At 66.6% G+C, this 110825-nt stretch carries 109 protein-coding genes and 1 tRNA gene (1 of these 110 running past the window's edge); 84 read left to right on the forward strand and 26 right to left on the reverse strand.

The features are described from left to right. From tuf (AC3DET_RS07130) to AC3DET_RS07340, 43 genes are all read left to right on the forward strand, one after another. Positions 1–1191 carry an elongation factor Tu gene (tuf, locus tag AC3DET_RS07130; RefSeq protein ID WP_056879796.1) on the forward strand — a complete coding sequence of 397 codons (1191 nt, stop codon included), beginning with the start codon at positions 1–3 and terminating at the stop codon, positions 1189–1191. 99 nt (positions 1192–1290) lie between these two features. After that, positions 1291–1366: transfer RNA gene (locus AC3DET_RS07135), tRNA-Trp, on the forward strand. A gap of 60 nt (positions 1367–1426) precedes the next feature. Then, positions 1427–1816, forward strand: coding sequence for a preprotein translocase subunit SecE (secE, locus tag AC3DET_RS07140; protein ID WP_337731297.1), 390 nt, complete (start codon positions 1427–1429; stop codon positions 1814–1816). A 13-nt stretch (positions 1817–1829) separates the two neighbouring features. Further along, complete coding sequence (gene nusG / locus AC3DET_RS07145; RefSeq protein ID WP_142126302.1) at positions 1830–2387, forward strand: transcription termination/antitermination protein NusG; 558 nt, start codon at positions 1830–1832, stop codon at positions 2385–2387. Between the two features lie 199 nt (positions 2388–2586). Beyond that, positions 2587–3015 (forward strand): 50S ribosomal protein L11, encoded by a 429-nt coding sequence (gene rplK / locus AC3DET_RS07150; RefSeq protein ID WP_055945202.1) that lies wholly within the window; start codon positions 2587–2589, stop codon positions 3013–3015. Between the two features lie 3 nt (positions 3016–3018). After that, positions 3019–3717, forward strand: coding sequence for a 50S ribosomal protein L1 (gene rplA / locus AC3DET_RS07155; protein ID WP_142126301.1), 699 nt, complete (start codon positions 3019–3021; stop codon positions 3715–3717). A 369-nt stretch (positions 3718–4086) separates the two neighbouring features. Next, entirely contained in the window at positions 4087–4623 is a 537-nt protein-coding gene (gene rplJ, locus AC3DET_RS07160; protein ID WP_192201795.1) for a 50S ribosomal protein L10, read from the forward strand. A gap of 60 nt (positions 4624–4683) precedes the next feature. Next, complete coding sequence (gene rplL / locus AC3DET_RS07165; RefSeq protein WP_142126299.1) at positions 4684–5055, forward strand: 50S ribosomal protein L7/L12; 372 nt, start codon at positions 4684–4686, stop codon at positions 5053–5055. Between the two features lie 236 nt (positions 5056–5291). Further along, complete coding sequence (gene rpoB, locus AC3DET_RS07170) at positions 5292–9443, forward strand: DNA-directed RNA polymerase subunit beta (RefSeq protein WP_337731296.1); 4152 nt, start codon at positions 5292–5294, stop codon at positions 9441–9443. Positions 9444–9535: 92 nt separating this feature from the next. Continuing rightward, complete coding sequence (rpoC, locus tag AC3DET_RS07175) at positions 9536–13768, forward strand: DNA-directed RNA polymerase subunit beta' (RefSeq protein WP_488391186.1); 4233 nt, start codon at positions 9536–9538, stop codon at positions 13766–13768. Positions 13769–14002: 234 nt separating this feature from the next. Then, complete coding sequence (gene rpsL, locus AC3DET_RS07180; protein WP_055945224.1) at positions 14003–14377, forward strand: 30S ribosomal protein S12; 375 nt, start codon at positions 14003–14005, stop codon at positions 14375–14377. Positions 14378–14389: 12 nt separating this feature from the next. Further along, complete coding sequence (gene rpsG / locus AC3DET_RS07185; RefSeq protein ID WP_192201789.1) at positions 14390–14857, forward strand: 30S ribosomal protein S7; 468 nt, start codon at positions 14390–14392, stop codon at positions 14855–14857. Positions 14858–15032: 175 nt separating this feature from the next. Then, positions 15033–17123 (forward strand): elongation factor G, encoded by a 2091-nt coding sequence (gene fusA, locus AC3DET_RS07190; RefSeq protein ID WP_337731294.1) that lies wholly within the window; start codon positions 15033–15035, stop codon positions 17121–17123. A gap of 100 nt (positions 17124–17223) precedes the next feature. Next, positions 17224–18414: an elongation factor Tu gene (gene tuf, locus AC3DET_RS07195; protein ID WP_056879796.1), complete on the forward strand. Its 1191-nt coding sequence runs from the start codon at positions 17224–17226 to the stop codon at positions 18412–18414. A 521-nt stretch (positions 18415–18935) separates the two neighbouring features. Next, positions 18936–19247, forward strand: a complete 312-nt coding sequence (gene rpsJ / locus AC3DET_RS07200) for a 30S ribosomal protein S10 (protein ID WP_027070119.1) — start codon at positions 18936–18938, stop codon at positions 19245–19247. Positions 19248–19258: 11 nt separating this feature from the next. Further along, positions 19259–19912 (forward strand): 50S ribosomal protein L3, encoded by a 654-nt coding sequence (gene rplC, locus AC3DET_RS07205; RefSeq protein ID WP_192201786.1) that lies wholly within the window; start codon positions 19259–19261, stop codon positions 19910–19912. Positions 19913–19923: 11 nt separating this feature from the next. Then, on the forward strand, positions 19924–20529 hold the full coding sequence (gene rplD / locus AC3DET_RS07210; RefSeq protein WP_093296344.1) for a 50S ribosomal protein L4: 606 nt from the start codon (positions 19924–19926) through the stop codon (positions 20527–20529). After that, complete coding sequence (rplW, locus tag AC3DET_RS07215; RefSeq protein WP_192201784.1) at positions 20526–20825, forward strand: 50S ribosomal protein L23; 300 nt, start codon at positions 20526–20528, stop codon at positions 20823–20825. The genes rplD and rplW overlap by 4 nt, the downstream gene beginning before the upstream one ends. An 11-nt stretch (positions 20826–20836) precedes the next feature. After that, a complete protein-coding gene (rplB, locus tag AC3DET_RS07220; protein WP_093296347.1) occupies positions 20837–21664 on the forward strand; it encodes a 50S ribosomal protein L2 in 828 nt (275 codons plus the stop codon). Positions 21665–21670: 6 nt separating this feature from the next. Then, positions 21671–21946 carry a 30S ribosomal protein S19 gene (rpsS, locus tag AC3DET_RS07225; protein ID WP_055941277.1) on the forward strand — a complete coding sequence of 92 codons (276 nt, stop codon included), beginning with the start codon at positions 21671–21673 and terminating at the stop codon, positions 21944–21946. 11 nt (positions 21947–21957) lie between these two features. Then, positions 21958–22293, forward strand: coding sequence for a 50S ribosomal protein L22 (gene rplV / locus AC3DET_RS07230; protein ID WP_055943295.1), 336 nt, complete (start codon positions 21958–21960; stop codon positions 22291–22293). A gap of 2 nt (positions 22294–22295) precedes the next feature. Then, positions 22296–23015 (forward strand): 30S ribosomal protein S3, encoded by a 720-nt coding sequence (gene rpsC, locus AC3DET_RS07235; RefSeq protein ID WP_142124596.1) that lies wholly within the window; start codon positions 22296–22298, stop codon positions 23013–23015. 6 nt (positions 23016–23021) lie between these two features. After that, positions 23022–23435: a 50S ribosomal protein L16 gene (gene rplP, locus AC3DET_RS07240; protein ID WP_056878822.1), complete on the forward strand. Its 414-nt coding sequence runs from the start codon at positions 23022–23024 to the stop codon at positions 23433–23435. Continuing rightward, on the forward strand, positions 23435–23620 hold the full coding sequence (gene rpmC, locus AC3DET_RS07245; RefSeq protein ID WP_055941284.1) for a 50S ribosomal protein L29: 186 nt from the start codon (positions 23435–23437) through the stop codon (positions 23618–23620). Before rplP ends, rpmC begins: the two co-directional genes overlap by 1 nt. A 12-nt stretch (positions 23621–23632) precedes the next feature. Further along, a complete protein-coding gene (rpsQ, locus tag AC3DET_RS07250; protein WP_055941286.1) occupies positions 23633–23899 on the forward strand; it encodes a 30S ribosomal protein S17 in 267 nt (88 codons plus the stop codon). A 15-nt stretch (positions 23900–23914) separates the two neighbouring features. Next, a complete protein-coding gene (gene rplN / locus AC3DET_RS07255; RefSeq protein WP_013535986.1) occupies positions 23915–24283 on the forward strand; it encodes a 50S ribosomal protein L14 in 369 nt (122 codons plus the stop codon). A 15-nt stretch (positions 24284–24298) separates the two neighbouring features. Further along, on the forward strand, positions 24299–24616 hold the full coding sequence (rplX, locus tag AC3DET_RS07260; RefSeq protein ID WP_142124593.1) for a 50S ribosomal protein L24: 318 nt from the start codon (positions 24299–24301) through the stop codon (positions 24614–24616). 8 nt (positions 24617–24624) lie between these two features. Then, entirely contained in the window at positions 24625–25167 is a 543-nt protein-coding gene (gene rplE, locus AC3DET_RS07265; RefSeq protein ID WP_488391187.1) for a 50S ribosomal protein L5, read from the forward strand. Between the two features lie 20 nt (positions 25168–25187). Further along, positions 25188–25493 (forward strand): 30S ribosomal protein S14, encoded by a 306-nt coding sequence (gene rpsN, locus AC3DET_RS07270; RefSeq protein WP_192201782.1) that lies wholly within the window; start codon positions 25188–25190, stop codon positions 25491–25493. 206 nt (positions 25494–25699) lie between these two features. Further along, complete coding sequence (rpsH, locus tag AC3DET_RS07275; RefSeq protein ID WP_162109785.1) at positions 25700–26098, forward strand: 30S ribosomal protein S8; 399 nt, start codon at positions 25700–25702, stop codon at positions 26096–26098. 16 nt (positions 26099–26114) lie between these two features. Further along, entirely contained in the window at positions 26115–26642 is a 528-nt protein-coding gene (rplF, locus tag AC3DET_RS07280; RefSeq protein ID WP_192201780.1) for a 50S ribosomal protein L6, read from the forward strand. Between the two features lie 29 nt (positions 26643–26671). Continuing rightward, on the forward strand, positions 26672–27028 hold the full coding sequence (rplR, locus tag AC3DET_RS07285) for a 50S ribosomal protein L18 (RefSeq protein ID WP_192201777.1): 357 nt from the start codon (positions 26672–26674) through the stop codon (positions 27026–27028). Between the two features lie 156 nt (positions 27029–27184). Next, entirely contained in the window at positions 27185–27727 is a 543-nt protein-coding gene (gene rpsE / locus AC3DET_RS07290; protein WP_055941300.1) for a 30S ribosomal protein S5, read from the forward strand. Continuing rightward, complete coding sequence (gene rpmD, locus AC3DET_RS07295; RefSeq protein WP_142124590.1) at positions 27720–27911, forward strand: 50S ribosomal protein L30; 192 nt, start codon at positions 27720–27722, stop codon at positions 27909–27911. Before rpsE ends, rpmD begins: the two co-directional genes overlap by 8 nt. Further along, positions 27911–28354 carry a 50S ribosomal protein L15 gene (gene rplO, locus AC3DET_RS07300; protein WP_185742067.1) on the forward strand — a complete coding sequence of 148 codons (444 nt, stop codon included), beginning with the start codon at positions 27911–27913 and terminating at the stop codon, positions 28352–28354. The genes rpmD and rplO overlap by 1 nt, the downstream gene beginning before the upstream one ends. Positions 28355–28361: 7 nt before the next feature. Further along, positions 28362–29723: a preprotein translocase subunit SecY gene (secY, locus tag AC3DET_RS07305; protein WP_488391188.1), complete on the forward strand. Its 1362-nt coding sequence runs from the start codon at positions 28362–28364 to the stop codon at positions 29721–29723. A gap of 342 nt (positions 29724–30065) precedes the next feature. Further along, positions 30066–30422, forward strand: a complete 357-nt coding sequence (rpsM, locus tag AC3DET_RS07310; RefSeq protein ID WP_062352394.1) for a 30S ribosomal protein S13 — start codon at positions 30066–30068, stop codon at positions 30420–30422. A 12-nt stretch (positions 30423–30434) separates the two neighbouring features. Next, positions 30435–30827, forward strand: coding sequence for a 30S ribosomal protein S11 (rpsK, locus tag AC3DET_RS07315; protein ID WP_055941307.1), 393 nt, complete (start codon positions 30435–30437; stop codon positions 30825–30827). Between the two features lie 15 nt (positions 30828–30842). Then, on the forward strand, positions 30843–31472 hold the full coding sequence (gene rpsD, locus AC3DET_RS07320) for a 30S ribosomal protein S4 (RefSeq protein WP_055941309.1): 630 nt from the start codon (positions 30843–30845) through the stop codon (positions 31470–31472). 50 nt (positions 31473–31522) lie between these two features. Next, positions 31523–32521, forward strand: a complete 999-nt coding sequence (locus AC3DET_RS07325; protein ID WP_142124588.1) for a DNA-directed RNA polymerase subunit alpha — start codon at positions 31523–31525, stop codon at positions 32519–32521. Between the two features lie 188 nt (positions 32522–32709). Next, positions 32710–33084, forward strand: a complete 375-nt coding sequence (rplQ, locus tag AC3DET_RS07330; protein WP_192201773.1) for a 50S ribosomal protein L17 — start codon at positions 32710–32712, stop codon at positions 33082–33084. A gap of 162 nt (positions 33085–33246) precedes the next feature. Beyond that, a complete protein-coding gene (locus tag AC3DET_RS07335) occupies positions 33247–33762 on the forward strand; it encodes a disulfide bond formation protein B (RefSeq protein ID WP_337731293.1) in 516 nt (171 codons plus the stop codon). Positions 33763–33813: 51 nt separating this feature from the next. Further along, on the forward strand, positions 33814–35208 hold the full coding sequence (locus AC3DET_RS07340) for a class II 3-deoxy-7-phosphoheptulonate synthase (protein WP_488391189.1): 1395 nt from the start codon (positions 33814–33816) through the stop codon (positions 35206–35208). A 21-nt stretch (positions 35209–35229) separates the two neighbouring features. Here AC3DET_RS07340 and AC3DET_RS07345 read toward each other — a convergent pair whose 3' ends face one another. From AC3DET_RS07345 to typA, 4 genes are all read right to left on the reverse strand, one after another. After that, positions 35230–38751 (reverse strand): bifunctional diguanylate cyclase/phosphodiesterase, encoded by a 3522-nt coding sequence (locus tag AC3DET_RS07345; protein WP_488391190.1) that lies wholly within the window; start codon positions 38749–38751, stop codon positions 35230–35232. 102 nt (positions 38752–38853) lie between these two features. Then, the gene (locus AC3DET_RS07350) at positions 38854–40440 is read right to left on the reverse strand and encodes an amidase (protein WP_488391709.1); all 1587 of its coding nucleotides are present in this window, start codon (positions 40438–40440) and stop codon (positions 38854–38856) included. A gap of 66 nt (positions 40441–40506) precedes the next feature. Next, complete coding sequence (locus AC3DET_RS07355; protein WP_337731289.1) at positions 40507–40977, reverse strand: DUF2127 domain-containing protein; 471 nt, start codon at positions 40975–40977, stop codon at positions 40507–40509. Between the two features lie 15 nt (positions 40978–40992). Continuing rightward, entirely contained in the window at positions 40993–42822 is a 1830-nt protein-coding gene (typA, locus tag AC3DET_RS07360; RefSeq protein WP_192201761.1) for a translational GTPase TypA, read from the reverse strand. Positions 42823–43166: 344 nt separating this feature from the next. Here typA and AC3DET_RS07365 point away from each other — a divergent pair, with 344 nt between their 5' ends. From AC3DET_RS07365 to prpE, 5 genes are all read left to right on the forward strand, one after another. Beyond that, positions 43167–43664, forward strand: a complete 498-nt coding sequence (locus AC3DET_RS07365) for a peptidylprolyl isomerase (RefSeq protein ID WP_488391191.1) — start codon at positions 43167–43169, stop codon at positions 43662–43664. 54 nt (positions 43665–43718) lie between these two features. Beyond that, entirely contained in the window at positions 43719–44498 is a 780-nt protein-coding gene (locus AC3DET_RS07370) for a lysozyme inhibitor LprI family protein (protein ID WP_488391192.1), read from the forward strand. 127 nt (positions 44499–44625) lie between these two features. Continuing rightward, a complete protein-coding gene (locus AC3DET_RS07375; RefSeq protein ID WP_488391193.1) occupies positions 44626–45828 on the forward strand; it encodes a pyridoxal phosphate-dependent aminotransferase in 1203 nt (400 codons plus the stop codon). A 79-nt stretch (positions 45829–45907) separates the two neighbouring features. Further along, positions 45908–46894, forward strand: a complete 987-nt coding sequence (locus AC3DET_RS07380; protein WP_277726972.1) for a malate dehydrogenase — start codon at positions 45908–45910, stop codon at positions 46892–46894. Positions 46895–47044: 150 nt separating this feature from the next. Next, complete coding sequence (prpE, locus tag AC3DET_RS07385) at positions 47045–48946, forward strand: propionate--CoA ligase (RefSeq protein ID WP_488391194.1); 1902 nt, start codon at positions 47045–47047, stop codon at positions 48944–48946. 6 nt (positions 48947–48952) lie between these two features. On the opposite strand, the gene AC3DET_RS07390 is transcribed toward prpE, so the two are convergent. Both AC3DET_RS07390 and AC3DET_RS07395 read right to left on the reverse strand, forming a co-directional pair. Beyond that, positions 48953–50350, reverse strand: coding sequence for a M14 family zinc carboxypeptidase (locus tag AC3DET_RS07390; protein WP_488391195.1), 1398 nt, complete (start codon positions 50348–50350; stop codon positions 48953–48955). 87 nt (positions 50351–50437) lie between these two features. After that, positions 50438–51664: a citrate synthase family protein gene (locus AC3DET_RS07395; protein ID WP_488391196.1), complete on the reverse strand. Its 1227-nt coding sequence runs from the start codon at positions 51662–51664 to the stop codon at positions 50438–50440. Between the two features lie 147 nt (positions 51665–51811). Here AC3DET_RS07395 and prpB point away from each other — a divergent pair, with 147 nt between their 5' ends. From prpB to AC3DET_RS07410, 3 genes are all read left to right on the forward strand, one after another. Continuing rightward, positions 51812–52696, forward strand: coding sequence for a methylisocitrate lyase (gene prpB / locus AC3DET_RS07400; protein ID WP_488391197.1), 885 nt, complete (start codon positions 51812–51814; stop codon positions 52694–52696). A gap of 157 nt (positions 52697–52853) precedes the next feature. Then, positions 52854–53999, forward strand: a complete 1146-nt coding sequence (prpC, locus tag AC3DET_RS07405) for a bifunctional 2-methylcitrate synthase/citrate synthase (RefSeq protein ID WP_488391198.1) — start codon at positions 52854–52856, stop codon at positions 53997–53999. Positions 54000–54290: 291 nt separating this feature from the next. Then, positions 54291–54788 (forward strand): hypothetical protein, encoded by a 498-nt coding sequence (locus AC3DET_RS07410; RefSeq protein WP_446538775.1) that lies wholly within the window; start codon positions 54291–54293, stop codon positions 54786–54788. A 16-nt stretch (positions 54789–54804) separates the two neighbouring features. Here AC3DET_RS07410 and AC3DET_RS07415 read toward each other — a convergent pair whose 3' ends face one another. From AC3DET_RS07415 to AC3DET_RS07425, 3 genes are all read right to left on the reverse strand, one after another. Next, positions 54805–55416 (reverse strand): glutathione S-transferase family protein, encoded by a 612-nt coding sequence (locus tag AC3DET_RS07415; RefSeq protein WP_488391199.1) that lies wholly within the window; start codon positions 55414–55416, stop codon positions 54805–54807. Positions 55417–55640: 224 nt separating this feature from the next. Beyond that, positions 55641–56096, reverse strand: a complete 456-nt coding sequence (locus AC3DET_RS07420) for a cell wall hydrolase (RefSeq protein WP_337731278.1) — start codon at positions 56094–56096, stop codon at positions 55641–55643. Positions 56097–56511: 415 nt separating this feature from the next. Further along, the gene (locus AC3DET_RS07425) at positions 56512–58551 is read right to left on the reverse strand and encodes an oxidoreductase (protein ID WP_488391200.1); all 2040 of its coding nucleotides are present in this window, start codon (positions 58549–58551) and stop codon (positions 56512–56514) included. Positions 58552–58741: 190 nt separating this feature from the next. Between AC3DET_RS07425 and AC3DET_RS07430 the strand changes: the two genes are divergently transcribed. Genes AC3DET_RS07430 through AC3DET_RS07440 form a run of 3 tightly spaced genes read left to right on the forward strand, consistent with a single transcriptional unit; the run spans position 58742 to position 63565 of the window. Further along, positions 58742–60061 carry a hypothetical protein gene (locus tag AC3DET_RS07430; RefSeq protein ID WP_488391201.1) on the forward strand — a complete coding sequence of 440 codons (1320 nt, stop codon included), beginning with the start codon at positions 58742–58744 and terminating at the stop codon, positions 60059–60061. Continuing rightward, the gene (locus AC3DET_RS07435; RefSeq protein WP_337731275.1) at positions 60058–60765 is read left to right on the forward strand and encodes a hypothetical protein; all 708 of its coding nucleotides are present in this window, start codon (positions 60058–60060) and stop codon (positions 60763–60765) included. Before AC3DET_RS07430 ends, AC3DET_RS07435 begins: the two co-directional genes overlap by 4 nt. Then, positions 60758–63565: an ATP-binding protein gene (locus tag AC3DET_RS07440; protein WP_446538771.1), complete on the forward strand. Its 2808-nt coding sequence runs from the start codon at positions 60758–60760 to the stop codon at positions 63563–63565. Before AC3DET_RS07435 ends, AC3DET_RS07440 begins: the two co-directional genes overlap by 8 nt. A gap of 16 nt (positions 63566–63581) precedes the next feature. Here the strand turns inward: AC3DET_RS07440 and AC3DET_RS07445 are convergent, their stop codons facing one another. From AC3DET_RS07445 to AC3DET_RS07460, 4 genes are read right to left on the reverse strand one after another with little or no spacing between them, the layout of a single operon-like run. Continuing rightward, a complete protein-coding gene (locus tag AC3DET_RS07445) occupies positions 63582–64211 on the reverse strand; it encodes a LysE family translocator (RefSeq protein ID WP_488391202.1) in 630 nt (209 codons plus the stop codon). 22 nt (positions 64212–64233) lie between these two features. Next, entirely contained in the window at positions 64234–65250 is a 1017-nt protein-coding gene (locus AC3DET_RS07450) for a zinc-binding alcohol dehydrogenase family protein (protein ID WP_488391203.1), read from the reverse strand. Further along, the gene (locus AC3DET_RS07455) at positions 65247–66311 is read right to left on the reverse strand and encodes an aldo/keto reductase (RefSeq protein ID WP_488391204.1); all 1065 of its coding nucleotides are present in this window, start codon (positions 66309–66311) and stop codon (positions 65247–65249) included. Before AC3DET_RS07455 ends, AC3DET_RS07450 begins: the two co-directional genes overlap by 4 nt. 31 nt (positions 66312–66342) lie before the next feature. Next, the gene (locus AC3DET_RS07460) at positions 66343–67557 is read right to left on the reverse strand and encodes an MFS transporter (protein WP_488391205.1); all 1215 of its coding nucleotides are present in this window, start codon (positions 67555–67557) and stop codon (positions 66343–66345) included. Between the two features lie 97 nt (positions 67558–67654). Here AC3DET_RS07460 and AC3DET_RS07465 point away from each other — a divergent pair, with 97 nt between their 5' ends. Then, the gene (locus AC3DET_RS07465; RefSeq protein ID WP_488391206.1) at positions 67655–68569 is read left to right on the forward strand and encodes a LysR family transcriptional regulator; all 915 of its coding nucleotides are present in this window, start codon (positions 67655–67657) and stop codon (positions 68567–68569) included. Positions 68570–68575: 6 nt separating this feature from the next. Here AC3DET_RS07465 and AC3DET_RS07470 read toward each other — a convergent pair whose 3' ends face one another. Continuing rightward, positions 68576–69379: a dioxygenase family protein gene (locus tag AC3DET_RS07470; protein ID WP_488391207.1), complete on the reverse strand. Its 804-nt coding sequence runs from the start codon at positions 69377–69379 to the stop codon at positions 68576–68578. A gap of 328 nt (positions 69380–69707) precedes the next feature. Here AC3DET_RS07470 and AC3DET_RS07475 point away from each other — a divergent pair, with 328 nt between their 5' ends. The 4 genes from AC3DET_RS07475 (at position 69708) to AC3DET_RS07490 (ending at position 72688) form a co-directional block, all read left to right on the forward strand. After that, entirely contained in the window at positions 69708–70781 is a 1074-nt protein-coding gene (locus tag AC3DET_RS07475) for an OmpA family protein (protein ID WP_337731267.1), read from the forward strand. Positions 70782–70976: 195 nt separating this feature from the next. After that, positions 70977–71486, forward strand: coding sequence for a hypothetical protein (locus tag AC3DET_RS07480; protein ID WP_337731266.1), 510 nt, complete (start codon positions 70977–70979; stop codon positions 71484–71486). A 47-nt stretch (positions 71487–71533) separates the two neighbouring features. Further along, positions 71534–72325, forward strand: a complete 792-nt coding sequence (locus tag AC3DET_RS07485) for a pseudouridine synthase (RefSeq protein ID WP_488391208.1) — start codon at positions 71534–71536, stop codon at positions 72323–72325. A gap of 75 nt (positions 72326–72400) precedes the next feature. Beyond that, complete coding sequence (locus tag AC3DET_RS07490; protein WP_337731265.1) at positions 72401–72688, forward strand: hypothetical protein; 288 nt, start codon at positions 72401–72403, stop codon at positions 72686–72688. A gap of 21 nt (positions 72689–72709) precedes the next feature. Here the strand turns inward: AC3DET_RS07490 and kbl are convergent, their stop codons facing one another. After that, complete coding sequence (kbl, locus tag AC3DET_RS07495; RefSeq protein WP_488391209.1) at positions 72710–73909, reverse strand: glycine C-acetyltransferase; 1200 nt, start codon at positions 73907–73909, stop codon at positions 72710–72712. A gap of 170 nt (positions 73910–74079) precedes the next feature. On the opposite strand from kbl, the gene AC3DET_RS07500 reads away from it, so the two are divergent. From AC3DET_RS07500 to AC3DET_RS07525, 6 genes are all read left to right on the forward strand, one after another. Then, positions 74080–75534, forward strand: coding sequence for an OprO/OprP family phosphate-selective porin (locus AC3DET_RS07500; protein ID WP_488391210.1), 1455 nt, complete (start codon positions 74080–74082; stop codon positions 75532–75534). Positions 75535–75550: 16 nt separating this feature from the next. Next, a complete protein-coding gene (locus AC3DET_RS07505; RefSeq protein WP_337731262.1) occupies positions 75551–76570 on the forward strand; it encodes a sulfate ABC transporter substrate-binding protein in 1020 nt (339 codons plus the stop codon). A gap of 10 nt (positions 76571–76580) precedes the next feature. Next, positions 76581–77432 (forward strand): sulfate ABC transporter permease subunit CysT, encoded by an 852-nt coding sequence (gene cysT, locus AC3DET_RS07510; protein WP_337731261.1) that lies wholly within the window; start codon positions 76581–76583, stop codon positions 77430–77432. Position 77433: 1 nt separating this feature from the next. Then, on the forward strand, positions 77434–78393 hold the full coding sequence (gene cysW / locus AC3DET_RS07515) for a sulfate ABC transporter permease subunit CysW (RefSeq protein WP_337731260.1): 960 nt from the start codon (positions 77434–77436) through the stop codon (positions 78391–78393). Positions 78394–78402: 9 nt separating this feature from the next. Next, positions 78403–79452: a sulfate/molybdate ABC transporter ATP-binding protein gene (locus AC3DET_RS07520; protein WP_488391211.1), complete on the forward strand. Its 1050-nt coding sequence runs from the start codon at positions 78403–78405 to the stop codon at positions 79450–79452. 207 nt (positions 79453–79659) lie between these two features. After that, the gene (locus tag AC3DET_RS07525) at positions 79660–80406 is read left to right on the forward strand and encodes a TorF family putative porin (RefSeq protein WP_192201705.1); all 747 of its coding nucleotides are present in this window, start codon (positions 79660–79662) and stop codon (positions 80404–80406) included. Positions 80407–80472: 66 nt separating this feature from the next. Here AC3DET_RS07525 and tdh read toward each other — a convergent pair whose 3' ends face one another. Next, a complete protein-coding gene (gene tdh, locus AC3DET_RS07530; protein ID WP_298125269.1) occupies positions 80473–81507 on the reverse strand; it encodes an L-threonine 3-dehydrogenase in 1035 nt (344 codons plus the stop codon). A 181-nt stretch (positions 81508–81688) separates the two neighbouring features. Between tdh and AC3DET_RS07535 the strand changes: the two genes are divergently transcribed. The 8 genes from AC3DET_RS07535 (at position 81689) to AC3DET_RS07570 (ending at position 90652) form a co-directional block, all read left to right on the forward strand. Then, positions 81689–83857, forward strand: a complete 2169-nt coding sequence (locus AC3DET_RS07535; protein ID WP_488391212.1) for a S46 family peptidase — start codon at positions 81689–81691, stop codon at positions 83855–83857. Positions 83858–83967: 110 nt separating this feature from the next. Beyond that, entirely contained in the window at positions 83968–84612 is a 645-nt protein-coding gene (locus tag AC3DET_RS07540) for a histidine phosphatase family protein (RefSeq protein WP_488391213.1), read from the forward strand. A 35-nt stretch (positions 84613–84647) separates the two neighbouring features. Next, the gene (locus tag AC3DET_RS07545) at positions 84648–85226 is read left to right on the forward strand and encodes a hypothetical protein (RefSeq protein ID WP_488391214.1); all 579 of its coding nucleotides are present in this window, start codon (positions 84648–84650) and stop codon (positions 85224–85226) included. Between the two features lie 73 nt (positions 85227–85299). Next, on the forward strand, positions 85300–86634 hold the full coding sequence (locus AC3DET_RS07550; RefSeq protein ID WP_488391710.1) for a bifunctional folylpolyglutamate synthase/dihydrofolate synthase: 1335 nt from the start codon (positions 85300–85302) through the stop codon (positions 86632–86634). Positions 86635–86701: 67 nt separating this feature from the next. Further along, a complete protein-coding gene (locus AC3DET_RS07555; RefSeq protein WP_488391215.1) occupies positions 86702–87706 on the forward strand; it encodes an SPOR domain-containing protein in 1005 nt (334 codons plus the stop codon). A 46-nt stretch (positions 87707–87752) separates the two neighbouring features. Further along, positions 87753–88361 carry a CvpA family protein gene (locus tag AC3DET_RS07560; protein WP_488391216.1) on the forward strand — a complete coding sequence of 203 codons (609 nt, stop codon included), beginning with the start codon at positions 87753–87755 and terminating at the stop codon, positions 88359–88361. A gap of 7 nt (positions 88362–88368) precedes the next feature. Then, positions 88369–89838 carry an amidophosphoribosyltransferase gene (purF, locus tag AC3DET_RS07565; RefSeq protein WP_192201690.1) on the forward strand — a complete coding sequence of 490 codons (1470 nt, stop codon included), beginning with the start codon at positions 88369–88371 and terminating at the stop codon, positions 89836–89838. 16 nt (positions 89839–89854) lie between these two features. After that, on the forward strand, positions 89855–90652 hold the full coding sequence (locus AC3DET_RS07570) for a ferritin-like domain-containing protein (protein ID WP_488391217.1): 798 nt from the start codon (positions 89855–89857) through the stop codon (positions 90650–90652). Between the two features lie 113 nt (positions 90653–90765). On the opposite strand, the gene lpxH is transcribed toward AC3DET_RS07570, so the two are convergent. Next, positions 90766–91503 (reverse strand): UDP-2,3-diacylglucosamine diphosphatase, encoded by a 738-nt coding sequence (gene lpxH, locus AC3DET_RS07575; protein ID WP_488391218.1) that lies wholly within the window; start codon positions 91501–91503, stop codon positions 90766–90768. 156 nt (positions 91504–91659) lie between these two features. On the opposite strand from lpxH, the gene gltX reads away from it, so the two are divergent. Both gltX and AC3DET_RS07585 read left to right on the forward strand, forming a co-directional pair. Then, complete coding sequence (gltX, locus tag AC3DET_RS07580; RefSeq protein WP_488391219.1) at positions 91660–93066, forward strand: glutamate--tRNA ligase; 1407 nt, start codon at positions 91660–91662, stop codon at positions 93064–93066. Positions 93067–93079: 13 nt separating this feature from the next. Next, the gene (locus AC3DET_RS07585) at positions 93080–93562 is read left to right on the forward strand and encodes a Fur family transcriptional regulator (RefSeq protein WP_192201682.1); all 483 of its coding nucleotides are present in this window, start codon (positions 93080–93082) and stop codon (positions 93560–93562) included. A 179-nt stretch (positions 93563–93741) separates the two neighbouring features. Here the strand turns inward: AC3DET_RS07585 and AC3DET_RS07590 are convergent, their stop codons facing one another. The 3 genes from AC3DET_RS07590 to AC3DET_RS07600 form a co-directional block, all read right to left on the reverse strand. Continuing rightward, positions 93742–94977 (reverse strand): MFS transporter, encoded by a 1236-nt coding sequence (locus tag AC3DET_RS07590; protein WP_488391220.1) that lies wholly within the window; start codon positions 94975–94977, stop codon positions 93742–93744. Then, positions 94974–95429, reverse strand: a complete 456-nt coding sequence (locus AC3DET_RS07595; protein WP_446538750.1) for a MarR family winged helix-turn-helix transcriptional regulator — start codon at positions 95427–95429, stop codon at positions 94974–94976. The genes AC3DET_RS07590 and AC3DET_RS07595 overlap by 4 nt, the downstream gene beginning before the upstream one ends. Positions 95430–95547: 118 nt before the next feature. Continuing rightward, positions 95548–97719 (reverse strand): TonB-dependent receptor, encoded by a 2172-nt coding sequence (locus AC3DET_RS07600; protein ID WP_488391221.1) that lies wholly within the window; start codon positions 97717–97719, stop codon positions 95548–95550. A gap of 91 nt (positions 97720–97810) precedes the next feature. On the opposite strand from AC3DET_RS07600, the gene AC3DET_RS07605 reads away from it, so the two are divergent. Then, positions 97811–98218, forward strand: a complete 408-nt coding sequence (locus tag AC3DET_RS07605) for a MerC domain-containing protein (protein WP_337731246.1) — start codon at positions 97811–97813, stop codon at positions 98216–98218. 143 nt (positions 98219–98361) lie between these two features. Further along, on the forward strand, positions 98362–98538 hold the full coding sequence (locus tag AC3DET_RS07610; RefSeq protein ID WP_142124535.1) for a 30S ribosomal protein THX: 177 nt from the start codon (positions 98362–98364) through the stop codon (positions 98536–98538). Between the two features lie 66 nt (positions 98539–98604). Here the strand turns inward: AC3DET_RS07610 and hutI are convergent, their stop codons facing one another. Then, complete coding sequence (gene hutI, locus AC3DET_RS07615) at positions 98605–99831, reverse strand: imidazolonepropionase (RefSeq protein WP_488391222.1); 1227 nt, start codon at positions 99829–99831, stop codon at positions 98605–98607. 4 nt (positions 99832–99835) lie between these two features. Next, positions 99836–100066: a hypothetical protein gene (locus AC3DET_RS07620; protein WP_337731244.1), complete on the reverse strand. Its 231-nt coding sequence runs from the start codon at positions 100064–100066 to the stop codon at positions 99836–99838. On the opposite strand from AC3DET_RS07620, the gene AC3DET_RS07625 reads away from it, so the two are divergent. The 4 genes from AC3DET_RS07625 to AC3DET_RS07640 all read left to right on the forward strand — a co-directional run bounded on the left by AC3DET_RS07625 (position 100065) and on the right by AC3DET_RS07640 (position 105077). Continuing rightward, positions 100065–101321, forward strand: coding sequence for a formimidoylglutamate deiminase (locus AC3DET_RS07625; RefSeq protein WP_488391223.1), 1257 nt, complete (start codon positions 100065–100067; stop codon positions 101319–101321). The genes AC3DET_RS07620 and AC3DET_RS07625 overlap by 2 nt on opposite strands. Positions 101322–101466: 145 nt before the next feature. Further along, positions 101467–103098, forward strand: coding sequence for a serine hydrolase (locus tag AC3DET_RS07630; protein WP_488391224.1), 1632 nt, complete (start codon positions 101467–101469; stop codon positions 103096–103098). Between the two features lie 3 nt (positions 103099–103101). Beyond that, positions 103102–104319 carry a sensor histidine kinase gene (locus tag AC3DET_RS07635; RefSeq protein ID WP_488391225.1) on the forward strand — a complete coding sequence of 406 codons (1218 nt, stop codon included), beginning with the start codon at positions 103102–103104 and terminating at the stop codon, positions 104317–104319. Further along, positions 104316–105077, forward strand: a complete 762-nt coding sequence (locus tag AC3DET_RS07640) for a LytR/AlgR family response regulator transcription factor (RefSeq protein WP_446538744.1) — start codon at positions 104316–104318, stop codon at positions 105075–105077. Before AC3DET_RS07635 ends, AC3DET_RS07640 begins: the two co-directional genes overlap by 4 nt. A gap of 6 nt (positions 105078–105083) precedes the next feature. Here AC3DET_RS07640 and AC3DET_RS07645 read toward each other — a convergent pair whose 3' ends face one another. The 3 genes from AC3DET_RS07645 to AC3DET_RS07655 all read right to left on the reverse strand — a co-directional run bounded on the left by AC3DET_RS07645 (position 105084) and on the right by AC3DET_RS07655 (position 108493). Then, the gene (locus AC3DET_RS07645; RefSeq protein WP_488391226.1) at positions 105084–105581 is read right to left on the reverse strand and encodes a methylated-DNA--[protein]-cysteine S-methyltransferase; all 498 of its coding nucleotides are present in this window, start codon (positions 105579–105581) and stop codon (positions 105084–105086) included. 97 nt (positions 105582–105678) lie between these two features. After that, positions 105679–107181, reverse strand: a complete 1503-nt coding sequence (locus AC3DET_RS07650) for a DNA-3-methyladenine glycosylase 2 family protein (protein WP_488391227.1) — start codon at positions 107179–107181, stop codon at positions 105679–105681. Positions 107182–107230: 49 nt separating this feature from the next. After that, positions 107231–108493, reverse strand: a complete 1263-nt coding sequence (locus AC3DET_RS07655) for an alkaline phosphatase family protein (protein WP_488391228.1) — start codon at positions 108491–108493, stop codon at positions 107231–107233. 57 nt (positions 108494–108550) lie between these two features. Between AC3DET_RS07655 and AC3DET_RS07660 the strand changes: the two genes are divergently transcribed. Beyond that, positions 108551–109072 carry a YybH family protein gene (locus AC3DET_RS07660; RefSeq protein WP_488391229.1) on the forward strand — a complete coding sequence of 174 codons (522 nt, stop codon included), beginning with the start codon at positions 108551–108553 and terminating at the stop codon, positions 109070–109072. Between the two features lie 89 nt (positions 109073–109161). Further along, positions 109162–109512 (forward strand): hypothetical protein, encoded by a 351-nt coding sequence (locus AC3DET_RS07665; protein WP_488391230.1) that lies wholly within the window; start codon positions 109162–109164, stop codon positions 109510–109512. A 93-nt stretch (positions 109513–109605) separates the two neighbouring features. Here the strand turns inward: AC3DET_RS07665 and AC3DET_RS07670 are convergent, their stop codons facing one another. Next, positions 109606–110340, reverse strand: a complete 735-nt coding sequence (locus AC3DET_RS07670; protein WP_488391231.1) for a ThuA domain-containing protein — start codon at positions 110338–110340, stop codon at positions 109606–109608. Between the two features lie 108 nt (positions 110341–110448). Here AC3DET_RS07670 and hutU point away from each other — a divergent pair, with 108 nt between their 5' ends. Continuing rightward, positions 110449–110825, forward strand: partial view of a urocanate hydratase gene (hutU, locus tag AC3DET_RS07675; RefSeq protein ID WP_488391232.1) — the beginning only. 1291 nt of this gene lie beyond the right edge of the window; 377 of the gene's 1668 nt are visible here — the first part of the coding sequence; the start codon lies at positions 110449–110451; its stop codon lies beyond the right edge, outside the window.

The following is a 110825-nucleotide window of genomic DNA, read 5'->3' on the forward strand; positions in this document are numbered from 1 at the left end:
ATGGCAAAGGGTAAGTTCGAACGCACCAAGCCCCACGTGAACGTGGGCACGATTGGTCACGTTGACCACGGCAAGACGACGCTGACGGCGGCGCTGACGAAGATCGGCGCGGAGCGTTTCGGTGGCGAGTTCAAGGCGTACGACGCGATCGACGCAGCGCCGGAAGAGAAGGCGCGCGGCATCACGATCTCGACCGCGCACGTGGAATACGAATCTGCCGCGCGCCACTACGCGCACGTGGATTGCCCGGGCCACGCCGACTACGTGAAGAACATGATCACCGGTGCCGCCCAGATGGACGGCGCGATCCTGGTGTGCTCGGCCGCTGACGGCCCGATGCCGCAGACCCGCGAGCACATCCTGCTCTCGCGTCAGGTCGGCGTGCCGTACATCGTCGTGTTCCTGAACAAGGCCGACATGGTGGACGATGCCGAGCTGCTGGAGCTGGTGGAGATGGAAGTCCGCGAACTGCTGAGCAAGTACGAGTTCCCGGGCGACGACACCCCGATCATCTCGGGCTCGGCCCGCCTGGCGCTGGAAGGCGACCAGAGCGAGATCGGCGTGCCGGCGATCCTGAAGCTGGTGGACGCGCTGGACACCTGGATCCCGACCCCGGAGCGCGACGTCGACAAGCCGTTCCTGATGCCGGTGGAAGACGTGTTCTCGATCTCGGGCCGCGGCACCGTGGTGACCGGCCGTATCGAGCGCGGCGTGATCAAGGTGGGCGAGGAAATCGAGATCGTCGGTATCCGTCCGACCCAGAAGACCACGGTCACGGGCGTGGAAATGTTCCGCAAGCTGCTGGACCAGGGTCAGGCGGGCGACAACGCCGGTCTGCTGCTGCGCGGCACCAAGCGTGACGACGTGGAGCGTGGCCAGGTGCTGGCCAAGCCGGGTTCGATCACCCCGCACACCGAGTTCGAAGCCGAAGTTTACGTGCTGAGCAAGGACGAAGGCGGCCGCCACACCCCGTTCTTCAAGGGTTACCGTCCGCAGTTCTACTTCCGCACGACCGACATCACGGGCGCCGTGACCCTGCCGGAAGGCGTGGAAATGGTGATGCCGGGTGACAACATCAAGATGGTGGTCACCCTGATCAACCCGGTGGCGATGGACGAAGGTCTGCGTTTCGCGATCCGCGAAGGCGGCCGTACCGTCGGCGCCGGCGTGGTGGCCAAGATCATCAAGTAAGCCCCTGCGGTCCCGGCGAGGACTCGCCGGACAGCGACAAGGGCGGACCGGAACCTCGGTCCGCCTTCGCCGTCTAAGGGAAGGTTGTAGCAAATCGATACGCCAGTAGCTCAATTGGCAGAGCAGCGGTCTCCAAAACCGCAGGTTGGGGGTTCGAGTCCCTCCTGGCGTGCCACTTCCTTCCTCGCGGAGTCCGGATCTCCGGTACTCCCCCAGAGCAAAGAGCGACACTGACGTGAACAGCAAGGTCGAACAATCGAAAGCCGCCACTTCCGCGGGCGACATCGCCAAGTACGTCCTGGCGCTGGCGCTGGTCGTGGCTGGCCTGGTCGCATGGTGGTGGTTCAATGGCCAGTGGGCCACGCCGCTGCGTTCGCTGGCGGTCGTTGCCGGCCTGGTGCTGGGTGCGCTGGTATTCCTGCAGACGGGCAAGGGCCGTGACACGCGCGAGTTCCTGGCGGAATCCCGCTTCGAGTTGCGCAAGGTCGTGTGGCCGACCCGCGAAGAGGCTACCCGCACGACGTGGGTGGTGATCATCGTGGTGATCGTGCTCAGCCTGATCCTGGCCGGTTTCGACTTCGCCATCCAGGCGCTGATCGAATGGTTTCTGAATTTTGGCCGTTGAGGAGAGTCGCTCAGTGAAGCGCTGGTATGTCGTCCATGCTTATTCTGGCTTCGAGAAGTCGGTAGCCCAGGCCCTGCGCGACCGCATCGTCCGCGACGGCATGCAGGAGAAGTTCGGCGACGTGCTGGTCCCGACCGAAGAGGTCGTGGAAATGCGCTCCGGCCAGAAGCGCCGTTCCGAGCGCAAGTTCTTCCCCGGTTATGTGCTGGTCCAGATCGAGACCCATGACGAGGGTGGCATCCCGCGCATGGACAACGAAAGCTGGCATCTGGTGAAGGACACCTCGAAGGTGCTCGGCTTCATTGGCGGCACCGCCGACCGTCCGCTGCCGATCCGCGACGAAGAAGCGGCTGCCATCCTGGATCGCGTCCAGGAAGGTGTCGAGAAGCCCAGGCCCAAGGTGTTGTTCGAGCCGGGCGAGATGGTCCGCGTCACCGACGGTCCGTTCAACGACTTCAACGGTGTGGTCGAGGAAGTCAACTACGAGAAGAGCCGTCTGCGCGTCGCGGTGCTGATCTTCGGCCGGTCCACCCCGGTGGAGCTGGAATTCGGACAGGTCGAGAAGGCCTGATCCGGCGGTCCGGCAGATTCAGCCGGGCCCGTAAAACCCTGATATACTGCGCGGCTCCCTGACGGCGATGCCGGGCAGGAGTCATGGCCGCCCTCGGGTGGCCATTGGCGCGTTCAAGAAAACGCGATGCCGGGACGCGTGATTTTCCCGGTCCGATGGGGAGCCTGACACCAGGCGCTAGCACCCGGAGAGTACTCACATGGCAAAGAAAGTTGTCGGTTACATCAAGCTGCAGGTGAAGGCCGGTCAGGCCAACCCCTCGCCGCCGGTCGGTCCTGCGCTGGGTCAGCGCGGCCTGAACATCATGGAATTCTGCAAGGCGTTCAATGCCGCCACGCAGAAGCTGGAGCCGGGTCTGCCGATTCCGGTGGTCATCACGGCCTATTCCGACCGTACCTTCACCTTCATCACCAAGACGCCCCCGGCGTCGATCCTGCTGAAGAAGGCCGTCGGCATCACGTCCGGCTCCAAGCGCCCGAACACCGAGAAGGTGGGCAAGGTCACCCGCAAGCAGCTCGAGGACATCGCCAAGGCGAAGGAACCCGACCTGACCGCGGCCGACCTGGACGCTGCGGTGCGTACGATCGCGGGTTCCGCCCGCTCCATGGGCCTGACGGTAGAGGGTTAAGAGATGGCACAGAACAAGCGACAGAAGGCCATCCTGGCCGCCGTGACGCCCGGCAAGGCGTACGCCATTGACGAGGCCCTGAAGATCGTCAAGACCGCCACCAAGGCGAAGTTCGTCGAGTCCGTCGACGTTGCCGTGCGCCTGGGCGTGGATGCCAAGAAGTCCGACCAGCAGGTGCGCGGTTCCACCGTGCTGCCGGCCGGTACCGGCAAGTCGGTCCGCGTGGCGGTGTTCGCCCCGGCCGGCGCCAAGGCTGACGAAGCCGCTGCTGCCGGCGCCGAAGCCGTTGGCATGGACGACCTGGCAGAGAAGATGCTGGCCGGCGACATCAACTACGACGTGGTCATCGCCACGCCGGACGCGATGCGCGTGGTCGGCAAGCTGGGTACGGTCCTGGGCCCGCGCGGCCTGATGCCGAACCCGAAGGTCGGCACCGTGTCGCCGAACCCGGCCGAGGCGGTGAAGAACGCCAAGTCGGGCCAGGTGCGCTACCGCACCGACAAGGCCGGCATCATCCACTGCACCATCGGCAAGGCCAGCTTCGACGACGAAGCGCTGAAGTCCAACCTGCAGGCGCTGCTGATCGACCTGGTGAAGGCCAAGCCGGCCACCTCCAAGGGCCAGTACCTGCAGAAAATCTCGGTCAGCTCGACCATGGGCCCCGGCGTGACCGTGGACCAGTCCTCGCTGTCCCTGAAGTAATCGCATCACCCTGTCCCGCGACGCGGGGCAGGGCGCAACGAATTTTGAGGGCAGTCGCCCAGACCGGATAACGGTGCAAGCGACAGCCGTCAAAGACCGCAGGTGCGGTCAGCGCGCCATGACGACGGGCACGGAGGCTCGTGTTGGCAGGGAATCGCCGTCGTGGCTAGCGGGATCGCTTAATCCATTCCCCCGGGAATGCGCCTGCGTAGATGGTGCCGCCTTCTGGAAGTTTTCTGGAGTCCGACCGCAAGGTCGCCAGTCAGACAGGCCACCGCCGGGACCTCTGCGTCCCCGGCATCCAGGACGGATGCCGTCCAGGACCGCGAGCGGCAGGAGCCGCAAGCGGAGTCAATTAGTGAGGAGTGTATGGCTCTCAATCTGTCCCAGAAGCAAGAAGTTGTCGCCGAACTGGCAGACGTCGCCGCCAAGGCGCACTCCCTGGTCGCCGCCGAATACGCAGGCACCACGGTCAGTCAGATGACCGCGATGCGCAAGAAGGCCCGCGAGACCGGCGTGTACTTGAAAGTTGTCAAGAACACGTTGGCCGTGCGTGCCGTGGCCGGTACCGAGTTCGAGGTTGTCCAGGACAAGCTCGTCGGTCCGCTGCTGTATGCGTTTTCGACCGAGGAGCCCGGCGCCGCCGGTCGCCTGATCAAGGAATTCGCCAAGGGCAACGACAAGCTGCAGCCGAAGGTCGTCTCCGTGGGTGGCCAGCTGTATCCGGCCAGCCATGTTGAAGTCCTGGCGTCGCTGCCGACCCGCGATCAGGCGCTGGCCATGCTGGCCCGCGTTCTGGCCGAACCCGCCGCGATGTTCGCCCGTGCCGTCAAGGCCGTGGCCGACAAGCAGGGTGGTGGCGAAGCGCCGGCGGAAGCCGTCGCGGAAGCCCCGGCCGAAGCCTGAGTTCGACGTCTTTACGGTTCTACGAACCCTAATCCCAGATAATTTCCAAAGGTAAACACAATGTCCCTTTCCAACGAACAGATCGTCGACGCCATTGCCGGCAAGACCCTGATGGAAGTGATGGAGCTGGTCAAGGCCATCGAAGAGAAGTTCGGCGTCTCCGCCGCCGCCCCGGTCGTCGCCGCTGCCGGTCCGGCCGCCGCCGCCGCCCCGGTCGAAGAGCAGACCGAGTTCACCATCGTCCTGAAGGACGCCGGTGCCAAGAAGGTCGACGTCATCAAGGCTGTCCGCGCCATCACCGGCCTGGGCCTGAAGGAAGCCAAGGACCTCACCGAGGCCGGCGGCGTGCTGAAGGAAGGCGTGTCGAAGGAAGATGCCGAGAAGTTCAAGAAGGACCTCGAAGCCGCTGGTGCGAGCGTCGAAGTCAAGTAAGTCGTATCCGTCGCCGGTTCACCCAGGCGACAACCCGAGGCCGGGGGCGAAAGCCCCTGGCCTTCGGTCGTTTCAAGACGTAGCGATGTAAACGCGAGTTTGTAGTTGGAAGTAGCGGCAGAAGGCGTGCTGGTGCCGGCAATACCAGCGACTTCCAACTGAAAATTCCCCCGTTCGAAAGAATGTCCCCCGTGTGGTCGCGGACGCGCGCCCCACGCTGCCAAAGGCACAGTCACATGACGACATATTCGTTCACCGAAAAGAAGCGCATCCGCAAGGATTTCGGCAAGCAGCGGTCGATCCTCGAGGTCCCGTTCCTGCTCGCCATCCAGGTCGACTCCTACCGCGAGTTCCTGCAGGAGCACACCGACGCCGCCAAGCGCGAAGACCGTGGCCTGCATGCCGCGCTGAAGTCGGTCTTCCCGATCGCCAGCTACAGCGGCAACGCCGCGCTGGAATATGTCGGCTACAAGCTCGGCGAGCCGGTGTTCGACGAGCGCGAGTGCCGCAACCGTGGCCTGAGCTACGGCGCACCGCTGCGCGTCACCGTCCGCCTGGTGATCTACGACCGCGAGTCGTCCACCAAGGCCATCAAGTACGTGAAGGAGCAGGAGGTCTACCTGGGCGAGATCCCGCTCATGACCGACAACGGCACCTTCATCGTCAACGGCACCGAGCGCGTCATCGTTTCGCAGCTGCACCGCTCGCCGGGCGTGTTCTTCGACCACGACCGTGGCAAGACCCACAGCTCGGGCAAGCTGCTGTACAGCGCCCGCATCATTCCTTATCGCGGCTCCTGGCTGGACTTCGAGTTCGACCCGAAGGACGCGCTGTTCACGCGTATCGACCGTCGCCGCAAGCTGCCGGTCTCGATCCTGCTGCGCGCGCTGGGCTACTCCAACGAGGAGATGCTCAACGAGTTCTTCGACGTCAACACGTTCCACATCCTGCCGGAAGGCGTGCAGCTGGAGCTGGTCGCCGAGCGCCTGCGCGGCGAAACGCTGAACTTCGACCTGGCCGATGGCGACAAGGTCATCGTGGAAGCCGGCAAGCGCATCACCGCGCGCCACGTGAAACAGCTGGAACAGTCCGGCATCGCCGCACTGGCCGTGCCCGATGAATACCTGGTCGGCCGCATCCTGTCGCACGACGTGATCGACGCCAACACCGGCGAGCTGCTGGCTTCTGCCAACGACGAAATCACCGACGACCAGCTGGCCAAGTTCCGCAAGGCCGGCGTGGACGCCGTGGGTACGTTGTGGGTCAACGACCTGGACCGCGGCCCGTACCTGTCCAACACGCTGCGCATCGATCCGACCAAGACCCAGCTGGAAGCGCTGGTCGAGATCTACCGCATGATGCGTCCCGGCGAGCCGCCGACCAAGGACGCTGCGCAGAATCTGTTCCACAACCTGTTCTTCACCTTCGAGCGCTACGACCTCTCCAACGTCGGCCGCATGAAGTTCAATCGTCGCGTGGGCCGCAAGGAAACCACCGGCGAAGCCGTGCTGTACGACAAGAAGTACTTCGGCGCGCGCAACGATGAAGAAGCCAAGCGCCTGGTCGCCAGCCTGGGCGAGACCTCGGACATCCTGGACGTCATCAAGGTTCTGACCGAGATCCGCAACGGCCGCGGCACCGTCGATGACATCGACCACCTGGGCAACCGTCGCGTGCGTTCGGTCGGCGAAATGGCCGAGAACGTGTTCCGCGTGGGCCTGGTCCGCGTCGAGCGCGCCGTGAAGGAACGCCTGTCGATGGCCGAGTCCGAAGGCCTGACCCCGCAGGAACTGATCAACGCCAAGCCGGTGGCTGCCGCGATCAAGGAGTTCTTCGGCTCCTCGCAGCTGTCGCAGTTCATGGACCAGAACAACCCGCTGTCGGAAGTCACGCACAAGCGTCGCGTCTCGGCCCTCGGCCCGGGCGGCCTGACCCGCGAGCGCGCCGGCTTCGAAGTCCGCGACGTGCACCCGACCCATTACGGTCGCGTCTGCACCATCGAGACGCCGGAAGGCCCGAACATCGGCCTGATCAACTCGCTGGCCGTGTACGCCCGCACCAATGGTTATGGCTTCCTCGAGACGCCGTACCGCAAGGTCGTGGACGGCATGATCACCGACGAGATCGAGTACCTGTCGGCGATCGAGGAGAACGAGTACGTCATCGCGCAGGCCAACGCGCTGCATGACGCCAAGAGCCGCCTGACCGAGCAGTTCGTGCCGTGCCGTTACCAAGGCGAATCGCTGCTGAAGCCGCCGAGCGAAGTCGACTACATGGACGTCTCGCCGATGCAGACCGTGTCGGTCGCCGCGGCGCTGGTCCCGTTCCTGGAGCACGATGACGCCAACCGCGCATTGATGGGCGCCAACATGCAGCGCCAGGCCGTGCCCACGCTGCGTGCGCAGAAGCCGCTGGTCGGTACCGGCATCGAGCGCGCCGTGGCGCGCGACTCGGGCGTGACCGTGAACGCGCGTCGTGGCGGCGTGGTCGAGCAGATCGACGCCGGCCGCATCGTGGTCAAGGTCAATGAAGTCGAGATCTCCGGCGAAACCGATGCCGGCGTCGACATCTATTCGCTGATCAAGTACACGCGCTCCAACCAGAACACCTGCATCAACCAGCGTCCGCTGGTGAACGTGGGCGATGTGGTCGCGCGCGGCGACGTGCTGGCCGACGGTCCCTCGACCGACATCGGCGAGCTGGCGCTGGGCCAGAACATGCTGATCGCGTTCATGCCGTGGAACGGCTACAACTTCGAAGACTCCATCCTGCTCTCCGAGCGGGTGGTGGAAGAGGATCGCTACACCACGATCCACATCGAAGAGCTGACCTGCGTCGCGCGCGACACCAAGCTGGGACCGGAGGAAATCTCCGCCGACATCCCGAACGTCTCCGAGCAGGCACTGAACCGCCTCGACGAGAGTGGCGTGGTGTACATCGGTGCGGAAGTGCGCGCCGGCGACATCATGGTGGGCAAGGTCACGCCGAAGGGCGAGAGCCAGCTGACCCCGGAAGAGAAGCTGCTGCGCGCGATCTTCGGCGAGAAGGCCTCGGACGTGAAGGACAGCTCGCTGCGCGTGCCGCCGGGCATGGACGGCACCGTCATCGACGTGCAGGTCTTCACCCGTGACGGCATCGAGAAGGACAAGCGTGCGCGCCAGATCGAGGAAAACGAGATCAAGCGCGTCAAGAAGGACTTCGACGACCAGTTCCGCATCCTCGAAGGCGCCATCTACGCCCGCCTGCGTTCGCAGCTGGTCGGCAAGGTCGCCAACGGTGGTCCGGGCACGCTGAAGAAGGGCGATGCGATCACCGACGCCTACCTGGACGGCCTGAAGAAGTCCGAGTGGTTCACCCTGCGCATGAAGGACGATGATGCGTCCGACGCCATCGAGCGCGCCCAGATGCAGATCCAGGCGCACGAGAAGGAGTTCGAGCGTCGCTTCGCCGACAAGCGCGGCAAGATCACCGCCGGCGACGACCTCGCCCCGGGCGTGCTGAAGATGGTCAAGGTGTACCTGGCCGTGAAGCGCCGCATCCAGCCGGGCGACAAGATGGCCGGCCGCCACGGCAACAAGGGTGTCGTGTCGACGATCGTTCCTGTCGAGGACATGCCCTACATGGCCACCGGCGAGACCGTGGACATCGTGCTGAACCCGCTGGGCGTGCCGTCGCGCATGAACATCGGCCAGGTGCTGGAAGTGCACCTGGGCTGGGCCGCCAAGGGGCTGGGTCGCAAGATCCAGAACATGCTGGAAGCCCAGGCCAAGGTCGCCGACCTGCGCAAGTTCCTGACCCAGATCTACAACCACGACCAGAAGCTGGGCGAGGACCGCGTGGACCTGGACCAGTTCAGCGACAAGGAACTGATCGCGCTGGCCGAGAACCTGACCGACGGCGTGCCGATGGCCACCCCGGTGTTCGACGGCGCGGCGGAAACCGAGATCAAGCACATGCTCGAACTCGCGGACCTGCCGATCAGCGGCCAGACTCAGTTGTACGACGGCCGTACCGGCGAGGCGTTCGACCGCCACACCACGGTCGGCTACATGCACATGCTGAAGCTGAACCACCTGGTGGACGACAAGATGCACGCGCGTTCCACCGGTCCGTACTCGCTCGTCACCCAGCAGCCGCTGGGCGGCAAGGCGCAGTTCGGTGGCCAGCGCTTCGGTGAAATGGAAGTCTGGGCGCTGGAAGCCTATGGCGCGGCGCACACCCTGCAGGAAATGCTGACGGTCAAGTCGGACGACGTGCAGGGCCGCAACCAGATGTACAAGAACATCGTCGATGGTGCCCACGAGATGGTCGCGGGCATGCCGGAATCCTTCAACGTGCTGGTGAAGGAAATCCGCTCGCTCGCCATCAACATGGAACTGGAAGACTGATCGCAACGGCGCGGCGGCACTCAACGGTCTCCGCGCCTTCCGAACACGGTCAACCCGCCCTCGACAAAGATTCCTCCTGACGGAGAAACAAAATGAAAGACCTGCTCAACCTCTTCAACCAGCAGCGCCAGACGCTGGACTTCGACGCGATCAAGATCGCGCTGGCCTCGCCGGACCTGATCCGTTCGTGGTCCTTCGGCGAAGTGAAGAAGCCGGAAACCATCAACTACCGTACCTTCAAGCCGGAACGCGACGGTCTGTTCTGCTCGGCCATCTTCGGGCCGATCAAGGATTACGAGTGCCTGTGCGGCAAGTACAAGCGCATGAAGCACCGTGGCGTGGTCTGCGAGAAGTGCGGCACGGAAGTGACGCTGGCCAAGGTGCGCCGCGAGCGCATGGGTCACATCGACCTGGCCAGCCCGGTCGCGCACATCTGGTTCCTCAAGTCGCTGCCGTCGCGCATCGGCCTGATGCTGGACATGACCCTGCGCGACATCGAGCGCGTGCTGTACTTCGAAGCCTACGTGGTCACCGAGCCGGGCCTGACCTCGCTCGAACGCCGCCAGTTGCTGACCGAAGAGCAGTTCATGCAGGCGCGCCAGGAACACGGCGACGACTTCGACGCCGCCATGGGCGCCGAGGCCGTCTACGACCTGCTGCGCACGATCGACCTGCAGGCCGAGATGGTGAACCTGCGCGAGGAAATCGCCAGCACCGGTTCGGAGACCAAGCTCAAGCGCCTCACCAAGCGCATCAAGCTGATGGAAGCGTTCCTGGAATCGGGCAACCGTCCGGAATGGATGGTCATGACCGTGCTGCCGGTGCTGCCGCCGGACCTGCGTCCGCTGGTACCGCTGGACGGCGGCCGCTTCGCGACCTCCGACCTGAATGACCTGTACCGTCGCGTCATCAACCGCAACAACCGCCTGCGCCGCCTGCTCGAACTGAATGCGCCGGACATCATCGTGCGCAACGAAAAGCGCATGCTGCAGGAGTCCGTTGACGCCCTGATGGACAACGGCCGTCGTGGCCGCGCCATCACCGGCACCAACAAGCGCCCGCTCAAGTCGCTGGCCGACATGATCAAGGGCAAGCAGGGCCGCTTCCGCCAGAACCTGCTGGGCAAGCGCGTCGACTACTCCGGCCGTTCGGTCATCGTGGTCGGCCCGACCCTGCGCCTGCACGAATGCGGCCTGCCGAAGAAGATGGCGCTGGAGCTGTTCAAGCCGTTCGTGTTCGCCAAGCTGCAGCGTCGCGGCCTGGCCACCACCATCAAGGCCGCCAAGAAGCTGGTCGAACGCGAAGAAGCCGAAGTCTGGGACATCCTGGAAGAGGTCATCCGCGAGCACCCGGTGCTGTTGAACCGCGCGCCGACGCTGCATCGCCTGGGCATCCAGGCGTTCGAGCCGGTCCTGATCGAAGGCAAGGCCATCCAGCTGCACCCGTTGGTCTGTACTGCGTTCAACGCCGACTTCGACGGTGACCAGATGGCCGTCCACGTGCCGCTGTCGCTGGAAGCGCAGCTGGAAGCGCGCGCGCTGATGATGTCCTCCAACAACATCCTGTCGCCGGCCAACGGCGAGCCGATCATCGTGCCGTCGCAGGACGTGGTGCTGGGTCTGTACTACATGACCCGCGCGCTGGAGAACAAGAAGGGCGAGGGCATGGCCTTCGCCAACATCGCCGAGGTCAAGCGCGCCTACGACAACCGCGCCGTCGAACTGCATGCGAAGGTCAAGGTCCGCATCAGCGGTACCGTGATCGACGAGGAAGGTGGCCGCAGCAAGCAGACCAACATCGTGGACACCACGATCGGTCGCGCCCTGCTGGCCGAGATCCTGCCGGAAGGCCTGCCGTTCGCCCTGGTCAACACCGAGTTGAACAAGAAGGCCATCAGCCGCCTGATCAACTCCAGCTACCGCATGCTGGGCCTGAAGGACACGGTCGTGTTCGCCGACAAGCTGATGTACACCGGCTTCGCGTACGCCACGCGCGCCGGCGTCTCCATCGGCATCGACGACATGCTGATCCCGGCCGAGAAGAAGGGCATCCTGGGCGAAGCCGAGCAGGAAGTGCTGGAGATCCAGGAGCAGTACCAGAGCGGCCTGGTCACCGCCGGCGAGCGCTACAACAAGGTGGTCGACATCTGGTCGCGCACCAATGAGCGCATCGCCAAGGCGATGATGGAGACCATCGGTACCGACAAGGTGCAGAACGCCAAGGGCGAGACCATCAACGAGAAGTCGATGAACTCGCTGTACATCATGGCCGACTCCGGCGCCCGTGGTAGCCAGGCGCAGATCCGCCAGCTGGCCGGCATGCGCGGCCTGATGGCCCGTCCCGATGGTTCGATCATCGAGACGCCCATCAAGGCGAACTTCCGCGAAGGCCTGAACGTCCAGGAATACTTCAACTCCACCCACGGTGCCCGAAAGGGCCTGGCCGATACCGCGCTGAAGACGGCGAACTCCGGTTACCTGACCCGTCGCCTGGTCGACGTGGCGCAGGACGTGGTGATCACCGAGGTCGATTGCGGTACGTCGGAAGGCCTGATGATGACCCCGATCGTGGAAGGCGGCGACGTGGTCGAGCCGCTGCGCGACCGCGTGCTGGGCCGCATCGTGGCCGAGGACGTGTTCCTGCCGGGCAACGACGAGGATCCGATCGTCACCCGCAACACGCTGCTGGACGAAGCCTGGGTGCAGAAGCTGGAAGATGCGGGCGTGCAGGCGTTGAAGGTGCGTTCCACCATCACCTGCGAATCCGATTTCGGCGTCTGCGCGCACTGCTATGGCCGTGACCTGGCCCGTGGCCACATCGTCAACATCGGTGAAGCGGTCGGCGTCATCGCCGCGCAGTCGATCGGCGAGCCCGGTACCCAGCTGACCATGCGTACGTTCCACATCGGTGGTGCGGCATCGCGTGCGGCGGCGGTCGACAACATCACCGTCAAGACCACCGGCTCGATCAAGTTCAACAACCTCAAGTTCGTCGAACACGCCAATGGCAGCCTGGTCGCGGTTTCGCGCTCGGGCGAACTGTCGGTGCTCGATGGCCACGGCCGTGAGCGCGAGCGTTACAAGCTGCCCTACGGCGCCACCATCAACGTCAAGGACGGCGACCAGATCACGGCCGGCCAGGCCGTGGCGAACTGGGATCCGCATAACCACCCGATCGTGTCGGAAGTGGCCGGCTTCGTGCGCTTCGTCGACTTCGTCGATGGCGTCACCGTCATCGAGAAGACCGATGACCTGACCGGCCTGGCCTCGCGCGAGATCACCGATCCGAAGCGTCGCGGTTCGCAGGGCAAGGACCTGCGCCCGATCGTCCGCATCGTGGACAAGGACGGCAAGGACCTGAGCATCCCGGGTACCGACCTGCCGGCGCAGTACCTGTTGCCGCCGCGCTCGATCGTCAACCTGCAGGACGGCGCGCCCGTCGGCGTGGGCGACGTGGTCACCAAGGTGCCGCAGGAAGCGTCCAAGACCCGCGACATCACCGGCGGTCTGCCGCGCGTCGCCGACCTGTTCGAAGCACGCAAGCCGAAGGATCCGGCGATCCTGGCCGAGCGCTCCGGCATCATCAGCTTCGGCAAGGACACCAAGGGCAAGCAGCGCCTGATCATCAAGGACACCGATGGTTCGGAGCACGAGGAGCTGATCCCGAAGTTCCGCCAGATCATCGTGTTCGAAGGCGAGCACGTGGCCAAGGGCGAAACCATCGTGGACGGCGAGCCGAGCCCGCAGGACATCCTGCGTCTGCTGGGCGTCGAGCCGCTGGCGGCCTACCTGGTCAAGGAAATCCAGGACGTCTACCGCCTGCAGGGCGTGAAGATCAACGACAAGCACATCGAGGTGATCACCCGCCAGATGTTGCGCAAGGTCGAGATCACCGACGCCGGCAACAGCAAGTTCCTGGCCGGTGAGCAGGTGGAGAAGCAGCGCCTGATCGAAGAAAACGCCAAGCTGGCGGCCCGCAACGAACTGCTCGCGAAGTACGATCCGGTGCTGCTGGGCATCACCAAGGCCTCGCTGGCGACCGAGTCGTTCATCTCGGCGGCCTCCTTCCAGGAGACCACCCGTGTACTGACCGAGGCGGCCGTCCGCGGCACCCGTGACACCCTGCGCGGCCTGAAGGAGAACGTCATCGTGGGTCGACTGATCCCGGCCGGCACCGGTCTGGCGTACCACAACCAGCGCCGCCGCAATGCCTCCGGCTTGACCGAGGCCGAAGTGAACGCCCTGTCGGGTGGCAGCGTCGAGGCCGCTCCGGCCGCCGCCGTGACCGCCACCGACGAAGCGGGCGAGGAGTCCAGCGCCAGCTAAACCGTACTACCCGACGGCCTCCGGGCCGTCCCAGACCACGAAAAGAGGCGCAGGATGCGCCTCGTTTTCGGCCCAGGATGGGCGGGATCGCAGTCAGTTGGCAGGCACTTGCCGCCGTCGCGTTGACGGTCGGGCAGGTTGCCGGCTATACTTTTCCGTCTAGGTGGGCCGTATTGCGGCCTGCCTTCGTTTTCATGTCAAACAAGGCTCCGGCCTTCACACGAAGAACCCACTATGGCAACCGTCAATCAGCTGGTCCGCAAGCCGCGGCAGGCCCCCACGTACAAGAGCCAGTCGCCCGCGCTGGACAACTGCCCGCAGCGTCGCGGCGTGTGCACCCGCGTCTACACGACTACCCCGAAGAAGCCCAACTCGGCCCTTCGCAAGGTCGCCAAGGTGCGCCTGACCAACCAGGAAGAAATCATCAGCTACATCGGCGGTGAAGGCCACAACCTGCAGGAGCACTCCGTGGTGCTCGTGCGCGGCGGTCGCGTGAAGGATCTGCCGGGCGTGCGCTACCACACCGTGCGCGGTTCGCTCGACGCCTCCGGCGTCGCCAAGCGCCGCCAGGGCCGTTCCAAGTACGGCGCCAAGCGTCCCAAGGCTTAAGGAAAAAGAATCATGTCGCGTAAAGGCTCTGCCCCCCAACGTGAAGTCCTGCCGGATCCCAAGCACGGCAGCCAGACGATCGCCCGCTTCATCAACATGGTGATGCTGAGCGGCAAGAAGTCCGTTGCCGAGAAGATCGTCTACGGTGCCATGGACGTCATCGGCGAGAAGAACCCCAATGCCCTCGAGCTGGTCGAGAAGGCGCTGGACAATGTGTCCCCGGCGGTCGAAGTGAAGTCGCGTCGCGTCGGTGGCGCCACCTACCAGGTGCCGGTCGAAGTGCGTTCCTCGCGCCGCATGGCCCTGGCGATGCGCTGGCTGATCGAGTCCGCCCGCAAGCGCGGCGAGAACTCCATGCCGCGCAAGCTGGCTGCCGAACTGCTGGATGCCTCCGAGAACCGCGGCGGCGCCATCAAGAAGCGTGAAGAGACCCACCGCATGGCGGAAGCGAACAAGGCGTTCGCGCACTACCGCTGGTAACGGCCTCCGGGCCCTTGCGAACAAGGGCCTTTGGCACCATGTAGGTGCCCTTGGAGCGCGCTCCCGCGCTCCTCCCCGAAGGCCGCCGAAAGGCGGCATTCGGCCATCTGAAGATCCGCCCTCCACGGAAGGCCCAGGCATCCCGCCGGCCCTCCATCAGAAAAGAGAGACTGTCGTGGCTCGCACCACTCCCATCGAGCGTTACCGTAATTTCGGCATCATGGCGCACATCGACGCCGGCAAGACCACCACGTCCGAGCGCATCCTGTTCTACACCGGCGTCAGCCACAAGATCGGTGAAGTGCACGATGGTGCCGCGACCATGGACTGGATGGAGCAGGAGCAGGAGCGCGGCATCACCATCACGTCCGCCGCCACCACGGCGTTCTGGACGGGCATGGACAAGTCCCTGCCGCAGCACCGCTTCAACATCATCGATACCCCCGGCCACGTCGACTTCACCATCGAAGTCGAGCGTTCGCTGCGCGTGCTCGATGGCGCGGTGTTCGTGCTGTGCGCCGTCGGTGGCGTGCAGCCGCAGTCCGAGACCGTGTGGCGCCAGGCCAACAAGTACGCCGTGCCGCGCCTCGCGTTCGTCAACAAAATGGACCGTACCGGTGCCGATTTCGCCAAGGTCGTCGACCAGCTGAAGTCGCGCCTGGGCGCCTACCCGGTGCCGATGCAGGTCCCGGTCGGCGCCGAAGATGGCTTCGAGGGCGTCATCGACCTGCTGAAGATGAAGTACATCCATTGGGATGTGGCATCGCAGGGCACCAAGTTCGAGTACCGCGACATCCCCGCCGAGTTGGCTGACAAGGCGGCGGCGGATCGTGCCTTCATGGTGGAGGCTGCGGCCGAAGCCAGCGAAGCGCTGATGGACAAGTATCTCAACGAAGGCGACCTCTCCGAGGCCGAAATCATCGCCGGTCTGCGCGAGCGCACGCTGAAGGTGGAAGTGATCCCGGTCTACTGCGGCTCCGCGTTCAAGAACAAGGGCGTGCAGGCCATGCTGGACGGCGTGATCCAGCTGCTGCCGTCGCCGACGGATCGTCCGCCGGTGCAGGGCATCGACGAGAACGAGAAGGAAGACACCCGCAAGGCCGGTGACAACGAGCCGTTCTCCGCGCTCGCGTTCAAGATCATGACCGACCCGTTCGTGGGCTCGCTGACGTTCTTCCGCGTCTACTCGGGCGTGCTGAATTCCGGCGATGCGGTGTACAACCCGGTCAAGTCGAAGAAGGAGCGCGTGGGCCGCATCCTGCAGATGCACTCCAACCAGCGTGACGAAATCAAGGAAGTGCGCGCGGGCGACATCGCCGCCGCCGTGGGCCTGAAGGACGTCACCACGGGCGACACCCTGTGCTCGCTCGACCACATCATCACCCTGGAGCGCATGGTGTTCCCGGAGCCGGTCATCTCGATGGCAGTGGAGCCGAAGACCAAGTCCGACCAGGAGAAGATGGGTCTGGCCCTGGGCCGCCTGGCGCAGGAAGATCCCTCGTTCCGCGTCAAGACCGACGAGGAATCCGGCCAGACGATCATCTCCGGCATGGGCGAGCTGCACCTGGAAATCCTGGTGGACCGCATGAAGCGCGAGTTCAACGTGGAAGCCAACGTCGGCAAGCCGCAGGTGGCCTACCGCGAGACCATCCGCAAGGCGGTCAAGCAGGAAGGCAAGTTCGTGCGCCAGTCGGGCGGTCGCGGCCAGTACGGCCACATCGTCATCGAGATGTCGCCGGTCGAGCGTGGTGTCGGCTTCTCGTACGAAAGCGCCATCGTCGGTGGCGTGGTGCCGAAGGAATACGTCGCTGCGGCAGGCAAGGGCATCGAGGACGCATTGAAGAGTGGTCCGCTGGCCGGCTTCCCGGTGGTCGACATCGCCATCAAGGCGGTCGACGGTTCGTTCCATGACGTCGACTCGAACGAAATGGCGTTCAAGGTCGCCGGCTCGATGGCCTTCAAGGAAGCTTTCAGCAAGGCCCAACCGGTCCTGCTGGAGCCGATGATGAAGGTCGAGATCGTGACGCCGGAAGACTACCTGGGCGACGTGATGGGCGACGTGAGCCGTCGTCGCGGCATCCTGCAGGGTCAGGACGACAGTCCGTCCGGCAAGGTGATCGCCGCGATGGTGCCGCTGGGCGAAATGTTCGGCTACGCCACCACGCTGCGTTCGATGTCGCAGGGTCGCGCCACGTTCTCGATGGAGTTCGACCACTACGCGGAAGCGCCGGCCAACATCGCCGACGCGGTCGTCAAGAAGAACTAAAAGCCGTGATTGGTGATTCGGGATCCGTGATTCGCAAGAGCACGGATCCCGCTTCAAGCCAATCACTAATCACGAATCATGAATCACAGAGGTAAAGACAATGGCAAAGGGTAAGTTCGAACGCACCAAGCCCCACGTGAACGTGGGCACGATTGGTCACGTTGACCACGGCAAGACGACGCTGACGGCGGCGCTGACGAAGATCGGCGCGGAGCGTTTCGGTGGCGAGTTCAAGGCGTACGACGCGATCGACGCAGCGCCGGAAGAGAAGGCGCGCGGCATCACGATCTCGACCGCGCACGTGGAATACGAATCTGCCGCGCGCCACTACGCGCACGTGGATTGCCCGGGCCACGCCGACTACGTGAAGAACATGATCACCGGTGCCGCCCAGATGGACGGCGCGATCCTGGTGTGCTCGGCCGCTGACGGCCCGATGCCGCAGACCCGCGAGCACATCCTGCTCTCGCGTCAGGTCGGCGTGCCGTACATCGTCGTGTTCCTGAACAAGGCCGACATGGTGGACGATGCCGAGCTGCTGGAGCTGGTGGAGATGGAAGTCCGCGAACTGCTGAGCAAGTACGAGTTCCCGGGCGACGACACCCCGATCATCTCGGGCTCGGCCCGCCTGGCGCTGGAAGGCGACCAGAGCGAGATCGGCGTGCCGGCGATCCTGAAGCTGGTGGACGCGCTGGACACCTGGATCCCGACCCCGGAGCGCGACGTCGACAAGCCGTTCCTGATGCCGGTGGAAGACGTGTTCTCGATCTCGGGCCGCGGCACCGTGGTGACCGGCCGTATCGAGCGCGGCGTGATCAAGGTGGGCGAGGAAATCGAGATCGTCGGTATCCGTCCGACCCAGAAGACCACGGTCACGGGCGTGGAAATGTTCCGCAAGCTGCTGGACCAGGGTCAGGCGGGCGACAACGCCGGTCTGCTGCTGCGCGGCACCAAGCGTGACGACGTGGAGCGTGGCCAGGTGCTGGCCAAGCCGGGTTCGATCACCCCGCACACCGAGTTCGAAGCCGAAGTTTACGTGCTGAGCAAGGACGAAGGCGGCCGCCACACCCCGTTCTTCAAGGGTTACCGTCCGCAGTTCTACTTCCGCACGACCGACATCACGGGCGCCGTGACCCTGCCGGAAGGCGTGGAAATGGTGATGCCGGGTGACAACATCAAGATGGTGGTCACCCTGATCAACCCGGTGGCGATGGACGAAGGTCTGCGTTTCGCGATCCGCGAAGGCGGCCGTACCGTCGGCGCCGGCGTGGTGGCCAAGATCATCAAGTAAGCCCCTGCGGTCCCGGCGAGGACTCGCCGGACAGCGACAAGGGCGGACCGGAACCTCGGTCCGCCTCTTTTTTGCAGAAATTCCATGGTTTTATGCGATGGGATGCTGCAAAACAGCAATACCTGCGCTATGATGCGCGCCCCTTGATAGCCGCTTGGCTGGATGGGAATCGCATGATCCGCCAGCGCCCCCTGGGAGGCCGCTGGTTCTACCGCGAAAAGAGGTGCAGGAAGCGCCTCGTGTTCGCCAGACACGGAGTGTCGCGTGCCTGCCTGCAAGGCCTTCGGGTCGGGCAGGGTATCCCGGTTGTTGACGGGATATGTCACGCGCTCTATACTTTCATGTCTGGGCGGGCCGGTTTACCGGCCTGCCTAGTTTTTCAGGAAGAATCCCCAGCCGATTCCGGTGCTGCCCGTCCGTGGAGTCCTCGCGGCCGGTGGGGAACTGGAACAGCTTGGACTAACCGGGGCAAGGCATCCCAGAGGCCGCGCCCGTCGCTCTTTAACGAAGGAAATTCCGTCATGGCGGACCAAAAGATCCGAATCCGGCTCAAGGCGTACGATCATCGTCTGATCGACCGCTCGGCCAGCGAGATCGTCGAGACGGCAAAGCGGACCGGCGCGCAAGTGCGCGGCCCGATCCCGCTGCCGACCAAGATCGAGCGCTACACCATCCTGGTTTCCCCGCACGTCGACAAGGACGCGCGTGACCAGTACGAAACCCGCACGCACAAGCGCGTGCTCGACATCGTCGACCCCAACGACAAGACCGTGGACGCGCTGATGAAGCTCGAGCTGGCGGCTGGCGTCGACGTCCAGATCAAGCTGACCTGAGGCCAACGACCATGACCGCGAAGAAATATTCGTTGGGTCTCGTCGGCCGCAAGGCTGGCATGACCCGGGTGTTCACCGAGGACGGCAAGTCCATTCCGGTGACGCTGATCGAAGCAACCCCGAACCGCATCACCCAGATCAAGACCCCCGAAGTCGATGGCTACAGCGCCGTGCAGGTTGCCGTGGGCACCCGTCGTGCCTCGCTGATCACCAAGCCTGTCGCCGGTCACCTGGCCAAGGCCAAGGTCGAAGCCGGTCGTGGCCTGTGGGAGCTGCGCGTGGAAGCCGACAAGCTGGGCGACTTCAGTGTCGGCGGCGAGATCAAGGCCGACATCTTTGAAGTCGGCCAGATCGTCGACGTCCAGGGCGTCACCAAGGGCAAGGGCTTCCAGGGCACCATCAAGCGCTGGAACTTCCGCATGGGTGATGCCACCCACGGTAACTCGCTGTCGCATCGCGCGCCGGGTTCGCTGGGTCAGCGCCAGACGCCGGGCCGCGTGTTCCCGGGCAAGAAGATGTCCGGCCACATGGGTGCCGCGCAGCAGAGCACGCAGAACCTGGAAGTCGTCCGCGTGGACGCCGAGCGCGGCCTGATCGCCGTCCGCGGCGCCGTGCCGGGTGCGCCGGGTGGCGACGTGATCGTCCGTCCGGCGAGCAAGGGTTGAGGAGAACGACCATGGAACTAGCCATTACAGGTAGCGCCAACAAGCTGTCGGTCTCCGACGACGTGTTCGGCCGCGAATTCAGCGAGGATCTGGTCCACCAGGTCGTCGTTGCCTACCGCAACGCCGGTCGTGCCGGCACCAAGGCGCAGAAGACGCGCGCCGAAGTCAACGGCACCACCAAGAAGTCCAAAAAGCAGAAAGGTGGCGGTGCCCGTCACGGTGCCCTGACCGCGCCGATCTTCGTCGGCGGCGGCGTGACCTTCGCGGCCAAGCCGCGCAGCTTCGCGCAGAAGGTGAACCGCAAGATGTACCGCGCGGCCATCAGCTCGATCCTGTCCGAGCTGAACCGCCAGAACCGCCTGAAGGTCGTGGAAGCGTTCGATGTGGACGCCACCAAGACCAGCGCCCTGATCGAAAAGCTGAAGGGCCTGGACCTGGGTCAGCGCCCGCTGATCGTCACCGAGGATGCCTCCGAGCACCTGTACCTGTCGGCCCGCAACCTTCCCTACGTGGAAGTGCGTGACGTGCAGGGCCTGGACCCGGCTGCGCTGGTGGGTGCCGACTCCGTGCTGATCACGGCCGATGCCGTCAAGAAGATCGAGGAGTGGCTGGCATGATCAGCAACGAAAAGATTTTTGCCGTGCTGCGTGCTCCGCGTGTCTCCGAAAAGACCGTGCGCCTGCAGGAACTCTCCAACCAATACGTCTTCGAAGTCTCGAACGAAGCCACCAAGGCCGATGTCAAAGCCGCGGTCGAGCAGCTGTTCGACGTCAAGGTCGAGGCGGTCAACGTGGTGAACGTGAAGGGCAAGAACAAGTCCTTCCGCAACCGCGCCGGCCGTCGCGGCGACTGGCGCAAGGCGTACGTGCGTCTTGCCGATGGCCAAGCCATCGACGTGTCGGCCAAGGCCTGAGGTAGACCCACATGCCATTGATGAAATTCAAACCCACCTCTCCCGGTCGCCGTTCGGCGGTCCGCGTGGTGACGCCTGACCTGCACAAGGGTGCCCCGCATGCTGCGCTGCTGGAGAAGCAGAGCAAGACCGGCGGTCGCAACCACCATGGTCGCATCACCACCCGTCATATCGGCGGTGGCCACAAGCAGCATTACCGCCTCATCGACTTCAAGCGCGACAAGGAAGGCATCCCGGCGCGCGTGGAGCGGATCGAATACGATCCCAACCGCACCGCGCACATCGCGCTGCTGTGCTACGTCGATGGCGAGCGTCGCTACATCATCGCCCCCAAGGGCCTGAAGGCAGGTGACCAGGTCATCGCCGGCAGCGACGCGCCGATCAAGGCAGGCAACACGCTGCCGCTGCGCAACATCCCGGTCGGTACGACGATCCACGGCATCGAGCTGAAGCCGGGCAAGGGCGCGCAGATCGCCCGTGCCGCCGGCGCCGCCGTGCAGCTGGTCGCTCGCGAGCAGGGTTTCGCCACGCTGCGCCTCCGCTCCGGCGAAATGCGCAAGGTGCAGGTCGAGTGCCGCGCCACCGTCGGTGAAGTCGGCAACGACGAACACAGCCTGGAGAAGCTCGGCAAGGCCGGCGCCAAGCGCTGGCGCGGCGTCAAGCCGACCGTCCGCGGCGCAGCCATGAACCCCGTCGACCACCCGCACGGTGGTGGTGAGGCCAAGGCCGGCCAGGGCAACCCGCATCCGGTCACCCCGTGGGGTGTGCCGACCAAGGGTTACAAGACGCGCAAGAACAAGCGCACGCAGCAATTCATCGTCCGCGATCGTAGGGGCTAATCGACCATGGCACGTTCACTCAAGAAGGGCCCGTTCGTCGATCACCACCTCGTCAAGAAGGTGGAGGCCGCGGGCGGCAGCAAGAAGCCGATCAAGACCTGGTCGCGCCGTTCGATGATCCTGCCGGAAATGGTGGGCTTCACGATCGCCATCCACAACGGCAAGAACCACGTTCCGGTGCTGGTCAACGAGAACATGGTCGGCCACAAGCTCGGCGAATTTGCCGTCACCCGGACCTTCAAGGGTCACGGTGGCGACAAGAAAGCCGGCGGCAAGAAGTAAGGGAGATGACCATGGAAGCGAAAGCCATCCTGCGCACCGCGCGCATCTCCCCCCAGAAAGCCCGCCTGGTCGCTGACCAGGTGCGGGGCCTGCCGGCCGAGCGCGCCGTCAACCTGCTGAAGTTCTCGGACAAGAAGGCTGCCCACCTGATCAAGAAGGTCGTGGAGTCCGCCATCGCCAATGCCGAGAACAACCAGGGCGCCGACGTCGACGAGCTGAAGGTCAAGACCATCATGGTCGACGAAGGTCCGATGCTGAAGCGTTTCATGGCCCGTGCCAAGGGTCGTGGTACCCGCATTCTGAAGCGCACCAGCCACATCACCGTGGTCGTGGGCGAGGGTAAATAAATATGGGTCACAAAGTTCATCCGACCGGTATCCGCCTGGGCATCGCCAAGGACTGGAATTCGAAGTGGTTCGCCAACAAGCGTGACTACGCCGAATACCTGGCCGCGGACCTCAAGGTACGCGAGATGCTTCGCAAGAAGCTGGCGCAGGCAGGCATTTCCAAGATCCTGATCGAGCGCCCGGCCAAGACCGCCCGCGTGACCATTCACACCGCCCGTCCGGGCGTGGTGATCGGCAAGCGCGGTGAGGACATCGAGAAGCTGCGCAAGGAAGTGAGCGACCTGATGGGCGTCCCGGCGCACATCAATGTCACCGAGGTGCGCAAGCCCGAGCTGGACGCGCAGTTGGTGTCCGAGTCGATCGCGCAGCAGCTGGAACGCCGCATCATGTTCCGCCGCGCCATGAAGCGCGCTGTCGGCAACGCGATGCGCCTGGGTGCCCTGGGCATCAAGGTCAACGTGGCCGGCCGCTTGAACGGTGCGGAAATCGCCCGTTCCGAGTGGTACCGCGAAGGCCGCGTGCCGCTGCACACGCTGCGTGCCGACATCGATTACGGTTTTGCCGAGGCGAAGACCACCTACGGCATCATCGGCATCAAGGTGTGGGTCTACAAGGGCGAAATCTTCGATTTCAGCCAGGTGGGTCAGGAGAAGCAGGACGACGCGCGCCCCGAGCGCAGCGAACGTCCGTCGCGCCCGGCCCGTGACCGCGACGCGAGGTAATCAGTCATGTTGCAACCCAAGCGAACCAAATACCGCAAGATGCACAAGGGCCGTAATGAAGGCCTGAGCTGGAACGGTAACCTCGTCAGTTTCGGCGAGTACGGCCTGAAGGCCACGGCGCACGGTCAGCTGACCGCGCGCCAGATCGAAGCAGCGCGTCGTTCCATCAGCCGTTACGTGAAGCGTGGCGGCAAGATGTGGATCCGTGTGTTCCCCGACAAGCCGATCACCAAGAAGCCCATCGAAGTCCGCATGGGCTCCGGTAAGGGCAACGTCGAATACTGGGTCGCCCAGATCCAGCCGGGCCGCATGATCTATGAAATCGAAGGCGTCAGCGAGGACATCGCGCGCGAGGCGTTCCGCCTGGCCGCCGCCAAGCTGTCCGTCACCACCACTTTCGTGACCCGGACGGTGCGCTAATGGAACTCAAGCAACTCCGCGAGAAGTCGGCTGACGAACTGAAGGCCCACCTGACCGAGCTGCGCAAGGAGCAATTTTCCCTGCGCATGCAGAAGGTCACCGGCCAGCTGCCGAAGACCCACGAAACCCGCCGTGTCCGCCGCGAGATCGCTCGCGTCAAGACGCTGCTCGGCAGCCAGAAGTAAGGAGCGCCCAAGATGAGCGATAACAAAGACAAAGCGCAACGCACCATCGAAGGCCGCGTCGTCAGCAACAAGATGGACAAGACGGTCACCATCCTGGTGGAGCGTCAGGTCAAGCACGCCCTGTACGGCAAGTACATCAAGCGTTCCACCAAGCTGCACGCGCACGACGCGGACAACAGCTGCAAGGAAGGCGACGTGGTGCGTGTGACCGAGATCGCCCCGATGTCCAAGACCAAGAACTGGCGCGTGGTGGAAATCATCACCCGCGCGGCTGAATAAGAGGAGATCTGAATCATGATCCAGATGCAGAGCTACCTTGACGCGGCCGACAATTCCGGCGCCAAGGAACTGATGTGCATCAAGGTGCTGGGCGGCTCGAAGCGCCGTTACGCCGGCATCGGTGACATCATCAAGGTGACCGTCAAGGACGCCATTCCGCGCGGCAAGGTCAAGAAGGGCGAAGTCTACGACGCCGTGGTCGTGCGTACCCGCAAGGGCGTCCGCCGCCCCGACGGTTCGCTGATCCGCTTCGACGGCAACGCCGCCGTGCTGCTCAACAACAAGCAGGAGCCGATCGGTACCCGCATCTTCGGGCCTGTGACCCGCGAGCTGCGTTCCGAGAAGTTCATGAAGATCGTTTCGCTCGCGCCTGAAGTGCTCTGAGCGGAGGACATAGAAATGGCAAACCGTATAAAGAAGGGCGACCAGGTAGTCGTCACCGCCGGCAAGGACAAGGGCAAGAAGGGCGACGTGGTGCGCGTGGATGGTGACCGTGTGGTCGTCTCCAACGTCAACGTCGTCAAGCGCCATACCAAGCCGAACCCCCAGGCCGGCGTGGCTGGTGGCGTGGTCGAGCGCGAAGCCTCGATCCACATTTCCAATGTCGCGCTGTTCAACCCGGCAACGGGCAAGGGCGAGCGTATCGGTTTCAAGGTGCTGGAGGATGGACGCAAACTGCGTGTGTTCCGCTCCAGCGGTGAGGCGCTCGACGCCTGAGGAATGTTATGACCACCCGTCTCGAAAAAATCTACAAGGAAGAAGTGGCGCCGGCTCTGATGAAGAAGTTCGGCTACACCAATCCGATGGAAGTGCCGAAGATCACCAAGATCACCATCAACATGGGTGTGGGTGAAGCGGCGACCAACAAGAAGATCCTGGAAAACGCCATGGCCGACCTGGCCAAGATCACCGGCCAGAAGCCGATCACGACCAAGTCCCGCGTCTCGGTGGCTTCGTTCAAGATCCGCGACGGTTGGCCGATCGGCTGCAAGGTCACGCTGCGTCGCGCCAAGATGTACGAGTTCCTGGATCGCCTGATCAGCATCTCGCTGCCGCGCGTCCGCGACTTCCGTGGCGTGTCCGGCCGTTCGTTCGACGGTCGCGGCAACTACAACATGGGCGTGAAGGAACAGATCATCTTCCCGGAAATCGACTTCGACGCCGTCGACGCGATCCGCGGCATGGATATCGCCATCACGACGACCGCCAAGAACGACGCCGAAGCCAAGGCGCTGCTCGAAGCGTTCAAGTTCCCGTTCCGCAACTGATTCGCTAGGAAACCGACATCATGGCAAAGACCTCGATGGTCAACCGCGACATCAAGCGGGAAAAGCTGGCCAAGCAGTACGCCGCCAAGCGCGACGCGCTGAAGAAGATCATCTCCAGCCAGAATGCGTCGTACGAAGAGAAGGCCGACGCGGTCATCAAGCTGCAGAAGCTGCCGCGCGACTCCTCGCCGAGCCGCCAGCGCAACCGTTGCGAGCTGTCCGGTCGTTCGCGTGGCGTGTACCGCAAGTTCGGCCTCGGCCGCAACATGCTGCGCAAGGCCACCATGAACGGCGACGTGCCCGGTCTGCGCAAGGCCAGCTGGTAATCCGCCCGGGACGCTTTCTAGAAGGGGTGTCCCAGTGGCTTGAATGACGAGTCCGGCACATGCCGGACTCGTTGTTGTACAATGTTCGGCTCCCGCAGCCAGGCTGGGGGAGGGCTGGGGAACCGGCCGCCCGCCTGGGGGTTTCCAGGGACAATGCAAGATTTTCGCGAAAGCGGATATCGGTGCTACTCATAAGGCAGACTCTAATGAGCATGACTGATCCCATCGCCGACATGCTGGTGCGCATTCGCAATGCCGCCGCTGTTGGCAAGCCGACGGTGAAGATGCCGTCCTCCAAGATCAAGACCTCGATCGCCAACGTCCTCAAGGCGGAAGGCTACATCGGCGACGTCCGCGTGACGAAGACCGAGAACAACAAGGCCGAGCTCGAGATCGTCCTGAAGTACTTCGAAGGCAAGCCGGTCATCGAGAAGCTGAGCCGCGTGTCCCGTTCGGGCCTGCGCCAGTATCGTGGCAAGGCGGAACTGCCGAAGGTCCTCGGTGGCCTCGGCGTTGCCATCATCTCCACTTCCAAGGGCATCATGACCGATGCGCAGGCCCGTGCGGCCGGCGTTGGTGGTGAAGTCCTGTGCTTCGTGGCCTAAGCGAAGGAGCCCAGACATGTCCCGCGTAGCCAAGAAGCCGATCAATCTCCCCAAGGGCGTCGAACTGAACGCCCAGGGTGAAACCCTCAACGTCAAGGGCCCGAAGGGCACCCTGTCCATCGCCAAGCCGGCCGGCGTCGAACTCAACGTCGACAACGGTACGGTGAACCTGTCGCCGGTCACCCCGGCCGACGACGCCATCACCGGCACCATCCGCGCGATCCTGGCCAACATGGTCAAGGGCGTGTCGGACGGTTTCGAGCGCAAGCTCGAGCTGGTCGGCGTGGGTTACCGCGCCGCGATGCAGGGCAAGGACCTGAACCTGTCGCTGGGTTTCTCCCACCCGATCCTGTTCAAGACGCCGGAAGGCATCACCATCGCCACCCCGACCCAGACCGAAATCCTGGTGCAGGGCGCCGACAAGCAGCGCGTGGGTGAAGTCGCCGCCAAGATCCGCGGCTTCCGTCCGCCGGAGCCCTACAAGGGCAAGGGCGTGAAGTACTCCGACGAAACCATCATCCGCAAGGAAGCGAAGAAGGCCTAACCGGGCTTTCGGCTTCGAGGAACCAGATCATGAGCATCAAGAACACCGCCCGCCTGCGCCGCGCCAAGTCGACCCGCGCGCATATCCGCGAACTCGGCGTGCCGCGCCTGTCGGTGCTGCGCACCGGCCAGCACATCTACGCCCAGCTGTTCACCGCCGATGGCTCCAAGGTCATCGCATCGGCGAACACGCTGCAGTCCGATGTCAAGGATGGCCTGAAGAACGGCAAGAACAGCGATGCCGCTGCCCGCGTGGGCAAGTTCATCGCCGAGCGCGCCAAGGCCGAGGGCATCGAGAAGGTTGCATTCGATCGTTCGGGCTACCGCTACCACGGCCGCATCAAGGCCTTGGCAGATGCGGCCCGCGAAGGCGGCCTGCAGTTCTAACCTTGCAAGGCATGGGGGCAACCCCATGCCCTGACCTGTCGGCGCGGGCTGCGCCGGGCGCGGTCGCTCTTCTGCAGCGACCGTCGCGTCACCGTTCCATACCACAACCATAAGCGGCCAAGCCGTACATACCTCATCAACCAAGGAATTCAAGCAATGGCAGAAGAACGTCAACCGCGGGGTCGTGATCGCGACCGCAACCGCGAAGAGAAAGTCGACGACGGCATGATCGAGAAGCTGGTCGCGGTCAACCGCGTCAGCAAGACGGTCAAGGGCGGTCGCCAGTTCACCTTCACCGCGCTGACGGTGGTGGGCGACGGCAACGGCAAGATCGGTTTCGGTTACGGCAAGGCACGCGAAGTCCCGGTCGCCATCCAGAAGTCGATGGAATATGCCCGCAAGGGCATGCTGAACGTCGATCTGAACAACGGTACGTTGTGGCACCCGGTGAAGGCCGGTCACGGTGCGGCCCGCGTGTTCATGCAGCCGGCCTCGGAAGGTACGGGCGTCATCGCCGGCGGTGCCATGCGTGCCGTGCTGGAAGCGGTGGGCGTGAAGAACGTGCTGGCGAAAGCCGTCGGTTCACGCAACCCGATCAACCTGGTGCGCGCCACGCTGAAGGGCCTGAGCGACATGCAGTCGCCGACCCGCATCGCGGCCAAGCGCGGCAAGAAGGTGGAGGAACTCCTCAATGGCTAACGAGTCCAACAAGACCGTCAAGGTGCGCCTGGTGCGTGGCCTGCGTGGTTCCCGGGCCGTGCACCGCCTGTCGGTGAAGGCACTGGGCCTGAACAAGTTGAACGATGTGCGTGAACTGAAGGACAGCCCGCAGGTACGCGGCCTGATCAACAAGGTTCACTACCTCGTCAAGGTCGAGGAGTAATTCAGATGCGTCTCAATACTTTGAAGCCCGCCGACGGCGCCCGCACCGAACGCACCCGCGTCGGTCGCGGCATCGGTTCCGGCCTGGGCAAGACGGCCGGTCGCGGCCACAAGGGCTCGTTCGCGCGCTCGGGCAAGGGCAAGATCAAGGCGAAGTTCGAAGGCGGCCAGATGCCGCTGATCAAGCGACTGCCGAAGGTCGGTTTCCGCTCCAAGCTGAAGCTGGACTGCGCCGAAGTGCTGTCGTACCAGCTCGAGAAGTTGGAAGCCGGCGAGATCGATTTCGCCGCGCTGCGCGCCGCCAAGCTGGTGCCCAGCACCGCCAAGCGCGCCAAGATCGTCAAGAAGGGCGAACTGACCAAAAAGTTCGTGCTGAAGGGCGTGGCCGCCACGGCCGGTGCCAAGGCCGCCATCGAGGCTGCCGGCGGCAGCGTGCAGGAGTAACGGACGCATGGCGCAGGGTAATGCCGCCGGTGCGCTGGCAGGCGCAGGCAAGTTCACCGAACTCCGCCAGCGCCTGCTGTTCGTGCTGGGCGCGCTGATTGTCTACCGGATCGGCTGTTTCATCCCGGTTCCGGGCGTCAATCCCGATGCCATGCTTGCGATGATGCAGGCGCAGGGCGGCGGCATCGTGGACATGTTCAACATGTTCTCGGGCGGCGCCCTGCACCGTTTCAGCATCTTCGCGCTGAACGTCATGCCCTACATCTCGGCGTCGATCGTGATGCAGCTGGGCGTGCACATCTTCCCCAGCCTCAAGGCGCTGCAGAAGGAAGGCGAATCCGGTCGCCGCAAGATCACCCAGTACTCGCGCATCGGCGCGGTGCTGCTGGCGGTCGTGCAGGGCGGCAGCATTGCCACTGCGCTGCAGAACCAGGTCGCTCCGGGCGGCATGCCGGTGGTGTACGCGCCGGGCATGGGTTTCGTGCTGACCGCCGTGGTCGCGTTGACGGCAGGCACCATCTTCCTGATGTGGCTGGGCGAGCAGGTGACCGAGCGCGGCATCGGCAACGGTGTTTCGCTGATCATCTTCGCGGGCATCGTGGCAGGCCTGCCGGGTGCGGTCATCCAGACCGTGGGCGCCTTCCGCGACGGCACGCTGAGCTTCATCTCGCTGCTGGTCATTGCGGTGGTGGTGCTGGGCTTCACGTTCCTCGTGATCTTCGTGGAACGCGGGCAGCGCAGGATCACGGTGAACTACGCGCGCCGCCAAGGTGGCCGCAACGCGTACATGAACCAGACCTCGTTCCTGCCGCTCAAGCTCAACATGGCCGGTGTGATCCCGCCGATCTTCGCGTCCAGCATCCTGGCTTTCCCGGCCACGCTGGCGATGTGGTCCGGCCAGAACAGCGGTGCCACCACGTGGCTGCAGCGTATTTCCAATGCGCTCGCCCCGGGTGAACCGCTGCACATGATCGTGTTCGCGGCGATGATCATCGGGTTTGCCTTCTTCTACACGGCGCTGGTGTTCAACTCGCAGGAAACGGCCGAGAACCTGAAGAAGTCGGGTGCGCTGATTCCCGGCATCCGTCCTGGCAAGGCTACCGCCGACTACGTCGACGGCGTGCTGACCCGGCTGACGGCGATCGGTTCGCTCTATCTGGTGGCGGTCTGTCTGCTGCCGGAAGTGATGCGCACCCAGCTGGGCACCTCGTTCTACTTCGGCGGCACCTCGCTGCTGATCGTGGTGGTGGTGGTGATGGACTTCATTGCGCAGATCCAGGCGCACCTGATGTCCCACCAGTACGAGAGCCTGCTGAAGAAGGCCAATCTGAAGGGCGGTTCGCGGGGCGGTCTTGCCCCCCGTGGCTGAGGTATAATCGCGGGCTTACCGCACCAGCCCGGCCCTCATGGCCGGCTGACTTAGATGGGCGGCCCCCGCAGCGATCCGGTGCGGGGGTGCGAACCAGCCAGTCCCTGCGCCAGAGTAGCGCGGGCGGGGCGGGGCAGGGGGAAACCCCGGTCCCGCACCAGGCAGGTTCCGGCGCCGGAGCATGGGCACACTCCCCATGCCGGTTCGTGCTCGGCTCTGCCGGCACGGGCTTCCCGCAAACACCGGATCTTGTTACAATTTCCAGTTCACTCCGCCTGTCTGCGCGAATCCCGCAAGGGACGACCGTACACGGGCCAATACTCACAGTTGGAGAACCGCGTCATGGCGCGTATTGCAGGTGTCAACCTGCCTGCCCAGAAGCATGTCTGGGTCGGTTTGCAAAGCATTTTCGGCATTGGCCGTACCCGTTCCAAGAAGGTCTGCGAAGCCGCCGGCGTCGCCTCGACCACCAAGATCCGCGACCTGTCGGAGCCGGAAGTCGAGCGCCTGCGCGCCGAAGTCGGCAAGTACGTGGTCGAGGGCGACCTGCGCCGTGAAGTCGGCATCGCGATCAAGCGCCTGATGGACCTGGGTTGCTATCGCGGTCTGCGTCATCGCCGCGGCCTGCCGCTGCGTGGCCAGCGCACCCGCACCAATGCACGCACCCGCAAGGGTCCGCGCAAAGCCATCAAGAAGTAAGGGGCGACCATCATGGCCAAGCCAGCTGCTGCCAAAGTCAAGAAGAAGATCAAGCGCGTCATCACCGACGGCGTCGCCCACGTCCACGCTTCTTTCAACAACACCATCGTCACCATCACCGACCGTCAGGGCAACGCATTGTCGTGGGCCACGTCGGGCGGCGCGGGTTTCCGTGGTTCGCGCAAGTCCACTCCGTTCGCTGCCCAGGTCGCCGCCGAAAAGGCCGGCCGTGCCGCGCTGGACTACGGCGTGAAGTCGTTGGAAGTGCGCATCAAGGGTCCGGGTCCGGGCCGCGAGTCGGCCGTGCGTTCGTTGAACAACGTCGGCTACAAGATCACCAACATCATCGACGTGACGCCCATCCCGCACAACGGGTGCCGTCCGCCGAAAAAGCGTCGCGTCTAAAGGGGGCGATAAGAAATGGCTCGTTATATCGGTCCTACCTGTAAGCTCGCGCGCCGCGAAGGCGCCGACCTGTCGCTCAAGAGCCCGGCCCGTGCGCTGGACTCCAAGTGCAAGCTGGAGCAGAAGCCCGGCCAGCATGGCGCGACCGCCCGCAAGGGCAAGCTGTCCGACTACGCCACCCAGCTGCGTGAGAAGCAGAAGGTCAAGCGTATCTACGGTCTGCTGGAGCGTCAGTTCCGCAACTACTACAAGAAGGCCTCGACCAAGAAGGGCAACACCGGCGAGAACCTGCTGCAGTTGCTCGAGACCCGTCTCGACAACGTCATCTACCGCATGGGCTTCGCCGTGACCCGTCCGGCCGCTCGCCAGCTGGTCTCGCACCGTGGCGTGCTGGTCAACGGCAAGCCGGTCAACCTGCCTTCCTACCAGGTCAAGGCCGGTGACGCGATCGCGCTGTCGGAGAAGGCCCAGAAGCAGCTCCGCGTGCAGGAGTCGCTGACGGTCGCCGAGCAGCTCGACCTGAACCCCTCGTGGGTCGAAGTCGATGCGAAGAAGTTCAGCGGCGTGTTCAAGGCAGTGCCGGCGCGTTCGGACCTGCCCGCCGACATCAACGAAGCGCTGATCGTCGAGTTGTACTCGAAGTAATTCATTCACGCACCCCCGGGCGACCGGGGGACCGCAGGAGACAAAGCAACATGACGGGTATTACTCAGCAAGTGCTGCGCCCCCGCGGCCCGCAGATCGAGCGCCTGAGCGGCAATCGTGCAAAAGTGGTCATCGAACCGCTGGAGCGTGGTTACGGTCATACGCTCGGCAATGCGTTGCGCCGCGTGCTGCTGTCGTCGATTCCCGGCTTCGCGATCACCGAAGTCGAGATCGATGGCGTGCTGCACGAATACAGCACCATCGAAGGCATGCAGGAAGACGTGCTGGAAGTGCTGTTGAACCTGAAGGATGTGGCCATCCGCATCCATAGCGGCGACTCCTCCACGCTCAGCCTGGCCAAGCAGGGCCCGGGCGTGGTCACCGCCGGCGACATCAAGACCGACCACAACGTCGAGATCCTCAACCCGGAACTGGTCATCTGCAACCTGACCAAGGACACGGCGCTGAACATGCGCCTGAAGATCGAGCGCGGCTTCGGCTACCAGCCGGCCGCCGCCCGCCGTCGTCCGGATGAAGAAACCCGTGCGATTGGTCGCCTGGTGCTGGACGCCTCGTTCTCGCCGGTCCGTCGCGTCGCGTATGCGGTGGAAGCCGCACGCGTCGAGCAGCGTACCGACCTGGACAAGCTGGTCCTGGACATCGAAACCAACGGCACGATCGACGCCGAGGAAGCCGTGCGCACCGCCGCCGACATCCTCAGCGACCAGCTGTCGGTGTTCGGCGACTTCACGCACCGCGATCGCGGCGCGCCGAAGCAGGCTGCCAGCGGCGTGGATCCGGTGCTACTGCGCCCGATCGACGACCTGGAACTGACGGTGCGTTCGGCCAACTGCCTGAAGGCAGAGAGCATCTACTACATCGGCGACCTGATCCAGAAGACGGAAGTCGAACTGCTCAAGACCCCCAACCTCGGCAAGAAGTCGCTCACCGAGATCAAGGAAGTCCTGGCGCAGCGCGGCCTGTCGTTGGGCATGAAGCTGGAGAACTGGCCGCCGGCCGGTGTCGCCCAGCACGGCATGCTCGGCTGATCGAAGCAATACGGAGCTCCCGCGTCCGCGCGGGAGTCTCCCTGAAGCAGCACCCTCGTCGACGGGCCTGAAGGCCCGCGGCACTCCGGTCAAGGATGGCCGGTCAGGACCAACCGCAGTCCACTGTTCCAGCGCCTGGATGGCGACAACGAAGTCCAACGTCCCAACATTCACCAGGAATCCAACCCATGCGCCACCAGAAAGCCGGCCGCAAGTTCAGCCGCACCAGCGCCCATCGCGAAGCGATGTTCCGCAACATGGCTGCTTCGCTCATCAAGCACGGCCTGATCCGTACCACCCTGCCGAAGGCCAAGGAACTGCGCCGCGTCGCGGAACCGCTGATCACCCTCGGCAAGATCGATGGCGTTGCCAACCGTCGTCTGGCGTTCGCCCGCCTGCGCGACAAGGAAGCCGTCGGCACCCTGTTCACCACGCTCGGCCCGCGCTACCAGTCGCGTCCGGGTGGCTACCTGCGCATCCTGAAGTGCGGTTTCCGCGCCGGCGACAACGCCCCGATGGCGTACGTCGAGCTGGTCGACCGTCCGGAAGCGGCGGCCGAGTAAGCTCCGCCGTCCTGCAGGACACCAGAAACCCCGGCCAGCGCCGGGGTTTTTGTTTTTGAGGCGCTATTTCGTACCCGGCGCGGATGCGGCAGGACGTCGCAGGGTGACGTGCGGGGCGGCGGGCATGGATAATGCGGGCACGACCTCACGTCATGGGTGCCGATGAATCCTCTCCGCTGGAGTTTCCGCGCGCAGTGCTTCCTGGGTTTCGCGATCTGTGCGGGCCTGCTCGGCTATGCCCTGTACGTGCAGTTCGTCCACCAGTTGGAACCGTGTCCGTTCTGCATCTTCCAGCGACTCGCCTTTGCAGCGACCGGCGTACTGTTCCTGCTCGGCGCGCTGCATGGCCCCCGCCGCCCGACGGGACGGCGCGTCTACGGGTTCCTGGCGTTCCTCGGTGCTGCCACCGGCATCGGGATTGCGGGCAAGCACGTGTGGGTGCAGTTGTATCCGCCGTTGATGCCAAGCTGCGGTCCCGGCTGGGACTACATGATCGAGAACAACACCTGGCTCGGTGTCGTGCAGAAAGTGCTCTCCGCCAAGGGAGACTGCAGCACCATCGACTGGAGTTTCCTTGGGCTGACCATGCCGATGTGGAGCCTGGTGTGGTTCGTGCTGCTGGCCGTGTGGGCGCTATGGATCGGATTCCGCGCGCGCAGGACCTCGACCTTCCGCTGATTTGACGCGGCGCACCAATCTGGCACGATGGTGGGCCCCCAGGAGTCCGCCATGAACCCGTCCGACCGCAACCTGCGCGCCGTCACCTTGCCGCCTCATTGGGCGCCGGACAGCTGGCGCGCGCGGACGGCGATGCAGATGCCGACCTACCCGGACGCCGACGCGCTGGAGGCGGCGCTCGGCGAGTTGCGCCAGTTGCCGCCATTGGTGACGTCGTGGGAGATCTTCTCGCTGAAAAAGCAGTTGGCCGAGGCGCAGGAAGGCAAGCGCTTCCTGCTGCAGGGTGGCGACTGCGCGGAGAACTTCAGCGACTGCGAATCCGGGTTGATCTCCAACCGGCTGAAGGTGCTGCTGCAGATGAGCCTGGTACTGGTGCACGGCCTGCGCCTGCCAGTCGTGCGCGTGGGCCGCTTCGCCGGCCAGTACGCCAAGCCGCGTTCGGCCGACATGGAAACGCGCGACGGCGTCAGCTTGCCGAGCTATCGCGGCGACGTGGTCAATGCGCCCGACTTCACGGCCGAAGCGCGCCGCCCCGATCCGCGCCGCATGATCAAGGCGCATGCGCGTTCGGCGATGACGATGAACTTCGTGCGGGCGCTGATCGACGGCGGTTTCGCCGACCTGCACCACCCGGAGTACTGGAACCTCAACTGGGTGGGCTATTCGCCGCTGGCGAATGAATACCAGCACATGGTCACCTCGATCGGTGACGCGGTAAGGTTCATGGAGACGTTGTCGGGCGCCGAGGTGCACAACCTCAACCGCATCGACTTCTACACCTCGCACGAAGCGCTGCTGCTGCCTTACGAGGAAGCGCTGACACGCGAAGTGCCCCGCCAGTGGGGCTGGTTCAACCTCAGCACCCATTATCCGTGGATCGGCATGCGGACGGCGGCGGTGGATGGCGCGCATGTGGAGTACCTGCGGGGCGTGCGCAATCCGATCGCGATCAAGGTCGGTCCGTCGGTCACGCCGGATCAGCTGCTGCGCCTCATCGACGTGTTGAATCCGGAAGACGAAGCGGGTCGCCTGACCTTCATCCATCGCATGGGCGCCGCGCAGATCGCCGAGAAGCTCCCACCCTTGCTGGACGCGGTCCGTCGCGACGGCCGTCGCGTGCTCTGGGTCTGCGATCCCATGCATGGCAATACCGAAAGCACGAGCAACGGGTTCAAGACGCGTCGCTTCGACAATGTGCGTGGCGAGGTGGAACAGTCGTTCGACCTGCATGCGGCGGCCGGCACGCGCCTGGGCGGCGTGCATCTGGAACTGACCGGCGAGGACGTCACCGAATGCACCGGGGGTGCGCGGGAGCTCACGGACGTGGATCTGGAGCGCGCCTATCGTTCCACTGTCGATCCGCGCCTGAACTACGAGCAGTCGCTGGAGATCGCGATGTGCATCGTGCGCAAGCAGAACCAGCTGGCGACGCCAACGGCGCGATAGGCCCGCCGCCGTCGTCCGCCATCACGACCAGTGGGCGTGGATGGCGGGCGCCACCTGCGGGATGTGCCAGGTCTTGCCGCGCGCGTACAGGCGTGCGAACTCCGCAGCGGGCACCGGCTTGCTGAAGTAGTTGCCCTGCAGTTCGTCGCAACCGTTGGCGGCCAGCCATGCCGCCTGTTCCGGTGTTTCCACGCCTTCGGCGATCGTGCGGCACTGCAATTGTGCGGCCAGGCTGATGATCGCGCGCGTGATGGCGGCCTGGTTGGGCTCCGCCACGTCGCGGACGAACGACTGATCGATCTTCAGCACGTTGAAGCCATAGTTGCCCAGGTAGCTCAGGCTCGAGAAGCCGGTGCCGAAATCGTCGATGGCAATCCGCACGCCCAATGCCTTCAGCGCGCGCAACGTGCGGTCGGTCCGCTGCACGTCGCGCATCAGCGTGGTTTCGGTGACCTCCAGTTCAAGGAATTCGGCAGCCAGCCCGCTGTCCTTGAGCGCCTCGGTCACGGTGTCCACGAGCTCATCAGTGTCGAAATTGGCGGCGGCGATGTTGACCGACACCCGGATGGGCGGAAGGCCGGACTGCTGCCAGATGCGGTTCTGCCGGCACGCGGCGCGGATGGCCCATTGATCGATGTCGACGATGAGGTTGGTCTCTTCGGCGATCGGCAGGAATTCGCCGGGCATCATGAGGCGCTCGCCGCGTTGCCAGCGCGCAAGGCCTTCCACGCCCACGATGCGGCCGCTGATGCGATCGATCTGTGGCTGGTAGTGCAGGGAGAGATCGCCGTTGCGCAGGCTGCGGCGCAGGCTGTTCTCCAGTTCGATGCGAGCATCCACGCTTGACGCCAGCTCGCGTGTGTAGAAGCGGGTCGCGTTGCGGCCGTTGCGCTTGGCCAGGTACATGGCGGCGTCGGCGCGCATCATCAGGGTGGCGGCGTCGTAGCCATCTTCCGGGAACAGGCTGATGCCGATGCTGAAGGCCTGGTGCAGTTCGTGCGAGGCCACGGTGTAGGGCGTGCCGCCGAGTGCGAGCAGACGGTCGGCGACCTGCAGCACATTGTCCCGGGCGGCCACGTTGGGCAGCAGCACCACGAATTCGTCACCGCCCGTGCGGTACACCGTGCCGAGGTTGCCGATGTTGCGCTGGATGCGACGGGCCACCTGCTGCAGCAGTTCATCGCCCGTGTGATGCCCCAGTGCGTCGTTGACGTGCTTGAAGAGGTCCAGGTCGAGGAACAGCACGGCAATGCCATTGCCGTGGTTGGTCGCATGCGTGATTGCCTGGTTCAGTCGTTCGTTGAGCTGCAGCCGGTTCGGCAGCCCGGTCAGCGCGTCGTGGTGCGCGAGGTAGGTCATGCGCGAACTCCACGCACGCGATTCGGTGATGTCGCGCAACACCATGACGGTGCCCACCAGCCGCTCGTCGCGGTCGCGGATGGCGGACAACGAACGTTCCACCAGCATGCGGGTGCCGTCCTGGCGCAGCACCTGCAGATCGCCCGGCTGGCCCAGCGGCTGCGCCCCTTCGTCGGGCGCATCCTGCGTTTCCACCAGCGCCAGCGGGGCGATGCGTTCCAGCGGCTGGCCGAGCGCCTGTTCCAGGCTCCACGCGCAGAGAGACTGCGCCGCGGGATTCATGTAGGTCACCTGGTTCTCGATGTCGACGGTGATGACCGCCTCGCTGATGGCGGTGAGCGTCACTTCGGCCAGTTCGTTCGCGTTGTGCAGCGCATGCTCCAGCCGCGCCTTCTCGGTGATGTCGATTGCCATGACGAAGAAACCGCACACCTTGCCGGTCTCGTCGATGTCGGGCGTGTAGAAGCTGTGCATGCTCCGTGTGCCGTCGACGGTGGCGAAACTGCTTTCGAACTCGCCATCGCGCCCGGCGAGCGCGGCATCGATCTGCGGCATCCGCCGCAGGTACGCCTCCTCACCGAAAAGGTCCCGCATGTGCACGCCGGCCTGTGGCGGTATCCGCCAGCGGACCTGTTCGGCGAACGCACGGTTGCGGAAGACCAGGCGATGCTGCGTATCGAACTGCGCGATCAGCGCCGGCAGGCGGTCGGTGACGCGCTTCAGGTGGTCGCGCGCCATCGCCAGTTCGCGATGCGCCTGGCGCTGCTCGCTGACGTCATTGCCCATCAGGTACCAGCCGGCGATCTTCGAACCGGACTCGACGTCGGGTACCAGGTACAGGTGCACCGGGCGCGGGGGGTGCCCCAGGTCGGCGTCCCACGCGATCCAATGGTCCGGCGTGCAGCTCTGCATGGCGCGCGTGAGCGACGCGAGGAACTCGGGATCGGTCGCGTGCACATCTTCCACGTGCCGTTCGCTCCATGCTTCGTGCGTACCTGACCAGGCGCGACATGCGCGATTGGCGAAGCCGTAGCGGCCGTCGCCGTCAATGTAGGCGATCAGTGCGGGCAGGTGATCGGCAACGGCGTCCAGCAGTGCCCGGCTTCGACGCTCGGTGCGTGCGAGGTTGTGCAGCAGCAGGAAGAGCAGCAAGCCCAGCCCGATCCCGCACAGGGTCAGCAGCAGGATGGATGCCTGGCCGGGCAGCGCCTCGCGCAACGGCGGCGAATGCAGGACCAGGCGCCATTCGTTGCCCAGCAGATGGAGATCGCGCTGGGCGGTGAAAGCGGGTTTCCACGCCTCTCCGTAGCGCTCCCTCAACGTACGGGTCTGGAAGATCGGTTCGTCGCCGTGGTCCAGTGCGAGGAGCTGCAGGTCGAACTCGTCCCCGTCGGTTCGACCGATGGCGTCCTCCATGACCCGTTGCCAGCCGAAGCCGGCGGTGGCATAGCCGCGCAGCAGGTTGCGGCGCGCCTCCACACCGCCGCGAGCGGCGACAGAATCGGCATAGACCGGGGCATACAGCAGGAAGCCCGGCAGTCCGGTGTTTCCCTTCGAGGCATCGCCCAGTGCAACCAGCGGGGCGGCGGCCAGTTCGCCGGTGTCGCGCGCGGCTTCGATGGCGCCCCGGCGCACGGTCTCCGCCATCACGTCCTTGCCCAGCAGGGGGCGCATGCCAGGCACATCGGGATACAGCAGGTCGATCACGACGTATTCGCTGCGGTCCCCGGCGGGATGGATCGCAAACGCGTCCCCGTAGCGCGTGCGCTGATCGGCGACGTAGGCCTCGCGTTCTTCCATCCGCACGCGGCGTGCGAAGCCGAGCCCGTGCACGCCCGATTGCCGGGTGGGCACCTGCAGCTTCTCGACGAAGGCATAGAAGCTGTCCTGCTCGATGTCCTGCCGCCCCTCCAGCACGGCGGCCGCCGCACGCACGGTGTCTTCGTAGGCGTTCATGTGGGTGGACACGGCGGTGGCGACGGCGTCGGCCCGTGCGTCGAACCGGGCATGCGCGTGGTCGCGTGCCTGTTGCCACGCTGTCGTCCCGGACCACAACGAGAGCAGGCAGGCGATGACCAGCACGCCCCACGCCAGCGAATTCAGGTTGCGCTGCCGCCTGCGGGCCGTGGATCCCGATCCACTGAAGGCCCGCAGCTCCGATACCCGGTCCGCGCCTGACTCCACGCGTGCAATCCCCGCCTGCTGGTTGATGGCTATGACGCCACGAACCCGGAGCGCCTGCAAGCACTCTCGCGTCCGGAATGACTCACATTGGCAGCATGCGCCTCAGCGACGGGTCGTGCGGGGCGGCAGCGAGGGCCAGTATTCCGGTGGCTTGCGGGCCCGCGTGCGCTGCTCGTAGTCGTATCCCAGGGCAATCAGGCGCGCTTCGCTCCATGCGGGGCCCATGAACACGATCCCCAACGGCAAGCCATCGCTGTGGCCCATGGGAATGGTGAGGCTGGGGTAGCCCGCCACGGCGGCGGCGCCGTACCCGGCCCCCGGGAAATGATCGCCGGCCTTGTGGTCGGTCAGCCAGGCAGGCCCCGTCGTCGGTGCCACCAGCACATCCAGTTGCTGCGCCTTGAGCGCGGCGTCGATGCCTTCTGGCCCCGCCAGCCGGCGTGCGCGACTGCGGGCGGCAATGTAGGCGGCTTCACCCAGGCCGCCCTTTGCGTTGGCCCGCTCGAACAGGTCCTGGCCGAAATAGGGCATCTCGGACAACCGGTATTGCTCGTTGTAGCCGATCAGCTGGGTCAGCGTGGTCAACGGTGCATTGCGTTCGGCGAGGTAGCGCTCCGCGCCATGCTTGAACTCGTAGAGCATCAGTTCCAGTTCGTCCGCGTTCCACTGCCCGTCGGTGGGAATCTCCGCATCGACCACGATGGCACCGGCTTCGCGCATCACCTCGATGGCGCTTTCCAGGGCTGCTGCGGCGTCGGGATGGATCGTTGCCTTGCTGCGCAGCACGCCGATGCGCGCGCCCTTCAGTGCGCCGGGCGTGAGGCGTGCGCTGTAATCCAGCGTGGTGTTCCAGGCGGCCTGCATCGTGGCGGCGTCTTCCGGATCCCGGCCCGCGAGCGTGGCCAACAGGAGGGCCGCATCCGCAACGCTGCGGGCGATCGGACCGGCGGTGTCCTGGCTGTGCGAGATCGGCAGGATGCCCTGCCGACTGACCAGGCCGACCGTGGGTTTCAGCCCCACGACACCATTGATCGCGGCAGGGCAGAGAATGCTGCCATCGGTTTCGGTGCCCACGCTGATCGCCGCCAGGTTGGCCGATACCGCCACGGCACTGCCGGAGCTCGATCCGCACGGATTGCGGTCCAGCGCGTACGGGTTGCGGGTCTGGCCGCCGCGTCCGCTCCAGCCGGAGGTGGAATGCATGGATCGGAAGTTGGCCCATTCGCTCAGGTTGGCCTTCCCCAGGATGACGGCGCCTGCCTCGCGCAGGCGGCGCACCAGGAACGCATCCTTCCCGGGGCGGAAATCCTTCAGCGCCAGGGAGCCGGCGGAAGTGGCCATCGGCACCGCATCGATGTTGTCCTTCAGCAGTACCGGGATGCCGTGCAGGGGCCCGCGCGCCGCATTCGCGCGACGCTCCACATCGCGGAGGGCGGCTTCCTTCAACGCGTCGGGGTTGAGTTCGATCACCGCGTTCAACTGCGGCCCCGCCTTGTCGATGGCGGCGATACGGTCCAGGTAGGCCTGCGTCAGGCGGCGGCTGTCCAGTTCACCGGACTGCATGCGCGCCTGCAGGTCGGCGATGTCCAGTTCGGCGTAGATGAAATCGGTGGGCGCGGTCGGTGCCGCTGCATCCGGCGGCGTCGCCGGCTGGCAGGCTGCCAGGGCGAGCATCAGGCCAAGCGGCAGCAGGGATCGACGCATGCGGACACCTTCACGGAGTTGCCGCAGGCTACGCAGGCGCTGGCCCGCGCGTCAAATCCGCTTGCGGCGCCGGATATCGCGCCACAGCACCCAGACGATCACCAGGTTGACGATCAGCAGCGCCCAGGTGTGCCAGCCGGGGTGGTGGTAGAGGGCATAGATGTCCAGCGGCAGGTAGGCCGCCGAGCCGATGCAGCCCAGCCACGAGGCCCAGGCGCGGGCGCGCCACAAGCCCCAGCCTTCCAGCAGGCGCATGCCGGCGTACACCGCGATGATCAGCACGGTGACGTGGATCGATTCGGGATTGATGCGGTCGAGCCACTGGCTCACCACGCCGGGGCCGGCGTCGGGAATGAAGCGGGTGACCACCGCCTGCACGCTCTCGCGCAGGCGGTCAGGACCCACCGCCAGCAGACCGCCGGCGAAGGCCAGGGCCAGCACGCCCTTGGCGCCCTCGAACAGGGCGATGGCGTGCAGGCCGGGGTGCGCCCTGGGATCCGGGTTGTACGCGGATGTCTCCAAGGCGCGGTGCGACGATCAGGCGGCGCGCGAGGCGCGCTTGCGGTCGCTCTCGGTCAGGAACTTCTTGCGCAGGCGGATTTCCTTCGGCGTGATTTCCACCAGCTCATCGTCATCGATGAAGTCCAGCGCCTGTTCCAGCGAGAACTTGATCGCCGGGGTCAGCTGGATGGCATCGTCCTTGCCCGAGGCGCGCATGTTGGTCAGCGGCTTGGTCTTGATCGCGTTGACGGTCAGGTCGTTGTCCTTGGAGTGGATGCCGATCAGCTGGCCTTCGTACACGTTGTCGCCCTCGGCGGCGAACAGCTTGCCGCGCTCCTGCAGCGGGCCGAGCGAGTAGGCCGGCGTGGCGCCCGGCGCATTGGCGATCATCACGCCATTGAGGCGCTTGGCGATGGCGCCCTGTTCCTTCGGGCCGTAGTGGTCGAACACATGGAACAGCAGGCCCGAACCCTGGGTCAGGGTCTTGAACTCGTTCTGGAAGCCGATCAGGCCACGCGCCGGGATCTGGTAGTCCAGGCGCACACGGCCCTTGCCGTCCGGTTCCATGTTCTTCAGCTGGCCCTTGCGGACGCCCAGCTTCTCCATCACGCCGCCCTGGTGGGTCTCTTCCACGTCCACGACCAACTGTTCGATCGGCTCCATCAGCTGGCCGTCGATTTCCTTGATGATCACTTCCGGGCGCGACACGGCCAGCTCGTAGCCCTCGCGGCGCATGTTCTCGATCAGCACCGACAGGTGCAATTCGCCACGGCCGGAGACCAGGAACTTGTCCGCGTCTTCCAGCTGCTCGACCTTCAGTGCCACGTTGTGCACGGTCTCGCGCTCCAGGCGCTCCTTCAGCTGGCGGCTGGTCAGGAACTTGCCGCCCGACAGGTCCTTGTGGCCGGCGAACGGCGAGTTGTTGACCTGGAAGGTCATCGAGATGGTGGGCTCGTCGACGGTCAGCGCCGGCAGCGCTTCCGGGGTGTCCAGCGCGCAGACGGTGTCGGAGATCGTCAGGTCCTGGATGCCCGAGATGGCGACGATGTCACCGGCCTCGGCGCTGTCCTGCTCGATGCGCTCCAGGCCCAGGAAGCCCAGCACCTGCAGCACCTTGCCCTGGCGCTTCTTGCCTTCGCGGTCGATGACGGCGACGGGCATGTTCTTCTTCAACGTGCCGCGCTGGATGCGGCCGATGCCGATCACACCGACGAAGTTGTTGTAGTCCAACTGGCTGATGCGCATCTGGAAGGCGCCGTCCGGATCGACTTCCGGCTTCGGCGCGTGCTTCATGATCGCTTCGTACAGCGGCGTCATGTCGCCGCCGCGGACGGTGTCTTCCAGGCCCGCATAGCCGTTCAGCGCCGAGGCGTAGACGATCGGGAAATCCATCTGCTCGGGCGTGGCGCCGAGGCGGTCGAACAGGTCCCACACCTGCTCAACGACCCACTCGGGGCGCGAGCCGGGGCGGTCGACCTTGTTGATCACCACGATCGGCTTGAAGCCCATCGCAAACGCCTTCTGGGTGACGAAGCGGGTCTGCGGCATCGGGCCGTCCATCGCGTCGACCAGGATCAGCACGGTGTCCACCATCGACAGCACGCGCTCGACCTCACCACCGAAGTCGGCGTGGCCCGGGGTGTCGACGATGTTGATGCGGTTGCCATTCCAGGTGATGGCGGTGTTCTTGGCCAGGATCGTGATGCCACGTTCCTTTTCCTGGTCGTTGCTGTCCATCACGCGCTCGGCCAGCACGGTGCGCTCGGAGAGGGTGCCGGACTGCTTCAGCAGCTGGTCGACGAGGGTGGTCTTGCCGTGGTCGACGTGAGCGACGATCGCGATATTGCGGAGGTTTTGGATGGACATGCCGAAGGGGCGCGAACGTGCGCGCTCAGAGTGGGGAAAGGAAGCGGCGTATTATAGCGGGCTGCGTTGCGCTAAGCACCTGATTTATCGAAAAACGCCAGAATGAACGCCGCCGCCGGGGCCTGCCCTTGAAATCCCCGCCCGGCGCCGTGATCTGGCAACAGGGCCGGACCCGCATGACGGGGGCCGGCTTCACGCCTGGCAGCCCCGGCCATTATTGGCCGGGGCGGCAGGCCTGGCGCTTCCCCTCCCTGTGCCACCGCCGCCTGAGAGCGGGGCGGGCATGGAGCGAGACCGCGCCGGGACCCTGCCGTTTCCTCATTTCACCCCTGGAGAACCGTTCCATGAGTCAGCTGACCGCCACCTTCGACACCTCGCGCGGCCCGATCACGATCGAGCTGTATCCCGACAAGGCCCCGCTGACGGTGGCCAACTTCGTCAACCTGGCCAAGCGTGGCTTCTATGACGGCCTGAATTTCCACCGCGTGATCCCGGACTTCATGATCCAGGGCGGCTGCCCGGAAGGCTCCGGTCGCGGCGGCCCGGGCTACCGCTTCGAGGACGAAACCACCAACGGCGTGCGCCATGAGCGTGGCGTGCTGTCGATGGCCAATGCCGGCCCGGGCACCAACGGCAGCCAGTTCTTCATCACCCACGTGCCCACCCCGTGGCTGGACGGCAAGCACACCGTGTTCGGCAAGGTCACCGAGGGCCTGGACGTGGTCGATGCGGTGAAGCAGGGCGACCTGATCACCAAGGTCACCATCGACGGCGACGCCGATGCCGTGCTGGCCGCCAAGGCCGAGCGCGTGGCGGAGTGGAACCGCGTCCTGTCGGCGTGATGGAATGAAGGGCCGGCCCACATGGGCCGGCCCTTTCCCCGCTAGGAGCTCCAGATGAAGGATCGCCGCCGGCGCGCAACGCGCATGGTCCTGCTGCTTGCCACCGTCCTGGGGCTGGGCGCCTGCAAGAACGACGACACAATCCCGCCCACCGATCCGGCCGCAGCGACCGCCGTCGACGCATCGGCGGAGAGCTTCCAGCAGAGCCTGGAAGGCCTCTGGAGCACGGACCACAGCGAAGGCGACGATGCCGAAACCCTGTACGCCATCGCGTGGCAGCCGGACACGGGCCTGCGGATCGCACGCGACGGTGCGTGGCTGGATGGCAAGGTCGAGGATGTCGACCTGGACAACGGCACGCTGGCCCTGCACCTGACTTCCGAGACCGGGCCCAGCGAGACGGTGACCCTGCGCAAGGTGGCGGACCCGGGCGGAAACGGCTTCACCCTGCGCATCACCTGGGGCGCGGGCCAGACCGATGATCTGGGCTTCGTGCGTCGGCTGACCGAACGCGATCGCAGCGAGCTCGCCGCGGCCGTGGAGGCTGCCCACGCGCCACCCGCTCCCGCCGAGTGCGATACCGACGCGCCGGCCGGCAGTGTCCGCGCCGCGCTGGTCTGCGGGCACGAGGAGTTCGGTGCCCTGGATGCCGGCATGCGCCGGCAGTTCAAGGAGCTGGCCGATCGCTACCCCGACGGCGACCGCACGGTCCAGGCAGCTACCCGGCAACTTGACGCCTGCCAGACCCCCGCGTGCCTGCGCGGCGCCTACGCGCAGTGGCAGGCCTATTTCGACGAGAACTACGACCTGGGCGACGTGGTGGATTACCAATGACGCCGTGATGCTGACCCGGCCGACGTAGACCATGGGCTAGTCGGTCGAAGTGGAGCGGCGTGATACCATTTTGCGCCGCAAAAAGACGGCGGCGACGCTCCCTGACCTTTCCACGCGAGGTTGTGCAATGCCCCTGCTTGCCCGGCGCATCGGTCGCGCCAAGCCCAGTGCGATCATGGCGGTGGCCGAGAAGGCCAAGAAGCTGAAAGCCGAAGGCCGCGACATCATCAGCTTCTCGATCGGCGTCCCCAATTTCCTGCCCGGCGACCATGTCTACCAGGCCGCGCGCGACGCGCTGTCCAAGGACTCGGGCCAGTACGGCAGCAACCGCGGCACCGATGCGCTGCTGGATGCCTTCCTGCTGCACATCGAGGCGCTGGGACTGACCGGCTACACGCGCGCCAACGTGTCCACCGGCATCGGCGCCAAGCACATCCTGTACAACCTGGCCGAGTCGCTGCTGGACGAAGGCGACACCATCGTCTATCCGTCCCCGTACTGGACCACGTATGCCGACATCGCCGACATCGTCAACGCGAAGGCGGTGCCGCTGCCATGCCCGGCCAGCCAGGACTACAAGCTGACCCCCGCGCAGCTGGATCAGGCGCTGGCGACGCACGCGCCCAAGGTGTTCCTGTTCAACAACCCGTCCAACCCGACGGGCATGGTCTACACGCGCGAGGAAGTGGCCGCGCTGGCCGACGTGCTGGCGAAGTATCCGGACACCTGGATCGTCACCGACGACATCTACAACCGCATGCTGTTCGACGGACTGGCCTATACCAATTTCGTGCAGGCGCGGCCGGAACTGCGCGAGCGCACGGTGTTCGTGGATTCGCTGTCCAAGACCTATGGCATGCCGGGCTGGCGCGTCGGCTTCATGGCCGGCCCCGAGGTCGTCGCCAGGGCGCTGACGACCATGAACTCCAACCACATCACCAACGTGCCGGAAGTCGTCACCGCCGCGGCGATCGCCGCGCTGACCGGTCCGCAGGACGTGCCGGTCGCGAAGAACGCCGAGTTCCAGGCCAAGCGCGACCAGGTGCTGGCGGCGATGGAAGCGATCCCGGGCGTGGTCTGCCCGCGTCCGCAGGGCGCGTTCTACGTGTTCCCGGACATCAGCTGCGCGTTCGGCAAATCGCACAACGGCGTGAAGATCGAGAACGATGTCGACTTCTGCAGCGCGCTGCTCGACGCCAAGGGCGTAGCCTGCGTGCCGGGCTCGGCGTTCGGCGAGCCGCGCGCGCTGCGCATCAGCTACACCTGCCCGACGCCGCAGCTGGCGCCGGGGCTGCAACGCTTCCAGGAATTCTTTGCCGAACTGAAGTAATCGTCGCGTGGGCCTTGGCCCACCCTTTCCCCACGCGGCGGGCCTGGGCCCGCCCTACGTAACCCCGAGGATCCGCATCATGAAAACCCCCGTCCGTGTTGCCGTCACCGGCGCTGCTGGCCAGATCGGCTACGCGCTGCTGTTCCGCATCGCTTCCGGCGAAATGCTGGGCAAGGACCAGCCGGTCATCCTGCAGCTGCTCGAGCTGCCGCTGGAGAAGGCCCAGGCCGCGCTGAAGGGCGTGATCATGGAGCTGGAAGACTGCGCGTTCCCGCTGCTGGCCGGCGTCGTCGGCACCGACGATCCGGAGGTCGCGTTCAAGGACGTCGACGTGGCCCTGCTGGTCGGCGCGCGTCCGCGCGGCCCGGGCATGGAGCGCAAGGACCTGCTGCTGGAGAACGCCAAGATCTTCACCGCCCAGGGCGCCGCGCTGAACAAGGTCGCCAGCCGCAACGTCAAGGTGCTGGTGGTCGGCAACCCGGCCAACACCAACGCCTACATCGCGATGAAGTCCGCGCCGGACCTGCCGGCGAAGAACTTCACCGCCATGTTGCGCCTGGACCACAACCGCGCGCTGTCGCAGCTGGCCAACAAGGCCGGCGTGGCCGTGGGCGACATCGACAAGCTGGTCGTGTGGGGCAACCACAGCCCGACCATGTACCCCGACTACCGCTTCGCCACGGTCAACGGCCAGTCGCTGAAGGACAAGATCAACGACGCCGACTGGAACGCGAACACCTTCATCCCGCAGGTCGGCAAGCGCGGCGCGGCGATCATCGAAGCGCGCGGCCTGTCGTCGGCCGCCTCGGCCGCCAACGCCGCCATCGACCACGTGCGCGACTGGGTGCTGGGCAGCAACGGCAAGTGGGTGACGATGGGCATCCCGTCCGACGGCAGCTACGGCATCCCGGAAGGCGTGATGTTCGGCTTCGCCGTCACCACCGAGAACGGCGAGTACACCATGGTGAAGGACCTGCCGGTTGACGCTTTCAGCCAGGCCGCCATCGACAAGACGCTGGGCGAGCTGGAAGAAGAGCGCAGCGGTGTGGCGCATCTGCTGGGCTGACCGCAGGCCGCACGCAGTGCCGAAAACGCCGGGCCCATGCCCGGCGTTTTCTTTTGGGTGCGACGGAATGTCCCATGCGACCAAGGTAGGAAGGTGGCTGCGGCAGGGCGGGTCTATGCTGGTCCCGGCTGTCGGATCTGGGAGGATCGCATGGCATACGAAGACGTCTACCGGCGCTCGATCGAGCAGCCCGAGGCCTTCTGGGGCGAGGAGGCGAAGGCCATCCATTGGCACGTGCCGCCGCAGCAGATCCTCGACTATTCCCGTCCGCCATTCCGGAGCTGGTTCCTCGGCGGGCAGACCAACCTCTGCTACAACGCGGTGGACCGGCATCTCGCCGAGCGTGGCGACCAGCTGGCGCTGGTGGCGGTGTCCACCGAAACCGATGTCACACGTGAACTGACCTATCGCGAACTGCATCGCGAAGTGAACGCGTTCGCCGCCGTGCTGAAGCGGCTCGAAGTCGGGCGTGGCGATCGCGTGGTCATCTACATGCCCAACATGGCTGAAGCGGTCTTCGCGATGCTGGCGTGCGCGCGCATCGGCGCGGTGCATTCGGTGGTGTTCGGGGGGTTCGCCGCGCACAACCTGGCGCTGCGGATCGACGACGCGCAACCCAGGCTGTTGATCGCCGCCGATGCCGGCAGCCGCGGTGGCAAGGTCATTCCGTACAAGGCGCTGGTCGATGAAGCCTGCGCGAAGGCGGCCACGCCGCCGGCCAAGGTGCTGATCGTCTCGCGCGGGCTGGATGCCGCCGAACCGAAGGTGGCGGGCCGCGACGAAGACTACGCCGCGTTGCGCGCCGAGGTCGGCGACGTCGACGTACCGGTGGAGTGGCTGGAGTCGAACGAGCCGAGCTACCTGCTGTACACCTCCGGCACGACCGGCAAGCCGAAGGGCGTGCAGCGCGATGTGGGTGGCTATGCGGTGGCGATGGCGTTGTCGATGCGTACCGTGTTCGATGTCGGGCCGGGACAGGTGATGTTCTCCACCTCCGATGTCGGCTGGGCCGTCGGCCATTCCTACAACGTGTATGGTCCCCTGATCGTAGGCGCCACCTCGGTGCTCTACGAAGGCCTGCCGATCAATCCCGACGCGGGCATCTGGTGGGCGTTGTGCGAACAGTACGGTGTACGCACGATGTTCTCATCGCCGACGGCAGTGCGCGTGCTGAAGAAGCACGACATCGACTTCATCAAGCGGCACGACCTGTCCGAGCTGAAGTACCTGTTCCTGGCGGGCGAGCCGCTGGACGAGCCGACGGCGCACTGGATCACCGATGCGATCGGCAAGCCGGTGATCGACAACTACTGGCAGACCGAAACCGGCTGGCCGGCGCTGACGCTGCTGCCCGGGCTGGACATGAAACCGGTGCGTTTCGGTTCGCCCGGGTTCCCGAACCTCGGCTACAGGATGAAGGTGATCGACGAGGCCACGGGGGAAGAAGTAGGGCCGGGCCAGAAGGGCGTGCTGGTGATGCAGCCTCCGCTGCCGCCGGGATGCATGACGACGATCTGGAACGACGACGCGCGATTCCTGTCCAGCTACTTCAGTCATTTCAAGGAACTGTTGTACAGCTCGCTGGACTGGGCGATCCGCGATGAGGACGGCTACACCTTCATCCTCGGCCGCACCGACGATGTCATCAACGTGGCTGGCCATCGGCTGGGCACGCGCGAGATCGAGGAGTCCGTCTCCGGGTTCCACGCGGTCGCGGAGGCTGCGGTGATCGGTGTCGCGGATGAACTGAAAGGGCAGGTGCCGGTGGTGTTCGCCACGCTGCGGCAGGCCACCGACGAGCCGCACGAGCGCGTGCAGGCGGCCGACGGCATGCGTCGCATGGTGGAGCAGAGCCTCGGCGCGGTCGCGCGCCCGGCGCGGGTCTACATCGTCAACGCGTTGCCGAAGACACGGTCGGGCAAGTTGTTGCGGCGCTCGCTGCAGGCGCTGGCGCAGGGCGCCGATCCCGGCGATCTTTCCACGCTGGATGACCCGAACGCGCTGGAAGAGGTGAAGCGCGCGCTGCTGCGCGGGCCCGAGGTCGGCAGCTGATGCAGGTCAGCGGGCCGGCGGCGCAGGCGTCGCCGGATCCACGCTGCCATCCAGTGTCCACACCACGTCGCGGCCCTGCGGGTCGCGACTCAGCACGAAGCGTGCGGTCGCGCCGGGCGTGAGCGGCAACGGTGACCGCGCCTCTTCGGCATCGTCGTCGTTGGCTTCGATGACCGTGCGTTCGCCGGCATGCCCCGGGATCGGCACGATGAACAGCCCGCGTGCGTCGATGCTGCGACGTGCCTTCTTCGTACCGAGGTCGCCCACATCGGCAACGGCACCGTCGGTTTCCGTCAGGGGATTGCGGAAATTGACCAGCAGGTCGGCGCGGGCGGGTGGGCGTCCCGGTACGGACAACGTACCGCCGCGCACCAGCAGGTCCGGCCATACATCGCCGTTCTCCGGCAGGTCGCGGTACAGCGCGGGCGACACGCCGGCATGGCTGCCGCTGGCGATGCTGTCCAATGCCGCGACCAGGCCGAGGAAGTACAGCTTGCGCAGGCGCTGCTTCTGCACATCGCCTTCGATGCCGCCGGCCTCGATCAGCACGGTGCTGGTGCCCCACTGCGTGGTGAGGTCGCCGAACGCCCGTGGATCGAACGTTTCATCCCAGCGCGCGATGTGGCCGGCGAGATAGGGCTCCAGCGCGGAGCGGATGACGCCGGCCACCTCGATGGCGCGCGTACGCACATCGTTGACATCGGCCGCGTGGTTGTACGGCGGCGACAGCAGCGCGATGGCGGTGCCGCGGTCGGAATCGCCGGCACGGTAGCCCACGCGCTGGTCGTGCAGGTTGAATCCGTACATCGGCCTCACCTGGTCGTGCAGCGCCTTCAGCGCGCGCGCTTCGGGTGTTGCCAGCATCCGCGCATCACGGTTGATGTCGATGCCCTGTACGTTGCGGCGCTGGAAGCGGGCGGCACCATCGGGATTGACGATGGGAAAGACGTGCAGCGTGGTATTCGCCTGCAGCTGCTTCACCAACGGATGGTCGGGGTGTTCGCCGAGGAAGCGGAACAGGTCCGCGAGCGCCATCGACGCCGTGCTCTCGTCGCCGTGCATCTGCGACCACAGCAGTACCGTCTTCTTGCCCTGGCCCCAACGAACATGTTGCAGCGGACGGTCCTCCACGCTGCGGCCGATCCCGTCCACGCGGAAGCCGCGTCCCGGCTCCAGCAACGGTGTGGCGACCGACCACCAGTGTTCCGCAGTGAAGGTGCGGTCCTCCAGTCCGGCCACGCGCAGTTCGGCGTCGTACAGCGCATCGAGTGCGGGCAGCCATGCGGGAGGCGGCGGCACGGGCGTGGACACCGTGGCTGGCGAGGACGGGTGATCGGTGTTCCGGGCGATGGTGTTCGGCGTCATCATCGTCAGCAGCAGGCACAGGGCAAGGGCAGGGCGCATCGCGGCAACAGGAGGAAAGCAGGCCAGGGCAGGGTCCCCGTATGCGCGGGTGATGTCAAACGCAGGCGCGCATGCATGGCGGGCAGATCATGGCGATGTTGCTGGCGGTGTCACGCCTGCATAGCGTGCGCGCGGACGGATCAGACGCCCCTGTGCCTGCTGTTCCAGTGCATGCGCCAGCCAGCCCGCCAGGCGTCCTGCGGCGAACATCACCAGGGCCGGCGTGGCCGGCAACCGGTTGAGATGGCAAAGCGCGGCGAGCATGAAATCGATGTTCGGGCGCAGGCCGCTGACGTCCTCGGTGGCGAGGATGAGGTTTTCCAGTGCGGCCATTTCACGCGTGCCGGCATGGCGCTCGCGTGCGCGCGCCAGCAGTTCGGCACCGCGCGGATCGCCCTGCGGATACAGGGCATGGCCGAAGCCGGGCAGGTCGTCGCCGCGCTGCCAGCGTTCGGCGATGAATGCGCGTGCGGACACGGCCTCATGTGCATCGCTGATCAACGCATACGCGCGAGCGGTGGCGCCGCCGTGGCGCGGGCCGGACAAGGCGGCCAGCCCGCTGCATACCGTCGCGTGCAGGTGCGCACCGGTGGATGCGACCACGCGTGCGGCGAACGCGGAGACATTGAGTTCGTGGTCCGCGCAGACCACCAGTGCGGCGCGCACGAGTTCGGCGAAGCCGTCATCGCCGGGATGCCAGGCCTGCGCCAGTACGCGGTGCACCGGTACGTCCGACGGCGGCTGCGCGACCAGCAGCGCGGCGTTGTGGCGCAGCAGGCCGGCGGCGATCTCATGGCGCACGAGCGGCGCGGAACTGAAGGAATGGCGTACCTCCAGCGCAAGCAACGGGATGGCGGCCATCGCGCGCTCCAGCGGAGGCAGCAGGGTGTTGGCGGCGAGCGGCGCGACCACATCGGGCCATCGGGTCAACGAAGGTGCCGCGAAAGGATCCTCCGCGCTGCTGTCCCACAGGTGGCGGGCCACGTCTTCCAGCGTGGCGCCCTCGTGCACCATCGCGATCGCCGAGCGGCCGCGATAGTAGGGGCCATCGGGTCGGATCAGCGAGATGCGCGTCTCCAGCACCGGCAGCCCGCGGTCCAGGCTCTGGGCGGCGCCACGGGCCGCGCCACGCCCCACCTGCTTGCGCTGGGCCAGCCGTTCCACATCCTGGCGCAGGTACAGGCGGCTGCGATGATCCTTGCCGGGGCGGGACTCCAGCAGGCCGCGGCTGACGTAGGCGTACAGCGTGGCGCGGCTGATGCCGAGCAGGCGGCAGGTATCGCGGGCGGACAGCAGATCGGTGGCGGCGGCCATGCGGAAATATTGATTCGTTCGATCAAGATTGATCAACCTGGCGGATGGTGCCAGATTTGCGACCCGAAGAGGGGCGTACCATTCGCGCACCTCTGGCGTCCGGCGATCACGCCGGGCAGGCACGCTGATCGAGAGGAGTCCCGTCGCATGAGCCACCCGACCGCAGGCGCCAAGTTCCGCGCCGCGCTGGCCGCCGAATCGCCGTTGCAGGTGATCGGTGCCATCAACGCCAACCACGCCCTGCTGGCCAAGCGCGCCGGTTACAAGGCGATCTACCTGTCCGGCGGCGGCGTCGCCGCAGGTTCGCTGGGCCTGCCCGACCTGGGCATCAACACGCTGGAAGATGTGCTGATCGACGTGCGCCGCATCACCGATGTCTGCGACCTGCCGCTGATGGTCGACATCGACACCGGCTTCGGTCCCAGCGCGTTCAACATCGAGCGCACGGTGAAGTCGCTGATCAAGGCCGGCGCGGCCGCGTGCCACATCGAAGACCAGGTCGGCGCCAAGCGCTGCGGCCATCGTCCGGGCAAGGAAATCGTGTCGGCCGGCGAGATGGTCGACCGGGTGAAGGCCGCCGCCGATGCGAAGACCGATCCCGCCTTCTTCCTGGTCGCGCGCACCGACGCCATCCAGGTCGAGGGCGTGGACGCCGCCATCGAGCGCGCCATTGCCTGCGTGGAAGCGGGCGCGGACGGCATCTTCGCCGAAGCCGCCTACGACCTGCCGACCTACCAGCGTTTCGTCGATGCGGTGAAGGTGCCGGTGCTGGCCAACATCACCGAGTTCGGCAAGACACCGCTGTTCACCCGCGACGAACTTGCTTCGGTCGGCGTTGCGATCCAGCTGTATCCGCTGTCGGCGTTCCGCGCGATGAACAAGGCGGCGGAAAACGTCTACGAGGCGATCCGCCGCGACGGTCACCAGAAGAACGTGGTCGACACCATGCAGACGCGCGAAGAGCTGTACGACCGCATCGGTTACCACGCCTTCGAGCAGAAGCTCGATACCCTGTTCTCCGCAAAGAAGTAGCCCCGGCCCTTCTCCCGCCGGGAGAAGGTGGCGCGAAGCGCCGGATGAGGGTGCGGCGAAATCCGGATGGCTCCGACCTCACGGACTCCGCCGAACCCTCGCCCCAACCCCTCTCCCAATGGGAGAGGGGCTCCAAATCAAGATGAGGAGTAGGAAGATGTCAGAGAGCGTTCCCTTCAAGCCCAAGAAATCCGTCGCCCTGTCCGGCACCGCTGCCGGCAACACCGCGCTGTGCACCGTCGGCCGCACCGGCAACGACTTGCACTACCGGGGTTACGACATCCTGGACCTGGCCACCACCAGCGAGTTCGAAGAGGTCGCGTACCTGCTAGTGCATGGCAAGCTGCCCAATCGCGCCGAGCTGGCCGGCTACAAGGCCAAGCTGAAGTCGCTGCGCGGCATCCCGGCCGCGGTGAAGGCCGCGCTGGAAGAGCTGCCGCCGTCCGCGCACCCGATGGACGTGATGCGCACGGGCGTGTCCGTGCTGGGCTGCGTGTCGCCGGAGAAGGACGATCACAACCATCCGGGCGCGCGCGACATCGCCGACAAGCTGATGGCCTCCCTGGGTTCGATGCTGCTGTACTGGTACCACTGGAGCCACAACGGCCGCGCCATCGATGTCGAGACCGACGACGACTCCATCGGCGGCCATTTCCTGCACCTGCTGCACGGCGAGAAGCCGAAGGACAGCTGGGTGCGGGCGATGCATACCTCACTGATCCTGTACGCCGAGCACGAGTTCAACGCCTCCACGTTCACTTGCCGCGTCATCGCCGGCACCGGCAGCGACATGCATTCGTGCATCGCCGGCGGCATCGGTGCGCTGCGAGGCCCGAAGCACGGCGGCGCCAACGAAGTCGCCTTCGAAGTGCAGAAGCGCTACGAGACGCCGGATGAGGCCGAGGCCGACATCAAGGCGCGCGTCGAGCGCAAGGAAGTGGTGATCGGCTTCGGTCACCCGGTGTACACCGTCGGCGATCCGCGCAACGGGGTGATCAAGCAGGTCGCGAAGGATCTGTCGGCCGAGCAGTCGAACATGAAGATGTACGACATCGCCGAGCGCCTGGAGTCGGTGATGTGGGACATCAAGAAGATGTTCCCGAACCTGGACTGGTTCAGCGCCGTCAGCTACCACATGATGGGCGTGCCGACGGCGATGTTCACGCCGCTGTTCGTCATCGCCCGCACCAGTGGCTGGAGCGCGCATGTCATCGAGCAGCGCATCGACGGCAAGATCATCCGCCCCAGCGCCAATTACACGGGGCCTGAGGATCTGGAATTCGTTCCGCTGGACCGGCGCTGATCGAAGCCGAACCCGCGTGGCACCCACTTCCGCTCTCCCGCTTGCGGGAGAGGGCAAAGGGTGAGGGCGTCTTTACACGGGCCCGGAAGACCTGGCCTTCGTGCCGATCAACCAGCGCTGAGCCGTTCCGGCGCGCAGGGCAGGGCCGTTTCGACGCAGGCCGGGCGGCCCCGTGTCGTTTGTGTGACCCGTGTGGCAGCCCGGAACAGGTCGGCCGGGTTACTACTTGCGGTCGCAAGGGGTGCGTCGCAGCGAGCGGGAGGGGCCCGCCGCACGATGCTGGGGGACGCCATGCAGACCATGTGGTGCAAGACCGACGCCGGACGCAACGAGATCCAGCAGCGCACGCGCAAGCTGCCGGCGGGGTTGCGTTCCATCCTGTTGCTGGTGGATGGCCAGCGTAACGACGAAGAGCTGCGCGCGATGATGAGCGGGCTGCATGCACCCGACGACGCGCTGCAGCAGTTGGCAGCCGACGGATTGATCGAGCGGCGCTCGGGCGCGGCATCGCTGCTTGCCGCCGTTGCCGCGCCGAAGGCCGGCGACGGGGTGCAGGCGACGACGATGACATCTGCCGAGCGCTACAACCTGCTCTACGCGCGGATCACCGAAGACATCCGTTCGCACATCGGGCTGAAGGGCTACTTCCTGCAGCTGAAGGTCGAGCGCTGCGCCGACGCGGACGAACTGGCCGCACTGCTGCCCGATGTGGCCACGGCGCTGACGAAGGCACGCGACCATACCTTCGCCACGCGCTGGCTGGAGGATGTGCGCGCATCGATGGCCTGACGCGCGCGCGTCGAAGTCACGCCAGGCCTTCGGCCTTCAAAGCAGCCTGCACGCCGGCATCGGCCTCCATGCGCTGCTTGAATGCGGCGATGTTCGGCAGCCCCGAGAGGTCCACGCCGGTGCGTGCGGCCCACCGCAGCGTGATGTAGAAGTAGGGGTCGGCGAAGCTGCGGAAGCCGGCCAGCCAGTCGCGTCCTTCCAGCTGTTTCTCCGCGCTTCCGAACAAGCCCCGCAGGCGCTTGCGTGCCGCTTCCTTTACCTCGTCGAATCGTGCCTCGTCGCCGATGAAGCGCGCCGGCCCGAACAGCGGATGGAAGGCCGGGTGCAGATCGGAATTGACGAACGAGAGCCAGCGCGCCGCCTGTGCGCGCTGCTGCGGCGAGCCATCGCCGGCGAGATGTGCCTGCGGATAGGTGTCGGCGATGTACCCCATGATCGCGGCGTTCTGGGTCAGCACGAAGTCGCCATCGACGATCGCCGGCACCGCGCCGGTAGGATTGATCGCCAGGTACGCGGGCTCCTTCATCTCGGCGGCCGTCATCACCTGCACCTCGAACGGCTGGCCGGTCCACTGCAGCGCGATGTGGTCGGCGGTCGAGCAGGCGCCGGGCTTGGTATAGAGCTTCATGCGGGTGTCCAGGAAAAAGAAAGGCCCGCGATTATCGCGGGCCTCGGATGCATGCAGCGTGGTGTGGGGTGCAACGGATCGTCGCGTTTGATGTGACGTATCGCGGCGGTCAGCCCTCACCCCGTGCCCTCTCCTCGAGAGAGAGGGAAAGTAGGTGCCATGCGGGTTCGGCTTCGGCGAGCGGGTCGACGCGTTGGGCGTTGATGCTTCGAAAGCGCCTGTTCCTAGGTGCGGGGCTTGAGCTTCTGCACGCGCAGGAAGGTGTGGTCACCGATGGTGGCGACGTGGTATGCGTTGCGCCAGCTCGGGCTGGCGATCTGGTGCGCCATGAAGTGGCTGGCGCCCGGCACGATCTCCTTGCGCTGCCCGGGCGGCAGGGCCCAGTTGCGCTCGGCGTTCAGGGCCACGCTGACCGACTTGGCCCAGGCGTCCGGGTTCTTCAGGCGGGTGTTCGGGCCCACGATGGTCGGGGCGAACTGCTTGCGGGCGGTGACCACGGAGCAGACCGAGTCACCCCACAGGCCACTGTCACGGCGTCGCAGGGCGACTTCGGCGACGGCTTGCTGCCCGCGGAGGGTCTGGTCGCGGGCTTCCAGGTACACGGTGGTGCTGAGGCAAAGCGAATCGGCGGCCGGCTGCGGCAACATCTGCGACAGCCATAGGATCCAGGCCAGTTTCATGGGAACTCCTTGCTCCGTCTTTCCCGCGCCCCTGCCTCTCCCGTTACGCAGGGAAGGACATCGATGGGACGGCGGCTAGGGCGTCATGGGGAGGCAGCCTTCACACGGGCTGCCCGGGGACCGGCAAGGCCGGACCAGAAGGGTCCGAGCGCCGGGCTCAGCCCGCTTGAACTGGGCGGCGGGCCGGAAAGTGGGCGCAAGGTAGGGGGAGGCGACCCAACTCGGCCTGAACGGGTCGGCTTGACGGACGGGGTGCCGGTCTGGCTGGAAAGTGTGAGGCGTGTCGCACCGGCGAGGCCCCGGCGGCGCGGAAATGCGCCCGGCCAGGCCTCATCACCCGCTGCCCAGCACAGGTGGGTGCCTGCGGGATGTCGTGCCGTCGTGGGTGCTCCGCCGGCCAGCGGCCGGCGCGTTGCTAAAGGCTGGCGGCCAGCCGGCTCCCCTGGTCGATCGCGCGCTTGGCGTCCAGCTCGGCGGCCACGTCGGCACCGCCGATCAGGTGGGGCGCCCGCCCCGCAGCGATGAGGTCTGCCTGCAGTTCGCGGCGCGGCTCCTGGCCGGCGCAGACCACCACATGGTCCACCGGCAGCAGGTGCTCCGCACCGTCCACCTTGATGCGCAGTCCCGCGTCGTCCACGCCCAGGTACTCGACGCCACCGAGCATCTTCACCTGCTTGGCCTTCAGCGTGGCCCGGTGCACCCAGCCGCTGGTCTTGCCCAGACGCGCACCGGGCTTGCCGGGGCTGCGCTGCAGCAGCCAGACCTCGCGCGCGGGCGGTTCCGGGTGGGGTCGGGCCAGGCTGCCGCGGGTCTCGAAGGCGGGGTCCACGCCCCATTCGGCCATCCAGCGGGCAGGATCCAGCGACGGCGAGGGGCCTTCGTGGGTCAGGTATTCGGCCACGTCGAAGCCGATGCCCCCGGCGCCGATCAGCGCCGCGCGCGCGCCCACCTCCACCCGCCCGGAGAGCACGTCCACGTAGCTGACCACCTTGGCGTGGTCGGCACCGGGAAGCGCGACCTGGCGCGGGGTGATGCCGGTGGCCAGCACCACCTCGTCGAAGCCGTGCAGGTCCGTGGCGCTGACCGGCGTGGACAGTTTCACGTCCACCCGGGTTTCTTCCAGCCGGTGGCGGAAATAGCGCAGCGTTTCGTGGAACTCTTCCTTGCCGGGAATCTTCTTGGCGTAGTTGAACTGTCCGCCGATCTGGTCCGCCGCGTCGAACAGGGTCACCCGATGGCCGCGTTCGGCCGCGACCGTGGCGCAGGCCAGGCCGGCCGGGCCGGCACCGACCACCGCGATGCTCTTCGGCGCGAAGGTCTTGGTGTAGTTGAGTTCGGTTTCAGCGCAGGCGCGCGGATTGACCAGGCAGCTGGCCATCTTGTTCTCGAAGACATGGTCCAGGCAGGCCTGGTTGCAGGCGATGCAGGTGTTGATGGCCTGCGGCGTGCCGGCGCGGGCCTTGGCTGCCCACTGCGGATCGGCGAGCAGCGGGCGTGCCAGCGACACCATGTCGGCCTTGCCGGCGGCCAGGATGCTTTCGGCGACCTCCGGCATGTTGATGCGGTTGGTGGCCACCAGCGGCACGCGCACGTGCGGTTTGAGCTTGGCGGTCACGTCCACGAAGGCCGCGCGCGGCACCGACGTGACGATGGTCGGCACGCGCGCCTCGTGCCAGCCGATGCCCGAGTTGATGATGGTGGCGCCGGCGGCTTCCACTGCCTTGGCCTGCGCGACGATCTCGTCCCACTGGTTGCCGTCGTCCACCAGGTCCAGCAGCGACAGGCGATAGATCAGGATGAAGTCCGGCCCCACCGCCTCGCGCACGCGGCGCACGATCTCCACCGCGAAGCGCATCCTCTTCTCCGGCGTGCCGCCCCAGGCGTCGTTGCGCTTGTTGGTGCGCGGCGCGGTGAATTCATTGATGAAGTACCCCTCCGAACCCATGATCTCCACGCCGTCGTAGCCGGCGTCGCGCGCCAGCTTCGCCGCATTGGCGTAGGCCGAAATCTGCCGCTCGATGCCGCGGGCCGACAACGCACGCGGGGTGAAGGGGTTGATCGGTGCCTTCAGCTTCGACGGCGCCACCGTGAGCGGGTGGTAGCCGTAGCGGCCCGCATGCAGCAACTGCGCGCAGATCTTCGCGCCGTGTTCGTGCACCGCCGCGGTGACGAACTTGTGGGGGCGCGCCTCCCAAGGCCACGACAGCTTGCCGCCAAACGGTTTCAGCCAACCCACCAGGTTGGGCGAGAAACCACCGGTCACGATCAGACCCACGCCGCCCGCCGCGCGCTCGGCGAAGTACGCCGCCAGGCGCGGGAAGTCCTTGGCGCGGTCTTCCAGACCCGTATGCATCGAGCCCATCAGCACCCGGTTGCGGACCGTGGTGAAACCCAGGTCCAGCGGCGTGAACAGGTGGGGGTAGGGCGAGGGGGCGTTGGCGGCGATGGCGGTCATGCGGGCGGTGGATACGCTTGCGTATGGAAGAGGTAACGATGCCGCGACAAGACGCCCGGCGCAAGACGGCGCGGGCCAGGTCACGACCGGCATCCCTGGCGCGAAGCAGGGCACAGAGCCGGCCGGCTTGCAAGAGTTGTCCCGCCCCGCAGGCTCGGGGACCATAGGGTCCCCAGGTTCCCGGGCCCTCATGGACGCCGCAACACCGCCCCTGCACGACTACCTGCGCGCCGGCTTCGCCGCCGTGGACCTGCCGGACCTCCATCCCCTGCTCGGTGCCCGCGACCTGTTGCGGGCTTTCTCCACGCTGTTCCATGGCGGCGAGGAGAGCGTCATGGTGCGCCTGCTGGTCCTGCGCACCCTCGGCGAGCGCGGCGAGGCGCCGGACTGGTCGCCGCAGGAATTGCGCGACCAGTTCGCCTACCTGGATCCGGTCAAGTTCGACACCGTGCTCGGACGCCTGCGCGAGAACGATCTGCTGTTGTGGGACGGGGCCAGCCAGCGCTACCGCATCAGCCCGATCGGCCGCCAGGCACTGGCCTCGATCGGCCTGCTGCTGCAGTTCAACCGCGAAGGCGACGAGCTCGCCTACGTCACCGCGCAACTCGCCGCAGGCCAGGCCATGGGCCGGGTGGGCGCCGACGACCTGCAACATCTGTTGTCCCGGTTGAATGAACTGCGCGAGGACTTCGACCAGGCGGTGCTGAGCGGATCCGAACACCGCATCCAGCGCGCCGCCGACACGCTGCAGTCGGTCTGGCAGTGGGTGGAGAAGGGCACCGAACTGATCCGCGACATCGCCGCCGACGGCGAACTGGATACCGCCACCCACCGCGTCGCCCAGCAGATCGGCCGCGCGCAGAGTGCGCTGCTGCGGCAGGCGTCGGTGTTCCAGCGCGCGCTCAATCAGCTGGATCGTCATCGCGTGCATCTGGGGGCCAGCGGGCTGTCGTCGTCCGATGTCAACCGGTACCTGCGTGCGCTGGATGCCCAGGCGCTGGCGACACTGGCCGACGACGTGCTCATGCATGTGCCCCAGCCGGTGTTCGCACTGGGCCCGATCGCGCTGGACGTGGCCGAGTACGAACTGGTCGAGCGCGAACGCGCCGCGCAGGATGACGCGACGCTGCCGCCCTCGCAGGCTGCGCCGGTGGATACCCACGTGCCGGTGGCGCAGAACGAGTACGGGCACGCCGAGCAATGGTTCGACCAGTTGGCCGCCCTCGACGCCGAGGCACTGTTGTCGGACTGGGTGCCGCAGGACGGCTTCGCGCTCAGCGCGTACCGCTTGTCCCTGCTTGGCCTGATCGGCGACGCCGGCGCGGAGAACCGCCATGGCATCACCGCTTCGCTGGCGCAGCTGCCGATGCAGTGGCACGTAGGTACCGAGTTCGAACCCGTCCAGCGTGCCGGCGTGGCTTACATGAGCCGTGGCCGGCTGCTGCCGCAGACCCCCGGGGTGCCGGCACAGCCCGGGCCTCTCCGCAACAAGAAAACCCGCACCGCATGAATGACCCCATCGCTTCCCTGATCGCACGGCTGCTGGCCGAGCGCTGGCTGCCGCGCGAGGACCGCGCCGTGCGCCAGGTGCTGGTCGACGCCGAACTGCGCGACGACCTTGATCGCCGCCTCGCCGCCGCCGGCCTGCGCCTGCTTGAGCATCCCTATGCGGCGCATGTCGCCGTCGGCGTCGCGCGCGCGCAGGAGAGCGACGTCTACGGCCATGGTGACGCCTGGGCCGCCAGCAACCTCTCGCTGGGGCGCGACACGATCGCGCTGCTGGTCGTGCTGTGGGCGCTGCTGGTGCTGCCCAAGCGCCAGCGCCAGATCGCGCGGCAGGAAGGCGAGCGCCAGCATGAGCAGGAGCAGATGTTCGCCGAGCTCAAGCCGGTGCCGGTGGGTGCGGAGCTGGTCGAACCGGTCAACGAACGCACGCTGCTGGCCGACTTCGCCGACAGGCTCGGTGGCAAGGGCCGCTTGCAGATGAACCTCGGCACGCTGCACCGGCATGGCTTCATCGTGCGTCGCCGCGAGCGCATCCACGAAGGGCCGCTGCTCGACCTGGCTTTCGATTACGAGCGCATTGCCAGCCGGGTGATGGAGGGCGCGCTGGCGCAGGTGATCGAGGAGGCGCGTGCCTCGCAGGCGAATGCGCCCGAGGTGCCGCCGGACGAGAGTGTCGATGAAGTGAACGAGGAGCAGGCCGATGTTTGAGTTCCGCAGCCTGGAAGTCGTCCACTGGGACTACTGGCAGCGCTACACGCTGCCGCTGGATGCCTCCATCATCACCGTCGTCGGCCCGAACGGCTCCGGCAAGACCACGCTGCTGGACGCGCTGCGCACGCTGCTGGCGATCGACGACCGCGACATGGCGCGCGATTACAAGACCTACTTGCGCCACAACGGCAAGCCGTATGCCTGGTTGCGCGCGGTGGTGAGCAATCCGGTCGACCGGCGCGGCAAGCGCGCGTTCTTCCCGCACATGGACGAGCAGGTGACCATCGCCTGCCGCATCCGCAAGCGCGGCGGCGACTGGTCGCGCGACTACCAGATCGTCGCGGGCGACGTGCCGGTGGAGACGCTGGACCAGGGCGGCGACTGGCTCGGCGTGCGCGACTACCGCGTGCGTCTGGCGGGCGCCGGCCTGAGCCGCGCGATCTGCCGCGTGCTGACGCTGGAGCAGGGCGCGACCGACAAGCTGTGCCAGCTGTCGCCGCGCGAACTGTTGCAACTGGTGTTCGACGTGTTCGAGGACAAGGCGGTGCTGGACGACTACCAGCGTGCCCGCAACGAACAGTTCGACGTGGAGAAGGAGATCGGCCAGTTGCAGCAGGGACTGGCGGAACTGCATGTCAGGCTGGAGTCGTCGCGCGCGGACGTACGGTCGTTCGAAGACGGCCTGTCCCTGCGTTCGCAGCGCAACCGTCTGCAGACCGAGATCGCCCCCAAGGTGGAGCTGGCCGACCTGCGTGCCACCATCGAAGGCGCACGGCCACGCCTGACCGGCCTGCGCCGCGCGCTGCGCGAGCGCGAACGCGCCCACGCGAACCTGCTTGCCCAGGAGGTGGCCGCACAGCTGCAACGGGACCGTGCCGCTGCCGAGCTGACCGGGACGCGCGCGCAGCTCAGGCAGGCGGAAGCGATCTTCACCCAGGCGCGCGACCATGCGCGCGATGCCGAGTCACTGGTGCGACGCCATGACGAACTGGCGAAGCTGCAGGCCGAGCGCGGCGGTGCCGACGTGGAGGCCTTGAGCCGTGAACTGGAAGATGGACGCCGTCGCCAGGCCGAACTGAAGCTCGAAGCCGAACGCGACCGCCAGCGCAATGGCGAGATCGCCGCCCAGGTCGGCGCGCTCAGTGGCGGCGGCCGGGTGGTCGAACCGTTCGAGCGCGAGTTCCGCGCGGCACTGGATCGCCAGGGCATCGCGCATCGCGTGCTCACCGAGATGGTCGATGTCGTGGATGCGGACTGGGCGGTCGCGGTGGAGGCCATGCTGGCACCCTACCGCCACCTGGTGCTGCTGGATCACCCGAAGGACGCCCGCGAGGCCTGGCGGCTTGGTGAACAGATGCAGTATCGCCACTTCGTCGTCGCCGATCGCGCGCCGGTGGAGAAGGCGACGAAAGGCTCGTTGCTGGAGGTCGTGCGGTTCTCCGGCGACCCGCCAGCATGGCTGCCCCGGCATCTCGACCGCATCCAGCGCGTTGCCGATGTCGAGGCCGGCCATCGCCTGCCGAAGGGCCAGGACTGGATCACGGCCAAGGGCTACCTGCGCGAGCAGCGCGGCGCTCGCCATGTCGGCGGCGGCGCGCATCATTTCGGCGCCGGTGCACGGCAGGCGCAACTCGTGTCGTTGCGTGCGGAACACGCGATGCTGCTGGACCGTGCGCAGGTGCGCGAGGACGCACTGGCCACGTTGCGCAAGCAGCTCGACGCCGCGCAATCGCGCCTGCTGGGGCTGGATGCCGGGCAGGAACTGGTGACGCGTGCGGCGGAGTTCGCCGATGCCATCGAGCGCCTGCCCGCGCTCGCGGACGCAGCGGCCGTGGCAGGCGCTTCGCTTGCCGAGGCGCGTGCACGCCTGGATGCCCTGGAAACACAGGACAAGGTCGAGGGCATCGCGGCGGCAAGCCGTGCTGGCGAGATCAAGGCGCTGGCGATTGAGGTGCGTGAGCGCGTTCAGCAGATCGACCAGGAGCGCATGGCGCTGGTACAGCGGATTCTCGATTACCGTCGTCGCCGTGCGCAGATGCCGGTCGCGTGGCGCAGCGCGTCGGTGTTGCGTGCGGCGCGCGAGGAGTACGAGAGCGCCAGCTCGGTCCGTCGCGAACTGGAGCGGATCGAGGAGCGCATCGCGCGCGGGGGCTACGTGGAGGATGAAGGGTGCGTTGCGCTGCGCGACAAGTTCGCCGCCGACCATGCCGGGCTGGAAGCCGCCATCGGCAAGCGCGAGGCGCACCTGCATCGCGCACGCCGCCTGACGGAAGAGGCGCGCGGCGCTTACATCAATGTGCTGCGCGCCACGGTGCGTCGCTACAAGCGCAATCTGGCGGCGCTCGGCGAGCTGGCCGGCATCGGCGTGGATGCCGAGCTGCCCGAGCTGGTGAACGAGGACACCGCGTTGGCGCAGGCCGGCCTGACCGTGCGCTTCGACTTCGACCGCAAGGGCTGGATCGGCCTGGACGACGGCGAGGCCTCGGGCGGACAGCAGGTGATGAAGTCACTGCTGCTGCTGGTTGGTTTGCTGCGTGACGAGGAGCAACCGGGCGGCTTTGTCTTCATCGACGAACCGTTCGCGCATCTGGACGTGGCCAACATCGAGAAGGTCGGACGCTTCCTGCGCTCGACCGACGCGCAGTACATCCTGACCACTCCCATCACGCACAACGTCAACGTGTTCGAACCGTCCGACCTGGTGCTGGCCACCAGCAAGCGGCGCGCCGCCAGTACCTGGGCGGAGCCGGTCGCCGTGCTGAAGCGCGACCGAGGCGGGGACGCCGTGGCGGCCTGACGCCGCCCCGCGTCGCCTACAGCGCTGGTCGCCGCATCCGCAGCAGGGCGATGCCCATTCCGACAAACAGCGCGCCGGTCGCGCGCTGCCAGTATCGGCCCCATCGGCCCGCAAGCCAGCGCCGCAGGTGGCCTGCAGCAAGCACGTAACACAGGTGCGAAGCCACCGTGCAGGCGGCGAACGTGGAGGTCAGCAGTAGCCCCTGCAGCCAGGGGGATGTCGCCTGGTGCATGAACTGCGGCAACAGCGCGGTGAAGAACAGGATGCTCTTCGGATTGGTGACCGCCACCATCAGTCCCTGCGCATACAGCTGGCATGCATCGCGCGACACCGGGCCGGGAGCCGGCATGGTCACCAGCATGGATGGCGCGCGCCATTGGCGGACGCCCAGGTAGACCAGGTAGGCGGCGCCCGCCATCTTCAGTATCGCGAATCCCGTTGCGGAGGTGCGCAGCAGGGCGCCCAGCCCAAGCAGTGCGGCCAGCGCGACCAGGAACACGCCGGTGGCATTGCCTGCCGTCCCGAGCAGTGCGCGCCGCGCACCCTGCGTCGCCGTATTGGACACCGCCAGCAGCACCGCAGGGCCGGGGCTGAATGCCGTGGCCAGGCACAGCGTGCAGAACCACCACCACGCGCTCGTCGTCATCGTTGCGGTACCCGCATGGGCATCACCAGCCTGCGACCACCAGCTTGCCGATGGTCGTGCCCGACTCCAGCCGGCGGTGTGCTTCGCGCAGGTTGGCGGCATTGATCGGTGAAAGCGTCTGCGTCAGCGTGCCGCGCAGAACGCCGGCATCGACCAGATCCGCCACGCGGTCCAGCAATGCGCCCTGTTCGCCCATGTCGGCGGTGCGGAAGCGCGGGCGGGCGAACATCATTTCCCAATGGATGCCGATGCTCTTCGCCTTGTAGGGGTCGCCGATGCGCAGCTCGCCGCGCGGTTCGACGATCAGACCGACATGGCCCAGCGGCGCCAGCAGCTCGCCGAGTTCGGCCCAGTAGCGGTCGGTGTCGGCCAGGTTCAACGCAGCGTCGAGGGTGTCCATGCCCAGCGCCTTGAGTTGCGGGCCGAGCGGTTCGCGATGGGTGATCACGTGGTCGGCGCCCAGCGCCTTGCACCAGTCGATCGTGTCCTGTCGCGACGCGGTGGCGATGACGGTGAAGCCGGCGTGCTTCGCCAACTGGATCGCGATCGACCCCACGCCGCCGGCGCCGGCGATCACCAGCAACGACTTGCCCGCACCGCCGCCGTCCAGCGCGTAAGGCATGCGGTCGAACAGCAGCTCCCACGCGGTGATCGTGGTCAGCGGCAGGGCGGCGGCCTGTGCGAAGTCCAGCGACGCGGGCTTGTGGCCCACGATGCGTTCGTCGACGAGCTGGAACTGCGCGTTGCTGCCGGGCCGGGTGATGTCGCCCGCGTAGTAGACGGCATCGCCGGGCTTGAATCGCGTCACTGCCTCGCCGACGGCTTCAACCACCCCGGCGGCGTCGTAGCCGAGCACCTTCGGCTGTGCTTCGACCTGCGGTTTCGGCGAGCGCACCTTGGTGTCCACCGGATTCACGGAGACAGCCTCCACGCGCACCAGCAGGTCGTGGCCGGCGGGCGAGGGCGTGGGAAGTTCCACATCGGAAAGCGATTGCGGATCGTCGATGGGCAGGTAACGGGTAAGCGCGACAGCTTTCATGGGGCGGCTCCGGCATGTGGGGGAAAGGCCTGGACGGGCAACGGACTGCGTTCGGAGAAATGCCCGCGCCAGTACGGATAGTAGGGATACGGCGTCTCCACGGCGCTGGCAGCATCCAGGCGCGCGATCTGGTTGGACGACAGCTGCCAGCCGATGGCACCCAGGTTCTGTCGCAGCTGTTCCTCGGTGCGTGCGCCGATCAGCACCGTCGACACGGTGGGGCGCTGCAACAGCCAGTTGATGGCGATCTGCGGGATCGACTTGCCGGTTTCCCCGGCGACTACGTCCAGCGCATCGATGATGCGGAACAGACGCTCCTGTTCCACCGGCGGCCCCATGTCGGCGGTGTCGTGCAACCGGCTGGTGGCAGGCAGCGGTTGCCCGCGTCGCAGCTTGCCGGTCAGCCGGCCCCAACCCAGCGGGCTCCACACCACCGCGCCTACTCCCTGGTCGATGGCCAGCGGCATCAGTTCCCATTCGTAGTCTCGGCCGACCAGCGAGTAGTAGGTCTGGTTGGCGACATAGCGCGTGTAGCCGTAGCGTTCGGCGACGCCCAGGGATTTCATCAATTGCCAGCCGGCGTAATTGGACACACCGAGGTACCGCACCTTGCCGGCACGGACCAGGCCATCGAGCGTGGACAGCGTTTCCTCGACCGGCGTCAGCGCATCGAAGGCGTGCAGTTGCAGCAGGTCGAGGTAGTCGGTGCCGAGCCGCTGCAGCGACGCATCCACCGCCTTCAGCAGGCGGAAGCGCGACGCGCCGGCATCGTTGGGGCCTTCGCCCAGGCGCAGGCCGGTCTTGCTGGACAGGATGACCTGGTCACGCCGGCCTTTCAGGGCCGCGCCCAGGATCGATTCGGACGCACCGTCGGAATAGACATCGGCGGTGTCGAAGAACGTGAGGCCCGCGTCCAGGCTGATGTCGACCATGCGGCGCGCCTGCGCGGTATCGGTGTTGCCCCAGGCGCCGAACAGCGGCCCCTTGCCGCCGAACGTGCCGGCGCCGAAGCCCAGCGCCGAGACTTTCAAGCCGGAACGGCCGAGAAACCGGGTTTCCATGGAGGAGTCCTGATGAGGAAGGAGGAGCGGGTCAGGTGCCGGCGGCATCGCTGACGAGCACGAGACGCTGGCTGCGGCGTTCCAGCCCCAGCGCCCACAGCGCAACGGCGAAGGCGGCTGCCGGCACCAGCGCGGCCACCCACGGCAGCGCCGACAGGCCCAGGCCTTGCGAGATCACCACGCCACCCAGCCACGCGCCGAGCGCATTGCCGAGGTTGAAAGCACCGATGTTGAGGCTGGATGCCAGGCTCTGTGCGCCGCTCGCTTTCTGCAGCACCCAGAGTTGCAGCGGTGACACGGTGGCGAAGGCGGCGGCGCCCAGCAGCCCGGTGAACGCGATCATTGCCCAGGGGCTGTGCAGCGCAAGCGTCATCGCGCCCATCACCAGCGCCAGCAATGCCAGCGTGCCCAGCAGGGCCGGTGCCAAGCGGCGGTCAGCGAAGCGGCCACCGAGCAGGTTGCCGACGATCATGCCAACGCCGAACACCAGCAGGATGGGCGATACCGCCGCATCAGTGAAGCCGGTCACCTGCGTCAGCAGCGGCTGGATGTACGTGTAGACGGTGAACATGCCGCCGAAGCCCAGCACCGTCATCAACAGGCCCAGCAGCACCTGCGGGCGCGCGACCACGCGCAGTTCGTCGCGGAACGACAGCGGCATCGGCGCGCTGCGGTCGGCCGGCACCAGCGTCGCGATGATGACCGTAGCCAGCACGCCGATCGCGGTCACCGCCCAGAACGTCGCACGCCAGCCGAACTGCAGGCCCAGCCAGGCACCCGCCGGCACGCCGAGCAGCGTGGCGACCGTGAGGCCGGTGAACATGATGGAGATGGCGGAGGCCTTGCGGTCTTCGCTGACCATGCCGGTGGCGACCACGGCGCCCACGCCGAAGAACGTGCCATGCGCCAGCGACGTGACCACGCGCGCGGCCATCAGCAGCTCATAGCTCGGTGCGAGCGCACAGGCGAGGTTGCCCAGCGTGAACACGACCATCAGCGCCACCAGCACCGCCTTGCGCGGCATCCGGCTGGTCGCGGCGGTCAGCAGGGGCGCACCGACGAACACGCCCAGCGCGTAGCCGGAGATCAGCAGGCCAGCGGCAGCGATGGATACGTGGAGGTCGGCAGCGACCTGCATCAGCAGGCCCATGATGACGAACTCGGTGGTGCCGATGCCGAAGGCACCGGCGGTGAGCGCATACAGACCCAGAGGCATCCGGGTGGCGGGGGAGGTGGCGGGAGGCATGGGGGCGTACGGGAGGAAACGGGGCGTGCAGCTTGCGGCTTCCTTTCGTTTTGAAAAACCGTGAATATGCCGAATCACTATCAACAGAATATTGATAATGGATCGAGTCGGTGACCTGGCCCTCTTCCTGCGCGTCCTCGACCTGGGCTCGATCACCGCAGCCGCGCACAGCCTGGACCTGTCCGTGGCCGTCGCCAGCCAGCGGCTGAAGCGGCTGGAGAAGGAACTGGGCGTACGCCTGCTGCACCGGACCACCCGTCGATTGCATCCAACGCCGGAGGGGGCCGCGCTGGCCGAGCAGGGCAGGGTGCTGGTGGAGGAACTGGAGACGCTGGGCACCGGCCTGCGCGAGGCTGCGCGCGAAGTCGCCGGCACATTGAGGGTGACCACGTCCGCATCGTTCGGGCGCCAGTACGTCTCGCCGCTGCTGCCCGCCTTTCTCGCGCGGCATCCGAAGCTGCGGCTGAGCATCCATCTGAGCGACAACGTGGTGGACCTGGTCAGCGAGGGCTTCGACCTGGCGATCCGCATCGGGGCGTTGGACGATTCGCGCCTGGTTGCGCGGCGCATCGCGCCCAACCGACGCGTGCTGTGCGCATCGCCCGACTACCTGCGCCGAAGAGGTCGACCGCGCGTGCCTGAAGAACTGGCCCAGCATGATTGCCTGCTGCTGTTCGGCAGCGGCGGCCGCCAGGATGTGTGGCGGTTGGGCACTCCGGCGGGCAGCGAGATCGCGGTGCGGGTGCAAGGGCGCTTCGAGAGCAACTTCGGCGAAGTGCTGCGCGACGCTTCACTGGCCGGCGAGGGCATCGTCATTCATTCGTTGTGGCACGTCGCCGACGACCTGCGTGCCGGCCGGCTGGAGGTCGTCCTGTCCGATTACGCGCTGACCACGACTGCCATCAGTGCGGTGATGCCGCAGCGCCGCCTCGTGCCGCCGCGCGTGCGGGCCTTCACGGATTTCCTGATCGAGCAGTTCGGCGACAACCCGCCCTGGGAGCGCGGACTGTAGACCGGGTCAGGCGACGTCGAAGGCGAACGCGTCCAGGGCCAGTCCCCCCATTTCCACGTCGCGATGCAGGAGCCGCCCCTTGGCCCCCACACCACCGGCTCCCAGCGCCACGTACAGCGGAAACAGGTGCTCGGTCGTCGGATGATTGCGGTGTGCCTCGGGCAATGCGGTCCAGTCGAGCGCTCCCGCGATGTTGCCGGCCAGCAGGTGCTCGCGCAGCGCATCGGTAAATGCGGCGACCCAGGCATAAGGCGTCGCGTGCGCGTGCTGCCAGTCCAGCGCACGCAGATTGTGCGAGAACCCGCCGGATCCGATCACCAGGACGCCTTCCTCGCGCAGCGGTGCCAGCGCCCTGCCCAATCGGTAATGCCAGTCCGCGCTCTGTGCCGGATTGACGGACAAGGCCACCACCGGGATGTCCGATGCCGGGTACATCCGGCGCAGCGGCACCCATACGCCGTGGTCCAGGCCGTGATGGTCGTCGACCTGCGCCTCGAAGCCCGCCTCGGCGAGGCGGCGCGCAGCATCCCCCGCCAGCGCAGGTGCCCCGGCCGCCGGATACTGGATTCCGTAGAGCGCTTCGGGGAATCCGCCGAAGTCATGGATCGTGCCCGGCCGGGGTGCCGCAGTAAGGGTGGGATGGGCGTGCACGAAGTGCGCGGATGCCACCACGATCGCGCGGGGCCGCGGCAACAGGCCCCCCAAGCGGTCGAGGAAACGGCCGGTAGGGGAATCCTCGAGGGCCAGCATCGGCGAACCATGCGAGAGGAAGAGGCTGGGGAGGTGTACGGCGGAGGTGGGCAGGTTCATGATGCGAGCATCGGGCGCCCCGGACGACTTACCAAGAGGCATCCGTGCATCGGTGTGTTGCCCACGGGAGTATCGTCACGGGCGAGCAGCGGGCAGGCGCTCTGCGCGTCGGCCGCGTGAAGATCTGCGCCAGTTCCCTTCAGGAGTGTTAACCTTGCCCGACTTGTTATGGTACCGTTAACACAGTCTTCACGTACCCGCGCATAATCTGTTCAGCAAGGCGATGGGTCCCTGTCGTCTCGAATAACAACTAGAAACGCCGGAACCACCGCAACAGACGTATTTCGGTTTCTCTACAACTGAACTTTTACAAGGAAAGGAGCTGCAAATGAACAAGAAGATTCTCTGCGCCGCGCTGCTGGGCGGCCTGAGCCTCGCTAACCACGCGATGGCGCAGGAGTTCGACGACCGTTGGTACCTCACCGGCTCCGCCGGCTTCAACCTGCAGGACGACGATCGCCTCACCCGCAACGCCCCGTTCCTGGGCCTGGGCCTTGGCAAGTTCATCAGCCCCAACTGGTCGCTGGACGGTGAGCTGAACTACCAGAACCCGAAGTTCGAAGACAACCGTGACGCCCTGTGGAGCCAGTACGGCATCTCGCTGGACCTGCGTCGCCACTTCGTGCAGGAAGGCCGCGGCTGGAACCCGTACATCGTCGCCGGCCTGGGCCTGCAGCGTTCGGAAGAAGAGTCGCTGATCAACGCGTCGAACCAGACCCGTGACAACAACCTGGCTGCCAAGCTGGGCGTCGGCCTGCAGACCACGCTGGACAAGCGCGTCGGCGTTCGCGCCGAACTCGCCTACCGCGCCGACTTCAACGACCAGAGCGCTGCCGCTCCGCAGGAAGACTGGTTCGGCGATGTGCTGGCCTCGGTTGGCGTCGTGATCCCGCTGGGTCCGAAGGCTGAAGCCGCTGCCCCGCCGGCCCCGCCGGCTGCGCCGAGCTGCGCGGACCTGGATGACGACGGTGACGGCGTCAACAACTGCGACGACAAGTGCCCCGGTTCGCAGGCTGGCCAGACCATCGGTCCGGACGGCTGCCCGGTGCAGGTTTCGATCGACCTGAAGGGCGTGAACTTCGACTTCGACAAGTCGACCCTGCGTCCCGACGCGATCGCGATCCTCAGCGAAGCCGCCGAGATCCTGAAGCGTTACCCCGACCTGCGCGTCGAAGTGGCCGGCCACACCGACCTGTGCGGTGCCGATGCCTACAACCAGTCGCTGTCGCAGCGTCGTTCGCAGACCGTGTACGACTACTTGACCAGCAACGGCGTGGATGCTTCGCGTCTGGTGGGCCCGGTGGGTTACGGCGAGAGCCGTCCGCTGGAGCCGACCGCGCAGACGCTGCCGGGCTGCAAGAGCGAGCGTAACCGTCGTACGGAACTGAACGTCCAGAACTGATCGGACGCTCTTCCCGCAACACACGAAGCCCGGCCAAGTGCCGGGCTTCGTTTTTTCGGCAGGCGTAGGCGCGATTTGCGTGACCGCGTTTCCGTCTTGCGCAACGCAGGGCGTGGGTGACTTGCAATTCCTTGCCATGCCTGGAGGGCGTGCCTAAACTCGCCGCACGAACAGGAATACTCAGGAGTCATCACGATGCGCCGTCATGTCCTCGCCAGCCTGCTGTGCATCGCCGCGATTCCTGCCGCCCATGCCGCACCCGACTGCACGGGCAGTCTGGTGCCGCCGCCGTTGAAGGCATCGAACACCGTGATCGCGCCGGTCGCACCGGAGTTCACCGCCACGGCCACCCAACTGGGGGCACCGTCCGGTGTGCTGGCGTCGCATGCTTTCGACGAATCGCAATCGGTGGACCGCGTGCTGATGCGCCTGCGCATCGAGGGGTGCCGCAACATTGCCAAGGCGTTGCCCGCACCGGGAACGACGTCTGCTGCGGCAGCCACCGCGAGCCCGGCGGCATATCAGCCGAAGACCGCGCATGACAACTCGCCCTGGCGTTTCGACATGAGCCAGAACGGCAAGCGGATGACGGCAGACGAGTTCGATGCGTGGATGAAGTCGCGTGGCGTGCGCGTGGTCAAGGCGCCCGGTGCGCCGGCCGCTGCACCCGCGCCGGCTCCCGCCGAGCCGCCCAAGAAGAACTGATCGACGAACGGCCGGCATTCCCGGCCGTTTTTCCGCCGGACACCGCCATGCCTGAGCGTAGACCGCCTCGCGATACGCAGACGACCGCGCGCCGCAGCATGTCCGGCAGTCCCGCAGTACGACACGGATTGGCGCGCATCCTGTCCAAGCAGGGCGTCTGTTCGCGCACGGAAGCCGCGCGCTGGATCACCGACGGCAGGGTGTCCGTCGACGGGCGCATCGTTCGCGATCCGGAATTCCCGGTGGTCGCCGGCCGTGCTGTCGTGCGCGTGGATGGCCAGGCGGCTGCGGCGGCGGATCGCCACTACCTGATGCTCAACAAGCCTCGCGGACTGGTGACGACGACGCGCGACGAACGCGGGCGCGACACTGTCTACCGTTGCCTGGAGGGTGCCGGCCTGCCATGGACCGCGCCGGTGGGGCGGCTGGACAAAGCCAGCGAGGGTCTGCTGCTTTTCACCAACGATCCGGAATGGGCCGCACGCGTCACCGATCCGGCGTGCGGGCCCGACAAGACCTACCACGTGCAGGTCGATCGGGTGCCCGACGAAGCATTGCTGCGCGCGCTGCAAGCGGGGGTCCACGTCGGAGGGGAGCATCTGGCTGCCCGCCAGGCACGCCTGTTGCGTGCCGGCGAACGTAATGCCTGGGTGGAGATCGTTCTCGACGAAGGCCGCAACCGGCAGATCCGACGATTGCTTGAGGCCTTCGACATCCGCGTGTTGCGGCTGGTCCGGGTCGCCATCGGTCCGTTGCTCCTGGGCACGCTGGCGAAGGGGTCATGGCGCATGCTCGATGCAGCGGAACGCGAAGCGCTGGCGCCGGTGACCGGCTTCTGATTGCGCGACCGCGGTCAGGGTTCGCTGTCGTGTGCTTGCCTACACTCGCTCACGCCTGACCACTGGGGAATTGCCATGCTCGACCTGACGGCGCGCCTGCCTGCGCGTTTCGTTGTTCTGTTTGTCATCGGCATGGCGGCGGGCTGCGCCTCGAAGCCGCCACACGCCAATACCGCCGGCGTGAAGGAAGAAGTCGTCAGCGTGCGCCCGGGGCCGCATGGCCACCGCTTCGACATGCAGCAGAATGGCCGCAAGATGACGGCGGAAGAATTCGATGCCTGGATGAAGGCGCGCGGCATCCGCGTCGCCAAGGGCGCGCCCGCCAGGCCGAAGGCTTCCGCTGTCGCCAAGCGCGCCCGCTGACCGCGGGCGCACAGGCTTCGGCTACGCCTTCAGTACGGCCAATTCGCGGCCGATGCGGATGAAGGCGTCGATTGCGCGATCCAGGTGTTCGCGCGTATGCGCCGCACTCATCTGCGTGCGGATGCGGGCCTGGCCTTTCGCGACCACCGGGAAGAAGAAGCCGATCGCATAGATGCCCTCCTCCAGCAGTCGCTCGGCGAAGCGCTGTGCGAGCGGTGCGTCGTACAGCATCACCGGACTGATGGGGTGCACGCCGGGCCTGATGTCGAAGCCGGCAGCCGTCATGCGTTCGCGGAAATACGCCGTGTTCTGTTGCAGGCGTTCGCGCAGTTCGCCGGCGGAGGACAGCATGTCGAAGGCCTTGATGCCCGCGGCCACCACGTGCGGCGGCAGCGAGTTGGAGAAGAGGTAAGGCCGGGAGCGCTGGCGCAGCAATTCGATCACTTCCCTGCGCGCGGTCGTGAATCCGCCCAGTGCGCCGCCCATCGCCTTGCCGAGCGTGCCGGTGATGATGTCGATCCTGTCCAGCACGCCCTTCACTTCCGCCGAGCCGCGGCCGGTCGCGCCGAGGAAGCCGGTGGCGTGGCATTCGTCGATGTGCACCAGCGCGTTGTACTTCTTCGCCAGCGCGGTGATCTCGTCCAGCGGCGCGATGAAACCGTCCATCGAGAACACGCCGTCGGTGGTGATCAGCTTGGTCTTGCACCCCGCGGCGTCGGCGGCCTGCAGCTGCTTTTCCAGGTCGGCCATGTCGCAGTTGGCGTAGCGGAACCGTTTGGCCTTGCACAGGCGTACGCCGTCGATGATCGATGCATGGTTCAGCGCATCGGAAATGATCGCGTCGTCCTCGCCCAGCAAGGGTTCGAACAGGCCGCCGTTGGCGTCGAAGCAGGCGGCGTAGAGGATGGTGTCCTCGGTACCGAAGAAGTCCGCGATCGTCTGCTCCAATTGCTTGTGCAGGTCCTGCGTGCCGCAGATGAAGCGCACTGACGCCATGCCGAAGCCATGCGTATCCAGCGCGTCCTTCGCTGCCTGGATGATGTCCGGGTGGTCGGCCAGCCCCAGGTAATTGTTGGCACAGAAGTTCAGCACCGTGCGCCCGTCCGCCAGCGTGATCTCGGCCGATTGCGGGCCGGTGATGATCCGCTCGGCCTTGAACAAGCCCTGGGCACGGATCTCGTCGAGGGTGGCGGCGTAGTGGGCGGTGAGCGGGCTGGACATGGGCGCGGATTGGAAGAGGAGGCCGCCATTCTAACCGCCCGTCGGCCACGCCCCGTCCGTCATGCTGTCGCGGAATAAGCGGTCGCCGTTTCGTCATTTCCCAGCCCGCATGTGCACACGCAGCATCGCGTCTCCGGCCGACGACGGCTATCGCACGGGGACATGGGGTCATGCGGATACCACCGGGACAGCGCAAGCGGAAGGGCAGCGGCGTCGCCATCCTGGGCGCGCTGGCCTGTTCGCTGGCCATTCCCGTGTCCGCACAGAGCCAGCCCACCGTGCAGGAGCTGCTGCAACGGCTTGAAGCCCTCGAACGCCGCGTCGGTGATGCACCGGCGGCCGTGGCCGCTGAAGGCGAATCCGCGCCCGCCACGTTGGGTGACCTGGACCAGCGCCTGCGCGTCCTGGAGCGCCGCCTGGAACTGCAGCAGGAAGAGACCGCCGCCAAGGCCAAGGAGGCCCCCGTCATCGCGGTGAACGACAAGGGTGCGTCGCTGAAATCGGCCAATGGCGATTACGAGGTCAAGATCCGCGGCCTGATCCAGGGCGACGGGCGCTTCTTCAGCAGTGGCGTGCCGTCGGGCACCTACGATACCTTCCTGCTGCGTACGGCACGCCCGACCATCGAGGGCACGCTGGGCAAATGGATCGGCTTCCGCTTCACGCCGGAGTTCGCCGGTGACAGCGCCAGCATCGTGGATGCCTATGCCGACCTGAAGTTCTCGCCCGCCGCGACGGTGCGTCTGGGCAAGTTCACCTCACCGGTGGGATTGGAACGCCTGCAGTCGTCGTCTGCCTTGTCCGACGTGGAACGTGCGCTGCCCAGCGAACTGGCGCCCAATCGCGACATCGGCGTGCAACTGCAGGGCGAGTTGGCCGGCAGCAAGCTGAGCTACGCGATCGGTGTGTTCAACGGCACGGTCGACGGTCGCGATGCGGCGACCACCAATCCGGACGACGAGTTCGAGGTCGCCGGCCGCCTCTTCGTCGAGCCATTCAAGGACGGCGCGGGTTTCTGGTCCGGCCTCGGCTTCGGCATCGGCGGCAGCGCCGGCGATACCGTGGGCACGGGGAACAACATCCTCCCGCGCTATCGCACGCCCGGGCAGGTGCAGTTCTTCAACTATCGCAGTGCGGTCGCCGCCGACGGCAGGCGCACGCGCTGGTCGCCACAGGGCTACTTCTATCGCAACGGGTTCGGGCTGCTGGCCGAGTACATCGCGTCGAAGCAGGAACTGGTGGTGGCGGGCAATGCCGCCGAACTGGAAAACACCGCCTGGCAGGCCACGGCCAGCTACGTGCTGACCGGCGAAGACGCCAGCTATCGCGGCGTCGTGAAGCCATCGAACCCCTTCAGTCCCGGCAAGGGTGGTTGGGGTGCGTGGGAACTGGTCGGCCGCTATGGCGAACTGGAGATCGATGAGGGTGCGTTCCCGCTGTTCGCCGATGCGTCGGTATCCGCGCGACGCGCCAAGGCATGGACGCTGGGCGTCAACTGGTACCTCACCAGCAACCTGAAGCTGGTCTTCAATTACCTGGACACGCAGTTCGAGGGCGGGGCCGCCGCAGGTGCGGACCGCGAAGACGAAAAGGCCGTGTTCTCGCGACTGCAGGTCGCCTTCTGATTTCCGGAGACATCGCATGAAGACACCATCCATCCGACGCCACGTCCACACCGCCTTGCTCGCCTTCGGCCTGACGCTGGCCGCAGCGGCCGGCGCCAAGGACATCAAGCTGCTCAACGTGTCCTACGACCCGACGCGCGAGTTCTATCGCGAGTTCAACACCGCCTTCGCCGCCGAGTGGCAGAAGACCAAGGGGCAGAAGGTCAGCATCGAGACCTCGCATGGCGGCTCGGGCAAGCAGGCGCGTTCGGTGATCGATGGCCTCGAGGCGGACGTGGTGACGCTCGCCCTGGCCTACGACGTGGATTCCATCGCGCAGCGGGCCAAGCTCTTTCCCGCCAACTGGCAATCGCGCCTCCCCGAGAACAGCGCGCCGTACACCTCGACCATCGTGTTCCTGGTGCGCAAGGGCAATCCGAAGAAGATCCGCGACTGGCACGACCTGGTGAAGCCGGGCATCTCCGTCATCACCCCGAATCCGAAGACCTCCGGTGGCGCGCGCTGGAACTATCTTGCGGCGTGGGCCTACGGTCTGAAGATCTTCAAGGGTGACGAGGCGAAGACGCGCAACTTCGTGCGTGGCCTGTTCCGCAACGTGCCCGTGCTGGACACCGGCGCGCGGGGATCGACCACGACGTTCGTCCAGCGCGGCATCGGCGACGTGCTGCTGGCGTGGGAAAACGAGGCCTTCCTGTCGATCGAGGAGCTGGGCCCCGACAAGTTCGACATCGTGGTGCCGTCGCTGTCGATCCTGGCCGAGCCGCCGGTGGCGCTGGTGGATCGCAATGTCGACAAGCACGGCACGCGCGAAGCGGCGCAGGCCTATCTGAAATACCTGTACTCGCCAACGGGCCAGCGGCTCGCGGCCAAGCATTACTATCGTCCGCGTTATCCGCAGCATGCGGCGCCTGCGGACATCGCGCGCTTTCCGAAGCTGGAGCTGGTGACGATCGATGGCGTCTTCGGTTCCTGGGCGAAGGCGCAGGCCACGCATTTCGCGGACGGTGGCGTGTTCGACCAGATCCAGGCGAAGTAAGGTGGCGGCAGTGCAATCCTGGCCGGGGAAGGTGCGCGCACGGCGCGTCATTCCCGGTTTCGGCCTCAGCCTGGGCTATACGCTGGCCTGGTTGGGGCTGATCGTCCTGATTCCGCTGGTGGGTGTGTTCGCCAAGGCCAGCGGGCTGGGTCCGGCGGGCATCTGGGCGATCTGGACGGAGCCGCGCGTGCTGGCGGCGTTGCGCATCAGCTTCGGCACCGCGCTCGCGGCGGCGGCGTTCAATGCGGTCATGGGCACATTGGTGGCCTGGGTATTCGTGCGCTACCGATTTCCCGGCAAGCGCGTGTTCGACGCGATGATCGACCTGCCATTCGCGCTGCCCACCGCCGTGGCCGGCATTGCGCTGACGGCGCTGTACGGCCCGACCGGCTGGATCGGCCAATGGCTGGAAGCCGCCGGCATCAAGGTCGCGTACACGCCACTCGGCATCACCGTGGCGCTGGTGTTCATCGGCCTGCCTTTCGTGGTGCGCGTGGTGCAGCCGGTGCTTGCGGAAATCGAGACGGAACTGGAAGAGGCCGCGGCCACCCTGGGTGCCAATCGCTGGCAGGCGGTGCGTCACGTGGTGCTGCCCACGCTGTGGCCGGCCGTGCTGGCCGGCTTCGCGCTGGCGTTCGCGCGTGGCGTGGGCGAATACGGCTCGGTGATCTTCATCGCCGGCAACCTGCCCGGGGTGTCCGAGATCGCGCCGCTGCTGATCACGATCAAGCTGGAGGAGTTCGACTACGAGGGCGCCACGGCGATCGCGGCGGCCATGCTGCTGCTGTCGTTTGCGCTGCTGCTGCTGATCAACACGCTACAGGCGCGGCTGCAGCGCACCGGCAAGCGGGCAGGGGGCTAACATGGGCGACGCCATCTCCGCCGTCATCGCCATCCCCCCGGAGTCGTCCTTCGTGGAAGCGCCTGCACGCCCTGTCCGCCGCCATGCGGCCACCACCGAACCCCTCTGGGTGCAGGTGCTGCTGGTGCTGGGCGCGCTTGGCTTCCTGCTGTCGTTCCTGTTGCTGCCGCTGGCGCTGGTATTCGTGGAAGCGCTGCGCGGCGGTTGGGCGGCGTTCGCATCCGCGGTGACCGAGGCCGATGCGCTGGCGGCCGTGCAGTTGACGCTGCTGGTGACGGCGATCGTGGTGCCCCTCAACCTCGCCTTCGGCGTAGCTGCAGCATGGGTGGTCAGCAAGCATGAGTTCCGTGGGAAACGCTGGCTGGTCACGCTGATCGACCTGCCATTCGCGGTGTCGCCGGTGGTGGCCGGCCTGATCTACGTGCTGATCTTCGGCGCGCAGGGCTGGGCGTACTCGCTGATCGACGAAGGCTGGCGTTTCTCCCTGCCGCTGCTCGGCGACCTGCACCTGCAGTTGCCGAAGATCATCTTCGCGCTGCCGGGCATCGTGCTGGCGACGATCTTCGTGACGTTCCCGTTCATCGCGCGCGAGCTGATGCCACTGATGGAACAGCAGGGCACGGACGAGGAACTGGCGGCACTCAGCCTTGGCGCGAATGGCTGGCAGACCTTCTGGCGGGTGACGCTGCCGAACATCCGCTGGGCGCTGCTGTACGGCGTGTTGCTGTGCAGTGCGCGCGCACTGGGCGAGTTCGGCGCGGTGTCGGTCGTGTCTGGCCACATCCGCGGGCGCACCAACACGCTGCCGCTGCATGTGGAGATCCTCTACAACGAGTATGCATACAGCGCGGCATTCGCGGCGGCCTCGCTGCTGGCGCTGACCGCGCTGGTGACGCTGGCGTTGAAGACCTGGCTTGAATGGCGGCACGGCGAAGCGCTGGCTGCCAACCACCGTCACTGAGAAGACATCATGGGTATCAGGATCGAACACCTCGGCAAGCGGTTCGGCAACTTCGTCGCCCTGGACGAGGTATCACTGGACATCCGCCAGGGCGAGCTGCTGGCGCTGCTCGGGCCGTCCGGCTCCGGCAAGACCACGTTGCTGCGCATCATCGCCGGGCTGGAGCACGCCGATGCGGGCAAGGTCTGGTTCGATGGCGAGGACGCTTCGCGGTTGAGCGTGCAGGCGCGGCGCGCGGGCTTCGTTTTCCAGCACTACGCGCTGTTCCGCCACCTGACGGTGGAGGAGAACATCGCCTTCGGCCTGCGCGTACGGCGCGGTCGCGAGCGCGTGTCCGATGCCGCCATCCGGGCGCGCGTCGCGGAACTGCTTTCGCTCGTGCAACTGGAGGGATTCGGCACGCGGTATCCGGCGCAGCTGTCCGGCGGCCAGCGGCAGCGCGTGGCATTGGCGCGTGCGCTGGCGATCGAGCCGCGCGTGCTGCTGCTGGACGAGCCGTTCGGCGCGCTCGACGCACAGGTCCGGCGTGACCTGCGCCGCTGGCTGCGGGAACTGCACGACCGCACCGGTCTGACCACCGTGTTCGTGACGCACGACCAGGAAGAAGCACTCGAGCTGGCCGACCGCGTGGCGATCCTCAACCGCGGGCGCATCGAACAACTCGGCAGCCCGGCCGATACCTACGATGCGCCGGCCTCGCCCTTCGTCTACTCCTTCGTCGGTGCGGTGAACCGCCTGCCAGCTCACTGGGAAGCAGGCGCGCTGCAGGCCGCAGGGTTGCCGCTGCGGTCACGTGAGCAGGCGGGGCAGGGGCAGGCCGAGGTCTTCGTGCGCCCGGAGGATCTGCAGGTGGTGGAAGAGGGCCCCGGCTGGCCGGCGACGATCATCGTTGCGCAGCGGAACGGTCCGCGGCTGCGCCTGCGGGCGCGGCTCCAGGACGATGCCATCGAGGTCGACGTGGACTTGCCCGCCGACCACGAGAGCCCTGCAACGGCGCCCGGACAGCCGGTGCGCTTGGCACCAAAACGGTTCGGATGGTTTCCCCTAAACGGTGCGTAGGCACCAACGTGATGCGACGTAAGCTGCTGAATTGATTGAAAAAGAAACCAATTATCCGGCATGCGGACAGGCACTTGACGACGGCGATTGTTGCGGCGCACTATCGAGGCGCAGTTAAAAAACCGTGAAGCTGCGATTACGGTCTCACGACCGGCAATCCTCGCCACGCCAGCCGCCACCGTCCGCCCATCGACCAGGAGAATCCGGATGAAGCCCGTCAAGCTCTGCACCGCCCTTGCCACTGCCCTGTTGCTGGCGCTTCCGCTGTCCGCCTTCGCCCAGGATGCCGAGGAAGAAGCATCCTCTCCGTTCAGCGCGACATTCGCGGTGACCACGGACTACGTGTTCCGCGGCGTTTCCCAGACCGACAACGAGCCTGCGTTCCAGGCGGGTGCGACGTATTCCGCGCCGTTCGGCCTGTATGCCGGTGCATGGGCATCGAATGTGGATTTCGGCGAGGGTGGCCCCGACTTCGAAGTCGACTACTTCGTCGGCTGGAACAAGGACCTCAGCGACAGCTGGAACCTCGACCTGGGCGTGAACCGTTACACCTATGAAGGTGCTTCCGACGGGTACGGCGACATCGACTACAACGAGTACATCGCGAAGGTGACCTGGAGCGGCCCTGTCACCGTGGGCGGCATCCTGGCGTACGCCGATGACTACAGCAACACCGGCGCGGAAGAGATCTATGCAGGCGTGTCGGCCAGCTACGACATCGGCGATTCGGGCTTCTCGCTGGGTGCCACCACGGGTTACACCTCCATCGACGCGGGCAGCGATGGTCGCGCCGATTTCTACGATGGCTCCGTCACGCTCTCCAAGGGCTTCGGTCCCGCGACCGCGACACTGGGTTACTACGACACCTTCGGTTCGGACGCGTCCGAGCTGCGTCGCGGCTCGGATATCTACAAGCCCGGCGTGGTGTTCACGATCGCCGTTGCGGTTCCCTGATAGGGCACGCAACAGAAAAAGGCGCCGCAAGGCGCCTTTTTCTTTGCGCGGAAGGGAGCGTGCGCGTCAATTCCAGCTCAACACCACCTTGCCTGCCTTGCCCTGTTCCATCAGGTCGAAGCCCTTCTGGAAATCGTCGATCGGCAGCTGGTGCGTCAGCACCTTGCCCAGCGGGAAGCCGCTCAGCACGAGCTGCGTCATCTTGTACCAGGTCTCGTACATCCTGCGGCCGTAGATACCCTGCACGGTCAGGCCCTTGAAGATGATGCGGTCCCAGTCCACGCCGGCGCCCTTGGGCAGGATGCCGAGCAGCGCGATCTTGCCGCCGTGGTACATGCAGTCGAGCATGTCGTTGAAGGCGCGCGGATTGCCGCTCATCTCCAGGCCCACGTCGAAGCCTTCCATGTGCAGGTCGGCCATCACGTCCTTGAGCGACTGGTTGGCCACGTTGACCACGCGGGTCGCGCCCATGTCGGCGGCCAGCTTCAGGCGGAAGTCGTTCACGTCGGTGACCACCACGTTGCGGGCGCCGATGTGCTTGCAGATGCCGGCGGCGATGATGCCGATGGGGCCCGCGCCGGTAATCAGCACGTCTTCGCCGACCACGTCGAACTCCAGCGCGCAGTGCGCCGCGTTGCCGTAGGGGTCGAAGAATGCCGCCAGTTCCGACGGAATCTGGTCCGGGATCGGCCACAGGTTGCTGGCCGGCATCACCATGTACTCGGCGAAGGCGCCGTTGCGGTTCACGCCTATGCCCACGGTGTTCGGGCACAGGTGCTGGCGGCCGCCGCGGCAGTTGCGGCAGTGGCCACAGACGATGTGCCCTTCGGCCGACACGCGCTGTCCGACTTCGTACCCGGTGACGGCGGACCCCAGTTGCGCGATGCGGCCGACGAATTCATGGCCGATGGTCAGGCCGGGCTTGATCGTGCGCTGGCTCCACTCGTCCCACAGGTAGATGTGCAGGTCGGTGCCGCAGATGGCGGTCTTCTCCAGCTTGATCAGCACCTCGTTGGGGCCGGGCTGCGGGACGGGCAGTTCCTCCATCCAGATACCTTTGCCGGCCTCGCGCTTCACCAGCGCCTTCATCGTCTGTGCCATCGGGCGTCGATCCAGGGGTTGAGGGCGCGGATTATACGCGCCGCCTCCGTGGCGCCCTGTTGCAGGGCGCCTTGACACGCCGGAGCGTCCCCATGCCCGTCTTCCTAGGACGAAAGTCATGGGTCGGCCGCGGTGACAGGTTCATTACAATCGGAACTTTCCTGTCCGTACCGGGGTTTCCATGCGTCCGAACCTGCTCGCCGCCGCCATTGCGGTTCCGTTGTCCCTGCTCGCCGCCCAGTTCGCCCATGCGGGCGAGGGCATGTGGGTACCCCAGCAGCTGCCCGAAATCGCCGGACCGCTGAAGAAGGCCGGCCTGGAACTGTCGCCGCAGCAGCTTTCCAACCTGACCGGCGACCCGATGGGCGCGGTGGTCGCACTGGGCGGCTGCACCGCCAGCTTCGTCTCGCCGAACGGCCTGGTGGTCACCAACCATCACTGCGCGTATGGCGCCATCCAGCTTAACTCCACGGCCGAGAACAACCTGATCAAGAACGGCTTCAACGCACCGACGGCGGGCGATGAAGTCAGCGCGGGCCCCAATGCGCGCGTGTTCGTGCTGGACGAGATCACCGATGTGACGAAGGACGCGCAGGCCGCCATCGCCTCCGCCGGCGGCGATGCGCTGGCGCGCACGAAGGCGCTGGAGGCCTTCGAGAAGAAGCTGATCGCCGACTGCGAGGCCGAGGCCGGCTTCCGCTGCCGCCTCTACAGTTTCTCCGGTGGCAACACGTATCGCCTGTTCAAGAACATGGAAATCAAGGACGTGCGCCTGGCGTACGCACCGCCGGGCAGCGTGGGCAAGTACGGTGGCGACATCGACAACTGGATGTGGCCGCGCCACACCGGCGACTTCGCCTTCTATCGCGCCTACGTGGGCAAGGACGGCAAGCCGGCCGCATTCTCCAAGGACAACGTGCCGTACCAGCCGAAGCATTGGCTGAAGTTCGCCGATCAGCCGCTGGGTGCCGGTGATTTCGTCATGGTGGCGGGCTATCCGGGTTCGACCAACCGCTATGCGCTGGCGGCCGAATTCGACAACACCGCTGCGTGGACCTATCCGACCATCGCGCGCCACTACAAGAACCAGATCGCGATGGTGCAGGACGCCGGCAAGAAGAACGCCGACATCCAGGTGAAGTACGCCAATACCATGGCGGGCTGGAACAACACCAGCAAGAACTACGACGGCCAGCTGGAAGGCTTCAAGCGCATTGACGCCGCTGGCCAGAAACAGCGCGAAGAAGCCGCCGTCCTGGCCTGGCTGAAGGGGCAGGGCGCCAAGGGCCAGACGGCGCTGGACGCGCATGCCCAGCTGCTCGCCCTGCTGGAACAGAACAAGGCCACGCGCGAGCGCGACCTGACCCTGGCGATGTTCAACAACACCGCGATGGTGGGTTCGGCCACGCAGCTGTACCGGCTGTCGATCGAGCGCGAGAAGCCCAATGCGGAACGCGAGTCCGGTTACCAGGAACGCGACCTGCCTGCCATCGAAGGTGGCCTGAAGCAGCTTGAGCGCCGCTACGTGGCCGCGATGGATCGCCAGTTGCAGGAGTACTGGTTGAACGAGTACATCAAACTGCCCGCTGCCCAGCGCGTCGACGCCGTGGACGCATGGCTGGGCGGCAACGATGCCGCAGCGGTGAAGCGGGGATTGGATCGTCTGGCGGGCACGAAGCTCGGTAGCACGGATGAGCGCCTGAAGTGGTTCGCCGCAGACCGCAAGACATTCGAGGCCAGCAGCGATCCGGCGATCCAGTACGCGGTGGCGGTGATGCCCACGCTGCTGAAGCTGGAGCAGGAGCGCAAGACGCGCGCCGGCGAGAATCTGGCCGCGCGCCCCGTCTATCTGCAGGCGCTGGCGGACTACAAGAAGAGCCAGGGTCAGTACGTCTACCCGGATGCCAATCTGTCGCTGCGCATCACCTTCGGCAACGTGATGGGTTACGCGCCGAAGGACGGCGTGGAGTACACCCCGTTCACTACGCTGGAAGGTGTGGTGGCCAAGGAAACCGGGCAGGATCCGTTCGACTCGCCGAAGGCGTTGCTCGATGCGGTCGCGGCCAAGCGCTACGGCGGCCTGGAGGACAAGCGCATCGGCTCCGTGCCGGTGAACTACCTGTCCGACCTGGACATCACCGGCGGCAACTCCGGCTCGCCGGTGCTGGACGCACACGGCAAACTGGTCGGCCTGGCCTTCGACGGCAACTGGGAGTCGGTCAGCTCCAACTGGGTGTTCGACCCCAAGATGACCCGCATGATCGCCGTGGATGGCCGCTACCTGCGCTGGATCATGCAGGAGGTATATCCAGCGCCGCAGTTGCTGAAGGAAATGGGCGTCGGCAAGTAACACCTGCAACTTAGCGGCAGGCACGGGACGGGAGCGGGTATGATCCGCTCCCGTCTTCGTTTCCGGCTTCCGGAAGCGGGGCCGCTTCCCCCGAATGGACACACCGACGCATGCGCATCCTGCTTGCCCGTCACGGCGAAACGCCGTGGAACGCCGAAGGCCGTTACCAGGGCCAGATCGACATCCCGCTGTCGCCGGTCGGCGAAGGCCAGGCCGCCGCGCTGGGCCAGCGGCTGAAGGACGTACGCATCGACCGTGCAGTCGCCTCGCCGCTGTCGCGGGCGCAGCTCACCGCGAAACTCGCGTTGGGCGATGCACGCGCCGACCTTCTGCAGACCGATGCGGATCTGCAGGAAATCGCGCATGGCGAATGGGAAGGCCTTCTGGCCAGCGAGATCCAGGACAAGGATCCCGCCCGCCTGCTGGCGTGGCGTGAGGAGCCCGATACCATCCTCATGCCGGGTGGCGAATCGCTGCGCCAGGTGCTGGACCGTTCCTGGCGCGGGCTCGCACGCGCCGCGGAGGGACTGGGCGATGAGGACACCCTGCTGATCGTGGCGCACGATGCGGTCAACCGCGTCCTGCTGTGCCGCATCCTGGGCCTGCCGATCGCGAAGCTCTGGACGTTCCGCCAGGCGCCGACCACGCTCAACCTGCTGGAAGGCCCCTCGGTCGACCAGCTCGAAGTCGTGCGCCTCAACGACTGCGCGCACCACACGCCATTCTTCGGCGAAGCGAAGCATCGGGCGCTCTAGAGTCCGGCGGCAGCAGCGACGTTCTGCGAGCGCACATGGGCTGGAAAGCGGTCTGGTTCGGCTCGGACGCGCCTGCGCCTGGTCAGGTCACCGCGACCGTGGCGGTACTTGGCACCTGTGCGTTGGCGCTGACGGGTCTGTTCGTCGACTTCGTGCCTGCGCCCGCCTTGCACGGCCTCCATGTCGCCTTGCTGTTCCTGGTTGGTGGCGTGATCGGAACGGCGTTGTTGATCGGCCATGCCCGCCGCCATGGACGCATGGCCCTCCTGCTCGACCAGGGGTTCCTCAAGTTCCTGTTCCTTCTTTGCGGGATGCCCGTGATGCTGGGCCTCGTCGGCTGGCTGGTGCTGGCCAGGTCCTTGCCGTGGGCGTGGACGTGCGTGTTCGGGGAGGCATTCCGCGAATCCCACATCATGCAGACGCACTACGCCCCGAGCCGTCGTGCATGCGACTACCGAGTGCGAGGCGGCCCGATGGAGCGGGGCTTTCCGAGCTACTTGTGCATCCGTGAAGCGTTCTATCATCGCCATCCCGAGCAACAGGTGTCGGTGGTGCTGAGCGGCCGACGATCGCTGTTCGGCTCCAGCATCCGGCATATCGAATCCGGCAACTGACATGTCACGCGCGCTGCATACCCTCGACGACTGGCTCGAGTACATCGAGCAACAGCATCCCAAGTCCATCGACATGGGCCTGGACCGCGTGCGCGAAGTCGCAATGCGACTGGCGCTCGGCAAGCCCGCCGCCCGCGTCATCACCGTCGGCGGCACCAATGGCAAGGGCTCCACCGTGGCCTTCATCGAGGCCATCGCGCGTGCCGCAGGCTGGAAGGTCGGGGCGTATACCTCGCCACACCTGCTGCGCTACAACGAGCGCGTGCGCATCGATGGCGTGGACGTGGATGACGCCTCACTGATCGAAGCGTTCCAAGCCGTCGAAGCGGCGCGCTTTAGCCCCTCTCCCGGCGGGAGAGGGGTTGGGGTGAGGGCAGGGAGCAGCGATGATGGTCCGGACGCCAGCGAATCTGCCGTACCCTCATCCGGCGCTGCGCGCCACCTTCTCCCGGAGGGAGAAGGAAGCACAATTCCGCTGACCTATTTCGAATTCGGCACCCTGGCCGCACTGTGGCTGTTCCAGCGCAGCGGGCTGGACCTGGCGGTACTCGAGATCGGCCTGGGTGGAAGGCTGGATGCGGTGAACATCGTCGATCCGGATGTCGCCGTCATCACCACGGTCGACATCGACCACACCGACTGGCTTGGCAACGACCGCGAGGCCATCGGCGCCGAGAAGGCCGGCATCGCGCGGGCGTGGACGCCGTTGGTGCTTGGCGAGGTGGACTCGCCGTCCAGCGTGTTGCGCCATGCCTATGCCATCGGAGCGAATGCACTCCGGCTGGGCAGTGACTTCTTCCACGAGCCCATCGACAGCCAGCGCTGGCGCTGGCGCGAAGTGGGGGCAGAACTTGAACTGCCGGTGCCGGCGCTGTCCGCGCCTTCGCAGCGCGCGAACGCCGCCACGGCGATTGCCGCATTGCGCGCGCTGCCAGGAGACGTCATTCCTGACAGCGCCTTCGCGGAAGGCGTGGCCAAGGCTGCGCTCCCGGGCCGATTGCAACAGTTGGAGCGCGATGGCGTGCACGTGGTGCTTGACGTCGGCCACAACCCACAGGCGGCGCGCGAACTGGCCGCATGGCTGCAGATCCATGCCAGTGGTGGCGTGACCCGCGTGGTGTTCGCCGCGTTGGCAGACAAGGATGTGCGAAGCGTGGTCGACGCCTTCGCCGGCATGACCCTGCAATGGCACCTGGCCGGCCTGGACGTGGGGCCGCGCGCGCAGACCGCCGGGCAGCTGGCCGCGCGCCTGCAGGGCACTGATGCGGATGGCGCCGTCCTGCACGGCCATGTCGGCGCCGCGCTGCAAGGCGCGCTTGCTGCATCGGCGCCCGGCGACCGCGTGCTGGTGTTCGGTTCGTTCCACACCGTGGCCGACGCATTGCACGTGCTGCATTCAGGTCGATGAGGGGGAGCGCGGTGGGACGCGCCGTATAATCGCGCCGGCACTCCTGCCTCATCTCCCGTGGACCTGGATGGATACTGCCCTGAAACAGCGCCTGATCGGCGCCGTCGTGCTGGTGGCGCTGGCCGTCATCTTCCTGCCCATGCTGGTGAAAGGCCCCGCGCCCGATAGCGGCGTGTCGGACGTGCCGCTGGATGTTCCGCCAGCCGCCGATGGCGAATACGAAACACGTGAGCTGCCCTTGGTCGCCCCGGGCAGCCCCCCCGCGAATGGTGCGGTCGGCATGCAGGGCCAGGTGGCCGCGCCCGCTGCGGAACCGCTCCCGGCGGCCGGCGTGCCGCAGTCCGCCGCCACTGCTGCCGGCAACTTCGCCGTCAGCTTCGGCGCCTATGCCACGCAGGCCGATGCCGATGCCGTGCTGGCCCGCGTGAAGCAGGCTGCGCTGCCGGGCTTTGTCGAGCCGGCGACGATCAATGGCAAGCAGGCATTCCGCGTGCGCGTCGGTCCCTATGCCGATCGCCCGCAGGCCGAATCCGCGCGTCTGGAGGCCATCAGGATCCGGGGTGATGTGAACGCCCAGGTCGTCACGCTGGACGCTGCGGCGACCACTGCGCCCACCCCGTCCGCCACGCCTGTGGCACCGACGCCTTCATCGGTGGCCGCCGCTCCCACGCCGGCGATCACCGCGCAGGCGCTGCCGCCGGAACCCAAGCCCGCGGCACCGGCGCCGAAGCCGGCCACCACGCCGCCGCCCGCCGAACCCAAGCCGACCGTCGCCGCGAGCAAGCCCGCCGCGCCCGCACCCAAGCCAGCCGAAGCAGCAAAGCCTGCCGCGTCCGGCGTGGGCTTCGCCGTGCAGCTGGGGGCATTCTCCAGCGCGGCGGACGCCAACGCATTGCGTGATCGCGCCCGCGCTGCCGGTTTCAGTGCGTTCGTCGAACAGGTCCGCACCGACAAGGGCACGCTCAGTCGCGTGCGCGTGGGGCCGGTGGCAAGCCGTGCCGATGCGGACCGGCTGAAGGCGCAGGTAGCGGCGAAGGTCGGTGTCGATGGCATGGTGCGCCCGCATCCTTGACCGGCATCGGCATCGCCACTGAATCCGGGTGCGGGCAGGCGCGCGCATGAGTGCGCTCGACCTGACACTGCTGGGCATCATCACCGTCTCGGCGCTGTTCGGGCTGATGCGCGGGCTCGTCAGCGCCGCAGCATCGATGGTCGCCTGGGTGCTGGCCGGCTGGGTCGCCTTCCACTACGGCGCGCAGGTCGCCGTCTGGCTTTCCGACGATGGGCCGCCCACCGCCAGCGAATTGCTGGGGGGGTACGCGCTCAGCTTCGTCGGCGTCATGCTCGTGGTCGGCGTGACCGGCTGGATCGTGCGGCAACTCGTGAAGACCGTGGGCCTGTCGGGGCTCGATCGTGTGCTGGGGCTCGGCCTGGGCATATTGCGTGGTGCCTTCGTGGCCTGCGTGCTGCTGTTGCTGGTGGCCTTCACCGACCTGCCGCGCGAACCTGAATGGCAGCGGTCATCCATCGTGCCGCTGCTCCTGCCCGGCGCGGAATGGCTTGCGCAGTGGTTGCCGGAATGGACTGTGCAGGAACTGGACTTTGGCAATGGGCGTCCGGCGGGCGATAATGCGCGCCTGCAAAACTTGCCCCTGCCGCTGCAAGAGTCCGGCGCCCCGCCGGAGCGCGTCTCCCCGCCAGCGTCGCCCGAGTCGAAACCGGAGTAGGTCCACCATGTGCGGCATCGTCGCAATCGTCGGCAACCAGAATGTTGCCGGCCAGCTTTATGACGGGCTGACCGTCCTCCAGCACCGCGGGCAGGACGCCGCCGGCATCGCCACCGCCGACGGCACGCGACTGCGCGTGCACAAGGACAACGGGCTGGTGCGGGACGTGTTCAACGCCAAGGCGATGAGCGTGCTGGAAGGCCGCGTGGGCATCGCGCATTGCCGCTATCCGACCGCGGGCTCCGAGGGCATGGACGAGGCGCAGCCGTTCTACGTGAACTCGCCCTACGGCATCGCGCTGGCGCACAACGGCAACCTGATCAACACCGAGGCCCTGCGCCAGGACGTGTTCGCCCAGGACCGTCGCAACATCAACACCGATTCGGACAGCGAAGTGCTGCTGAACGTGTTCGCGCACGAGCTGGACCTGCAGCGCACGCTCAGTCCGGAAGCCGCCATCCGCGCGGTCGCCGGCGTCCATCGCCGCGTCAAGGGCGGATATGCGGTGGTCAGCGTGGTGCTGGGCCTGGGCCTGGTGGCGTTCCGCGACCCGCACGGCATCCGTCCGCTGGTGCTGGGCAAGCGCGAGCACAGCGAAGGCACCGAGTACATCATCGCGTCCGAATCCGCCGCGCTCGACATTCTGGGTTTCACCCGCATGCGCGACGTGCAGCCCGGCGAAGCCATCGTGATCACCGCGCGCGGCGAGCTGTTCAGCGAAATCGTCGCCGAACCGCAACACCATGCGCCGTGCATCTTCGAGTACGTGTACTTCGCGCGTCCCGATTCGATGATCGACAACGTGTCGGTGCACAAGGCGCGCATGCGCATGGGCGTGAAGCTGGGCGAGAAGATCCTGCGCCTGCGCCCGGACCACGACATCGACACGATCATCCCGATCCCGGACACCTCGCGCGACGCCGCGCTGGAGATATCCAACGTGCTGGGCGTGAAGTACCGCGAGGGGTTCATCAAGAACCGCTATGTCGGCCGCACCTTCATCATGCCGGGGCAGGGCGAGCGGGTGAAGTCCGTGCGCCGCAAGCTCAATCCGATCAACCTGGAATTCCGCAACCGCGTGGTGCTGCTGGTGGACGACTCCATCGTGCGCGGCACCACGTCCAAGCAGATCGTGCAGATGGCGCGCGATGCGGGCGCGCGCAAGGTCTACCTGGCCAGTGCCGCACCGCCGGTGCGCCACCCCAACATCTACGGCATCGACATGCCGGCTGCCGATGAGCTGGTGGCACACGACCGCAGCATCGAAGAGATCGAGACGCTGCTCGGCTGTGACTGGCTGATCTACCAGGACCTGGAAGATCTCGAGGCGGCTGTGCGCGAAGGCAATCCGCAGCTGGCCGATTTCGACTCCTCCTGCTTCGATGGCAAGTATGTCACCGGCATCGAGCCGGGATATTTCGAGCGCATCGAGCAGATGCGCTCGGACGAGGCCAAGCGCAAGCGCCGCGTCGGCTGATTCCGGCGCGCACTCCATGGCCACGCTGTTCGAGGCCGCGCGTGCCTGCCTGGACGCAACGGACGTGGACGACAAGGTCGCGCTGACGCAGCGATTCGCTGACGCCTTCAAGCGCGGTGAGCTGGCCATTCCGGCGGACGCGCCGGCACCCGAACCGATCCGCATGCCGGGGCGACCGGCGAAGCCGGCCCTCGTGCATCCGCGCGAGCTGCCGCGCCGCGGGCTCGGCAGCGAGCCGGGCAGGGCGGCCTTCATCCACGCCATCGCGCATATCGAACTGAATGCCATCGACCTGGCCTGGGATGCGGTGTATCGCTTCCGTGGGATGCCGGCGGCGTTCCAGGCCGACTGGGTCAGCGTGGCCAACGATGAGTCGCGCCACTTCGTCCTGCTGCGCGACCGCTTGCGCGAACTGGGTTACGACTACGGGGATTTCGATGCGCACAACGGTCTTTGGGAGATGACAGAGAAGACCGCGCACGATGGTCTTGCGCGGATGGCGCTGGTACCGCGCGTGCTGGAGGCGCGCGGCCTGGACGTCACGCCAGGCATGATCGTCAAGCTGCGCGATCTGGGAGACGAAGCCACCGTCGGGATTCTCGACCTGATCCTGCGCGAGGAAATCGCGCATGTCGCCGCCGGTTCGCGCTGGTACCGTTGGTACTGCGAGCAGCGTGGCATCGAACCGCGCGCACGCTTCCGCGAACTGCTGAGGGAATACGCCGGCGGCTACCTGCATGGCCCGTTCAATATCGAGGCGCGGCTGTTGGCTGGGTTCGACGAAGACGAACTCGCGGCGCTGGAAGCCCCGTAGGGGGCTTGGGCGACCTGTGGACGGAATGCACATGAGGGTGTGGGAGCGACACAAGTCGCGATGAGCTACCGCGGAAGCATCATCGCGGCTTGTGTCGCTCCCACATCAGAGACCTACAGACGCTCCAGCGTCATTCCATGCGGTTCCACCCGCAGCACCGAGCCCTGCTCGTACCAGTCGCCCAGCACCACGCGGCGGCACGCCCGTTCGCCAACAATCAGTTCGTGGATGGCAGGGCGGTGCGTGTGACCATGGATCAGAGTGTCGATGCCGAACTGGACCAGTGTCGCGTCCACGGCCGCCGGCGTCACGTCGGTCAATGCTTCGAACTGCGCCTTGTCGCTCTGCTTCATGCCGCCCTGGTGAGCGGCACTGGCGGCACGCGCCTGCGCGGCGAAGGCGAGCCTGGCCGCCAGTGGCTGCGACAGGAACTGCGCCTGCCAGGCGGGATTGCGCGTCTGCGCGCGGAACGCCTGGTAGGTCGTGTCACCCGTGCACAGCAGGTCGCCATGCATGAGGATCGCCGGCTTTCCGTACAGCATGACAACGGCCGGATCGGGCAGGATGCGCATGCCGGCGCGGCGGGCGAAGGCATTGCCGAGCAGGAAATCGCGATTGCCACGAATGAAGAACACCGGCACGCCGGCATCGGCGACCTCCCGAATGCGGGCCTCGACGTAGGCACCCGTTTCCGATGGATCGTCGTCGCCCACCCAGGCCTCGAACAGGTCGCCCAGGATGTACAGGGCGTCGGCCGCAACGGCTTCCCGCTGCATGAACGCGCCGAACAACTCGGTGACGGCAGGGCGTTCAGCGTCCAGGTGCAGGTCGGAGATGAAGAGTGTGGTCATGCGGCGATTCTAAGCCCTCCCCACCGGGCTTCCTCTATCGGCAAGGCCTTCCGGGCGCCTCACCGAGCGGGCTCACTGCGGCGCGTTCGGGCCGGCGAGCGCGGCAGAACCGTCGCGGCGCGGTAAAATCGCGGGACTCCGTACTTGAGCTCCTCCATGGCCTGCCGTACCCGCTTCGCTCCCAGTCCCACCGGCTACCTGCACATCGGCGGCGCCCGCACGGCGCTGTACTGCTGGCTGGAAGCGCGCCATCGCAGCGGCGACTTCATTCTGCGCATCGAGGACACCGACCGCGAGCGCAGCACGCAGGCCGCGATCGACGCGATCCTGGACGCCATGGACTGGCTGGGCCTGGACTACGACGAAGGCCCGGTCTACCAGACCCAGCGCATCGGCCGGTATCGCGAGGTCGCTGAACAACTCGTCGCGGCCGGCAAGGCCTACTACGCCTACGAGACACGCGAGGAGCTCGACGCCATGCGCGAAGCCGCGATGGCGAAACAGGAGAAGCCGCGCTACAACGGCGCCGCGCGCGAGCAGAACCTGCCGCACCGCGACGACCCGAACCGCGTGATCCGCTTCAAGAACCCCCTCGACGGCGTGGTCGCCTTCGACGATCTGATCAAGGGCCGCATCGAGATCGCCAACAGCGAGCTGGACGACATGGTGATCTTCCGTCCGGACGGCTATCCCACCTACAACTTCGCCGTGGTGGTCGATGACTGGGACATGGGCATCACCGAGGTGATCCGCGGCGACGACCACATCAACAACACGCCCCGGCAGATCAACATCTACGAAGCGCTGGGTGCACCGGTGCCGAAGTTCGCGCACATGCCGATGATCCTGGACGAGCAGGGCGCCAAGCTGTCCAAGCGCACCGGTGCGGCCGACGTGATGCAGTACAAGGACGCCGGCTACCTGCCGCACGCGCTGATCAACTACCTGGCGCGGCTGGGCTGGTCGTACGGCGACCAGGAGCTCTTCTCGCGCCAGGAGCTGATCGACCTGTTCGACGTGAAGGACGTGAATTCCAAGGCCGCGCGCCTGGACATGGCCAAGCTGGGCTGGGTGAACCAGCACTACCTGAAGACCGATGCGCCTGCGGACATCGCGCCGCACCTCGTTTACCAGTTGGAGAAGCTGGGCATCGACCTGGCCGCGGGTCCGGCGCCGGCCGACGTGGTGGTCGCGCTGCGCGACCGCGTGCAGACGTTGAAGGACATGGCCGAGAAGGCGGTGGTCTGGTACCGGCCGCTGACGGTGTACGACGATGCTGCAGTAGCCAAGCATCTGGGCGCCCCCGCGCATGCTCCGCTGGCCAAGGCCCGCGAAAGCCTGGCGGCGCTGGCGGAGTGGAGCGCGGAAAGTGTGTCCGTCGCCCTGCACGAGGCCGCAGCGGCGCTCGACATCGGCATGGGCAAAGTGGCGCAGCCTTTGCGCGTGGCCATCACCGGGACGCAGGTCAGCCCGGACATTTCCCAGACGGTCTACCTTGCCGGTCGCGATGAAGCCTTGAAACGCATCGACGCAGCACTTATCAAGACAAGTACGGCCGCCTGATCACGGATCGCCCATGCCACACGCCTGCACCGACCCGAACCACCATGTCCATGACGCGCAGGCGTTCGTGGTCGCAGTGGAGCGCGCGTGCCAGGAGCGCGGCCTGCGGCTGACGCCGATCCGTGCGCGTGTTCTGCAGCTGATCGCCGAAGCCGGCAAGCCGGTGAAGGCCTACGAATTGCTCGAGTGGGTGCGCGCCACGAAGGGCGTGGGTGCCGACGCGCCGCCAACGGTGTATCGCGCGCTGGATTTCCTGATGGCCAATGGCTTCGTGCACAAGCTCGAATCCGTCAATGCGTTCGTCGCCTGCCATCACCCGAACAGCGCCCAGCACTCGGTGCCGTTCCTCATCTGCGACCGCTGCCACAGTGCGGTGGAACTGGAGGATCGCGACGTAGTGGCGGCGCTGGATGCGCGCGCCAAGGCACTGGGTTTCCAGCCACAGGCGCAGACGCTGGAAGTGCATGGCCTGTGCGCGCGCTGCGCTGCCGCGTAGCGGATTTGTTGTTGTAGGAGCGACGTAAGTCGCGATCGCGGATTTCGCTGGCCGGGAGCTGATCATCGCGCTAGGTCTTCCGGGCAAGAAAGAAGCTGCGCCAGCTGAAGCTTCCGGCAAGTGTTGGCGTGCGGTCGCGACTTACGTCGCTCCTGCAGTTGCTCCTGCAACGGATTTGCTCACGCCGCCGCCGGCACCGCTTTCGGTGGCGTTTCCCGGATAGGCAGGTTCGCTGCTGCCGCGATCAACGCCAACGCCATATCCGCGTACCACATCCACGTGTAGTCGCCGAAGCGCTCCAGCGCCAGCCCGCCGAGCCACGCACCGAAGAAGCCGCCGATCTGGTGCGACAGCAAGGTCAGTCCGAACAGGGTGCCCAGGTAGCGCGGACCGAACAGCTTGCCGACCAGGCCGGCCGTGGGTGGCACCGTCGCCAGCCAGGTGAAACCGAGTGCTGCCGCGAACACGTAGAACGTCAACGGCGTCGGAGGCGCCAGCAGATACAGCGCGATCATCACCGCGCGACTGGCATACATCACCGCGAGGATCCACTTCATCCGCACGCGCTGGCCCAGTGCACCGGCCACCAGGCTGCCGGCCACGTTGAACAGGCCGATCAGCGCGATCGACACCGCCGACACGCTGGGCGACAGGCCGCACAATGCGATTTCGCCAGGCAGGTGCGTCACCAGGAAGGCGATGTGCACGCCGCACGTGAAGAAGCCCAGGTGCAGCATCCAGTAGCTGCGGTCACGCAGGGCGATGGCGATCTGCTGCTTGAGCGAGATATCGCCGACCGCGGTGGCGGGTGTTGAACCCGTCGAAGACGCCACCTTCCTGCGCAACGGGAAGGCCAGCGGAATCGCCAGCAGCGACGCAATGGCAAGCGTGTACATCGCGCTGGCCCAGCCGGCGACGGCGATGACGGCCTGCACCAGCGGCGCGAAGACGAACTGTCCGAGCGAACCCCCCGCGTTGATGAAGCCCGCGGCGAACGAGCGTTTCTCGGGCGCCAGCTGTTGTGCGGTGGCGCCGATCAGGATGGAGAAGCTGCCTGCGCCTGCGCCGGCCGCCGTCAACAGGCCCAGCGTGAACATGAGCCCCCAGGGCGAGGTGAGATGCGGCGTCAGGGCCAGCCCCAGCGCCAGCAGGATGCCACCGAGCACCAGCACGCCGGTGGAACCGCGCTTGTCGGCGATGGCGCCGAAGATCGGCTGCACGGCTCCCCACGTGAACTGGCCGATCGCCAGCGCGAAGCTGATCGTGGCGATACCGATGCCGGTGTCCTGGTGGATCGGTGAAACGAACAGCCCGGTGGTCTGGCGCGCGCCCATGGTGATCATCAGCGTCGCTGCGGCGGCCAGCAACAGGCCCCAGTGCATGCGCGGAGCGGGCGTCGGGGTAGCGGGGCTCATGCGGCTTCTCCCAGGCGCTGGCGCAGCAGGTCGTCGAGGTGGTCCAGGTCGCGGTGCAATCGTTTGACGCCGGCCTCGCCGAGCATCGCGTCGATGACCGCCTGCGCATGTCGCCAGAGGGGCTTCGCGGCGGCGAGTCGGTCGCGGCCCGGCGGGGTCAGCGCGATCACGCGCTGGCGCGCGTCGTGGCCGCGGACGATTTCCACCAGGCCTGCATCCACCAGCGGCGACAGGTTGCGGGTCAGGGTGGTGCGATCCATGCCGAGTTCTCCGGCCAGGTCGCCCAGCACGCGTGGCTCGCGTTCGCTGCGGCGCAGGATGGAGTACTGGTTGAGGCTCAGGCCGGCCCCGGCGAGTTCATGGTCGTACACCTGGGTGACGCGGCGGCTTGCGCGGCGCAGGCGGAAGCAGGTGCATGAGCTGGGCGATGCGGTAGCGGAGGGGGCGGGCATGCGGGATTGATCGCGATGGGGGCTGCCGGATGAATTATGTGTATATGCACATAAGTGTTGTCAAGAAGGGCGGCTGCCATCCAGGCCAGCCGCCCCGGGGAGGGCCGTCAGTCGCCGGTCAGAAGTACGCGCGGATGCCGAAGGCCACGCCGCGGCCCGGCAGCGGCGCGTAGTCGCGCAGCAACGAGGTATGCGGGCGGGCTTCTTCGTCGGTCAGGTTGCTGCCATCCAGGAACACCTCCCAGCTTGATGTCGTGCGATCCCAGCGATATGCCAAGTGCGCATCCACCAGCGTGTAGCCGTCACTCGGCTCCTCGTTCTGTGCAAGGTCGTCCTGCTTGCTGTAGCGCACCGCGCCCAGCGATGCGCGCCAGCCACCCAGCGACCAGCCCAGGTCGGCACCGATGCGCATCGGTGCGATACGCGGCAGGTAACCGCCCTGTGCGATATCCACTTCGTAACCATGCGTATGGTCGCCATGCGGTACCTCGAAGGCCACCGTCCGCATGCCGTTGCCATCGAGCTCCGCACGCACGTAGTCGCCGTACACGCGCAGGTCCCATGCGCCGGCGGCGGTATCGGCGAGCTGGATCTTCGCTTCGGCCTCGGCGCCGGTGAAGGTGGCGTCGTCCTGTGTCCACAGGCGCACCGGATAGCCTTCTTCTTCCACGCCGGTATCGGTGAGGTAGATGAAGTCCTTGAACTTCGTCTGGTAGACCGCCAGCTTCAGATCGACGCGATCGGTGTGCCAATGCGCGCCGATTTCCGCGCGCACGCCCTTCTCGGTATCCAGCGAAGCGTCACCGATCTCGATGGACTGCGTGGCGACGTGGGTGCCGCCGGCGAACAGTTCCTCATTCGTGGGCGCACGCTCGGAACGGTCCAGCCCAAAGCGCAGGTCGAAGCCGTCGCTCAGGCGCCAGATCGCGGCGGCAGAAAGATTGACCGCATTGAAGTCGCTTGCGGCACGGTCATCCGGCTTCAGTTCGACCTTGTCGTAGCGGCCACCCAGTTCCAGCTTCCACGGGCCGAAGTCCTTTTCCTGCACCACGAAGAACCCCAGAGTGTCGGTGACGGTCGACGGCACGAAGGCTTCATCGCCCACGGCGCTGAAATCGGTGCTGCCGAACTGCAGGCCGAAGGCGCCGCGCCAGCCATTCCATTCCTTCTGCACGGCTTCAAGGCGCGCGTCGTAGCCTTCATTGGTGAAACGGGTGCCGACTTCGCCGCCTTCCAGCTCCACATGCTCGTAATCGTTCCAGGCCGCGCGCAGGTTGAGGCTCTGCAGGAAAGACACCGGGTCGTAGATGCCGGTTTTCAGGTCCAGCCGGTTCTGCACCATGTCGATCCGTACCGCGCCTTCCTCGTGCGCTTCGTGGTCGTGGTCTTCCTCGCCGTCATGGTCGTGGTCATGATCTTCTTCGCCATGCACGTGCGCGCCGGCAGGAATGCCGTAGTCGGTGCGGTAGGTGCTGGCGGCCAGGCCGAAGTAGCCACGGTCGCCGAGATAGGTCGCGCCGATGGCTCCGGCGCGCGTCTTCACCGAGCTGTTCGGCAATGTGCCGCGGGGCTGCGGTTCTTCTTCGTGTTCTTCGCCTTCCTCGTGGTCGTGCAGGATGGCCACGCCCGGGATGTCGTAGTCGTCGGTGTCGCGGACCAGGCCGTCGACATGCAGCACCCAGTTCCCGTTGACGCCGTCGAGGCGGAACATGCCGGTGCGTTCGTCGTTGACGGTGTTGCCGCGCACTTCCGCGCGTCCGCTCAGTGGCTGGTCCGGGATCGATTCGGCCAGCCGGCCATCGACCACGTTGACGGCACCACCGATGGCGCCGCTGCCGAACAGCAGGGTGGCGGGCCCCTTCAGCACTTCGATCTGGTCGGCGAGGAACGGCTCGATGCTGACCGCGTGGTCGGCGGAGACCGTGGAGGCGTCCATCGAGCCGATGCCGCCGGACAGCACCTGCACGCGCGGGCCTTCCTGGCCGCGGATGATCGGGCGACCCACGCCCGTGCCGAAATAGGTGGTCTGCACGCCCGGCAGCTTCGCCACCGTCTCGCCCAGGGTGCCGGCCTTGGCCTTGTCCAGCGCTTCTCCGTACAGGACCTCCACCGGGGTGGCGACGGATTCGGCATTGCCCTTCAACGGTGAGGCGGTCACCACTACGGCGTCCAGATCCTTGGCCTGGGGGGCTCCGGCGTCGTCCGCCAGCGCGGCGGGGGAGGCCAGCGCCAGGGCGAGGGCGGCGGCGAGCAGGTGGGGGGCGGGAGGGGCGCGACGCGGGGATGGCATGGGCGTGGATTCACTCATGGTGGGGAAGTTGAAGATGTTATAATATACCAATAGTGACAATATAACCCTCCCGGAAGTCATACTTGTCCCCATGAAGTCCTCCCTCCGCTTCTTCATCGATCGCTTCGCCGCTGCCGGATCGCTGGTGTGTGCATTGCATTGCGCGATCACCCCCCTGCTGTTGGCCGCGATTCCCTCGCTGGGCCTGTCCGTGTGGCTGGGCGACGGGTTCGAGCGTGGCTTCGTGACCTTCGTGACCGTGCTGGGCCTTTTCAGCCTGCTCTGGGGCTATCGCCGCCACCGTGCCTTCCGCGCGCTGGGCATGCTCCTGTTCGGTCTGGCGGCCCTGTGGGCGGGTGTGCTGTATGCACCCCTCCACGAAGCCGTGGTGCCACACGCCATCGTCATGACCGTGGGCGGTACGCTGGTCGGCCTGGCCCACCTGCTGAACCTGCGCCTGAACCACTGGCACATCCACGACGCCAGCTGCGCCCACTGAGCGCCTGCCCGTGACGCTGGCAGGGGCCGGGAAGGCCCCGCTGTGGTAGGCTTTGCGGCCTCGCGCGCAGCGCCCCGATCCGGTGGTCGCACGTGCAATCGCCCCGACCCGGGCGTACTTTTCAGTGAATCAGGAGAACAAAGATGGGCAAGGGTGATCGCAAGACGGCCAAGGGCAAGCGCTATTCGTCCAGCTACGGCAATGCACGCAAGCACACGGTCGCCAAGGCGGGTGTGGCTGCCACCGCCACCGCCAAGAAGTCGGTCGTGAAGACCCCGGCGAAGAAGGCCGTGGCCAAGAAGGCCGTCGCCAAGGCGTAAACCAACCGCGCCGGCAAGCCCGGCAGCGCGTGCGAAACCCCGGCCCATGCCGGGGTTTTCGTTTTTCTAGCCAGGGGTGACGAGGCGGCCGCCTACGTGTATGGCCGACACCAGGTCGCCGCCCAGCCAGTAGGCGAGCTGCGCGGGCTGGCCGATGCGCCAGCGCACGAAGTCCGCGCGTTGGCCGGCCTGCAGGCGTCCACGATCCGACAGGCCCAATGCCCGTGCCGCATGCACGGTGGCGCCGCGCAAGGCTTCCTCGGGCGTCAGGCGGAAATGCGTGCACGCCAGCGACATCGCCAGCCGCAGGGATTGCAGCGGTGACGTGCCGGGATTGCAATCCGTCGCCACCGCCATCGGCACACCCTGTGCACGGAAGGCATCCAGTGGCGGCAATCTGGTTTCGCGCAGCACGTGGAATGCGCCCGGCAACAGCACGGCAACGCTGCCTGCCTGCTTCATGGCGGCGACACCGGCTTCCGAGGTGTACTCCACGTGGTCCGCCGACAGCCCGCCAAAGCCGGCCACCAGCGCCGCACCGCCACCATCGCTCAACTGGTCCGCGTGCAGTTTCACGGGGAGCCCCAAGGCGCGCGCGGTTTCGAACACCCGCTGCGTCTGCGCCGCGGTGAAGCCGATGCGTTCGCAGAAGGCGTCCACCGCATCCACCAGTCCTTCCGCATGCAGCAGCGGCAGCCAGTCGCACACGGCGCCGATGTAATCATCGGCACGTCCTGCGTACTCCGGCGGCAACGCATGCGCACCCAGGAACGTGGTGCGCACCGTGATGCCGAGCGCAGCGCCGATGCGCCGGGCCACGCGCAGCATCTTGCGCTCGTTTTCGAGATCGAGGCCATAGCCGGATTTGATCTCCAGCGTGGTCACGCCATCGTCGCGCAGCGCGCGCGCGCGCGGCAGCGACTGTGCGAACAGGTCGTCCTCGCTGGCGGCACGGGTGGCTCGCACCGTGGACACGATGCCGCCTCCTGCACGCGCGATGTCTTCATAGCTGGCGCCCTGCAGGCGCTGTTCGAACTCGCTTGCGCGGTCGCCGCCGAACACGACATGCGTGTGGCAATCCACGAGGCCGGGCGTCACCCAGTCGCCGCGCGCATCGATGAAGGTGTCGGCCAGCGCATCCGGTGGCGCGGGCAGGCTGTCCATTGCGCCTGCGAACACCAGCACGCCTTCGCGCCAGCCCAGCGCGCCGTTCTCCGCCACGCCGTAACCGGTGTCGCCTGCCAGCGTCACCAGTCGCGCATTCACCAGCAGGCCGTCCCAACGGAGCGTCATGAGGTCAATCGCCTCCGCCGTCGCCGCCGCCGTCCGCATCGCCCTCGAAGCCATGGACGCTGCCGTTGCCACCGTCGTCCCGATCCGTCTTCGCGGCCTTCAGGAACACGAAGACCGCAAAAAGGGCCGCCGCGACGAACAGCAGGGCGATTTCAAGAGCATCCATGGGCGTGCCAGAGCAGGGAGCGACGCGGTAGCCTAACGCACCCTTGTCGCCAGCCGTGAGCATTGCCATGTCCCCGCGTGATCCCAACGAAGCGCTGGCCGTCGCCGCCGACGGCGGATGGCGCGTCCCCGGCATCGCCAACCTGCATTCGCATGCCTTCCAGCGCGCGATGGCCGGCCTGGCGGAGCGACAGACGCATCCGGAGGACAGTTTCTGGACCTGGCGCGAGATCATGTACCGCTTCGCGGCCCGCATGACGCCCGACAGCATGTACGCGGTGGCGACGCAGCTGTATGCGGAAATGCTGGAAGCCGGTTACACGCAGGTATGCGAATTCCACTACGTGCACCACCAGCCGGACGGCACGCCTTATGCCGACCCGGCCGCGATGTCGAAGGCGGTGGTGGCCGCCGCGCGCGACACCGGCATTCGCATGACGCTGTTGCCCGTGCTGTACATGACCGGTGGTTTCGACGGACGCGAGCTTTCGCCACGGCAGCAGCGGTTCGGCCACGGCGTGGACGACTTCCTTCGCCTGTTCGACAGTTTGCGCTCCCTGCAGGATGACGCATTGCGCGTGGGCTGCGCGTTCCACAGCCTGCGTGCGGTGCCGGAAGCGGCCATGCGGCACGTGCTGGCGGCATTGCCCGCCGACGCGCCGGTGCACATCCACATCGCAGAACAGGTGGGTGAGGTGCAGGACTGCCTGGCGCTGCGCCAGGCGCGGCCGGTCGAATGGCTGCTGGGCGAATGCCCCGTCGATCGTCGATGGACGCTGGTGCATGCCACGCACCTCACCGAAGACGAGACGCGCGGCATCGCCACCAGTGGCGCCACGGTGGCGATCTGTCCCACGACCGAAGCCAACCTGGGCGATGGCCTGTTCCCGTTGCGCGACTACCTGCAGGCGGGCGGGCAATGGGGCATCGGTTCGGATTCGCATGTCTCGGTGTCGCCCGTGGAGGAACTGCGGTGGCTGGAGTATGGCCAGCGCCTGGTCACGCACCATCGCAACATCGCGGTGACGCCGGCATCCACCAGTGTCGGTGAGACGCTGTTGCGTGGCGTGCTGGCCAGCGCCGCGGATGCCACCGGCTTCGCGGGGACACACGGGGATTCCGTCCTCCTGGATGGACATGCCCCCGCACTGGCGGGCGCCACGCAGGACGATGTCATCGACCGCTGGCTGTTCGCCGGCAATCGTCCGCTGGTGGAGGAGGTCCGCGTAGCGGGGCGCCAGGTCGTCGCCGGCGGGCGGCACGTGGCAGGCGAGGCCATCGCGCGGCGTTACGCCGGGACGCTTCGACAGCTGCTGCGGGATTGAGGGCGTGCGGGACGGGCTGCCACCGTCGCCGGTGCCATCCGCCGGATCGGGGGTTCCGTCGCGGGTAGTGCCCGCTCCATCCGATGCCTGCACGGCGCATGGACAGGCGCGGCAGCATGGCGGCCATCCCACCCGGAGCCATGTCATGACGTTCGCGCATTCCCTCGCCCTGACGCTGGCAGTGGTCAGCGGTTCCGTCCATGCCATGAGCGACGACGCACTGGCCGATGTCGTCAGCCAGCGCCTGCAGGGCGATCGCACCGGCGCGTGCATGGCAGTGGCCGTGATCGAAGGCGGCAGCGTGGCCCGCACGTTCCAGTGCGCGGATGGACGGGACATCGCGCGCATCGGCGCCGATACCGCCTTCGAGATCGGCTCCGTCAGCAAGACCATGACAGCGGCGCTGCTGGCCGACCTGATCCTGCAGGGCAAGGGCTCGCTGGATGACCCGCTGTCCGAGTGGCTGCCGGCGGGCACCAGACTGCCGGACTACCAGGGCAAGCCGATCCTGATCCGCCACGTGGTGACACACAGCTCGGGATTGCCCGCACTGCCGTCGCGCATGGCCGCGCCGAACGTGGACGATCCCTACGCCAGGCTGGACGAGGCCGCGTTGCTCGCCTCGCTTGGCGATGTCACCCTGACCGCCGCGCCCGGCACGACATTCGAATACTCGAACTTCGCCTCGATGGTGCTGTCCTACGCCGTCGCCCGCCGCGCCGGCACGGACATGGAAACGCTCCTGAAGCAGCGGCTGTTCGCACCGCTCGGGATGCAGCACGCTTACATCGACCATGCACCGCCCGGCGTGCGTGCGGCGGTGGGGCATACGCCGAATGCGCAACCGGCTTCCGCCTGGCATTTCCATGCCAACCTCGCGGGCGTGGGTGGCGTGCGCGCCACGCTCGAGGACATGGTCCGCTACGTGCAGGGCCAGCTTGGTAGCGAGGCGACATCCGTCTCGCCCGCCCTGGCGCTGTCGCAGCAGAAGCTCTCCGATGCGCCACCGATGGCGATGAACTGGATGCTGATGCCGGTCGGGGAGCGCATCGTGCACGTGCACGAAGGCGGTACCGGTGGCTTCTCGTCCTTCGTGTCGTTCGACAAGGACGGGCAGCGGGGGGTGGTGATCCTGTCCGACACCACCTGGAATTCGATCGGCAGCCTGGGCTCGCTGGGCCTGCATCTGGTCGACGTCCGCTTTCCGCTCGGCTCGCCGCGCCGCGAGAGCAAGCCCGATGCCGCACTGCTCGATGCGCTTGCCGGTGAGTACCAGCTGGCGGGCGGCATGAAGATGACCGTGCGCCGGAAGGGCGATGCGCTGGAGATCCAGCCCGCCGGGCAGGGCGCCTATGCGATGGGGTACGACAGTGCGGGCGATTTCTACCCACGCGAGTTCGATGCCGTCCTGCGGCCGCAGCGTACGTCGGAGGGACAGTCGTTCACATGGATGCAGATGGGCGCCGCTCTGCCGGCCAGGCGCATGGATGCCACCGCGCCGAAGCCTGCGTTGAAGCTCGATGCCGCCGTGCTGCGCGAATACGAAGGCGACTACCCGCTCATGCCCGCGTTCGCGCTCACCGTGAAGGCGCAGGGCGAGACGCTGACCATCCAGGGCACCGGCCAGCCGGCGCTGCCCGTGCAGGCGGTGGCGCCGGACGAGTTCGTGATGGACGCTGTCGGCGCCGAGATACGCTTTGAGCGGGATGCGGCGGGCAAGGTGGTTGCATTGACGCTGAAGCAGGCCGGCCAGCAGCTGCGCGGCGAGAGGAAGTAGGCCATGGATCGCGATTACTCCCTGCGCCAGAAGCTGCCACCCGAGGTGCTGGTGGGCGGCAACGCGGTGTGGAGCCGTTATCGCCAGTACCCGGTGTTCGGCCGGCAGTGGTTGCTCGGTCGCAGTCTGCTGTTCTGCGGCGTGATCGCGGTGGTCGCCGCCTTCATAGGGGCCGGTGTCGGCGTGGCGGTGCAGGATCTCGCCATCGCGCTGAAGGTGGCGGCGACGCAGTTTGTCGCCTTCAGCCTGATGGCGACGCTGGGACCTGCACTCGCCACTGCAGTGCGCCATCGTGCCTGGCCGGTTGCATGGGAGCGCAAGGCCGTGGTGATCGCCGTCTTGGCCGGCATGGTGCTCAGCTTCTTCGTCGATCGCGTGGCGTCTTCGTACATCGACCAGTTGGTGAGGCCCGAACTGGCTGCCGCCGGACTGTCCTCGAAGCCGCCTGTGCTTTCACCCGTGATGAAGGCGATCGGCCTGGCCATCAACATCGCCGCACTGGTGGTGATCTACGGCCTGTTCGGTGGCGGGCTGGCCTTGCGCGCGTATTTCAGCGAGCACCGTCGATGGGAAGACCATCATCACCTGCGCGAACTGAGCGCACTCGAAGATCGCGTGCACGAAGCGGACCTGCGCCTGGGCGTGTTGCAGGCCCAGGTGGAGCCGCATTTCCTGTTCAATACTCTGGCCTCGGTGCGCGCACTGGTGCGACAGGATCCCGCCCAGGCGGAGGCCACGCTGGACGCGCTGGTCGCCTTCCTGCGCGCCACCATCCCCAAGCTGCGCGACGACCGCGGGCTGCATGCCACGCTGGGGCAGCAACTGGACATCGCCACCAGCTACCTCGCGCTGATGCAGGTGCGGATGGGCGGGCGACTGGCGTACACGGTGCGGGCGGACGATGCGCTTCGCGCCCTGCCATTCCCACCCTCATTGCTGATCACGCTGGTGGAGAACGCGATCAAGCACGGCATCGAGCCGCGCCCGGGCCCGGGGCGCATCGAGGTGGCGGCGGTCGTTGAAAGCGAGCAGTTGTGCGTCCGGGTCATCGACGATGGGGCCGGCCTGCAGCCTGGCCTGAGCACCGGCGTGGGATTGGCGAACGTGCGGGAGCAACTCGCCGCACGCTACGGTGCGCAGGCGGACTTCGCGCTGTCGCCACGGTCGGACGGCCGCGGTGTTTGCGCCGGGATCCGCGTGCCGCTACGGTCGCAGGCATGAGCCGCATCACCGCCATGATCGCCGAGGATGAAGCGCCGCAGCGACGCGCGCTGCAGCAGCAGTTGCACGCTGCGTGGCCGGAACTCGAAATCGTGGCGGTATGCGAGGACGGCGTGTCCGCACTGGAGGCCGTGGCGCGGCATCGTCCCCGGATCGCGTTCCTCGACATCCGCATGCCGGGCGTCAACGGACTGGACGTGGCCCGGAAGGTGGTCGAACAGGAGGGACTGGTGGTTTTCACCACCGCCTACGAGGATTACGCGATCCGCGCCTTCGAGGCGGGCGCCGCAGACTATCTGCTCAAGCCTGTGCAGGACGCGCGGCTGGCGCAGGCGGTGGAGCGCGTGAGGGAGCGGCTTGCAGACCCGCGCGCGCCTGATCTTCGTGCGCTGATCGACGATCTCGAGGCGCGCCTGCGTCCGCAGGGCGAACGGCTCATCCGCTGGATCACCGCCAGCGTCGGCGACAGCGTGCGCATGATTGCCATCGATGAGGTGCTGTTCTTCCAGGCGCAGGACAAATACGTGCGGGTGGCGACCGCCGATGACGATGCGATCATCCGCATGCCGCTGAAGGAACTGCTGGGCGGGCTTGACCACGATGTGTTCTGGCAGGTGCATCGCGGCGTGCTGGTGCGCGTGCAGGCGATCGACCGCGTGCGCAAGGACGAACTCGGCCGACACCAGCTCAGCGTGAAGGGCCGCAAGGATGTACTGCCGGTCAGCGCCGCGTTCCAGCAGCGTTTCCGCGGCATGTAGGCGATCTCAGCCGAACAGGTCGCCCGCCCTCGCCAGCGCGCCTTCCAGTTCCAGCAGGAACTGCTTGGTCGGCAGGCCGCCACCGAAGCCCGTCAGCGAACCGTCGGCACCGATCACGCGATGACAGGGCAGCACGATGGGCAGCGGATTGCGTCCGTTGGCGGCGCCGACGGCGCGCATCGCGGTGGGTTTTCCGACGCGCTGCGACAGTTGCGCGTAGCTGACCGTTTCCCCGTAGGCGATGCCGGCCAGCGCCAGCCACACGGTGCGCTGGAAGTCGGTGCCGCGCGGTGCCAGCGGCAGATCGAACGCGCGGCGCGTCGCGGCAAAATACTCATCCAGCTGGCGCGCGGCCAGATCGAGCACGGGATGTTGCCCCTCCGTCCATCCAGCACGGTTCGCGGGGTGGCGGTTGCGCGGGAATTCGATCGCATGCAGGCCGTCGTCGGTCGCGGCCAGGGTGAGCGTGCCGACAGGGCTGGCGAGGTGGCGGAAGAGGATCATGGTGAGGGCAGGATAAGGGAGCTCGAATGTAGGAGCGACGTGAGTCGCGACCGGGATCCTTCAGACGACGGAAACATTTCACTCATGCGGTCGCGACTCACGTCGCTCCTGCAGGAGAGCGTGGCTTCTGCGCCGCCATGCTCGCCTTCCACACATGGATCACCGCATACGCGCGCCACGGCCGCCAGGCTTCCGCGCGTGCCGTCAGGACTTTTGCTGTCATCCGCGTGCCATCCGTCGGCACCGCCTTCTGCAGGACCAGATCGTCGGCAGGAAACGCATCCGGATGACCTAGTGCGCGCAGCGCCATGTAGTGCGCCGTCCACGGGCCGATGCCGGGCAGGGCCACCCAGCGTGCAGTGAAATCGTCCAGCGTGCGCTCCGGGTTGAAGTCCACGCGACCTTCGATCAGTGCGCGCGCAAGCCCGCGTATCGTGGCGGCGCGCGCGCGGGTCAGGCCGATCTCGGTCAGATCCACGTCGGCGATCGCGTCGGGCGTCGGAAACACCTGCGTCAGTGCCCCGAACGGTGTCGCCAGCGTGGTTCCATACCGTTGCGCCAGGCGGGCGGTCAGCGTGCGCGCGGCGGCCACGCTGACCTGCTGGCCGATGACGGCCCGCACCGCGATCTCGAAACCTTCCCAGCCGCTGGGCAACCGCAGGCCCGGTCGTTCGCGCAGCAGGGGGCGCAGGCGCGCGTCGCCCTCCAGCGCGTGCGCGATGGCTCGCGGATCCGCATCCAGATCGAACATGCGTCGCAGGCGATGCACGATCCCCAGCAGGTCGGCAGGTGCCGCACCGTGCAATTCCAGCTTCAGGGCATGCGGGTCCTTCCCATCCCATGCGCTTACCCGCAACCAGCCCGGCGCAGCCCCCGTGCCGATCACGCGTGAATACCCGTGCCCATCCACGGCTTCCACGCCGGGCAGGGCGCGTCCGCGCAGGAAATCCAGCATCGCGGCAAAGTCGTAGGGCGGCCGGTAGCCCAGGCGGAGCGTCATGATCTCGTGCGAAGGCGGCGCATCGCGCTTGCGCAGATCGCGCGGCGCCATGCGGTATTCCTCGCGGAAGGCGGTGTTGAACCGGGTCAGGCTGCCGAACCCCGCCGCCAGGGCCACCTGCGTGATCGGCAGCGCCGTATCGGTGAGCAGCTGCTTGGCGAACAGCAGGCGCCGCGTGCCGTGCACGCCCGCAGGCGTCGCGCCCAGGCGTTCGGTGAACAGGCGCCGCAGCTGCCGTTCGCCCAATCCGACTTTCCCGGCCAGTGCGGACAACGGCGCGTCCACCAGCGCGCCCTGGTCGATCAGCTTCAGTGCGCGTGCCACCACTGCATCGCCGCGCCGCCAGGTGCCGTCGCCGGGGGCGAGTTCCGGGCGGCAGCGCAGGCACGGGCGGAAGCCGGCGGCCTCTGCCGCAGCGGCTTGGCGGTAGTAGACGATGTTCGCCGGCTTCGGTGCCGGGGCCGGGCACACCGGCCGGCAGTAGATGCGGGTGCTGGTGACGGCGGTGAAGAACAGGCCGTCGAAGCGCGCATCGCGGCTCAGGCGCGCCTGTTCGCAAACATGCGGGTCGGGCAGGGCAGTGGCATCGGCGGGAAGCATGCGGGAAGGCTAGCACCGGCCCCGCGCGTGGACTCCCCGTTTCCGGACATCAATGCGGCATGTCCGCCCGCGGTGCCAGCACCGGCGCGAAGGTCGCGGCCGTGCCGTCGTTGCGCGCCGGCGCGAGGCCCAGCAACGTCGCCAGCAGCGGGTACACGTCCACGTTGTCGAATGCCGGCAGCGTTGCGCCACGGCGGAAACTGGGCCCCGCCGCCACGAACACCGCGCGCATGGAGGGCAGGGTGTTGTCGTACCCATGCGAACCGCGGTTCAGCCGGTCCTTCGGCACGCGCTGCAGTTGCTCGGCTGGCAGGGCATTCCACCCTTCATCGAACTGGCAGACGATCGCGGGCACGCGCGGATGCCTGCCGTAGTGCCAGCGGGCCGGCAGATCCTGCTTGCGCCAGCATTGGTAGTGGTCGTGCCGACCGAGCAGGCGGTGTCCGGCGGCGGCTTCGTGGCCTGGGCGCGGATTGAAGCCGATCACCTGTCCCGTGCTGACCGCCTCGGCCTGCTCGAAGGCGGCCATGTCTTCCAGCGCGATGTACTGATCCGGCGCCACCGGCGCCATGCCGTGGTCGGAGACCACCACGATGTCCGTGGACGTGCGCAGTCCGCGTGCATCCAGTGCCTGCATGATGCGGCCCACGGCGGCATCCACTTCGCGGATCGCCGCCAGGGTTTCCGGCGCATCCGGGCCTTTGTCGTGGCCCACGTTGTCCACCCGCTCGAAATACAGCGCCGCCAGGTGGGGCCGCGTCGCTGCGGGCTCGGTCAGCCAGTCGGCGACCTGGTCCGCGCGCTCGAGCGAACTGATCTCCGGGGAATAGGGGACCCACCGCGTGGGACGGCGGCCATCGATGGGGGCCGCGTTGCCCGGCCACGCCCAGATCGCAGTGCGCAGGCCGGCCTTCTCGGCGGTGTTCCAGATCGGTTCGCCCTGCCACCAGCGCGCATCCGCGCCCGCTGCTTTGTCGGCCACCTTGAAGCCGCCCACGGCGTCATCGCGCATGCTGTTGTGGATGATGCCGTGGCGGTCCGGCCGCAGCCCGGTGACCAGGGTGAAGTGGTTGGGAAACGTCAGCACCGGGTAGGAGGGATTCATCCATGCCGCGTGCACGCCCTCGGCCGCCAGGCGGTCCAGGTTGGGCGTGTTGCCGCGTGCCAGCGCACTGGCGGCCAGGCCGTCGATGGAAATCAGCACGACGCTGTGCCGGGTGGAGGGTGTCGGGGCGGCGGAGGGGGTGGTGGCGCAACCGGCCGTCCAGAGCAGGACGGCCAGCACCGTCACCCTGACCAATGGCAGGCGCATGCGGTACGTAGAGGAGCTGGAATCCATGACAGCTTGGCAGACTCCGGGGAAATCCGCATGACAACGCTCCTCCGACTTTCGTGCACGCTGGCGCTGGGACTGCTGGCCGGTGATGCGTTGGCCGTGCCGCCGGAAACCACGCGGCAGGCCGAATGCGCCGTCTGGCAGCGCGAACTCAGCTTCGCCCAGTCCGTCGCCGAGCACGATGCCGCCGCATTCGCCGAGCACCTGCATCCCGACGCCGCCTTCGGTGTCAGCCGCGCGCCGACACGGGGGCGCGAGGCCATCACCCTGGAATGGGCACCGCTGATAGAAGGCAAGACGCTGAAGCTGCGCTGGTACCCGGCGGTCGTGACCCTCGGCGGCGATGGCCGCACGGCCTATTCCAGCGGTCCGGCCCTGTACGAGGACCCGGCGACCGGCGAGCACAGGATCGGCCGCTTCGGCTCGGTGTGGCACCGGGGCGATGACGGCACATGGCGCGTCCTGTTCGACGATGGCGTGTCCCCGCAGAAGGCCGATGCGGCGGCCGTGCAACGCTTCCACGAAGGGCGCAAGGTGCACTGCCCTCCTGCCTGAGTTCCGCCTAAACGGTCAAGACGTCCAGACTCACATTCACCCGTGGCGAGGCGTAACGTAGGTCCCACACGCTCGCCCGGGAGTCGATCATGAAACACCTGACCCTCTTCGCTTTCGCTGCCTGCCTGGCGGCTACCGCCGCGCACGCCGAATCGCCTGTCGCCGCAGCGCAACCCGCAGCTTCTCCGGAGACGGCTGTCGCCGAAACCCGCGCCGCGACGCCAGCCACCGATGCCGAGGCCGCCTCCGCAGCCACCGAAAAGCCGCCCGTGTCGGAAGCCAACTGCGTGCGCCAGACCGGCAGCCGCATCCGTCCGCGCGATCACAAGACGGCCTGCAACGGTCTTCCGGGCCGTGCGTACACCAAGGAAGATCTCGACCGTACCGGTCACCTCAACCTGGCTGACGCGCTGCGCTCGCTGGATTCCTCCATCCGGTAATTCCGGAAGAGCGGCCAGCCTCTCCGGTCCCGGATCGTCCGGGAGGCAAGCGCTCCCATGCGCTCTCCTCGCCCAAGGGGAGAGCGCAGAGCCTCAACAGTCGTTCGAACGCCCCGAGGCATACCGCAGCCCGCGCACCAGCTGCGCGATGACGTTCGCATCCGCATACACCGCTGCATCGTGGCCCAGCCCCGTGTACCAGCTGCGCCCGCCATCGAAGGCATGGCACCACGCGATGGGATGGTCGGCGCCCATCAGGCCGCCGTCGTATCCGCGTTCGTCCACCGTGGCGATCACCTGCACGCGCCCGCGCGGATTGGCGCGGTAGTTGTAGAGCTCGTCGGTGATCGGCCAGCGCTCACCCACGGGTTTCCCGCCATGCTCTGGCTGCACGTGCGTGGATTGCAGCCCCGGCGGGTGATCGTGGAAGTACGCGCCCACCAGTTGCCCGTACCAGGGCCAGTCGTACTCGGTGTCGGCCGCGGCGTGCACGCCGACGAAGCCGCCGCCGTTGCGCACGAAGCCCTCCAGTGCCGCCTGCTGTGCATCGTCCAGCACATCGCCCGTGGTGCTGGCGAACACCACCACGCGGTAACGCGCCAGACGGTCGGCGGTGAAGGTACCGCCATCTTCAGTGTGGTCGGCGACCATGCCTTCCGCCGCGGCGATCCGCTTCAACGTTGCCACCGCCACCGGAATCGATTCGTGGCGGAACTTGGCGGTCCTGGTGAACACCAGGATGCGGTCCGGTGGCGTGGCCGCCACAGGCGCCGCGCATGGCAGCCCGGCCAACAGGAAAGCGGAGAGAAGCAGGCGCAAGGCAGTCATGGCCCGGATTCTGCCATGCATGCCATCGCGCACTGCAGCATCGCCGCGGCTCGCGCAGGGCGGCGCCTCCCGCCGATAATGGCCGCATACCTGCATCTGGAACCTGCCATGTCCGATCCCCGCCATGACCCCTCCCGCGTCATCCGCGCCCCGCGCGGCAACACGCTGACCTGCAAGTCCTGGCTCAGCGAGGCGCCGTACCGGATGTTGCAGAACAACCTGGACGCGGAAGTCGCCGAAGACCCCACCTCGCTGGTGGTGTACGGCGGCATCGGCCGCGCCGCGCGCGATTGGGCCTGCTACGACGCGATCCTGAAGTCGCTGCGCGAACTGGACGACAACGAAACGCTGCTGGTGCAGTCCGGCAAGCCCGTAGGCATCTTCCCCACCCACGCCGATGCGCCGCGTGTGCTGATCGCCAATTCCAATCTGGTGCCGCACTGGGCCACGTGGGAGCACTTCAACGAACTCGATAAGAAGGGCCT

Source organism: Pseudoxanthomonas sp. 97-1-1 (assembly GCF_057773125.1).

What these genes read in the sequence shown, in the direction of transcription:
- tuf (WP_056879796.1), top strand. Translation starts at nt 1, where the DNA reads ATGGCAAAGGGTAAGTTCGAACGCACCAAGCCCCACGTGAACGTGGGC.
- rplK (WP_055945202.1), top strand. Translation starts at nt 2,587, where the DNA reads ATGGCAAAGAAAGTTGTCGGTTACATCAAGCTGCAGGTGAAGGCCGGT.
- rplA (WP_142126301.1), top strand. Translation starts at nt 3,019, where the DNA reads ATGGCACAGAACAAGCGACAGAAGGCCATCCTGGCCGCCGTGACGCCC.
- rplJ (WP_192201795.1), top strand. Translation starts at nt 4,087, where the DNA reads ATGGCTCTCAATCTGTCCCAGAAGCAAGAAGTTGTCGCCGAACTGGCA.
- rplL (WP_142126299.1), top strand. Translation starts at nt 4,684, where the DNA reads ATGTCCCTTTCCAACGAACAGATCGTCGACGCCATTGCCGGCAAGACC.
- rpoB (WP_337731296.1), top strand. Translation starts at nt 5,292, where the DNA reads ATGACGACATATTCGTTCACCGAAAAGAAGCGCATCCGCAAGGATTTC.
- rpoC (WP_488391186.1), top strand. Translation starts at nt 9,536, where the DNA reads ATGAAAGACCTGCTCAACCTCTTCAACCAGCAGCGCCAGACGCTGGAC.
- rpsL (WP_055945224.1), top strand. Translation starts at nt 14,003, where the DNA reads ATGGCAACCGTCAATCAGCTGGTCCGCAAGCCGCGGCAGGCCCCCACG.
- rpsG (WP_192201789.1), top strand. Translation starts at nt 14,390, where the DNA reads ATGTCGCGTAAAGGCTCTGCCCCCCAACGTGAAGTCCTGCCGGATCCC.
- tuf (WP_056879796.1), top strand. Translation starts at nt 17,224, where the DNA reads ATGGCAAAGGGTAAGTTCGAACGCACCAAGCCCCACGTGAACGTGGGC.
- rpsJ (WP_027070119.1), top strand. Translation starts at nt 18,936, where the DNA reads ATGGCGGACCAAAAGATCCGAATCCGGCTCAAGGCGTACGATCATCGT.
- rplC (WP_192201786.1), top strand. Translation starts at nt 19,259, where the DNA reads ATGACCGCGAAGAAATATTCGTTGGGTCTCGTCGGCCGCAAGGCTGGC.
- rplD (WP_093296344.1), top strand. Translation starts at nt 19,924, where the DNA reads ATGGAACTAGCCATTACAGGTAGCGCCAACAAGCTGTCGGTCTCCGAC.
- rplW (WP_192201784.1), top strand. Translation starts at nt 20,526, where the DNA reads ATGATCAGCAACGAAAAGATTTTTGCCGTGCTGCGTGCTCCGCGTGTC.
- rplB (WP_093296347.1), top strand. Translation starts at nt 20,837, where the DNA reads ATGCCATTGATGAAATTCAAACCCACCTCTCCCGGTCGCCGTTCGGCG.
- rpsS (WP_055941277.1), top strand. Translation starts at nt 21,671, where the DNA reads ATGGCACGTTCACTCAAGAAGGGCCCGTTCGTCGATCACCACCTCGTC.
- rplV (WP_055943295.1), top strand. Translation starts at nt 21,958, where the DNA reads ATGGAAGCGAAAGCCATCCTGCGCACCGCGCGCATCTCCCCCCAGAAA.
- rpsC (WP_142124596.1), top strand. Translation starts at nt 22,296, where the DNA reads ATGGGTCACAAAGTTCATCCGACCGGTATCCGCCTGGGCATCGCCAAG.
- rplP (WP_056878822.1), top strand. Translation starts at nt 23,022, where the DNA reads ATGTTGCAACCCAAGCGAACCAAATACCGCAAGATGCACAAGGGCCGT.
- rpmC (WP_055941284.1), top strand. Translation starts at nt 23,435, where the DNA reads ATGGAACTCAAGCAACTCCGCGAGAAGTCGGCTGACGAACTGAAGGCC.
- rpsQ (WP_055941286.1), top strand. Translation starts at nt 23,633, where the DNA reads ATGAGCGATAACAAAGACAAAGCGCAACGCACCATCGAAGGCCGCGTC.
- rplN (WP_013535986.1), top strand. Translation starts at nt 23,915, where the DNA reads ATGATCCAGATGCAGAGCTACCTTGACGCGGCCGACAATTCCGGCGCC.
- rplX (WP_142124593.1), top strand. Translation starts at nt 24,299, where the DNA reads ATGGCAAACCGTATAAAGAAGGGCGACCAGGTAGTCGTCACCGCCGGC.
- rplE (WP_488391187.1), top strand. Translation starts at nt 24,625, where the DNA reads ATGACCACCCGTCTCGAAAAAATCTACAAGGAAGAAGTGGCGCCGGCT.
- rpsN (WP_192201782.1), top strand. Translation starts at nt 25,188, where the DNA reads ATGGCAAAGACCTCGATGGTCAACCGCGACATCAAGCGGGAAAAGCTG.
- rpsH (WP_162109785.1), top strand. Translation starts at nt 25,700, where the DNA reads ATGAGCATGACTGATCCCATCGCCGACATGCTGGTGCGCATTCGCAAT.
- rplF (WP_192201780.1), top strand. Translation starts at nt 26,115, where the DNA reads ATGTCCCGCGTAGCCAAGAAGCCGATCAATCTCCCCAAGGGCGTCGAA.
- rplR (WP_192201777.1), top strand. Translation starts at nt 26,672, where the DNA reads ATGAGCATCAAGAACACCGCCCGCCTGCGCCGCGCCAAGTCGACCCGC.
- rpsE (WP_055941300.1), top strand. Translation starts at nt 27,185, where the DNA reads ATGGCAGAAGAACGTCAACCGCGGGGTCGTGATCGCGACCGCAACCGC.
- rpmD (WP_142124590.1), top strand. Translation starts at nt 27,720, where the DNA reads ATGGCTAACGAGTCCAACAAGACCGTCAAGGTGCGCCTGGTGCGTGGC.
- secY (WP_488391188.1), top strand. Translation starts at nt 28,362, where the DNA reads ATGGCGCAGGGTAATGCCGCCGGTGCGCTGGCAGGCGCAGGCAAGTTC.
- rpsM (WP_062352394.1), top strand. Translation starts at nt 30,066, where the DNA reads ATGGCGCGTATTGCAGGTGTCAACCTGCCTGCCCAGAAGCATGTCTGG.
- rpsK (WP_055941307.1), top strand. Translation starts at nt 30,435, where the DNA reads ATGGCCAAGCCAGCTGCTGCCAAAGTCAAGAAGAAGATCAAGCGCGTC.
- rpsD (WP_055941309.1), top strand. Translation starts at nt 30,843, where the DNA reads ATGGCTCGTTATATCGGTCCTACCTGTAAGCTCGCGCGCCGCGAAGGC.
- AC3DET_RS07325 (WP_142124588.1), top strand. Translation starts at nt 31,523, where the DNA reads ATGACGGGTATTACTCAGCAAGTGCTGCGCCCCCGCGGCCCGCAGATC.
- rplQ (WP_192201773.1), top strand. Translation starts at nt 32,710, where the DNA reads ATGCGCCACCAGAAAGCCGGCCGCAAGTTCAGCCGCACCAGCGCCCAT.
- AC3DET_RS07335 (WP_337731293.1), top strand. Translation starts at nt 33,247, where the DNA reads ATGAATCCTCTCCGCTGGAGTTTCCGCGCGCAGTGCTTCCTGGGTTTC.
- AC3DET_RS07340 (WP_488391189.1), top strand. Translation starts at nt 33,814, where the DNA reads ATGAACCCGTCCGACCGCAACCTGCGCGCCGTCACCTTGCCGCCTCAT.
- typA (WP_192201761.1), bottom strand. Translation starts at nt 42,822, where the DNA reads ATGTCCATCCAAAACCTCCGCAATATCGCGATCGTCGCTCACGTCGAC.
- AC3DET_RS07365 (WP_488391191.1), top strand. Translation starts at nt 43,167, where the DNA reads ATGAGTCAGCTGACCGCCACCTTCGACACCTCGCGCGGCCCGATCACG.
- AC3DET_RS07370 (WP_488391192.1), top strand. Translation starts at nt 43,719, where the DNA reads ATGAAGGATCGCCGCCGGCGCGCAACGCGCATGGTCCTGCTGCTTGCC.
- AC3DET_RS07375 (WP_488391193.1), top strand. Translation starts at nt 44,626, where the DNA reads ATGCCCCTGCTTGCCCGGCGCATCGGTCGCGCCAAGCCCAGTGCGATC.
- AC3DET_RS07380 (WP_277726972.1), top strand. Translation starts at nt 45,908, where the DNA reads ATGAAAACCCCCGTCCGTGTTGCCGTCACCGGCGCTGCTGGCCAGATC.
- prpE (WP_488391194.1), top strand. Translation starts at nt 47,045, where the DNA reads ATGGCATACGAAGACGTCTACCGGCGCTCGATCGAGCAGCCCGAGGCC.
- AC3DET_RS07390 (WP_488391195.1), bottom strand. Translation starts at nt 50,350, where the DNA reads ATGCGCCCTGCCCTTGCCCTGTGCCTGCTGCTGACGATGATGACGCCG.
- AC3DET_RS07395 (WP_488391196.1), bottom strand. Translation starts at nt 51,664, where the DNA reads ATGGCCGCCGCCACCGATCTGCTGTCCGCCCGCGATACCTGCCGCCTG.
- prpB (WP_488391197.1), top strand. Translation starts at nt 51,812, where the DNA reads ATGAGCCACCCGACCGCAGGCGCCAAGTTCCGCGCCGCGCTGGCCGCC.
- prpC (WP_488391198.1), top strand. Translation starts at nt 52,854, where the DNA reads ATGTCAGAGAGCGTTCCCTTCAAGCCCAAGAAATCCGTCGCCCTGTCC.
- AC3DET_RS07410 (WP_446538775.1), top strand. Translation starts at nt 54,291, where the DNA reads ATGCAGACCATGTGGTGCAAGACCGACGCCGGACGCAACGAGATCCAG.
- AC3DET_RS07415 (WP_488391199.1), bottom strand. Translation starts at nt 55,416, where the DNA reads ATGAAGCTCTATACCAAGCCCGGCGCCTGCTCGACCGCCGACCACATC.
- AC3DET_RS07420 (WP_337731278.1), bottom strand. Translation starts at nt 56,096, where the DNA reads ATGAAACTGGCCTGGATCCTATGGCTGTCGCAGATGTTGCCGCAGCCG.
- AC3DET_RS07425 (WP_488391200.1), bottom strand. Translation starts at nt 58,551, where the DNA reads ATGACCGCCATCGCCGCCAACGCCCCCTCGCCCTACCCCCACCTGTTC.
- AC3DET_RS07430 (WP_488391201.1), top strand. Translation starts at nt 58,742, where the DNA reads ATGGACGCCGCAACACCGCCCCTGCACGACTACCTGCGCGCCGGCTTC.
- AC3DET_RS07435 (WP_337731275.1), top strand. Translation starts at nt 60,058, where the DNA reads ATGAATGACCCCATCGCTTCCCTGATCGCACGGCTGCTGGCCGAGCGC.
- AC3DET_RS07440 (WP_446538771.1), top strand. Translation starts at nt 60,758, where the DNA reads ATGTTTGAGTTCCGCAGCCTGGAAGTCGTCCACTGGGACTACTGGCAG.
- AC3DET_RS07445 (WP_488391202.1), bottom strand. Translation starts at nt 64,211, where the DNA reads ATGACGACGAGCGCGTGGTGGTGGTTCTGCACGCTGTGCCTGGCCACG.
- AC3DET_RS07450 (WP_488391203.1), bottom strand. Translation starts at nt 65,250, where the DNA reads ATGAAAGCTGTCGCGCTTACCCGTTACCTGCCCATCGACGATCCGCAA.
- AC3DET_RS07455 (WP_488391204.1), bottom strand. Translation starts at nt 66,311, where the DNA reads ATGGAAACCCGGTTTCTCGGCCGTTCCGGCTTGAAAGTCTCGGCGCTG.
- AC3DET_RS07460 (WP_488391205.1), bottom strand. Translation starts at nt 67,557, where the DNA reads ATGCCTCCCGCCACCTCCCCCGCCACCCGGATGCCTCTGGGTCTGTAT.
- AC3DET_RS07465 (WP_488391206.1), top strand. Translation starts at nt 67,655, where the DNA reads ATGGATCGAGTCGGTGACCTGGCCCTCTTCCTGCGCGTCCTCGACCTG.
- AC3DET_RS07470 (WP_488391207.1), bottom strand. Translation starts at nt 69,379, where the DNA reads ATGAACCTGCCCACCTCCGCCGTACACCTCCCCAGCCTCTTCCTCTCG.
- AC3DET_RS07475 (WP_337731267.1), top strand. Translation starts at nt 69,708, where the DNA reads ATGAACAAGAAGATTCTCTGCGCCGCGCTGCTGGGCGGCCTGAGCCTC.
- AC3DET_RS07480 (WP_337731266.1), top strand. Translation starts at nt 70,977, where the DNA reads ATGCGCCGTCATGTCCTCGCCAGCCTGCTGTGCATCGCCGCGATTCCT.
- AC3DET_RS07485 (WP_488391208.1), top strand. Translation starts at nt 71,534, where the DNA reads ATGCCTGAGCGTAGACCGCCTCGCGATACGCAGACGACCGCGCGCCGC.
- AC3DET_RS07490 (WP_337731265.1), top strand. Translation starts at nt 72,401, where the DNA reads ATGCTCGACCTGACGGCGCGCCTGCCTGCGCGTTTCGTTGTTCTGTTT.
- kbl (WP_488391209.1), bottom strand. Translation starts at nt 73,909, where the DNA reads ATGTCCAGCCCGCTCACCGCCCACTACGCCGCCACCCTCGACGAGATC.
- AC3DET_RS07500 (WP_488391210.1), top strand. Translation starts at nt 74,080, where the DNA reads ATGCGGATACCACCGGGACAGCGCAAGCGGAAGGGCAGCGGCGTCGCC.
- AC3DET_RS07505 (WP_337731262.1), top strand. Translation starts at nt 75,551, where the DNA reads ATGAAGACACCATCCATCCGACGCCACGTCCACACCGCCTTGCTCGCC.
- cysW (WP_337731260.1), top strand. Translation starts at nt 77,434, where the DNA reads ATGGGCGACGCCATCTCCGCCGTCATCGCCATCCCCCCGGAGTCGTCC.
- AC3DET_RS07520 (WP_488391211.1), top strand. Translation starts at nt 78,403, where the DNA reads ATGGGTATCAGGATCGAACACCTCGGCAAGCGGTTCGGCAACTTCGTC.
- AC3DET_RS07525 (WP_192201705.1), top strand. Translation starts at nt 79,660, where the DNA reads ATGAAGCCCGTCAAGCTCTGCACCGCCCTTGCCACTGCCCTGTTGCTG.
- tdh (WP_298125269.1), bottom strand. Translation starts at nt 81,507, where the DNA reads ATGGCACAGACGATGAAGGCGCTGGTGAAGCGCGAGGCCGGCAAAGGT.
- AC3DET_RS07535 (WP_488391212.1), top strand. Translation starts at nt 81,689, where the DNA reads ATGCGTCCGAACCTGCTCGCCGCCGCCATTGCGGTTCCGTTGTCCCTG.
- AC3DET_RS07540 (WP_488391213.1), top strand. Translation starts at nt 83,968, where the DNA reads ATGCGCATCCTGCTTGCCCGTCACGGCGAAACGCCGTGGAACGCCGAA.
- AC3DET_RS07545 (WP_488391214.1), top strand. Translation starts at nt 84,648, where the DNA reads ATGGGCTGGAAAGCGGTCTGGTTCGGCTCGGACGCGCCTGCGCCTGGT.
- AC3DET_RS07550 (WP_488391710.1), top strand. Translation starts at nt 85,300, where the DNA reads ATGGGCCTGGACCGCGTGCGCGAAGTCGCAATGCGACTGGCGCTCGGC.
- AC3DET_RS07555 (WP_488391215.1), top strand. Translation starts at nt 86,702, where the DNA reads ATGGATACTGCCCTGAAACAGCGCCTGATCGGCGCCGTCGTGCTGGTG.
- AC3DET_RS07560 (WP_488391216.1), top strand. Translation starts at nt 87,753, where the DNA reads ATGAGTGCGCTCGACCTGACACTGCTGGGCATCATCACCGTCTCGGCG.
- purF (WP_192201690.1), top strand. Translation starts at nt 88,369, where the DNA reads ATGTGCGGCATCGTCGCAATCGTCGGCAACCAGAATGTTGCCGGCCAG.
- AC3DET_RS07570 (WP_488391217.1), top strand. Translation starts at nt 89,855, where the DNA reads ATGGCCACGCTGTTCGAGGCCGCGCGTGCCTGCCTGGACGCAACGGAC.
- lpxH (WP_488391218.1), bottom strand. Translation starts at nt 91,503, where the DNA reads ATGACCACACTCTTCATCTCCGACCTGCACCTGGACGCTGAACGCCCT.
- gltX (WP_488391219.1), top strand. Translation starts at nt 91,660, where the DNA reads ATGGCCTGCCGTACCCGCTTCGCTCCCAGTCCCACCGGCTACCTGCAC.
- AC3DET_RS07585 (WP_192201682.1), top strand. Translation starts at nt 93,080, where the DNA reads ATGCCACACGCCTGCACCGACCCGAACCACCATGTCCATGACGCGCAG.
- AC3DET_RS07590 (WP_488391220.1), bottom strand. Translation starts at nt 94,977, where the DNA reads ATGAGCCCCGCTACCCCGACGCCCGCTCCGCGCATGCACTGGGGCCTG.
- AC3DET_RS07595 (WP_446538750.1), bottom strand. Translation starts at nt 95,429, where the DNA reads ATGCCCGCCCCCTCCGCTACCGCATCGCCCAGCTCATGCACCTGCTTC.
- AC3DET_RS07600 (WP_488391221.1), bottom strand. Translation starts at nt 97,719, where the DNA reads ATGCCATCCCCGCGTCGCGCCCCTCCCGCCCCCCACCTGCTCGCCGCC.
- AC3DET_RS07605 (WP_337731246.1), top strand. Translation starts at nt 97,811, where the DNA reads ATGAAGTCCTCCCTCCGCTTCTTCATCGATCGCTTCGCCGCTGCCGGA.
- AC3DET_RS07610 (WP_142124535.1), top strand. Translation starts at nt 98,362, where the DNA reads ATGGGCAAGGGTGATCGCAAGACGGCCAAGGGCAAGCGCTATTCGTCC.
- hutI (WP_488391222.1), bottom strand. Translation starts at nt 99,831, where the DNA reads ATGACGCTCCGTTGGGACGGCCTGCTGGTGAATGCGCGACTGGTGACG.
- AC3DET_RS07625 (WP_488391223.1), top strand. Translation starts at nt 100,065, where the DNA reads ATGTCCCCGCGTGATCCCAACGAAGCGCTGGCCGTCGCCGCCGACGGC.
- AC3DET_RS07620 (WP_337731244.1), bottom strand. Translation starts at nt 100,066, where the DNA reads ATGGCAATGCTCACGGCTGGCGACAAGGGTGCGTTAGGCTACCGCGTC.
- AC3DET_RS07630 (WP_488391224.1), top strand. Translation starts at nt 101,467, where the DNA reads ATGACGTTCGCGCATTCCCTCGCCCTGACGCTGGCAGTGGTCAGCGGT.
- AC3DET_RS07635 (WP_488391225.1), top strand. Translation starts at nt 103,102, where the DNA reads ATGGATCGCGATTACTCCCTGCGCCAGAAGCTGCCACCCGAGGTGCTG.
- AC3DET_RS07640 (WP_446538744.1), top strand. Translation starts at nt 104,316, where the DNA reads ATGAGCCGCATCACCGCCATGATCGCCGAGGATGAAGCGCCGCAGCGA.
- AC3DET_RS07645 (WP_488391226.1), bottom strand. Translation starts at nt 105,581, where the DNA reads ATGATCCTCTTCCGCCACCTCGCCAGCCCTGTCGGCACGCTCACCCTG.
- AC3DET_RS07650 (WP_488391227.1), bottom strand. Translation starts at nt 107,181, where the DNA reads ATGCTTCCCGCCGATGCCACTGCCCTGCCCGACCCGCATGTTTGCGAA.
- AC3DET_RS07655 (WP_488391228.1), bottom strand. Translation starts at nt 108,493, where the DNA reads ATGCGCCTGCCATTGGTCAGGGTGACGGTGCTGGCCGTCCTGCTCTGG.
- AC3DET_RS07660 (WP_488391229.1), top strand. Translation starts at nt 108,551, where the DNA reads ATGACAACGCTCCTCCGACTTTCGTGCACGCTGGCGCTGGGACTGCTG.
- AC3DET_RS07665 (WP_488391230.1), top strand. Translation starts at nt 109,162, where the DNA reads ATGAAACACCTGACCCTCTTCGCTTTCGCTGCCTGCCTGGCGGCTACC.
- AC3DET_RS07670 (WP_488391231.1), bottom strand. Translation starts at nt 110,340, where the DNA reads ATGACTGCCTTGCGCCTGCTTCTCTCCGCTTTCCTGTTGGCCGGGCTG.